The organism is Pseudomonas sp. GW456-12-1-14-TSB6 (assembly GCF_059424205.1).
This window is the reverse complement of record NZ_JBWKZE010000025.1, coordinates 1-95,660: the sequence shown is the minus strand read 5'-3', so window position 1 is coordinate 95,660 and position 95,660 is coordinate 1. Positions and strand designations below refer to the sequence as shown.

The window sequence follows — 95,660 nt, the reverse complement described above, 5'->3', positions numbered from 1 at the left end:
CCCCCAATCCCCGTATAATCGCCCTCTTTTTCCCGAAGGCACCCCGCTCGTGGCAGACAAACGGTACAGCTGCATTGGTTTGTATAACCCCAAATCACCGGAAAACGTCGGTTCGGTGATGCGCGCCGCAGGCTGCTACGGCGTGTCGACCGTGTTCTACACCGGCAAGCGCTATGAGCGCGCCGCCGATTTCGTCACTGATACCAAGCGCGTGCACTACGACATCCCGCTGATCGGCATCGACGACCTGAAAAAGATCCTGCCGCTCAATTGCGTCCCGGTTGCCGTGGAACTGGTTGACGGCGCCCGCCCGCTGCCGGAATACACTCATCCGGATCGCGCCCTGTACATCTTCGGCCCCGAAGACGGCTCGCTGGATCAGGAGATCCGCGACTGGTGCGAAGACGTCGTGTACATCCCGACCACCGGTTGCATGAACCTCGCCGCCACGGTCAACGTTGTGCTCTACGACCGCATGGCCAAAGGCCTGAACACCCGCTCCGGACCGAAATTCCGCTGAAACGCCGCACATCCGATGGAACGAGCTGACCGCCTGCGCAGTCAGCTTGTTTATCGATTACTCATTGCCTGGAGAAAGATCATGACCGAGCTCAAACGCGTCGAACGTATCGAATCCACCCCGTTTCAGAGCCGTCCTGAGCAGAACGTCGAAGGCTGGGAGCGCATCGGCTCGCTGGCCGGCGGCGTGATCATGGTCGGCAAGGGCCTGCGCCGTGGCGGCGTATTCGGGCTGATTCAGGTGGCGATTGGCGGCGTGGCCATGGCCCGCGGCATCACCGGCCACAGTTCGGTGAAAAGCCTGCTGGAGAAAAGCCGTCAGGACATGAACAACGTGCGGGCGAAGATCGAGCGGGCCGGTGAAGAGCTGAGCAAGCTCAAGGCCAATGCCGAGGCGGCGACCAACACCGCCACCGTGACCGGCAATGACTCGGTGAAATCGCCGAAAGCCGGGGTTTGACCACTACCGAAGCAACCCGCTATCAAGGACTTTGGACGACTCGCCGAGAATGCTTTCGGCGAGTTGCACGAACTCTTTGGTGTTCACCGTCCCCAGATGCATCGCCCCGCGCAGCATGTCGTCCAGCGAGCGCTTGTTGCGGGTCTTCAGGCGAATCTCGCCGTCCAGTTCCTGCAACAACAGCACCGCTTTCGACAGCTGCGCGGGGCTGATCTGCTCGCCGCGCAGGGTCGTGACTTTCTGACTGTCCTTCGCGAGTTTCGCCTGCAAGCTCTGATAACGCTCGTCACTCATGCCGCCGGCACGGCGCACCAGTTCGATGGCGTAATACTCGGCAAACCCTTCGCTGATCCAGTCGCTGCGCTGTTCGTCGTTGATCCGCCCGAACACCTGTGCCAGTTCGCGCACCAAAGCACTGCTGCCGCTTTCGCTGACCAGCGGCAAGCGCGTGTTGAGGTAGATCGACTCCCGCGCCGCCAGGCTGCCACGCCACATCGGGTCATTGGCGCCGACGATCAGCAGTTTGCTCGGGTGGCGCGGAAACACCGCCTGCACCTGCGGCCAGACAAACGTCAGCAGCGTCAGCACGTCCATCCGTCGCATGCCCTGCCCTTGGGGCGAGGCCACGGTGACTTCGGTTTCCCCCAACCGCGTGCGGCGGCTGCCGAGGTGGCCGGCGAGCATCCAGCCGGTCGGGCGGTCGAACAGGCGTGACGGATTGTCGATGCGGAATTGGTTCTTGCCGATGCGCGGCCAGGCGGTTTCGACGCTTTTCCAGCCGTCGGGCAATTCGAAGTGCAGGCGCGCGACCAGCTCGATGCCATCCTGCTGATCAAGCTTGGCCGGCGGCACCAGTTCATCGCCACGCATCAACGCCCAGGTCGGGGTCATGCGCGTGTCGAAGCTGCCGTTCTTGCGGCCGTGGCTGATGCGCACGCGGTAGGTCAGACTGGCCTTGTCCGCCGTCGGGCGCCAGACCCCGCGCGCCGGTTTGCCCGGCGTCAGTTGCCATAGGCCGTCAGCCTTGAAGTCGCTGTAGTGGCTGCCATCGCCCAGGTCGAAATCCAGACTGCGCACCGCTTCGCCTTTGGCGAGGGTCAGGCGCACTTCGGCCTGATCGCTCTGCAGCAGCAGGCGTACCTGATAATCCAGATCGACTTTCTTCGCCGCCCACACCGGCGCACTCAGCGCCAGCAGCGTGACGATCAGCGCCCGGCGCAATCCCGTCGCCATACCTGCTCCTTGGTCAATCGTCAGCCTGCGCGAAAAATCAGGTGATCTTCCCAGTCGTCTTCCGGCACGCTGCCTTCGGCCAGCATGCGCCCGGACTGGGAAATCCGTTCGTGGTGCACCGCATCGCGATCACCGCAGACCAAGTGATGCCACAGCGGCAGATCCTTGCCTTCGCTGACCAACCGATAACCGCAGGTCGGCGGCAGCCATTTGAATTCTTCGGCCTGGCCCGGGGTGAGCTGGATGCAGTCCGGGACAAACTTCATGCGGTTCGGGTAATCGCTGCACTGGCAGGTTTTCAGGTCCAGCAGTTTGCAGGCGATGCGCGTGTAATAGACGCTGTTGTCTTCTTCATCCTCGAGCTTTTGCAGGCAGCACAGGCCGCAACCGTCGCACAGCGATTCCCACTCCTCGTGATCGAGTTGATCGAGGGTTTTGCGTATCCAGAACGGTTCGACTTTGGCGGCCATGGCTCAAGCATCAACATCAGGTGGTGAAAAGGCCGCCAGTCTAGTGCCCAAGGCCCCGTGGGCCAAGCGCTGGCGACTGCCGGTTGTGCGGGGCTTGTCAGTTTTTGCACGGCCAAGTAGCTTTGCCGGTCACACCAGGCCTTTGCCGGATGCCATTAACACTCGACCGCGTCGCATCCGGTGAACTGCAGGCTTGCGCCACAACCCCATCGTTCAGCCCAACTGATCCCGCCGGGTTTCACTTCCAACCTGTCCTCAAACGTAGCAAGGAATCTTTCGATGAGTGCCAACCCTCGCGTTGCCGAATACGCCATTCACCCGCAGTTCACCGATCGCTGGTCGCCCCGCGCCTTCACCGGCGAAGCGATCCCGGAAGAAACCCTGCTGAGCTTCTTCGAAGCCGCACGCTGGGCGCCATCGGCGTACAACTCGCAGCCGTGGCGTTTTCTCTACGCCCGTCGCGACACGCCGAACTGGGAGCGTTACCTGGGCCTGCTCAATGAATTCAACCGCAGCTGGGCACAGCACGCTTCGGCGCTGGTGATCGTGATTTCGAAAACCACCTTCACCGCACCGGGCGCCACCGAAGAAACGCCAGCGCTGTGGCACACCTTCGACACTGGTTCCGCGTGGGGCCATCTGGCGCTGCAAGCGAGCCTGAGCGGCTGGCACACCCACGGCATGGCCGGTTTCGATCAGGAGCTGACCCGCAAGGAGCTGAACATTCCGCAAGGTTACGCGCTGCATGCCGCCGTGGCGGTGGGCAAGCTGGGTGACAAGGCAACCCTGGCCGAATACCTGCAAGCACGGGAAACGCCGAGCCCGCGTCGTCCGCTGAGCGAACTGGCGGCTGAAGGCGATTTCACCCTTTAAAGCTTCACCACATGATCGTTCCCACGCTCTGCGTGGGAATGCAGCCGGGGACGCTCTGCGTCCCAAAGCGGACGCAGAGCGTCCATAGAGGCATTCCCACGCGGAGCGTGGGAACGATCTCTAGTCAGTAACCGCGTGCGAAATCCACTTCCCCGCGCAACGCTTCACCCGCCTGATACGCCCGCAAGTTATCCAGAAACAACTGCACCATCATCGGCGGCGAGGTCGGCGCCGAGCTGTGCCCGGTCAGCAGCAAGCCCCACGCAGTCCAGAACGGATGCCGTTGCGGCAGCGGCTCCTGGCGGCAGACGTCGATCACCGCGCCAGCCAGATGGCCTTCCTTCAACGCTTCGACCAGATCTGCATCGACTACCGCCACACCGCGTCCGGCGTTGATGAACAACCCGGTCGGCTTGAATTGCTTGAACAGCGCCGCATCGTAAATGTCGTGGGTGTGCTCGGTGTTGGGCAGCAGATTGACCACGTAATCCACCTCGCCGACCAGACGCGGCAAGTCCGCCATCGAACCGACTTCGACAAACGGCGCCTGCTCGCGGGCGCTGCTGGCGATGCCGTACAACTCGACGCCAAACGGCAGCAGGAACTGCGCCACACTCTGGCCGATGTCACCGGTGCCGACGATCAGCACCTTGCGTCCGACCAGACTCTGGCCGGTGCGGTTGTCCCACTTGCGCTCGACCTGGCTGACCAGCCGCGCCAGCACTTCGCGCTCGTGGCCGAGCATGTAGGTCAGCACGTACTCGGCCATGACCTGACCGAAAATGCCGACCGCCCGGGTCAGGCGGTAATCCCGGCGCAAGCCGTCAGCCAGCAGCGGCGTGATGCCGGCCCAGGTCGATTGCAGCCATTGTGGCTGGTGGCCCTGACGCAACAGGGTCGCCAACAGATCCGGCTGGCCCAGCCACACCGGGCAATCAGCAGCCTGGCGGGCCAGTTCGGCGGAGTCGCCACTGGTCAGCACTTCAAGCTCCGGGGCCGCCTGACGCAGCAGTCGGGCGTATATCGCGTGGTCGTGTTCAGCAATCAGAACGCGCATCTTCAAACCTTTCGCAAACCGTGCAGGCGGCCGTCCACTTCGTGGCAGCCGTCGCCGTAAAAACCGTTCCAGGGGTTAACAGAGGCCCAGGACAGGGCCTCGCGGATCAGACCGGGTCGTTGCGTCGCAGCAACTCTTCGGGCAAGTGTTCGATGTACTCTTCCTCGGCCGGTGGCATTTGCAGGTGATAGCCCTGCTTTTCGAGGTTTTCCAGGACCACGGCGATGTCTTCGCTGGCCAGCTTGCGCTCGGGGGTCAGCACCAGATCGAAGGAATGCCTGGCCTTGCCGAACGCCGCCATCAGGCCTTCCGGCACGCGCTCCAGCGCATCGCTCTTGAGCACGTACAGGTACATGCCGCTTTTCTTCGAACTTTGATAAATGGAACAAATACGTTTCAAGGCTGTTCTCCGGCGGTGGCCAGGCTGTCGAGCAGCTTCTGGCCCATCAATTCGCGGCGCCAGCCACGCAGCGAATCAGGCAATTGGTAAGGGCCCTCGGGGAAGCCGCTTTTGACCAGCGCTTCGAGGGTTTTCTTGCGCAGCATCAGTTCCGGCGCGATGCCCAGACGTTCGGCTTCGGCCTGACCGAGCGCCCGCAGCTGTTTGATCAGCGCGGCAGCTTCGATCGGCAGCGGCTCCGGCACGGCTGGCGGCCATTGATCAGGCCCCACACTGCCAGAGCGCTTGATCAGATCAAGCAGAAACTCGCCGTCCTGACGCACGGTACGCGGGTGCATGTCTTCGATCTTGCCCAGCGCGCTGAGGTTGTCCGGTTGGGTCCGGGCCAGCGGCCACAGCGAGTGTTCACGCACGATGCGGTTGCGCGGCAGATCGCGGGCGCGGGCTTCGCGCTCGCGCCAGGCACACAGTTCGCGCAGCACGGCCAGTTGGGCACGGGACAGTTTCCACGCCAGTTTGGCCTCGCGATACACCTCGTACGGATCGGTCTCGCGGCGCAGGTTGGCAACCAGTTCGGCGCCGTCCTCCAGTACCCAGGCGTATTTGTCGTCAGACAGTTTCGGACGCAGTTGTACGAAAACCTCCGCCAGATGCACGGCGTCTTCGGCGGCATAGCTGATTTGCGTGTCGGACAACGGACGCTGCAACCAGTCGGAACGGGTTTCGCCCTTCGGCAGTTCGATGCCGAGCACTTCCTGCACCAGACGCGAATAGCCCATCGAGAACCCGAGGTTCAGGTAGGCAGCGGCCAGTTGGGTGTCGAACAGCGGCGCCGGCAGGCTGCCGGTCAGGCGCAGCAGGACTTCAAGGTCTTCGCTGCAAGCGTGCAGGACTTTGAGCACTGCCGGGTTTTCCAGCAACGCGGCCAAGGGTTGCCAGGCGTTGATGGTCAGCGGGTCGATCAGGTAGGCGCGTTTGCCGTCGCCGACCTGCAACAGCCCGGCAATCGGGTAGAAGGTGTCGACCCGCATGAATTCGGTGTCGAGGGCAACGAACGGCAGCTGCTGCCACTCGGCGCAAAACTGCGCGAGGCTATCGTTGTCGCGAATCCAGTGAATATCGATGGCCACACGGCTCTCCCTTCAAGAATGGCGCGCAGTATATATCGCCACCGGCGCTTTCCGCGCCTCTACAGGGCAAGAGCTTGATGAAATCTCCTGCCCGAGGGAAAGAATAGTCTTACAGAGTGAGTCTGCCGGCTCAGTCCTTGGCCAACACCCCGTCGATCACCGCGCCCCGGCAACCGGCAAACATGTCGAGATCCTGCTGGTAGACCTTGCTCTGCACCTCCAGCAGCCCGAGCATCGAGTGGAACAGGTTGTCCTGGCTCAGCGGCTTGTCACGGCTCATTTGCAGGCAATGGGTGTCGACCGAGTAGGACTTCTGATAGCTGTCGGAGAACCACGCCAGCATCGCCACGTGTTTCTGTTGCTCCGGCGCCAGCATGTACGGCGTGCCGTGGAGGAACAGGTTGTACTCGCCCAGGGATTCGCCGTGATCGGACAGGTACAGCATGGCGGTATCGACCTTGTCCTGATTGCTGCGCAGTACGTCGATCAGGCTCGACAGCACATGGTCGGTGTACACCAGCGTATTGTCGTAGCCGTTGACGATGCTCTCGCGGCTGCAATTGTTCAGCGCGTTGCTTTCACATACCGGGGTGAAGTGCTCGTATTCCTTCGGATAGCGCTTGAAATATTCAGGGCCGTGGCTGCCCATCTGATGCAGGACCAGCACGGTGTCCTTGTCCAGGTGGTCGATGAAGCTTTGCAGGCCCTGCAACAGGATTTCGTCGCGGCATTCGCTGTTGGCGCACAGCGCCGGATCCTTGAGGTTGCTGACGTCCTGCAGGGTGACGCGATCGCAGGTGCCTTTGCAGCCGGACTGGTTGTCGCGCCAGATCACGTCGATCCCGGCCCGTTTCAGCACGTCCAGCAGCCCTTCCTCATTCTTCGCCTTGCTGGCGTCGTAATCCTTACGGCCCATGTTGGAGAACATGCACGGCACCGACACGGCGGTTTCAGTGCCGCAGGAATGCACGTCGGTGAAGGCGATCAGGCCGGCTTCCTTGTCCAGTTTCGGCGTGGTGTCGCGGTTATAACCGAGGATGCCGAAGTTTTCCGCCCGGGCACTTTCCCCCACCACCAGCACCGTCAGGGATTTGCGCGGATGATTTTGCACGGCGGCATTGCGCTGGGCGTCTTCGCCGATCGTGACAAACGGTTGCTGCGCCGAAGCCACCTGCTCACGCAGATAACCGGCCGAGGCGCCGATGTAGTTGCTCGGCACCAGCATCAGGCGAATTTCGTGGTGATTGCGAAACAGCGACGACAGCCCTTGATAATTGGCCAGCGCAACGCCGCCAATGACCGCGACCGACGCGACACTAACCACAACTTTGCTTAATAACTCGCGATGCCAGCGACGATAGTTGACTGGAACTTTCCACAACAACCAGGACGGCAAGACACCCAGAAACACGATATAAGCCAGCAACTTCAAAGACAGCAGATCGCGCACTTCAGTGGCATTGGTTTCAGCAAAGTTACGAAACATGCCGGCATCGATCATGACCCCGTATTGGCTCATGAAATAAGCCACGCCGGCACTGACCATGAACAACAACGTCAATACGGGTTTCAACACGGGTCGAAACGCCAGCAACGTCAGCACGATGTTATACGCCGCGAAGATCATCACCCCGAACGCAATGCGCATGGCAATGCCTTTGCCGTCCGCAGCGGTGATATCGAACAGGTGCTGCCAGAGAACGAAATTGAATCCGGCCAAAAGAAAGGCGCTGGCAAACAACGTCACCCATTCCGGGCGCACGGCTTTTAACTTGAACATGGCGAGTGGCGATTTCCTTGGAATAAGTGCCGTCGTCAATTGTGAAAATTTCATTGACTCAGACCACACAAACTTTATGCAGGCAACCATCAATTTTTTGTGAAAAAGAAGCCAACGATTAGTTGGCACATGAAATAACCATGAAACTTGCAGAGTATTTGAGAATGATTCAGCTGTGGTTCAGTCGCGGGCAACGAAAACGCCGTATCGAATTTCTCGATAGCGCTCCTGACTTTCTGATTTGCCGCCCTGCTCGCCTGCCCGCCTAATCGACCGCCTACGGTTCAAAGGTCTGAAGATGGAAAACGTTCGCGCCACTGCCCGCCCCGCTGTCTGGCTGATGCTCGGCATCATCCTGGTCGCCCTCAATCTGCGTCCGTCGATGGCGGCGGTGGGGCCTTTGCTCTCGGCCATTCGCGGCGATGTGCCGCTGAGTTTCAGCCTTGCAGCGTTACTGACCCTGCTGCCGGTGATGGCGATGGGGCTGGCGATGTTTTTCGGCATGGCGGTCAGCCAGCGCCTCGGTGAACAGCGCACGGTGCTGCTGTCGTTGCTGATCATTGGCGGGGCGACGCTGTCGCGACTGTTTCTCGACTCGGCGGGCGGATTGATCGCCAGCGCCGTGCTGGCCGGGATCGGCATTGCACTGATCCAGGCCTTGATGCCAGCGCTGATCAAATCGCGGTTTCCCGACAACGTGGCGCTGTGCATGGGGCTTTACGTCACTTCGATCATGGGCGGCGCGGCGCTGGCCGCTTCGTTCGCACCGTGGGTGATGGTGGAGACCGGCAATTGGCGGGCAGGTCTGGCGGTCTGGGCGGTTTTGGCACTGCTCGCCATTCCTGTGTGGTGGACAACCCGCGCCACGTCACCGGACACCATCCGGACCGTCGTCAGAAAAGAATTTTTCTTCACGAATTCCCGCGCCTGGCTGCTCGCGATCTTCTTCGGCCTCGGCACTGCGTCCTACACCTGCGTGCTCGCCTGGCTGGCACCGTACTACGTGGAAAAGGGCTGGAACGAACAAAACGCCGGCCTGATGCTGGGTTTTCTGACGGCCATGGAGGTGATTTCCGGGCTGGTGGTGCCCGCCATCGCCAATCGCAGCCGTGACCGACGCCAGGTGCTCGGCGCTCTGCTCGGCCTGATCATCGCCGGATTCCTGGGGCTGATCCTCAGCCCGCAGCACCTGAGCCTGCTGTGGCCCTGCCTGCTCGGGTTAGGCATCGGCGGACTGTTCCCGATGAGCCTGATCGTGTCCCTAGATCACCTCGACGAACCGCAACGTGCCGGCGGGCTGACCGCATTTGTACAAGGCATCGGTTACCTGATTGCCGCACTGTCGCCGCTGATGGCCGGCGTGGTTCGCGATCGACTGGGCAGCTTCGAGTGGGCGTGGTGGTCACTGACAGCAGTGATGGCGCTCATGCTGCTGATGGTGCTGCGTTTCAATCCACGGCATTACGCACGGCACATGGCTAATCTGACCGACCCGTCTGGATAAAGGCTTCTGGCCATCTTTGCCGGGTTTGATTGGGCACGTCGTGTTACTAAAACTTTCTGTCCCACAACTGACCGTGAAACGTCCTACAGGGCTTTCTCCTGGCACCATCGTTCCGTTACGATCAAGCGCACACGTTTGCGCGGATTCGGCGCAAGGAGCACAGCGAGACAGAACGGATGCTGAACAGTAACTTGCTTAGAAAGCTCGACATGCAGGATCTCATGGTGTTTGTCGCCGTGTATGAGCAAAGCAGCGTCACCGATGTCTCGGAGGCGCTGTTTGTCAGTCAGTCCACCGTCAGTTACTGCCTGAAAAAACTGCGCACCAGCTTCGAAGACGAATTGTTCGTCAACACCCGCACAGGCATGCGTCCGACCTACAAGGCCAGCAGCATGTACGGCCATGTGCAGAAAATCCTCGAAAGCATCAACCTGTGCCACGCCGGCGCCCCGACCTTCGACCCGATGGCGCAACCGGTGACCTTCAACATCTGCGCACCGGAATACTTCGAGCAACTGATCCTGCCGCGAATGTTGAAACGCTTCGACTTCGATGATTTGCCGGTGATGGTCAACATGCACAAGTTCGAAACCGACGTGCCGGTCGAAGAATTGCGCGACGGCAGTCTCGATCTGGTGATCTGTTTCGGTCCGAACTTCCATCGCAGTCACGCCGACCTGAAATCACGCATGCTGCTGGAAGATGACCTGGTCTGCGTCTTCGACAAACGCGCCACGCCGCTGGAACCGCGCCTGAGCCTGCAAGCCTTCACCGAACGCCGGCATGTGTTCCCGACACCGTGGACGTCGACCACCAACATGGTCGATGGCTGGCTGGCACGGCAGGCGCAGAAACGCCAGATCGTCGCCCGTTCCAACAGTTACAGCGCGGCGCTGAAGATGATCACCGGCACCGACTTCATCCTGACCCTGCCCCGGCGCATTCAGCGTTTGCTGACCAACGACGCGGTGTTCCAGCACTGCGAGGCGCCCAATGGTCTGCCGGGCTTCACCCTCGACATGCAGTGGAGCCACAACGTCGATCAGGACAGCGCCAACCTCTGGTTGCGCGAGCAGGTCATCAAGACCTGCGCGGAGCTGGAAGCCGCCTGAGTCCTACACGCCAATGGCGGTCTTGCTGTAGGACCCACGGTCGATGTCGAGCAGTTCCACGCTCAACTGCACCTCGACCCCGACCGGCCATTCGCACAGTTCCTGCAACACCGCCAGCAGGCTCTGCGAAAGTTGCGTCTTGATCTCCGAGGAACGACCGCTGAGCAGCGCCAGCCTTACCGCCACAAAGGCGCGCTCGTTCATGGCGGTGCCGACCTTGAAGGTTTCAACCTTGGTGGCACGACTCTTGATATCGAACTCCGCCGCGAATTGACCGGAACCCACCAGCGTGTTGTTGAGCCGGATCAACGCCACGTCGGCGTTCAGTTGCGGCAGGTTGGCGGTGTATTCCAGGTGCAGATGTGGCATCTCGGTGCTCCAGCGGTTCGGCAGAAAGGTCGTACATATAACACAGCATCGTCTGACTCACTCCAGCGATGACATCACCGGACGCTCACTCATGAACTGCTCCAGCCGCGAGCGCAACCAGCGCTCGGCCGGGTCGCTGTCAACGTGGCTGAGCCAGACCATCGACAGGTCGAGGGTCGGGGTCTTGAACGGGAACGGCTCCTTGAACAGCAGCCCGGATGCGGCCATGGCATCGGCGGTGTAGTCCGGCAGGCTGGCGATCAGATCGGTGCCGGCCAGCAGCGCCGGCAACGAACTGTACTGCGGCACCGACAGCACCACCTGACGGGTGCGGCCGATGTCCGCCAGCCACTCATCGGCGTAGCCGCTGACATTCGCGGTGTGGGAAACCAGCACGTGCGGTCGTGCGCAATATTCATCGAGGGTCAGTGGCGTGTCGGACTTGTCGGCACGCAGGATGCTCGGCTGAATGTGCCGCAACAATTTGCGCTTGGCATTGGCCGGAAGGCCGCGGGTCTGGCTGATGCCGACGGTGATATCGCCCGCGGCCAGCAGATCGGGAATCCGCCAGTAATCGACGTGCTGCACCACGAACACCACGCTCGGCGCCTCTTGGCGCAAGGCGCGCAACAACGGTGGCAGCAGACCGAATTCGACGTCATCCGACAGACCGATGCGAAAGGTCATGGTGCTGACGGCGGGATCGAAATCCCGGGTCAGGCTCAGCGCCACCGACAGCGAGTCGAGCGCAGGCTTGAGATGGCGATAAATGTCTTCGGCACGGGCGGTCGGCTCCATGCGATGGCCGACGCGAATGAACAACGGATCGTTAAGCAGGGTGCGCAGACGGTTGAGCGCCGAACTGATGGTCGGCTGGCCGAGAAACAGTTTCTCGGCGGCCCGGGTCACGTTGCGTTCGAGCATCAAGGTCTCGAACACCACCATCAGGTTGATGTCGGCCTTGCGAAGTTCATTGCGGTTCATCCATTGCCCCCCCGATTCCCAGATGGCGGCAGTGTAGAAAGGCCGTGAGGGCGGCGTCCATCGAAACGCGGCGTCATTGCACCGTCAACGTCTTCAGCCCCAGGCCCATGACCCGTGAATCGTCGTTGATATCCAGTTGTCGGGGACTGATGGCATCCGGCAGCTGCAATTCGATATCGAGCCGGTCATCGCTCCCGAGGCGCTGGCTGAGCTGGGCGCTGATCGGGATTTCCAGGCGATTATCTTGAAACTGCGTCAAACGGGTCTCCAGTACCTGTTGGCCGTTCAGACTGACTATCACCCGCTGGCCGGGGTGCCGGGGCTGGATGAATGCCAATGCGTCGATCACGATCGAGCGTGTCGGAGGGAGCACCCGCAATTGGATTTTCGCCTGTCGCCCTTCCGTCCACGTCCCCCAGCTTTCCGGCGTCGACCAGCCGCTGACCAGTTGTCGGTTTCGATAATTGAAGGTGAGCGTTTGTCCCGGGCGAGTGAGGGGGATCAGTGACATCCGCCGCCCCTCATCCTGCACGGACAGACACTGCGCACAACGCTTCCAGCCAGGCGCCAGCACTGCCATCCCGTCCACGCGAGTCAGCAGATCGGTTTCACTGTTGATGGTTCTTGCGGCATCGACCAGAACATCATCGTCCAGGAGATATAGGGAGTCCGCGTCGTACTGCCCCGAGTCAAGCATCGCGCGAGCTTTCTGCTGTGCCCGCGCCAGCGCCGAAGTGCTCATGCGTCCCAGATAGACCGCATCGGTTTTCATCCCGTGGGTCGCTGCGTAACCGGCGATCATCTGCCAGCGCTCACCCTGATTCTGTGGCATCAGGCTGCGGACATTGGCATAACGCGCAGCGGCACTTGCCCAGAAAGGATCCGTCATCGGGCTGGCCCAGACCGACGAAGGCGCCACCCATTTTCCCTGCCGCAGCCCCATCCAGCCGTTGCGGCTGTCGGCGACCTGGATCAGCAGCGCCACCGCAAGCAGACCAATGGCGATACGCGGTCGATAACCGCGCACCACCAGAAAAATCGCAGCCAGGATGCAGACGTACAGAACCGGCCAGAACATCCGGCCCGAGGCACGAAAGATATTGGCCAGCGCGACAAGACTTTTCGGCAGCGGATAACCGAAGTTCCACGCCCCGATGCCGACCTGATTCGACAGCGCGAACAGCCATAAACCGAACAACGCCATCAACAGCCATGGACGTGCGCGCACCTGATGGTTCAGCGATTGGTGGTTGCGAAACCAGGCCATCAGCGCCAGCGGCATCAACAAGAGAACGCCCAGGCCAAGGTAGTTGAAACCTTCGTAATCCCCGTCAGCCTTTGGCAGGTCAGGCAGGATCAATGACCAGCCAGCCGGGTCGACGGGCGACAGCAGATTCATCCGGTACAGACCAAAACCACCGGATGCCGCACCATCGGCAATGCTGAAGTAACCGGCCTGCCAGCAACACACGCTCACCAGGGCGAAAAGCATGCCCCCTTCGATCACACTCTGACGCCGGCTCAAAGACTGATTGAATGTCTTGCCCAGCAGATCCGCCACCCAGATCAGCGCAACCATCGCCAGCAGATAGGCGTGCACCCATGCCGTCACCGCCAGCAAGGCTCCCCAGGCGAGGCGCCGTCGGCGCAGATTTGGCAGCAGCGCCAGGTACAGCGAGGCCAGGATCAGGAAATGGCCGGCCAGTGAAAGATGCCCGCCCATGCGCAAGAACATCGCTGGCGAGAACACCAGCAGCCCGGCACCCAGTAGTCGAATCACGGGATTGGCCGTCATCAGCCCCATCAGTTTCCAGCCAAACCAGGCCTGCAGGACACAGCAGGCCAGCAGCCACAATCCGAAATACTGAAAGGTGTCCGGCAACCAGGCATTGAATGGTTTGAACAGCAGCGCCAGCAAAGGATTGGAGTCGGAAAAAATGATCGCACTGCCCAGTTCCAACCCGTAAGAAGGATTGAGCCCGAGCGGAAAAACCCACGGCGAATGCCGGAAAAACGCCCAGCCCAGATAATGCGTTGCAGGATCGCCCTGCTGCAGCCAGGCAATGTTCTGCGGGTTCAGCGCCTGCGGCCCGACTACCAGAAAAAACACCAGAACACCCAATAACACGGGCAATAGAAATAGAGCCGGATGCTCGCGTGAATCCTTCATCGATACGTCCAGAAGTTATGCAGTACAAACGTGAACGCCGGAATCGTCAGCGCCACTGCACCGATACCCGCCAGATAATGCAGCCCGGCCATCTGCGCCGCCCAGGCCACGAACATCGCCAACAGAAAGCCACCCGCCGAAACCATCAGAAAACGCAGCAGGGTCTTGCCGTGCAACCGGGCGGAAAAACTCCAGGTGGTGTTGATGATGTAGGACACCACCGTCGCCACGATAAAGGCCACACCATTGGCCAACGGAGGCAGGGGGCTGACGAAGTTGATGAACAGCACCGCCACCAGCGCGTGCAGCGCCGTGACAAACAGACCGGTCACGGCGAAGCGCAAGCCGCGCTGGATCAAGGCGGATCTTTCAGTGGGTGTCACGGCTTGCGCGCCAGCACGAAGACACTCAGACCAGCGAGGCGATTGATACCCATCAACGGCAGCTCAAGACTGCACAGGGTTTTCAGCAGCATATTGACCAACGGATGGTGTTTTTTCAGCTGTGAACGCGGTGCCGAACCCCGAGTGCCGCCGGGCATCAGGCGCGACGCCAGCGCAAGCGGGAACACCGCTCCGAAATAATAGGCGCCCCGCTCCACCTTCAATCCGGCGTTGCCCGCCAGAGCCTCGAATTGCCCCAGGGTGTAGCGACGCTTGTGTTCGAGGAAATCATCGTGCCCGCTCCACATGAACTGGAACGCCGGCACGGTCATCAGAAAGCGACTGCCGGACGGCACTTTGTCGACGTAGGACTTGAGCAGGCCGAGGTCGTCTTCGACGTGTTCCAGTACATCCATCAGTAACACCAGATCAGCGTCGACGTTGTCGATCGAGCGACGGTAATGCACCGGTTTGCCGACGGTGGTGGCGCTTGAATCGGCCGGGTAGCTGATGTCCACGCACCACGCTTCGCGCGCCGCCGTGCGGGTCAACAAATGATGGGAGAAGAATCCTGAACCGGCGCCGACGTCGAGAATTCGTTTGATCGGCGCCTCACCCAGCAGGCGGCGGGTGGCGGCCGCTTTGGAGCAGTAATACCAATGCTCGCCGATGCTGTCGCCGAGGATGTCGGTTTCCTTGAGATCCATGCTTCAGTCCTTGGATTCGTAAATGCGGCGCACCAGGAAAACCGGCCGGCGCTTCGCTTCGATATAAGTGCGGCCCAGGTACTCGCCGAGCACGCCGATGCCGATCAACTGCAAGCCGCCGAGAAACGTCACAGCAACCATCAGCGAGGCGTAACCGGGCAAGTCAACGCCATGAATGAGCGTGCGCAGCACAATGAACATCGCAAAGGCGAACGACACCAGAGAGACCAGCGCCCCCAGATACGTCCAGATCCGCAACGGTTCGGTGCTGAAACTGGTGATGCCCTCCAGGGCAAAATTCCACAGCCGCCAGCCATTGAACTTGCTATGCCCCGCCGCCCGCTCCGGGCGTTCGTACTCGACCTGGGTGGTGCGAAATCCGACCCAGGCGAACAGGCCTTTCATGAAGCGCCGGGATTCGGGCAGCGTCAGTAGCGCGTCGACCACGCAGCGATCCATCAGCCGGAAATCACCGACGTTTTCCGGCAATGACTGTTCGGCAATTTTGTTGTGCAGGCGATAGAACCAACTGGCGGAAGTTTGCTTGGCCCAAGTATCGTTGCGCCGGCTAAGGCGATGGCCGAGCACCACCTCGAAGCCTTCACGCCAACGCTCGATCATTTGCAAAATGACCTCGGGCGGATCCTGCAGATCAACGTCGATCGGCACCACGATCTGTCCCGTTGCGACCTGCAATCCGGCGGACAACGCCGCTTCCTTGCCGAAATTGCGGCTCAGATCGACAATGCGGATGCGCGAATCGCTCTGCTGGCAATGCAGCAAGCGTTCCAGCGTCGTATCGGAACTGCCGTCATTGACGAACACCAGTTCCAGCTGGACGAGCGCCTCTTGCTCGAAAACCTGATGAATGCGCAGGAGAAAGCCGTCGAGGCTGTCCTCTTCATTGAATACGGGCACTACCAGCGACAACGTCACCGGGCCCGCGTGCTGCGTTCCATTCGAGTGGGTCAATGGACTGCTCTTTTTTATAGTGATTGTCGGTCGCCGAACGCTGTTCGACGCCATGAGCCGCACCGTATTAAGCAGCAGCCCTGAATGTCATGCAAGGGTGAAACGAGGGCGTTCCGGCCAATCCGGAGGACGATCCCTGCGCTCTGGCCCGTGCCTTTCAGAAACATTCACGAACGATTGGAAACAAATCCTCGATAGCCAAAAAACCGCGCTCCGCTAGGCTTGCGTCGAAGCGACAGGTTGTCGCACAAACGCATCGCATGGAGCGAACTGAATGTATTTCGAGATTTACAGGCAATCCAAAGGCACCCCGAGCACCGGTAAAGGCCAATGGCGCTGGAGATTAAGGGCGGGGAATCACGAGACGGTCGCCAGTGGCGAATCGTATGTGAACAAGGCGGATTGTCTGCATGTGATCGAGTTGATCAAAGGTGTGAAGGGTGAGACACCGGTCAAGGAGATCTGAGGAAAACCCAAGACGCCGAGCTGCCTGTATTGGCAGCTCCGGCGACTTGACGAATGCGGTTTCAGAACCTCTCGGGAATGTGCCTGAACGGATAATCCGACTCTTTGTATCCCCCCGGTTTCTGCCGCTTGGGCAAGGTCACCTTCTCTCGCGGCACCTCTTTGTAGGGGATGCGACTGAGCAGGTCGGAGATGATATTGAGCCGCGCCCGACGTTTGTCGTTCGAGTTGGCCACAAGCCACGGTGCGTAATCGGTGTCGGTCGCTTCAATCATGTCGTCCCGCGCCCGGGAGTAGTCATACCAGCGGCTGTAGGACTTGAGGTCCATCGGCGACAGCTTCCAGATCTTGCGACCGTCGACAATGCGCGCCTGCAGGCGCCGGGTCTGTTCTTCCTGACTGACGTTGAGCCAGTACTTGAGCAGGATCACTCCCGAACCGACAACGGCGCGCTCCACCAGCGGCACGGTCTTGAGAAACTTGTCGACCTGTTTGTCCGTGCAAAAGCCCATCACCCGCTCGACGCCGGCGCGGTTGTACCAACTGCGATCGAAGATCACCACTTCGCCGGCCGCCGGCAAATGTGGCAAATAGCGCTGCATGTACATCTGACTCTTCTCGCGATCGGTCGGGGCCGGTAACGCGATCACGCGAAAGACTCGCGGGCTGACCCGCTCGGTGAGCGCCTTGATGGTGCCGCCCTTGCCTGCACCGTCGCGGCCTTCGAAGATGATGCAGATCTTGATGCCTTCGGCCTTCACCCACTCCTGCATTTTCACCAGTTCGATATGCAGGCGGCGCAACTCGGCAAGGTAGTCCTTGTTCGACAGTTTTGTATGTTCGTCAGGTTTTTCTCGGGGCGAGTCTTTCTTCTTTCCCTTTGCCATGACCAGACCTCTCGGGTTGGAACGACAGCCAGGCTCGTTGGCAATGCATGACCTGGAACCGGAAAGTTTAGTCATTTATCGCAAAACGCAAGGAAACGTGCAGTAAGTCACAGACAACGTGCTTATTTCGAAAAAGCCTGTGCAGTTTTTGACGGAACGCCAATCGCCAACCATCCTCCATCACGGCGCAGCGTCCGATGTTGGCCGTGGATGTCTCGCTGGATGCAAACCTGCCATTTGGATGTGGGGAAGAGGTCATGCACAGTTCGCTCTTGCGTGCCGCGTCGCTCCTGCTCGCCTTGAGCACTGCACCGCTCTTGTTGCAGGCCGCCGATGCGCCTGCGGCCCCGGCAGCTGCCAGCGCTGCGACCAAAGATGCCGTGTTTACCACGGAACAGCTCGATCAGATGCTCGCGTCGATTGCCCTGTATCCCGATCCACTGCTCGCTCAAGTGCTGATGGCCGCCACCTATCCGGGAGAGGTCGCCGAAGCCGTGACCTGGTCCAAGGCCCACCCGGACGCCAAGGGCGATGATGCGGTCAAGCAAGTGGCCAGCCAGACGTGGGATCCGAGCGTGCAGGCCTTGGTGGCGTTTCCGCAGGTTTTGGCGACGCTGGGGCAGGATCCGGTCTGGGTGCAACGTCTGGGGGATGCCTTCCTGGCCCAGCCTGACGAACTCATGGCCGGCGTTCAGCGCTTGCGGCGTCAGGCCCAGACGGCGGGCAATCTACAGAGCAATCAATATCAGAATGTGACGGTGCAGAACGTAACGCCGCCCATCTCTTCCGGGTCAACCAAGCCGGCCGACAACACGACCATCATCATTCAGCCCGCCGATCCGCAGGTGGTCTACGTTCCGACCTATAACCCGACTACTACTTACGGCACCTGGCCTTATCCGGCCTCGCCGCCGGTGTATTACCCGCCGCCGCCCGCTTATTACCCGGGGCAGGCACTGGTGGCAGGATTGGCTTTCGGTACGGGCGTGGCGGTCGTCGCGTCGTTGTGGGGCGACTGCGATTGGGGCAATAACGATATCGACATCGATGTAAACCGTTACAACAACATCAACGCCAACAACCGGATCACCAACAACCAGAACAAATGGCAGCACAACACCGTGCATCGCGATGGCGTGCCCTATCGTGACAACCGCAGCCGCGCGCAGTATGGCCGGCAGCTGGACGGTGCGGCTCAGCGTGACGTCTATCGCGGCGACAACGCGCAGCGGGCCCAGGCTCGGGAACGGGCCCGCAGTTCGATGGACAGGGCCGGTATCGAACGCCCCGCCACCAGCAATCGGGAAGCCCGCAATCAAGTCCGCGAAGCGCAATCTGCCAATGCCGGCAACCGACTACAAGGCGGTGCGGACAGGTCCCGAGCCGCCGACCGCGCTCAAGGCAACACGCGGGAAGCGCGGCAACTGAGCGCGAATCAACGTGATACCCGTGCATCTCAAGCCCGACCCGCAGCAGGCAGCGCACGAAACAACGCCTTCGCCGGCGCGCGTTCCCCGTCACAAACCCGAGTCCAGGCCGATCGCGGCCGGGCCAGCCAGATTTCTGCGCAACGTCCCAATACCTCCCGCGCCGCCGGACATCAGATCAGCCGGCCATCCGGCGGGGGCATGCGTCAGAGAGGAGGTGGCCGTCGATGAACATCCATTCTCTGGTCAAAAACTGCCTGACCCTCGCGGCCGGCCTCGCATTGTCGAGCTTCGCCTCGGCCCAGCAGGTATTTCCAACCCCGGAAAAAGCCGCGGACGCCTTCGTCGAAGCCCTCGGCACGCAACACGCCGACCAAAAACGCCTGACCGAACTGCTGGGCGAGGAATGGCACAGCTTCATTCCCCGTGAAGGCGTGCAGCGCAGCGATGTCGATGCCTTCCTGCAGCAATACCGCGAACAGCACACCCTGGAAAAGACCGGCGACAGCAAGGCCGTGCTCTCCGTCGGGCCCGATCACTGGACGCTGCCCATCCCGCTCATCAAAGACAAAACCGGTTGGCGCTTCGACATGAACGCCGCAAAGGCCGAAATCCGTGCCCGCCGCATCGGCCGCAACGAACTGGCGGCAGTGCAATCGGCGCTGGCCTACCACGACGCGCAAATGGACTACGCCTCGGAAGACCGCGACGGCGACGGCGCCCTCGAATACGCACAGAAAATCTTCAGCTCCCCCGGCAAACACGACGGCCTCTATTGGCCAGAAGACGACAGCGGCCAGATCAGCCCCCTCGGCCCCGCCTTCGGCCAGGCCATCAACGACGAAGACTGGCACGGCTACCACTTCCGCATCCTCGACGCCCAAGGCCCGTCAGCCCCGGGCGGCGCTTACAGCTATCTGATTGGAGACAAGATGAGCCGCGGGTTCGCCTTGATCGCGTGGCCAGCGAAGTATGGCGACACCGGAGTGATGAGCTTCATGATCAGCCATGAGGGCCAGGTGTTTCAGAAGGATCTCGGGCCGGATGGGGAGAAAGTGGCGAAAGCGATGAAGCGGTTTGATCCGGATGATAGTTGGGAGGTGGTGGATTTGGGGCAGAAGTAGTTGGGGTGTCGAATTGCGCCGGATCAGAAACGAAAAAGCCCCGCAGCTTCTCAGCTACGGGGCTTTTTCTATGTATGGCGGAGAGATAGGGATTCGAACCCTAGGTACCGGTGAAGGTACAACGGATTTCGAATCCGTCCCATTCGGCCACTCTGGCATCTCTCCAACGGCGCGCATCATAACAACACTTTCGCTGAATGGGAAACCCCCAGACGAAATTTTTTCCGTGCTATCAGATGCTTGCGTCGATTAAAGCGGTACGCCCAGACGGTTGGCGACTTCTTCGTAGGCTTCGATGACGTCACCGAGGCCCTGGCGGAAGCGGTCCTTGTCCATCTTCTTCTTGGTGTCCTTGTCCCACAGACGGCAGCCGTCCGGGCTGAATTCGTCGCCCAGGACGATGGAGCCGTCGCTGAACACGCCGAATTCCAGCTTGAAGTCCACCAGCAGCAGACCTGCGTCGTCGAACAGTTTGCTCAGGACTTCGTTGACCTTGAGCGACAGTTCTTTCATGCGCGCCAGTTGCTCGGCGGTGCCCCAGCCGAAGGCCACGACGTGGGATTCGTTGATGAACGGGTCGCCTTTGGCGTCGTCCTTCAGGAACAGTTCGAAGGTGTACGGGTTGAGCTTCATGCCCTCCTCGACGCCCAGACGCTTGACCAGGCTGCCGGCGGCGTAGTTACGCACGACGCACTCGACCGGGATCATGTCGAGTTTTTTCACCAGCACTTCGTTGTCGGCCAGCAGTTTGTCGAATTGGGTCGGAATACCGGCCGCTTCGAGTTTCTGCATGATGAAGGCGTTGAACTTGTTGTTCACCATGCCTTTGCGGTCGAGCTGCTCGATGCGCTTGCCGTCGAACGCCGAAGTGTCGTTGCGAAACAGCAGGATCAAGCGGTCAGCGTCGTCGGTCTTGTAAACCGATTTGGCTTTGCCGCGGTAGAGTTCTTCACGTTTTTCCATGATGGGCTCCGCTTGCTAAGTAGATGGGCTAGGCGATGTGGCGCCAGTCGAGCCCTGAATCTTGATCGGCCAGTTGCAGCCAGTCCGGGTCGCACCCGAGGGTGTCGACAAAACATTGCCGGGCCAGCTGCGGCAGGTTGTTCTTGCTGCTCAGATGGGCCAGGACCAGGTGTTGCAAGCCTTGCCAGCCCAACTCGGCCACCAGGAATGCCGCCTGATGGTTGTTCAAATGTCCCAGCTCGCCACCCACCCGCTGCTTGAGAAAGTACGGGTAATGACCACGGGCCAGCATGTCGCGACAATGGTTGGACTCGATCATCAACGCATCGAGGTCCCGATAGCCGTCCAGCACCCGCTCACAGTATGAACCCAGGTCAGTCAGCAGGCCGAAGCGCCGCTGCTCTTGATCGCTGAATACGTACTGGGTCGGCTCCTGCGCATCATGGGCCACGGCAATGACCCCGATGCTCAGAGCACCGATCTGCAGTTGCTCGCCACCGGTCACGAAACCGGCAGGTTCAATCGGTTTGCGCATCCCGCGCAGTGTGCCGCGACTGAGGTAGACAGGCAGATTGTAGCGCCGAGACAGCAAACCCACGCCATGCACGTGGTCGGCATGTTCGTGGGTTACGAGTATCGCGCTCAGTTGCGCCGGGTTCACACCCAGGCGCAACAGGCGTTTTTCGGTTTCCCGCAGGGAAAAACCACAATCCACCAGCACATACGTATCAGCACTGGCGATCAGCGTGCCGTTCCCTTGGCTACCGCTGCCGAGAACGGCAAAACGCATTGGATCAGCCCAGGTTGTCCTGAATCACGCTCAACACTTTGCGGGCCACATCGGCCGGCGCAACGGTGTTGATGTTTTTCTCGACGGTCACCTGAACGTTCTCGCCGACCTTGCTCAGGCGAACCTGATAACGCTCGGCGCGGGCTTCAACTTCTTCCTTGGTCGGCGCGCTGCCGAACAGGCTGCTGAAGAAACCAGGCTTCTCGTCTTTCTTCTCGGCCTTTTCGGACAAGTTGATGTAGTAGAGACCGAGGCTACGGTTGATGTCTTCAACGCGCCACTCGCCCTGTTCCAGCGCACGACCGACGCTCGACCAGGCACGATCCAGGTCCGTACCGACGTTGAGTACCGGGTTGCCGCTGCCGTCTTCGCTCAGGCTGACACGGCTCGGGGTATCGAAATCACGCGAAGCCAGCATCGACACCGAACCACCCTTCTCGGAGGTTCGGCTCATGCTCGCGAGCATGTCGTCGACCAGCGCAGCGTCGAGGCCGGTGTTGACCGAACGGTTGGTGAAATCGACATTGGCGGTGCTGCCGGCAGGACGCTCGGCGCTGACCACATAGACTTCACTGGTGTTGCGCTGCACGCCCGGTTCGATGCGCACCCGCACGCGGGTTTCGCTGTCGGTGCTGACGCCGGCGGCGCTCAGGCGCTTGGCCATGGCGGCGGACAGTTCGTCGGAATGCTGCCAGGTGGTGGTGAATTCGCCGGTTTGCGGGCGCTGTTCATCCAGACGGAAACCGTTGTCCTGGAAGTACTGCACCGCCACTGGCCAGACTTCGGCCGGTGGATGCTGGGCCATGACCCAACGCGAATCACCGCTCTTCTGCAGCGAGTAGTCGCTAGCGTCGGCCACGGTCGACAGTGGTTGAGGGCGCGGAACGATGTACTCACCCTTGGCGGTGTCGTCGGCCACGTTGCGCGGGATCGGCAGCAGCGGATCCAGACGCTTGGAGGTGCTGACGTCCGGTGGCAGTTGCATCGGTGCAGTCTGTTGCGCTTCCAGGTAATCGCTACCACGGTCACGGAAATAACCTTCCGGGCCCCAGATCCATCCGCAGCCACTGGTGCTGGAGATAATCAAGGCAAGTGCGGAAAGTCCGGCCATTCGCTTCATGCGTTGTACTTCCTCAATTAAACCAGGACGTTGCACTGGCGCAGGGCCGAGCGCAGCGTTTCATGACAAGGAGCGCTCAGCCAGGTCAGCGGCAGGCGGATGCCTTGGTGCATCAGGCCCATTTCGACCAAAGCCCACTTCACCGGAATCGGGTTGGCTTCGATGAACAGGTCCTTGTGCAGCGGCATCAGTTTTTCGTTGATGGCCCGTGCGGTCTCGGCGTCGCCCTTGAGCGCGGCCTCGCACAGGTCGGCCATTTCGCGCGGGGCGACGTTGGCGGTGACGGAGATGTTGCCCTTGCCGCCCAGCAGGATCAGCTCGACTGCGGTCGGATCATCGCCGGACAGCACGATGAAGTCCTTGCTCACGCCGTCGATGATTGCCTTGGCACGCTTCAGGTCGCCGGTCGCTTCCTTGATGCCGATGATGTTCGGCACGGTGGACAGGCGGATCACGGTCTCGGCCTGCATGTCGCAGGAGGTGCGGCCAGGAACGTTGTAGAGAATCTGTGGGATGTCGACCGCTTCGGCGATGTGTTTGAAGTGCTGGTACAGGCCTTCCTGAGTCGGCTTGTTGTAGTACGGGACGACCAGCAGGCAGGCATCGGCGCCGGCTTCTTTGGCGTTGCGGGTCAGCTCGACCGCTTCGCGGGTCGAGTTGGCGCCAGTACCGGCGATCACCGGAATACGACCGGCAACCTGTTTGACCACGGCTTTGATGACGGCGATGTGTTCTTCTACATCAAGGGTTGCCGACTCGCCGGTGGTGCCGACCGCGACAATGGCATGGGTGCCGTTCTTGAGATGGAAGTCCACGAGTTTGCTGAGGCTGTCCCAGTCAAGACGCCCTTGTGCATCCATGGGTGTGACCAGTGCCACCATACTGCCCGCAATCATGAAACCGCTCCTGCCGGAAAAAGAGAGCGGTAATGGTACTGGCGCCAAGATGCTTGCACAAGCGAAGTACTGTGCCGCCATTCCCCTTGGCGCCGCTTTTCGCTACCCTTCAGACTTTGATCGGTACTGATCAGCTTGTACGCCGGGTTCCAGTCTCCCGTTTCGGCCTCCCAGGCCCCGTTCCAGTGTCGTTGCCGTACGCTTGCTTGTTCATGGAGCCGTAGCGCCACACGAATCGGGTCTTCCGGACAGGCATTGCCCCGGCAATCAACGCCCTCTCGCTACCGACCGCTCATCGCTTTAGGAATGCTGCATGTCCACCCCCACAGTTCGCGAACAATTCCTTGTCATCAGTGCCCTCGGCGCCAATCCCATGGAGCTGACCAACGTCCTGTGCCGCGCCAGCCATGAAAACCGCTGCGCGGTCGTCACCTCGCGCCTGACCCGTCACGGCGAGTGCAGCGCGCTGGTGCTCGAAGTCTCCGGCAGCTGGGACGCCCTGGCACGCCTTGAAGGCAGCCTGCCGGTGCTGGCCAAGCGTCATGCGTTCACCGTCAACGTGGTGCGCAGCGCCGCCCTGGAAAACCGTCCGCAAGCCCTGCCGTACGTGGCTTACGTGTCTTCGGCGTACCGTCCGGACATCATCAACGAGCTGTGCCAGTTCTTCATGGATCACAACGTCGAGCTGGAAAACCTGACCTGCGATACCTATCAGGCACCGCAGACCGGCGGCACCATGCTCAACGCCACGTTCACCGTGACCCTGCCCGCCGGCACCCAGATCAGTTGGCTGCGCGACCAGTTCCTGGATTTCGCCGACGCCATGAACCTGGATGCACTGATCGAACCGTGGCGCCCACAGAACCCAATGTAAGGAAGCTTTCATGGCCGTTGTCATCGACCAACCGGTTACGGATTTCGAAGCACCTGCCACCAGCGGGCAGACTGTCAGCCTGTCGGCCCTCAAGGGCAAGCAAGTGGTGATCTACTTCTATCCGAAGGACAGCACCCCGGGCTGCACCACCGAAGGCCAGGGCTTTCGTGATCAATACGCAGCATTCAAGGCTGCTAACACGGAAATCTTCGGCATTTCCCGCGACAGCCTGAAATCCCACGAGAACTTCAAGTGCAAGCAGGAGTTTCCGTTCGAGCTGATCAGCGACAAGGACGAAGCCGTCTGCCAGCTGTTCGACGTGATCAAGCTGAAAAAACTCTACGGCAAGGAATACCTGGGTGTTGATCGCAGCACCTTCCTGATCGACAAGAACGGCGTACTGCGTCAGGAATGGCGCGGCGTGAAAGTGCCAGGACACGTGGATGCAGTACTGGCTGCTGCTCAGGCGCTGAACAAGGCCTGATGCTGTCGGCGCCCTTGCGGGCGCCGCTTCATTTTCAAAGCAGCGGAGCTACAACTGGCTCCTTGCGCGGCCAGGCATCCAGCACAGCCTTGAACAACGTCGCCAGCGGAATCGCGAAGAACACGCCCCAGAATCCCCACAACCCGCCGAACAACAGCACCGCGCAGATGATTGCCACCGGGTGCAGGTTGACCGCCTCGGAAAACAGCAACGGCACCAGCACGTTGCCGTCCAGCGTCTGAATGATCCCGTAAACCGCCATCAAATAGATGAACTGATCGCTCCAGCCCCACTGGAACAGCGCAATCAGCAGCACCGGCACGGTCACCACCACGGCCCCGACATACGGCACCACCACCGACACGCCGACCAACAGAGCCAGCAGCGCCGCGTAGTTGAGGCCCAGTGCGACGAAAGCGATATAGGTCACGCCGCCACAGATCACGATCTCGATGACCTTGCCGCGAATGTAGTTGGCGATCTGCCGGTTCATTTCCTCGGCGACTCGAGTGATCAGCGCCCGCTCTCGTGGCAAATAGCCGCGCACCCACTCGCCGATCATCGCGCGGTCCTTGAGGAAGAAGAACACCAGGATCGGCACCAGCACCAAATAGATCATGATGTTCACCAGCAGCGGCAGGCTCGACAACGAGAACGTCAACGCCCACTGGCCGAACTTGCCGATCTCGCCTCGCGCCGCTTCGATGGCTTGCAGCACCTGCTCATCGGAGACCAGATGCGGATAGCGCTCGGGCAGCAACAACAGCAGCGATTGCCACTTGGCGAGCATCCCCGGCAATTCGTTGAACAGCGTGATCAACTGATGCCAGAGCAGCGGCAGCACCACGACGATGAACACCATCAGCACGCCCATGAACAGCGCAAATACCAGACCGACCGCCGCCCCACCGGGCACGCGCAGACGTTCGAGCGTGAGTACCAGCCCCTGCATCAGATACGCCAGCACCATCCCGGCCAGCACCGGCGCAAGCATTCCGCCAAGCGTCAGCACCGCGGTGAAGGCGAGAAACAGCAAAACCGCCAGCACCACGGCTTCTTCATCGGAGAAGTAGCGCTGAATCCAGTCGCGCAACACTTTGAACATCAATTTTCCTTAGGTCATTTACGCGGTCGGTTTCAGGCTTTTTTCAGCCAGTAACGGTAGACACCCGCCTCGTCCTCTTCACGCAGCAGCGTATGACCGGCCAATTTGGCAAAGGTGCGAAAGTCGCGTTGCGAGCCAGCATCCGTGGCAATCACCTTGAGTACTGCGCCACTGGGCAGCTTGTTCAGCTCCATTTTGGCCTTGAGCAACGGCAACGGACAATTCAGGCCACTGGCGTCCAGTTCACAGTCATGGGCTACAGCGTCGGTCATGCGTCACTCCGGATCAGGTAGTCAGGCTGCCTAGAATATCTGGTCGCAAGCCCGGTGTCCGGCTACAGTAAGGTCTTTGTCGACTAAGGCTTTGTGCATGACATTTCTGCGCCCTACCCTGCTGACGCTCGCTTGCCTGCTCGCCTCACCGGGCTTCGCCGACGACCTGCCGTCACTCGGTGACGCCAGCTCTGCCATCGTCTCACCACAACAGGAATATCAACTGGGTCGCGCCTGGCTGGCATTGCTGCGCAGCCAGGTTTCGCAGCTCAACGATCCACAACTCAAGGACTACGTCGAGTCCAGTGTCTATAAGCTGGTGGAAACCAGCCAGGTCAATGACCGACGCCTGGAATTCATCCTGATCAACAGCCCGCAGCTCAACGCCTTTGCGGCACCGGGCGGGATTGTCGGGGTCAACGGCGGCCTGTTCCTCAATGCCCAGACCGAGGGCGAATATGCCTCGGTACTGGCTCACGAACTGGCTCACTTGTCCCAACGCCACTTCGCTCGTGGCGTCGAGGCCTCGCAGCGGATGCAGGTGCCGATGATGGCGGCGCTGCTGGCCGGCATCGTGATCGCCGCTGCCGGCGCGGGCGACGCTGGCATCGCGGCGATTGCCGGCACCCAAGCGGCGGCCATCCAGGAGCAACGGCGCTTCTCGCGTCAGAACGAGCAGGAGGCCGATCGCATCGGCATCCTCAACCTGGAAAAGGCCGGCTACGATCCGCGCTCGATGCCGACCATGTTCGAGCGTTTGATGCGCCAATACCGTTTTGACGCCAAACCGCCGGAGTTCCTGCTGACTCACCCGGTCACCGAATCGCGGATCGCCGACACCCGCAACCGCGCCGAACAGGCTAAACCCGGCGGCATCGAAGACAGCAAGCGCTACCAACTGATCCGCGCGCGGGTGCAGTTGACCTACGAAGAAACGCCGGGCCTTGGTGCCAAGCGCTTTCGCGCGCAACTGGACGATAATCCGAACAACGATGTGGCCCGTTACGGATTGGCGATCGCCCAGATCAAGGGCGGTCAGCTGAACGAGGCGCGAGAGAATCTCAAGCAACTGCTGGCCAAATCGCCGAACGAGATCATCTACAACCTCGCACAGGTTGATCTGGACATCACCAACAACAAGCTGGCCGATGCCCAGTCCCGGGTTGACCGGATGCTCAGTCAGTACCCTGGCAATTACCCGCTGAATCAGGTGCGCGTCGATCTGTTGCTGAAACAGAACCGCACCGCCGATGCAGAGAAGGCGCTGGAGGGTTTGCTGAAATCGCGTCCGGACGATCCGGACGTCTGGTATCAGGTCGCAGAAACTCGCGGGCTGTCCGGCAACATAATTGGCCTGCATCAGGCCCGTGCCGAGTATTTCGCCTTGGTCGGCGATTATCGTCAGGCCATCCAGCAACTGGATTTCGCCAAGCGCAAGGCCGGCAGCAACTTCCCGCTGTCGTCGCGTATCGATGCCCGCCAGCGCGAGCTGATGGAGCAGGAGCGTATGGTCAAGGACATGATGGGTTAAGCCCGCGCCGAGACAAATTCCGGACACAAAAAAACCGCCTCTTTCGAGGCGGTTTCTTTTACTTCTTCGATAACTGGATCATTCAGCCAGTTTGAAGGTGATGAAGCTGGCACGCCCCTGACGCAGAACGCGCATCGACACCGAACGGTTCTTCGGCAGCGCCTTGGCGATCTCGGCAAACTCCTTGGAAGAACCAATGGCCTGATTGTTCAGGTGCGTGATGATGTCGCCCGGTTGCAGACCGATCAGGGCCGCAGGACCGTCCTGCACTTCCTTGATCACCACACCGCCCTTCAGGTCGTAGGTTTTCTTCTGCTCGGCGCTCAATTCGGCAACCGAAACACCCAGACGATTGCTGTTGGTCTCGGCACCGGATTTCGGAAGGGCATCCAGCTCCTTGTCTTCATCAGGAATGGCGCCGACAGTCAGCTCGACATTCTTGCGCTTGCCGTCACGAATCACTTCGAGATTGGCCTTGGCGCCAGCCTTCAACGCACCCACCAGATGTGGCAGGTCAGCGGACATGACGATCGGTTGACCGTTCATGCTCAGGATCACGTCACCCACTTGCAGGCCGCCCTTGGCGGCCGGGCCGTCATCCTGAATCTGTGCAACCAGCGCACCGGCCGGCTTGTCCAGACCGAACGACTCGGCCAGATCCTTGTTCACTTCCTGGATCACGACGCCCAACCAGCCACGGCTGACCTTGCCACCGCTTTTCAGCTGGTTGGAAACGTCCATGGCCACGTCGATCGGAATGGCGAACGACACACCCATGAAGCCACCGGAACGGGTGTAGATCTGCGAGTTGATCCCGACCACTTCACCGTTCAGGTTGAACAGCGGGCCACCGGAGTTACCCGGGTTGATCGGCACGTCGGTCTGGATGAAAGGCACGTAGTTTTCATTCGGCAGGCTGCGGCCGACGGCACTGACGATGCCCTGGGTTACGGTGTGGTCAAAGCCGAATGGCGAACCGATTGCCACGACCCACTGGCCGGCCTTCAGGTCCTGGGATTTGCCAAGCTTCAGCACTGGCAGATCCTTGCCTTCGATCTTCAGCAGCGCGACGTCGGAACGTGGGTCGGTGCCGATCAGCTTGGCTTTCATTTCACTGCGATCAGCCAGACGCACGAGGATTTCGTCGGCATCGGCGATCACGTGGTTGTTGGTCAGAATGTAGCCATCCGGCGAAATGATGAAGCCCGAACCCAACGATTGCGCCTCACGCTGGCGATCACCACGCGGAGAACGCTGTTGTGGCGGCATGCCGCGTTCGAAGAACTCGCGCAGCATCGGTGGCAAGCCTTCAAGGTCAGGCATCTGCTGGTTAACTTTGCGATCCGGCAGCTTTTGCGTGGTACTGATGTTCACCACCGCAGGCGAGGCCTGTTCGACCAGTTGGGTGAAATCAGGCAGGCTGGCCGGGCTGACCGCTTCAGCCGCCATGGCTGCAGGAACAGCCTGACCGAGCACCAGCACCGTGGCGAAAATGGAGAGATAAGACTTCAAGCTTGGTATCGACATACAGCTCCCGTTACGACGAGCAGGGTTAAGCGATATGGAGCAAGGAACACCGGAAACCACAGGCCGGCATTTTTGTTCCGGGAACAACAAACAAGGCCAGAGCCGAGAGGCTCTGACCTATAAAAAATTTTCGGGTGTTTTGCAAATGAAAATGCTCAGCAAACATTTCACGTCTCGACGACGAAGTGGAGATAGCTGGAATCAGCTCACTGCTTGCTGGTTGCAGCGCCATCATTGCGCATCGACAGGGCAATCCGTTCGGCGGTTCCGATTGGAATCTCGCCAACCACCGTCACCATCATTTCGCCTTGAGGCGTTGTCAGACGGCGGGATACGGCAACGGTCGGGCCCAGTTGAGTCCGGGTATCGGTGACGGTTGCGCCGTTCAGCGGCTCCAGGAAGACAGAAAATCGTGCAAGACCATCGTCATACATCAGGCTGTTGACCTGGGTCTTGGTTTCCGGATCCTTGTGCGAGGAGCTGCTGGTAAGTTCGAAGCCAGGAGGCAACCAGTCGGAACGCCATACCTGAGCGGTCTTGACCGCAGAAGCCTTGTCGCTGTCGAGGGTGACTGTCTTGCAATCGGAATTGGCTTGCAGATCTTTGTCGGATGGAATTTCAGAGGTATCCAGTCGCGTAAACTGAAATCTCTCGAGTAACTGCCCCTTGTCGTTCAACAGCAGCGACTTGAGCGGCAGACCCGTTTCCCTGTCCAGATGCAGTTCGAAACCGTAGCGGTGCTGATCACGCGGCGTCAGCGATACGATCACCGCTTCACGCCCGGCCACACGCGACTTGCCAATGACGGCAAGCTCATACCAGTTCTTCAGCTTTTGAGGATCGAGAGGGCGAGCGGCGGAATTGGGAGAATCCCCAAGCCCCGCAATCAGGGTGCCGCTGACGCATTGAGTATGTCCATCAATGCGCACGACTTCCTGAGCCGAACCGTCGAGCTGAAGCAAACGCTCGCGGACCTGGCCATTCTGGACGCGATGCCAGATGTTGTGGGTAGAAAAGCTACCGTTACGCTCGTAAACGAATGTGCCGTGAAAGCTTTGCTGCTGCTCGGCCTGGCCCAGGCGGGTCAACCAGTCCTGAGCCTCGTCGGCGTGGGCTGGAACAATGAACCAGCCGCTGAGCAGAAGCGAAAGTAGAGGTATGGCGCGCATGATCCCCCTTAACGGTTTTCCAGGCTTGCTGCACGTGCATAAGGCAGCGCGCTCTCGGTGCCTTTCAAGGCAGCCTGTTGAGCGTGTTGACGCAAGTAACCTGGCAGACGCTGATCGTGCCAGCCTGGCTGACCTTGCAATACGCCATTGGCCATTGGGCCAGTAGCTTCCGAACTCTCACTATAACCTGCCAATACCGCCGGGCCTTTGACCTGAGGAGTGGCCAACACTGGCTGATTGGATTGCTGAGCGAGTTCGACGCCGGCGATTTCGTCCTGGTTGTACAGGCGAACACCCGCGAGAACGGCAACAGTCACCGAGGCGGCTACGGCCAGACGACCGAGGCTGCGCCATGGGCCGCGGGACACCTTCGCAGGCGTCGCTTCGTCCTCCAGTGCAGCAGAAACCGCCGCAGCGAGATCAAGGCGTGGAAGCAACAGATCCTTGTGCATGGCTGCCCGAGCGATCTGGTAACGAGCCCAGGTTTCACGGGTTTCAACATCATCCAGTGCATTGAGCACTCGACGCAGTTCCAGTTCGTCCGCTTCGTTATCCATCACTGCGGACAGCGATTCCTGCAGGGCTTCACGACTCATGGCGTTCCTCTCTTGGCTGTCGCCGCTGTCTTTAGTTTTCCTGCAGCAACGGCTGCAGGGCTTTATCGATGGCCTCCCGGGCGCGGAAAATCCGGGAGCGCACGGTACCAACCGGACATTGCATGACGCTCGCGATGTCCTCGTAACTCAGACCATCGAATTCGCGCAAAGTTAACGCCGTGCGCAAATCCTCTGGCAATTGCTGAATGGTTCGATGGACGGTGCCTTCGATCTCATCCCGCAGCAATGCCCGCTCTGGAGACTCGAGATCTTTCAGGCCGTGATCGCCATCATAGAACTCTGCGTCCTCGGAACTTACATCGCTATCCGGCGGCCGTCGGCCGCGTGAAACCAGATAGTTCTTCGCCGTGTTGATGGCGATGCGGTACAGCCACGTATAAAACGCACTGTCGCCGCGGAAATTTCCAAGCGCTCGATACGCCTTGATAAAGGCTTCTTGTGCGACGTCCTGGGCTTCATGGGTGTCGTGCACAAAACGCACGATCAACCCGAGAATTTTGTGCTGATACTTCAGCACCAGCAGATCGAAAGCTCGCTTGTCGCCACGCTGAACGCGTTCGACCAGCTGCTGATCCTCTTCCTGGGTTAGCATGAACACTCCTCGATAAACTCGAAGGAGGCTTGCATGACCAAACGACCGGACTTGCAAACATAGACTCGGGCTTTTCGCAAAAGTTCTCCCCCTCCAAGCAAGTTTCCTGCGGGCTCTGATTTGGCACGCACGAAAAACGCAGCGCGGGATGAACCGGCTGCGCGAATAATCTTGTCATCGGCTCGCCGGCAAGAACCTAACCGCAGGTTCCGCATTGAAGCCGACACTGTCCCTTGTTTCGGGCAACTGTCTATTGATCTTGGGCCTTTGGCAAAAGTTCCAAATATTTATAGACGTGCCGCGCCGACATTGTGCAACCGTGAGCTGAAAAAGCGTGTTTCATCTGCGATACAGTCGCTTTTTCCTAAAACCGATGAAAAAAACTTCCCGACAAAGCGTCCGTATTTTTTCGTCACGGTAGTTTCACAATGCCATATCGGCCCGACTATTGTGCCGCCCAACCCCTCTATATACTAGTGGGCTGTGTGGCTGTCTCGACTCGCCCATCCGCCTGTCCTGCGCCAACCCCGACCCGGGTCGCTTTGAGCGGAATCCTGAAATGAGCCAACAGTTTCAACACGATGTTCTGGTGATTGGCAGCGGCGCTGCCGGTCTGAGTCTGGCGCTGACCCTGCCCGGTCATTTGCGCATCGCCGTATTGAGCAAAGGCGACCTCGCCAACGGCTCGACCTATTGGGCCCAGGGTGGCGTCGCGGCCGTACTGGACGACACCGACACCGTCGAATCCCATGTCGATGACACCCTGAATGCCGGCGGCGGCCTCTGCCATGAAGACGCGGTGCGTTTCACCGTGGAGCACAGTAAAGAAGCGATCCAGTGGCTGATCGATCAGGGCGTACCCTTCACTCGCGACGATCAGTCCGGGACTGAAGACGGCGGCTTCGAATTTCACCTCACCCGCGAAGGCGGCCACAGCCATCGACGCATCATCCACGCCGCCGACGCCACCGGCGCCGCGATTTTCACGACCCTGCTGGCCCAGGCCAAAGAACGCCCGAACATCGAGTTGCTCGAACAGCGCGTAGCAGTCGATCTGATTACCGAGCGCCGGCTGGGGCTGGAGGGCGAACGTTGCCTGGGCGCCTACGTGCTCAACCGCAAAACCGGCGAAGTCGATACCTTCGGCGCACGCTTCGTGATCCTGGCGTCCGGCGGCGCCGCCAAAGTCTATCTATATACAAGCAACCCCGACGGAGCCTGCGGTGATGGCATCGCCATGGCCTGGCGTTCGGGTTGCCGGGTGGCGAACCTGGAGTTCAATCAGTTCCACCCCACCTGCCTCTATCATCCGCAAGCCAAGAGTTTCCTGGTAACCGAGGCCCTGCGCGGCGAAGGGGCTCATTTGAAGTTGCCGAACGGCGAACGCTTCATGCAGCGCTTCGACTCACGTGCAGAACTGGCGCCACGGGACATCGTCGCCCGCGCCATTGACCACGAGATGAAGCGCCTGGGTGTCGATTGCGTCTACCTCGACATCAGCCACAAACCCGAAGCCTTCATCAAATCGCACTTCCCGACCGTCTACGAGCGCTGCCTCGGCTTCGGCATCGACATCACCAAACAACCGATCCCGGTCGTGCCGGCCGCGCATTACACCTGCGGCGGCGTGATGGTCGATCAACAGGGCCGCACCGACGTCCCCGGTCTGTACGCCATCGGCGAAACCAGCTTCACCGGTCTGCACGGTGCCAACCGCATGGCCAGCAACTCGCTGCTCGAATGCTTCGTCTATGCCCGTTCAGCGGCGGCGGACATTCTCGAGCAACTTCCCGATGTGGCGATTCCACACGCCCTGCCCGCCTGGGATGCCAGCCAGGTGACCGACTCCGACGAGGACGTGATCATCGCCCACAACTGGGACGAATTGCGGCGCTTCATGTGGGACTACGTGGGCATCGTGCGTACCAACAAGCGCTTGCAACGGGCTCAGCATCGGGTGCGTCTGCTGCTGGACGAAATCGACGAGTTCTACAGCAACTATAAAGTCAGTCGCGATCTGATCGAGCTGCGCAACCTGGCGCAAGTGGCGGAACTGATGATCCGTTCCGCCATGGAACGCAAGGAAAGCCGAGGCCTGCATTACACCCTCGACTATCCGGACCTGCTGCCCGAAGCACTCGACACTATTCTGGTGCCGCCCACCTACGCCGGCTGAACTTCAGGCGAACCCGCAGGCGCCGGTGCAGATCCGCCGCCTGCGCATCCCGCGGCACGCAGATCGATCTGACTCGCCGCTCACCACGCAATCGAAAGCGCAGCACCACGATCAGCGGCAGCGCCAGGCTGTCCGGGCGCAATTGCACCGCCTGCCAGCCATCGGCCCGATTCCACAATTGCCAGCCATCGACGTCACGACGCAATCCGCAAAATGCCTTGGGATGACTCAGCAGAATCTGCCGCGGCAACACCCGCGCAGCATGGCCGAGACACGCGAAAGCCCCGAGCAACCCGGCCCAGAATGGAATCGATAACAGAAACAGAGAACCCAGCGCGAATGCCTGGGCCAGCAGATACGCCGCCAGCAACTGCCGTGAGGCATGCCAGCGGCATTCAAACGTGTTACTTGGGCTGGACACGATCCAGAATCATGCGAACCATGCGTTGCAGCTCGGGATCTTCCGATTCGCTGCGCTCCATGAACCAGCCGAACATGTCCTGATCCTCGCACTCGAGCAGGCGGACATACAGCGCGCGATCCACCTCGTTCAGATTGGCGTAGACCTCTTTCACGAACGGCACCAGCAACACGTCGAGTTCCAGCATGCCGCGACGGCTGTGCCAAAAGAGGCGATTCAGTTCAACTTGTTCGACCATGGAGCCCTCCTCAAATAGGCCGCAAGTATACAGGCCCGAAGCGGCCCGAACAGTCGGCTTTGGTCGGGCACCATCGATCCTTTATGAACTACCCATTTCAACACCGCCCCCTTATGATGTGCCCCAGTCTATTTACCCTGCGATGACCCATGGCCGATTCTGCTTTTTTCTGCACCCTGTCTCATGAAGGCGTTCTCGCGGTTCGCGGCGCGGATGCCGGCAAATTCCTGCAAGGCCAGCTGACCTGCAACATCAATTATCTGAGCGAAACCCAGGCCAGCCTCGGCGCCCGCTGCACGCAGAAAGGCCGGATGCAGTCGAGTTTCCGCATCGTGCTGGAAGGCGACGGCGTGCTGCTGGCGATGGCCGGCGAGCTGCTGGAGCCGCAACTGGCGGACCTGAAAAAGTACGCAGTGTTCTCCAAATCGAAACTGACCGACGAAAGCGCCTCCTGGGTGCGCTTCGGCCTCGATGATGGCGATGCGGTCCTGAGCAGTCTGGGCCTGGAACTGCCGGCAGACACCGACAGCGTGGCCCGCAACGAAGGGCTGATCGCTATTCGCGTCTCCCCTAATCGTGCCGAACTCTGGGTGCCCGCCGATCAGGCCGACACCATCAAAGGCAAGCTGTCCGCGCAATTGACCGAAGCCGAACTCAATCAATGGCTGCTGGGCCAGATCCGTGCCGGGATCGGCCAGGTCATGCCGAGCACCCGCGAGTTGTTCATCCCGCAGATGCTCAATCTGCAAGCCGTCGGCGGCGTGAGTTTCAAGAAAGGCTGCTACACCGGCCAGGAAATCGTCGCGCGCATGCAGTACCTGGGCAAACTCAAGCGTCGCCTGTACCGCGTGCAACTGGACGCCGCTGAGCTGCCGGAGCCCGGCACCCCGCTGTTCGCCCCGAGCCACGGCAGTTCGATCGGCGAAGTGGTGCTGGCCGCCCGTACCGAAAAGAATATTGAACTGCTGGCGGTGTTGCAGGCCGAAGCTGCCGAAGCGGGCGACTTGCATCTGGGCTCGGCCGAAGGTCCGGCGCTGCACTTGCTCGACCTGCCATACGAACTGGATCGCGACCGCGAAATCCAGCGTTGATCGCAGCATTTGTTGCAACACCCTAGAGAAACGACATGAGTGAGCTGGCGGATAAGGTCCAACAGGATTTGGTTGAGGCCATCGATAACGATGACCTGGTTCTGCCAACGTTACCGGAAGTGGCCCTGCAGATTCGCAAGGCCGCCGAAGACCCGGACATCAGCGTCAGCGACCTGAGCAAAGTGATTGGCCGCGACACGGCGCTGTCGGCGCGTCTGATCAAAGTGGTCAACAGCCCGCTGCTGCGCGCCACCCAGGAAGTCACCGACCTGCACACCGCCATCACCCGGCTCGGCGTCAACTACAGCAGCAACCTGGCGATCGGTCTGGTGATGGAGCAGATCTTCCACGCCCGCTCCGACGTGGTCGAACAGAAAATGCGCGAAGTCTGGCGCAAGAGCCTGGAGATCGCCGGCGTCAGCTACGCCCTCTGCCGCCGTTACACCCAGCTCAAGCCCGATCAGGCTGCGCTCGGTGGACTGGTTCATCAGATCGGCGTATTGCCGATCCTGACCTACGCCGAAGACCACTACGAATTGCTGTCCGACCCGGTCAGCCTCAATCATGTGATCGACCACATTCACCCGTTGCTCGGCGACAAGCTGCTGCGGGTCTGGGAGTTTCCGGAGCGTCTGGTGGAGCTGCCGGGGCTGTATCAGGACCTCAAGCGCGAATCGCAGCAGATCGATTACGTCGACATCGTGCAAGTGGCCAGCCTGTATTGCCATAAGGACACCGATCACCCGATCGCCCGCATCGATCCGTTCAGCGTGCCGGCATTCCGCAAGCTCGGCATCGATCCGGAAAACAAGGCGCTGTGCGCCGACCTGGAAGAATCGCGGTCGATGTTCTACTGATCAACCGGCGACAAAACTCACCCGTACCTTCAACCCCGCCTGCTCACCATCGTGCAAACTGATCTGCGCCAGATGCGCGCGGCAGATCTCCCCGACAATCGCCAGCCCCAGCCCGGAACCGGCCACTTGCTGGTTGCGCCGGTAAAAACGTTCGAACACCCGATCCCGCTCCTCCAGCGGAATCCCCGGGCCATCGTCTTCAACCTCCAGCACCGCCGGCGCCGTGACCCGCAGAATCACGTTGCCGCCCGGCGGCGTGTGCGCCAGCGCGTTGTCCACCAGATTGCTCAGCAATTCATTGAGCAATGTCGGCTCGCCGCGCAGCCACACCGGCTCGTCCGCCTCCAGCGCCAGCGCAACACCCCGCGCGTGGGCCAACGGCGCCATGGCCATGCCCAGCTCACGAGCCAACTGACTCAGATCGAGCAACTGTGCACCACCCTCGGCAATCGCCCGGGCGCCGTTTTCCACTCGGGCCAGCGACAGCAACTGATTGGCCAGATGGGTCAGGCGATCCGTGCTTTGTGCCGAGGATTCCAGCGTTTCGCGCCAGGTCTGCGGCTCGTTCGAGCGCAAGCCCAGTTCAAGCCGCGCCTTGAGCGCCGCCAATGGCGTGCGCAGTTCATGGGCTGCATCGGCGATGAATTGCGCCTGCCGCTCGAACTGGCCACGCAGGCGTTCGGTGAAATGGTTGAGCGCACGCACCAGCGGCGACAACTCATGCTGGACTTCCACCAGCGGCAACGGACGCAAGTCGTCAGGCTGGCGCTCTTCCACTGCCGTGCGCAGACGTTCGATCGGCCGCAACGCAGCGCTCACCGCAAACCACACCAGCAACAACGCGCCAATCGCCAGCATCCCCAGCCGCAGCAAGGTATCTGCCGCCAGACTGCGGGCCATGCTGACGCGCGCCTCATCGGTTTCGGCAACGCGGATTTCAGCCATGCCGTTCATGTTCGGCTCGCTGACCGCTTTGAGCAGGCTGACCACACGCACGTTCTGGCCCTGATATTTCGCGTCGTAAAACCGCGCCAGAGCGGGATAGCTGTCGGTTCTCGGGGTGCCTGGCGGCGGGCCCGGCAGGTTTTCATAACCGGAAATCAACTTCTGGTTGATGTCGTTGACCTGGTAATAGATGCGCCCTGCACTGTCGTAAGCGAAGGTGTCGAGCGCCACGTAAGGCACGTCGGCACTGAGGCTGCCATCGCGCTGCGAAAGACCGGCGGCGATAGTTCGCGCCGAGGCCAGCAGCGTGCGGTCGTAGGCGGTGTCGGCAGCTTCGCGACCGTTCCAGTACGCACTCAATCCGCTGGCGAGCATCAACACCACCAGCAGCAGTGCGAGGTTCCACAGCAACCGCCAGCGCAGGCTGCTGGGCTTATGCATCGCGGCTTTCCAGCAAATAGCCCAGACCGCGGAAGGTCACGATGGCCACCGAATGGCCGTCGAGCTTCTTGCGCAGGCGGTGCACGTAGATTTCGATGGCATCGGGGCTGGCCTCTTCGTCGAGACCGAACACCTGCGCAGCCAGTTGCTCCTTGCTCATCACTCGACCCGGACGGGCGATCAGCGCTTCGAGCACCGCTTGTTCGCGAGAAGTCAGTGTCAGCAATTCATCGCCGAGGGTGAAGCGCCGGGTGTCGAGGTCATAGGCCAGCACACCGCAGCGCTGCTGGCGTTCGCCGCCAAGCACGCTGCGGCGCAACAGGGCCTTGACCCGCGCTTCGAGTTCGGTGAGTTCGAACGGTTTGGCGAGGTAATCGTCAGCGCCGAGATTGAGCCCGTGGACCCGATCCTTGACGTCGCTACGAGCGGTCAGCATCAGCACCGGCAGGTTCTTGCCCCGGGCCCGCAGGCGCGCCAGCACCTCAAAACCGTCCATGCGCGGCAGGCCGACATCAAGGATCGCCACCGCGTATTCCTCGCTGCCCAGGGCCAGGTCAGCGGCCACGCCATCGTGCAAGACATCCACGGTCAGACCGGTGCTCTTGAGCGCCTGGGCAACGCTTTCGGCCAGCGGCAAATGGTCTTCGACGAGCAGGACACGCATGGATCTCTACCTCATTCAGGGATGGCCGACGCCATTCTTTGCGGCGGAGTTTACAGCCGCAACCGCCACTGTGAAGCCTGAAAACACGCGAAAGAATACTGAAAGGTTAGCGAAAGGTTGGGCCGTTAGAGTCGCTTCACCGAAGGTCCCGACTGCCGACCTTCGCCGTTTTGTCTGTCCATACACCGTAGCTTCAAAACGTAGCTCTCGAAAAACGCCTCGATGCGTTTTCGCCAATAAGAACAATAACGAGGTACTGCACCATGCTGTCCACACAGCTTCAGGTTGACCCGTTTCATTCTTCCTCTCGAATTTCCCCGTTTTCGCTTGTCAGCGCCGTCGTCGGCTGCGCGGCGTTCAACCCGTCCGGGTCTGAGCCTGTTAGCCTGCGCGCGCGAAACCGCCGCACCTGAAACATCCCCAAAAACAACAACTCCCGTGGAGACACTCATGAACCGATCCCTGCGCCGTTTCGCCCTCGCTGCCGGTTGCGTGCTGTTCGCCGGCCAACTGATGGCCGAACCGAAACGCCCCGAATGCATTGCCCCCGCCTCCCCCGGCGGCGGTTTCGACCTGACCTGCAAACTGGCGCAAAGCGCGCTGGTCAACGAAAAACTGCTGACCAAACCGATGCGCGTGACTTACATGCCCGGCGGCGTCGGCGCGGTGGCGTACAACGCCGTTGTGGCGCAGCGTCCGGCCGATGCCGGCACGCTGGTGGCGTGGTCCAGCGGATCGCTGTTGAACCTGGCCCAGGGCAAGTTTGGTCGGTTCGATGAAACCAACGTGCGCTGGCTGGCGGCGGTCGGCACCAGCTACGGCGCCATCGCGGTGAAAAGCGATTCGCCCTACAAAACCCTCGATGATCTCGTGCAGGCGCTGAAGAAAGATCCGAGTTCCGTGGTCATTGGCTCCGGCGGTACCGTCGGCAGCCAGGACTGGATGCAGACTGCGCTGATCGCCAAAGCCGCCGGGATCAACCCGCGCGACCTGCGTTACGTCGCCCTCGAAGGGGGCGGCGAGATCGCCACCGCCCTGCTTGGCGGTCATATCCAGGTCGGCAGTACCGACATTTCCGACTCCATGCCGCATATCCAGAGCGGCGACATGCGCCTGCTGGCCGTGTTTGCCGAGAAACGCCTGGACGAGCCGGAAATGAAGGACATTCCTACCGCGCGCGAACAAGGCTACGACATCGTCTGGCCGGTGGTGCGCGGTTTCTACCTCGGGCCAAAAGTCAGCGATGAAGACTACGCCTGGTGGAAAGACTCCTTCGACAAACTGCTGGCCTCCGACGACTTCGCCAAGCTGCGCGATCAGCGTGAACTGTTCCCGTTCGCCATGACCGGTCCCGAGCTGGACACCTACGTCAAGAAACAGGTGGCGGACTACAAGGTGCTGGCCAAAGAGTTCGGCCTGATCCAGTGATCGTCTCTGTCTAGCGTCCATGGCCCTCTCGCCGGGGCCATGGCAGGAGTTCCCTCATGCTTATTCAACGCATTTTTGCCTCGGTGCTGTTGCTGGCCTGTGCCGGCCTGGCACTGATGGCGTGGCCGTATCAGGCGGCTTTTTCCTACGAACCGGTGGGCCCTCGGGCGTTTCCATTGCTGATGCTCGGCCTGATGAGCCTGGCGCTGCTGTACATGGTGTTCCGCCCGGCGCCGATCAAACACAGCGAGGACGAACCGCCGCTGGATCGCGAAACCCTGACCAAGATCGCGATCTGCGTCGCCCTGCTGCTGGTGTTCGCCGGTTTGTTCGAACCGCTGGGCTTCATCCTCAGCAGCATTCTGATCGGTATTCCGATGGCGCGCCTGTATGGCGGGCGCTGGGTGCCCAGCGTCATTGTCACGACGCTGATGGCGATTGGTTTGTACGTGCTGTTCGACCGCGTGATGGACGTACCGCTGCCCCTCGGCCTGCTCGACGTTCTGGAGAACTGATATGGATACTCTCGGTTATTTGGGTCAGGGCTTCGGCGTCGCGCTGAGTCCGTACAACCTGGTCACGGCCCTGACCGGCACGTTGATCGGCACCGTGGTCGGGTTGTTGCCGGGCCTGGGCCCGATCAATGGCGTGGCGTTGCTGATCCCGATTGCATTCGCCCTCGGGCTGCCGCCGGAATCGGCACTGATCCTGCTGGCAGCGGTTTATCTGGGTTGCGAATACGGCGGCCGGATCAGCTCGATCCTGCTGAACATTCCGGGCGAAGCCTCCACCGTGATGACCACCCTCGACGGTTACCCGATGGCCCGCAAAGGCCTGGCTGGCGTGGCGCTGTCGTTGTCGGCATGGAGTTCGTTCATCGGCGCCTTCATCGCCACCTGCGGCATGGTGCTGTTCGCCCCGCTGCTGGCGAAATGGGCGATTGCCTTCGGTCCGGCGGAATACTTCGTGTTGATGGTGTTCGCGATTGTCTGTCTCGGCGGCATGGCCGGTGACCGACCGTTGAAAACCTTCATCGCGGCGTTGATCGGCCTGTTCCTGTCCAGCGTCGGCATTGACGCCAACAGCGGTGTTTATCGCTTCACCGGCGACAACATTCACCTGACTGACGGCATTCAGTTCGTGGTGCTGGTACTAGGCCTGTTCTCGATCAGCGAAATCCTTCTGCTGCTGGAGAAAACCCATCGCGGCCAGGAAGCGGTGAAAGCCACCGGGCGGATGATGTTCAACTTCAAGGAAGCGGCGTCGGTGTTCGTGGTGAACATCCGTTGCGGCCTGCTCGGTTTCATCATGGGCGTGTTGCCGGGTGCCGGTGCGACCCTCGCCAGCGCCGTGGCCTACATGACCGAGAAACGCATCGCCGGCGCCAGCGGCAAGTTTGGCCAGGGCGACGCCCGCGGCCTCGCCGCACCGGAAACCGCCATCGGTGCCTCCGCTTGCGGCGCGCTGGTGCCGATGCTGACCCTCGGCGTTCCGGGTTCGGGCACCACGGCGGTGATGATCGGCGCCCTGTCGCTGTACAACATCACTCCCGGCCCGCTGCTGTTCCAGCAACAACCGGACATCGTCTGGGGCCTGATCGCCTCGCTGTTCATCGCCAACATCATGCTGGTGATTCTGAACATCCCGATGATCCGCATCTTCACCCGCATCCTCGCCGTGCCGAACTGGGCACTGGTGCCGGTGATCGCGATCATCACCGGGATCGGTGTGTACGCCGTACACGCGACCACGTTCGACCTGTTCCTGATGGTCGGCATCGGCATCTTCGGCTACATCCTGCGCAAACTGGATTTCCCGCTGTCGCCAGTGCTGCTGGGGTTCATCCTCGGCGGGCTGATGGAGCAGAACCTGCGCCGGGCGCTGTCGATTTCCAACGGTGCGCTGGAGATTCTCTGGTCGAGCCCGATCACCTTCGGCGTCTGGGTGTTGACTGCCATCATGTTGCTGATGCCGCTGCTGCGCATCTGGCGCAAACGCTCGGCCGCGCAACGCGCCGTTGCCGATGTCTGATCGGCTCTCCCTCAAAACCTGGTGGGGAACCCCGCTGGTCGGTCTGCTTGGCGGTTACATCGCCAGCCAGATCGGCTGGCCGCTGCCGTGGATGGTCGGCTCGTTGCTGGCGATCATCCTGGTGCGCTGCCTGACCCCGTGGCAATTGACCGAAATCCCTGGCGGCCGCAAGTGCGGCCAGTGGATCGTCGGGATCGGCATCGGCCTGCATTTCACCCCGCTGGTGATGGAGCAGGTGCTCGGCCACTTCGGCCTGATCTTCTTCGGCGCGCTGGTCACCAGCCTGTCAGCGGTGGTCGGCGTGTGGCTGATGCGCCGCACCGGCGAGGATCGCGCCACGGCGTTTTTCTCCAGCATGCCCGGCGGCTCCGGGGAGATGGTCAACCTCGGCGCCCGCAACGGCGCGCTGCTCAGCCATGTCGCGGCCGGGCAGAGTCTGCGGGTGTTGGTGGTGGTGTTGTGTGTTCCGGCGGCGTTCAAGTATCTGCTGGGTGACGGCACCCCGATTTCACACGCCGGCAGCGTCGATTGGCGCTGGCTGGCGATTCTTTTTCCGGCGGGCGGCCTGCTCGCCTGGCTCTGGCAACGTCTGCGTCAACCTAACCCATGGCTGTTCGGTCCGCTGCTGGTCAGCGCGGCGGTGAGCATCGGCTGGGACCTGCACATCGGCCTGCCCAATGGCGGCAGCCAGATCGGCCAGTGGTTGATCGGCAGTGGGCTGGGTTGCCACTTCAACCGCCAGTTCTTCCGCCGCGCGCCATCGTTCATGGGGCGCACGTTGATCGGCACGGCACTCACCATGTTGATCGCGACACTGGCGGCGTTGGGATTGAGTGCGCTGACCCATCTGGACCTGCGCTCGCTGACGTTGGGCATGATGCCCGGCGGGATCGCCGAGATGAGTCTGACGGCGGAAACCCTGCAACTGTCGGTGCCGCTGGTGACCGCAATGCAGGTGATGCGGCTGCTGTTCGTGTTGTTTCTGGCGGAACCGTTGTTCAAATACTGGAACCGTAATCCCGAAGCCTGAGCCGGTTTTTGATCGTTCCCACGCTCTGCGTGGGAATGCAGCCCGGGACGCTCCGCGTCCCAAAGCGGACGCAGAGCGTCCATTGAGGCATTCCCACGCGGACGGTTCGACGCCTCGACGTGGGAACGAAATTAGCCGCCAGCCCCTGAGCATCAGACCACCGACGGCAGGCGCCACTCGATCGGCGCTTCGCCATTCTGCTCCAGGAATTTATTGGTGCGGCTGAAATGCCCGCAACCAAGGAAACCGCGATAAGCCGACAGCGGCGACGGGTGCACCGAGGTCAGTACCAGATGTTTGGTGGCATCGATCAGCTTCTGCTTGCTCTGCGCATGGGCGCCCCAGAGCATGAACACCAGATGCGGCTGTTTCTGGCTGACCACTTCAATGATCCGATCCGTGAAGAACTGCCAGCCCTTGTCCTTGTGCGCATTGGCGTTGGCCCGCTCGACGGTCATGGTGGTGTTGAGCATCAGCACACCCTGATCGGCCCAGCTCTGCAGATAGCCGTGATTGGGGATGTCGATGTTCAGGTCGCGCTTCAACTCTTTATAGATGTTGACCAGCGATGGCGGCGCCGGCACGCCCGGTTGCACCGAAAAGCACAAGCCGTGGGCCTGGCCCGGGCCGTGGTACGGATCCTGGCCGAGGATGACCACTTTTACCTTGTCCAGCGGCGTCGAGTTCAACGCGTTGAAGATCATCGGGCCCGGCGGATAGATTTCCTTGCCGGCCGCCCGCTCCTGCTGCAGAAAAGTGCGCAACTCTGCCATGTAGGGCTGGTCGAATTCGGCACGCAGTGCCTCCTTCCAGCTCGGTTCGAGTTTGATACGGTCGTCAGCAGTCATGGTCATACCCGGCAAAAACAATGGGGCGAACCCTAGGAAAGCCGACCACGCTTGTCAATTGATCTGACGCAGATCCGGCACTTTCCCACACAGCGATCATACTGATCGTTCAAATTCCCGATCGAGGTCACGATGAATCTGCACTTCGAAGAACTCACCGGCACCGACGGCGCGCGCATCGGCGTGGCCACGCTGGATGCCGAAAAGTCGCTCAATGCGCTGTCCCTGCCGATGATCCACGCCCTGAGCGACAGACTGAACGCCTGGGCAAAGGATCCGCAAATCGTCTGCGTGCTAATGCGCGGCAACGGCGCCAAGGCGTTCTGCGCCGGCGGCGAAGTCCGCAGCCTGGTGGAAGCCTGCCGGGCCCATCCCGGTGAGGTGCCGCCGCTGGCCGCCCAGTTTTTCAACGCTGAATACCGCCTGGACTACAGCCTCCACACCTATCCGAAACCGTTGATCTGTTGGGGTCATGGTTATGTACTCGGCGGCGGCATGGGCCTGTTGCAAGGCGCGAGCATCCGGATCGTCACGCCGAGCAGTCGTCTGGCGATGCCGGAAATCAGTATCGGCCTGTACCCGGATGTCGGTGCCAGTTGGTTCCTGTCACGACTGCCGGGCAAGCTCGGTTTGTTCCTCGGCCTGACCGGCGCGCGCATGAACGGTCGTGATGCGATCGATCTGGACCTGGCCGACCGCTTCCTGCTCGACGAACAGCAGCAGGAACTGATCGACGGCCTGTTGCAGTTGAACTGGCAGGAACAGACCGCCATGCAGCTCAACAGCCTGCTCAAGGCGCTGCAGCAGGAAGCCGTGGCGCAGATGCCCGAGGCGCAATGGCTGCCGCGTCGGCAGCAGATCGATGAATGGCTGGATGTCAGCGACGTGACCTGCGCCTGGAAAGCCATCAGCCTGCATCGCGACAGCAGCGACCCGTTGATTGCCCGTGCCGCGAAAACCATGAGTGAAGGTTCGCCGCTTACCGCGCATCTGGTCTGGGAACAGATCATCCGCGCCCGCCACATGTCGCTGGCCGAAGTCTTTCAGATGGAATACACCCTGAGCCTCAATTGCTGCCGGCATCCGGAATTCAGCGAAGGTGTCCGGGCGCGACTGATCGACAAGGATCACAAACCGCACTGGCACTGGCCGGACATCGCCCGGGTGCCGGACGCGGTGGTCGAGGCGCACTTTCATAAGGTGTGGGAGGGGCGGCATCCGCTGGCGGATCTGTCGCAATACTAAAACCGATCATTGCCCGCGATGGCAGTCTCCTAAGCTCTGTCGCGGGAAGTTTGAGCCCGTTGCGAAACTATCTGCGATCAAACATTCAACTCGTAAAACGCGATTATTTCCTTCATTGCCCGCAACGCCTCCTCATCATTTCTCGGCAAGATGTCCTCTACGTCCCGTAACGGAGGTAGAGGGTGCAAAAGCTCAGCGAGTTGGTTCGCCGTGTAACTTTTAACAGCGCCCTCTTCTCCTTGAACGCTGATGAAGCTGATAGCGGCATCGTCTCCTGAAAAGTGTTCGGAGACACGTATCTTTGGAGACATGCCATAACTCACTACGATGACGAGATCATCCCGTTCACGGTGAAACTTGAGTTGATCAATCGACAGTCCGACCTCCGAAAAGTCTATACCGTCGGTTCCGCCACCGGCATTGACTACCAGATCTCGTCCGAGACCATCATATTTATAAACATCATTGCCCCCGCCACCGGACAAGGTGTCATTGCCCGGCCCACCGTAAAGCACGTCATCGCCTGAACCACCGCCGAGCAGATCATCTCCTTGCATCCCTCTTATTTCACCAGCGCCGCTGAGGGTGTCATTACCGCGACCGCCCACGAGCGGTAGAAAACGGTTGTCTCGAAAAGACTTAACCTGAGTAGCGTACTGAACGGTGATGCCATGATGATAAGTATCGGGGGCAATGCCTAAGCGGCTAACGACGTCTTTAAAATTGATGCTCGAGCCATCAGCAAACCTCAACCTTTCAATTCCGGAACCACTGAGATCGTTCGGATTGGGCAAAACGATTCGTACTTTTTGAGTTCCGCCCCATTCGATATCGAGTGCGGTGTACAGCATTTGGGCCCGAGGCGGTTGACGATGAGCACCACGCAGTGGGGCCGGTGAGAGTTCAATATTTACCGTCTCAACCAACACAGCGCCCCAGGTTAGCTTCAACTTATCTGGTTTCGCCTCTTCCGGAAGAACGACTGTATCAACATCAAGCCCCGCAAACTCTTCATGCCACCCAGAGACTCCAACCTCGGGACGCAAAAAAACAGGGTTAAGCACGTCGGCAATAATGGTGGTTGCGCCATCATGCGCTTCAACTATGTAAGTGTCGGGACCGTTTTCGCCGTAAAGCCAATCTTCTCCCGGCCCACTGATCAAATAATCGGTTCCCGCAGAGCCGAGCAGCGTGTCGTTGCCTGCGCCAGCCGATAAAAATGCACCCGGGATCCTATCGTTCACTCCGCCGTACTCAAGCACTGAATCAGCATAGGTAACCACCAAGTCATCTCCTGCACCGCCATGAAAGAGATTTCCCACTTCGAGATTTACCCTGCCGCCAGCGTCATTACCATGAACAACTTTTTGCTTGATCGTTTGGGTAGTAGAGCTCCAGCGAAACGCTTTACGAACAGTTTCATGATTTTCAAAACTGCCAGCGGGGTACACGTACCACCCCTTAATGGCGCCCGAGTGGTCTATATCTTCGACTACAGCATCACCCACGTTGAACGAGAACCCCGAATAACTGGAGCCAGACGGGTAATATTTTGGCTTTTGTTTCGGTAATTGCGCAGTTTCAGCTTTTACAAACTTGAACGTGGTTTTCGTTGCAGAAATTGACTGCCTTTCAGTCACCACGGCGTCAGCGGCAATCGCTCCCATCCACTCAGGTGTCTTGGAGAAGACCCCGGCTTCAACGTCCTCATGGATCAATTCGGCGCTGATGGCATAACCACTTTCGTCGGTAGCAATATGACTTCTAACCCAAACACCCTGATCGTTCAGTGCAAATCCTGATGCCTGCCTGTCCGCTGAGCGCTTTGCTTTCAGTTCCGAAAGAAAAAGGCTATCCCAGTCGATGTGACGACTGGTTTCACTACCTTCCCTCTCAGTAGAAGCGGCTAAGTCATCGGGCAGTGTCTGGACGACTGCTTCGCTCTCAATGTCCTGCATTTTTCCGGCATCGGGCACCGTAGCAATTGTCGCGGACGGATCTCTTACATCTACCGGTTGCACCGTTAATTTGATTACATCCTGGAAATTCAGGATCACGCCGTCGCTTAACCTGAACGTAGAACCTGCCCACTTTTCATGGTGAAGAATCAGAAGCGCGTCACCAATACCATTCGACAGCCGCAACGCCGTGCCCACATCAAGATTGACGATCTTGGCCTGCAAGTTCTCCGCAGAAAATCCATCACCAAAACTTACGACATTGTTGCCACCTGTATCGGTAACAACATCCAGTCCATCGCCTACTCCGAAGTAGAAAACATCGTTGCCCTGCATCCCTTCCAGATAATCGTTGCCGGCGCCACCCTCAAACACGTTATCGCCAGGGCCGCCGCGCAAATAATCGACTCCCTCCCCGCCAACCAGCGTGTCGTTTCCACCACTGCCCAGCAAAATGTCGTTGCCTGAGCCGCCGTCAAGATAATCGGCGCCATGTTCTGCTTCGGATGTTAGCTCGTAGTCCCCCACCAAAAAGTCATCATCGGCACCGCCCAAGAGCGTATCGGCGCCCAAACCACCCCAGAGCGTATCGTTTCCTGAATTACCTTGAATGTGGTCATCGTTGGTTCCTCCCGCTTTCAAGTTGGGCTCATCGCCATCCAGAGCATCTGCACCTGATCCGCCTACCAGTGTGTCGGAGCCACCCAACCCACGGAGTGTGTCGTCACCCGCACCGCCATCGAGATAATCATCACCGTGATAACGAATCGGGTGTTCATGGTAATCACCGACCAATTCGTCGTTACCGCTGCCACCGAAAAGTAAGTCATCCGCACCTCCGCCCCAGAGGGTATCGTCCCCCGCGCCGCCATCCAGAAAATCACTCCCGAAAAAATGCGACGCATCACCCGAAATTCCTTGCAGTACGCTGTCATCTCCGTTCAGAACATCATTGCCAGCGCCACCGTACAGCACGTCGTTACCACCGTTGCCGGCTAGAGCGTCATCGCCATCGCCGCCCTGCAAAAAATCGTTGCCATGATGGCTGCCGTGGAGACCGCCACTCCAATCGAGGTTGTCTCCAAACAATGTGTCATTGCCACTCCCGCCAGCCAGCGTGTCATTACCTCCCTCCCCGGCCAACGTGTCGTCTTCACTTCCGCCGTCAAGCAGATCATCTCCCCAGCCTCCATTGATAAAGTCCCGGCCCCCTTGGCCATAGAGAACGTCATCGCCTCCCTCCAAGGGTTGGTTCAAAGAGGAGTTCTCGAAGACGGTACGAAAGCTAGTGACTCCACCGGGGATTTGAACGTTGATTTGCTTGTATTCCCAATTTTGCTCATGTGCGCCCGTTGCTTCATCACCGGATAAATTGTCATCACCAGCTCCCCCGACCAAGGTGTCTCGACCGATCCCGCCGAGCAGCACGTCTCGCGAGGCAGTGCCGACAAGCAGGTCATCACCCTGCCCACCATCCAGCCAGTCGCCGCGGCTGGCCTTTCCCTTTGCGGCATCAGCCAAGGCTTTTTCGAGCGTCGACTGCTTGTCGCCGAACAAGCGGTCGTTCCCGTCTTTGCCAAACAATCGGTCAGAACCGCCAAGACCAACGATCAGGTCGTCTTTCGGTGATCCATAAAGCAAGTCGGCTTTGTTCCTCTGCTTAACATTAGGCAAAAGCAAGGCGTTGCCCAATTCATCGTAGGAAGGCTGATCTCCGCGAACATTGGGGTCGTTATCTTTAATTTTCCAGTCGCCTTGAAGGACCAGATCGGGAGCGGGGAACGCCTGGTCCTGGTAATCAGGAAGATCAATGCCGAGCATCCCCGGCTTGAAGTTCTTTATGACGATGAGATCACTCAGTCCGTATTGAATGTTCAGCGTGTTTTCAGCCAGATCTTCAATGAGCGTCAAGCTGATGGCTCGATCTTCCGTAAGCCAGATATTGCTGAGCGGAGCACTGCGTTCGAGAGGTGGGATCGGAAGTCCATTTATCAGCAACGCGCCCCCAACGTGCGCATCAAAAATTTCGTCGATTCCATCTCCGCTGGAGAACTCATACCGATCGTTACCCGGCCCACCACTGAGAGAGTCGTTACCCTTGCCACCCACCAACACATCATCACCGGCCATACCGTACAACACATCATTGCCATCGCCGCCTGTTAAAGAGTCATTGCCGCGAGCCCCCTGGATAAAATCATTACCGGAAAGTCCGCTGATTGAATCGTTGCCGCCACCGCCGTAAAGATGATCGGTATTCGTTCCGCCACCAAATGATCGTCCGCCATCATCACCAAACATGACCAGAGGGTTTGAGACGCCTGTGGTCATCGGGGCCTGTTTGCCCGAAGCCAAATCCGAATAGGAAAAGGTCTGGACAGTATTTCGACCGAACGATCCATTGGTTCGGGCAATCAGCCGGGCCAGCATTTCCGAGCGATCAGCAAGCCACTGCTCAGTGATGAAACCCTCCCCCGTTTCGGGATCGTAAAGCTCCAGTTCGCGTCCGGAAAAACCGTCGGCCCGCTCAATCACGATTTCGCTTAGTTGCTTGAGGGAATTGCGTAACGCGGCGCCGATTGGCGTTGCCTGACTGGCCAACGTTGCCCAGTCCTTGGCACTGCCATACTCGCCAATGGTTCTGGTAACGATGCTTTGCGATTGAGACGGAGAAAGTGCGGAGAAAAATGTGTAGGCGTTGGAGGCGAAGGTTTCGTCGGTGGTAGGTGTGGCGGCCGAGTTTCCGTCGTAGGTTCGCCTGAGCATGTCAAAGAAATCATTCAGGTTATATCGCAATATCAGGCTGACAATAGGTGAGATGGGCGTACCTTTCACCACATGCTGAATCAGCGGATTAATGCTGCCACTGGCAAGAGCGATGTTTATCTGTTCGGGCAGGACTGAAAACAGGCTCTCGACGATATTCAGTCCGAAATTCTTGATCACAGCGTGCAATGCAACACTGTATGAGTCCACGGCAAACAGAATATTCTTTAGATCGTCCAGCCTATTGACCTTAGCAAGATCATGATTACCTTTGATGTGGGAGTCCGGATCACCGGCGGAGATCAACCTCCAAGTTTCATATGGTTTTTCTCCACCCAACAGGCTGAAGCCGATTGTTCCAGACCATCCGGCGTTATGACGGGTCGCTGTATCAACGTTGCCAATATCATCACGAAATAGTACTTCACCAATCGCGCTCGCATCGATTTCTGCAATTTGGCTTATGGAGGGCACAGTCCATGGAGCCAAATCATGTTCAACGGAGCCTTTTATCAACGTATTCATGAGATTGACAGCCACCTGATTAGATGACTCTTGCATCTTCGAATCGCTGATTTTTTTATTTAACCTCAATTCCCCCTGCCGCAGGGTGTAGGCTCGGATCAACGCAGAGTAAGCGCCCACCCCGCCATTTGCATCAATTGCTACATCGAGCCAGAGTTTGGCATCTTTAAAAATTCCCATTACGTTCTCATCGAACGCAGAACCGTCTAAAAATTTCTCACCCAAAATATTCGACAATGTGCGATAAAGTACAGCACAGCTTCGCCCCTCCACTGCCATCGCAATATACTTTTCCTCCTCGACATTGAATTTCATTCCCTCACAAATATTTGCAGCCTGCAAAATTTCCGACTTTTCCAAATCACTGAATATATAGCTCATATTCACTTCCCTGTAATAATTGAATGTGAAAGATAGTCGCTGACAGCCTTAAGCGCTTCTGGAGCACCCCGCAAGCCCTCGGTACCCAAATGTATGCGAGCATCCCCACCTGCAAAGTCGAAATGGTGCAACTCGACCGTACAATACGTACGTAAACTCCCAAACTCCAAATTCTCCAACTGCTCCTTATTCATTTTCAAAAGATATGCTTTACTCAAACCACTGGCCGAAGCTTTAGATTCTGGCGAATTCAAACCATTACAATTTATCCTCCGTGGCGTTCCATCACGCCGGCGCCAGTCCTGCATAACAAAAGTTACAACAGAGAATTCATTTTTGATACTGGGTGGTGGCGCGGTAAGCCAAAGTTCAAGGCCTGGATAGTTCTTCAGTTTTACAACCAGATCATCCGGCCAATCCACATGCCGTCCGCCCATATTATGCGGCTCCGTGGTATCCCTTCTGGTGTAAAGTCTGGCGGAAACATTGTAATACGTCCAACTAATGGGTGGTTCTACCCCGTGAGCTTCATATTCCGGAAACAGTTCTTTTCCCGTCCACCAGAATGACCCTGAAAGAAGATCGGCAATACAGGAGCCGTCGCTCCTTAATGTCGATCCAAAATGGAATCCGGGAATCTTTGTCCGGTCCAGCAGGCTGCCGCCAAGTATCGGGACCTGCTCCATACCCGCCAGCTTCCTGCTGCACGCCCCTTGTTTCTTCTGATAAATCTCGCGCGCTACTGCGGCCTCCTCCCATCGAATACAGAAATCAACGACCCAATAACAGATCGCTAATAACACGCCATATTTAACTCCCCTTCTGCACTGGCGAAAAACTTCCTTGCGAGACATCTTAAGCATTTCAAATCTCCATTTTAAAATGACCAATCACATCACTTGAAACAACTCACCTCATCAACTCCTTAAACACTCCAAAGTAACCGCTTACTCCTTTAACCACATCGAATTCGCTTGCCTTCAACCTCGCCGCATCCTTCATAGACTCAAAACCAGCGAAAGACGTTAAAACCCTGCACACTGCCGTGGCGATTTCTTCAGCGTCAAAAAAATCAACAAGTATCCCGCTGATTCCATCTTCGATAACTTCCTGCACGGGAGCGGTATTTGAACCTACGACAACACAGCCAGATGCCATTGCTTCCAACAGAGACCAAGACAAAACAAACGGATATGTCAAATACACGTGAGCCTTTGAAAGACTCAGAACCGACCTGTATGTTTGATAAGGCAACTTCCCAACAAAGTGAACATTGGAAATATCAACATCCACCTCGGCGACCATCTTGCTTCGCCAGTTCGGGTATCCAATGGGCATCCGCCCATAACTGACATCATCCCCACCCACTACAATGACCTGCGCGCTCGGGCACTTTTCCTGAATATAGGGAATGGATCTCATAAAACTATGAAAGCCTCGGTAAGGTTCCAGGTTTCTGGCGACATAAGTCAAGATAGGCTGACCTGCTCTTATCACGCGCCCACTCGGCAGCGTTACAGATTCGACCTTTTCTGATTCGGCAAATTGAACAATGCCTTCGTGAATGACGCGGATTTTAGACTGATATGTATTAGGAAAAAGACCGCGCTGCCATTGTGTAGGTGCAATCCCGGCATCACACTGTTCAACATTCAGGAGATGCATCGAATTCAAGACTCTAAGCCTTGAAGTCGCGTCCATCGCACAGGGAAATTCAGGATCAAAACCAGAGTCGGCCCCGTGCGCTCGGTAATAGTACTCACAGAAATGAACTAGCGGCACATCGGGGTAAACATCTTTGACGAATAGCGATTCACCCCACCCAGGATGAGCGAGAACTACATCAGGCCAAAAGCCTGCCTGACTGATCCTCTTCAGTATTCGTTGAACTTGTTGCCCGTCCGAAACAGCTTCTTCATATTTATGCAAATAGTCATGAGCGCCATTAGTCATCTTCCTTGATGGTCGATATCGAAATAACTTTATCCCGGCAATACCTGGCGCTGTATCGCGTCCAATTGCAATGACGCCAAGACACCTGCGCAATGCTTCCAACGCCACATGACGAAATTGACCGGGAAAATTCTGATGAATGATAAGAAGATTCATATCTGAGCAATAACCCGCGCTTATACACATCCATGAAATTGAAGTTTTTCAACGTCAACATGTGCATACAAACGCTAACAAATGGTCAGAAATAAAACTGTAGGAGGGTTCCGAGAACCTCCTAGGAGATGGTGCAATCCACACCCACATAAAAAACAGGCACAAAAAAAGCGGCGCTCAATGCGCCGCTTTTTTGCGGGGGGTTACCAGCGGTTGCCGTGTCGGTTGTAGTCGCCACGTCCACTGTGACGGTCGTAGTTGCCACGACCCCGGCGGTCATCCCAGCCACCGCGACGGTGGTCGTCCCAGCGTCCGCGATCATGACCGTGCCAGCGACGGTTCTCGTAGTAGCGCGGGGCCGGTTGGTAGTAACGAGGCGCCGAGTAATAGCGTGGAGCCGGTTGGTAATAGCGCGGTGCTGGCTGGTAGTAGCGCGGCGCCGAGTAGTACGTGCTGCCGCCGCTGTAATAAGTGCCACCGCTGTAATACGAAGGTGCCTGCGATGTGTAGACCTCTGAGCTGTAGTAGCCATCTCCGTAGGAATAAGGGACGCATCCGCCAAGGGAAAAAAGCATCACGGTAAACAGAAGAATTCGGCGATACATGGCGGCCTCCTGGACCGCGGGTAGCCACACCAGCGACGCTGGCAGGCGTCAGTCTTTCATTCGGCGACTGACGAAATATCTGACAGCGATTTCGGCATCCGGTGCGTTTCTGCAACAACTTGAAACAAGTGATTGATGAAACCTTGTTCATACAGAAACGCCGTCATTCAGCCGCTGATTAGTGGTGCCCACCGTGGTATCCGCCGCCGTGATAACCCCGTCCGTAGCCGCCGCGATAGCCATGGCCGCCGTAGTAATAGCGAGCGCCACCGTAGTAACGCGGACCGTAATATCCACCGTAGTAATAGGGCGAGTAATAGCCGGGATAGTAGTAGGGCGTGGAGTAAACATCGTAACCGCCGGCGTAGTAGTAACAGCCGGACAGCCCTAGACCGAGCACTGCTCCCAGCAGCACCCGACGCAGCAATTTTGAAATACGCATGGCGGCCTCCTGAAAGACCTGTGACAGCAGTCGGCACAGACCGGCTGACATCAGATTTGACTGGCTGACCGGCAGCGAGTGCCCAACCCTCTCGGGCATCGGATCAGCGGCAGCGGACGCTGCATGACGGTGCAACCGCGCACCAACACAAAGCACCCACAGGCGTTTGCCATCCGCCGCAACGTCACGAAAGCCCGTAACAGAGGGCCCGTCCCGACTTGGCACGCCTCTCGCTTTAACAAACCCGTGCAGGAGTCATCACAGGTTCGCGGCACCACAATTTGCAATGGCTGACTAGGGTTCCGGCTCGCATCTGCGAGTGGCTGGTCCGAGAGTTGGCGACCTCCAGTTGAGGTTACACGGCGGGACAAAAGCCCGGGAGACAAGCCACCGTTCGCGGTGCCGCGTTGCCTTCCTGTCCGCCCTCGATCAACTGGAGAAGCCACCATGTCCCGACTACGTTTGCCCGCCCTGCTCGCCGCCGCGTTCGCCGCGTTTATCAGCACTCAATCCCCCGCCGCGCAGAAAGACCACTTCAGTGTCTGCTGGACGATCTACGCCGGCTGGATGCCATGGGAATACGCCGGCAGCCAGGGCATCGTCGACAAATGGGCGAAGAAGTACGGGATCAAGATTGATGTCGTGCAACTCAACGATTACGTCGAGTCGATCAACCAGTACACCGCCGGCCAGTTCGATGGCTGCACCATGACCAACATGGATGCCCTCACCATTCCGGCCGCCGGCGGCGTCGACAGCACCGCGCTGATCGTCAGCGATTTCTCCAACGGCAATGACGGCATCGTCCTCAAGGGCGAAGGCAAGAAAGTCGCCGACCTCAAGGGCATGGACGTCAACCTGGTCGAACTGTCGGTCTCGCATTACCTGCTGGCCCGCGCGCTGGACTCGGTCGACCTGACCGAAAAAGACCTGAAAGTGGTCAACACCTCCGACGCCGACATTTCCGCCGCCTTCAACACCGAGCAGGTCAACGCCGTTACCACCTGGAACCCGATGCTCTCGGACATCAAGGCCAAACCCGGTGTGACCGAAGTTTTCAACTCCAGCCAGATCCCCGGCGAAATCATGGACATGATGGTGGTCAACAGCGCCACCCTCAAAGACAACCCGGCCCTGGGCAAGGCGCTGACCGGCGCGTGGTTCGAAGTGGTCGACTTGATGAACGCCAAAAATGCCGCCGGCAAAGCCGCACTTGAGCACATGGCCAAAGCTTCGGGCACCGATCTGGCCGGATTCCAGGCGCAACTGGACACCACCAAACTGTTCGCCACGCCGAAAGAAGCCCTGGCGTTCGCCACCAGCAAGCAACTGCCGGAAACCATGCGCAAAGTTGCCGAGTTCTCGTTCCAGCACGGTTTGCTCGGCGAAGGCGCGAAGGACACCAGCGCCGTCGGCATGACCTTCGCCAACGGCGTGACCAGCGGCGACACCGGCAACCTCAAGCTGCGTTTCGATCCGACCTACGTGCAGATGGCCGCTGACGCCAAGCTGTAAGCCACGGAGGATTTGGCCATGCGCCTGATCAATCGCCACCCGGATCGCCCGAGTCGCCTGTTGCTGGTGATCCTGCCGTTCGCCCTGGTGCTGTTCGCCTATTTCATGGGCTCGGCCGAGCGCCTGGCGGACAATCCCAACGACAAGCTGCTGCCCAGTGCGGTGCAGATGACCGACGCGGTGAAACGCCTGGCCTTCAACGCCGACAGCCGCACCGGTGAATACCTGCTCTGGCAAGACACCGCGTCGAGCCTGCGACGCCTGGCCATCGGGCTCGGCATCGCGGCACTGGCCGGGTTATGCCTGGGCATGGCCGCCGGCACCCTGCCGCTGTTCGGCGCACCGTTGTCGCCATTGCTGACGGTGCTGTCGATGGTGCCACCGCTGGCGATTCTGCCGATTCTGTTCATCGTCTTCGGCCTCGGCGAGCTGTCGAAAGTGATGCTGATCGTGATCGGAATTACCCCGGCCCTCGCCCGTGATCTGGAACAGCGCGCCCGGGACATCCCCGTCGAACTGCTGATCAAGGCCCAGACCCTCGGCGCCTCGACCTGGACATTGATGCTGCGTGTGGTGCTGCCGCAACTGTTGCCGCGTCTGCTGATCTCGCTGCGGCTGATGCTCGGTTCGGCGTGGCTGTTCCTGATCGCCGCCGAAGCCATCGCCTCCACCGACGGTCTGGGCTACCGGATTTTCCTCGTGCGCCGTTACCTGGCGATGGACGTGATCCTGCCGTACGTGGTCTGGATCACCCTGCTCGCCTGGCTGATGGATTGGGGCCTCAAATACCTGACCCGTCGGGCATTTCCCTGGTATGAGGGGGCCGCCAAATGAGCTTCATCACGGTGAAAAACGTCTGGCAGCAATACGCCGACCAAGTGGTGCTCGAAGGCTTGAACCTCAACGTCAATGAGGGCGAGTTCTGCACGCTGGTGGGTGCTTCGGGCTGCGGCAAGTCGACCTTCCTGCGCCTGCTGCTCGGTCAGGAAACCGCCAGTCGCGGCGAGATTCTGCTCGACGGCCAGCCACTGGCGCGCGAGCCGGATGCCAGCCGTGGCGTGGTGTTCCAGCGCTACTCGGTGTTCCCGCATCTGAGTGTGCTGGACAACGTCGCCCTCGGCCTCGAACTGCCCCGGGCGCCACTGCTCGGGCGCTTGTTCGGCAGCGCGAAAAAAGACGCCCGCGAACAGGCTTCGGCGCTGCTGCAAAAAGTCGGCCTCGGCCATGCGCTGGACAAGTACCCCGCGCAGCTCTCGGGCGGCATGCAACAGCGGCTGGCGATCGCCCAGGCGCTGATCATGAAACCGCGGGTTTTGCTGCTCGACGAACCGTTCGGCGCGCTCGATCCGGGCATTCGCAAGGACATGCACGCGCTGCTGCTGGAGCTGTGGCGCGAAACGCAACTGACCGTGTTCATGGTCACCCACGACCTGTCCGAAGGCTTCAGCCTCGGCACTCGCCTGCTGGTGTTCGACAAGGTCCGCCTCGACCCGCACGCCCCCGGCGCCTATGGCGCCCGCATCACCTACGACATCCCTTTGAACAGCGACCGCCGCGCCCAACGCGCCGCCGTCGACGCCCTGCCCGCCGAGCTGGCCGGCACGCTTCGTATTGCCTGAGAGGACTGCTCCCATGACTGATTCGACCCAACTGTTTCCACCCTTCGCCGAAGAAACCCTGCCCGGCGGCGGCCACCGCTCCTTCGTCTTGAAGCGCGGGCAACTGCTGCGTCTGACCGACCTGCGCGGTGGGGCCAACGTCAGCCTGACCTTGCTCAACGCCAACGAAAAAACCGAACGCCTGAACCTGCCCGACAGCCTCAAATGCCAACACACCGCCAAGCTCACCACCGGCCATTGCCTGTACTCGGACATGGGCCGCGTGCTGGCCGCAATCACCGCCGACACCTGCGGCTGGAGCGACAGCCTCGGCGGTGTGCTGTGCGCTGAAGAGGTCGCGGAAAAATACGGCCAGGGCCGCTATCAGGAACTGCGCAACGGCTTCTTTCGCAACGGCACCGACAACCTGCTGGTGGAACTGGGCAAGTGGGGCCTGGGCCTGTCCGACCTGCTGATGACCCTCAACCTGTTCAGCCGGGTCAACGTCGATGAAGCCGGGCGCTTCCATTTCGTCGAAGGCCATTCGAAGGCCGGCGATTACATCGAGCTGTATGCACCGATGGACACCCTTGTCGTCCTCACTGCCCTGCAACACCCGATGGACCCGTCACCCGACTACGCGCCAAAACCACTGAAGCTGAGCTGGATGAACGCCGACGCCAGCGTCGCCGAGCACTGCCGTACCTCGCGCCCGGAGAACGAGCGCGGATTTATCAACACCGACCGTTTGTTTGCCTGAGGATCATCGCCATGTCAGTTGCTATCGCCACTTCGCAGAAACAACCCGACACTGCGGTGTACCGCGCCACCATTCCGGCCGGCGAACCCTGGCTGATGGAGGTCAAGGCCGGCCAGACCCTGCGCATCCTCGATCTTGAGGGCAATCAGGCAGTCGATACGCTGTTCTACAGCCTCGCCAATCCCCGCGAGCGCTACGACGTGCAACGTACATTGCGCCGACAGAACAGCGTGTACCTGAGCACCGGCAGCGTGCTGTATTCCAACCTTGGCAAACCGATGCTGACCATCATCGCCGACACCTGCGGCCGCCACGACACCCTCGGCGGCGCCTGCGCGCAAGAGAGCAACACCGTGCGCTACGCCCTGGAAAAACGCTACATGCACAGCTGCCGCGACAACTACCTGCGCGCCTGCGCCCACGACGGGCGTCTGGGCAAAGGTGATATCGGGCCGAACATCAATTTCTTCATGAACGTGCCGGTGACTGCCGAGGGCGGCCTGACCTTCGAAGACGGGATTTCCGCCCCCGGCAAATACGTCGACCTGCGCGCGGAGATGGACGTGATCGTGCTGATCTCCAACTGCCCGCAACTGAACAACCCGTGCAACGCCTACAACCCGACGCCTGCGGAGCTACTGGTATGGAACTGACATTCGTCCGTCTGCGCCGCTGGTTGTTTGCCCTGTGCCAGGCGCGCTCAGGCCAGTGCCTGAAAAAGTGAAGTGATTTCGCCGTCGGGGACGACCCTGGCGTCTGAACAAAAACGGCGGGACGGCCCGCCTCCCAGTCGAGCCCGCACCCTGCGCGGGCTCCGGGGGTTTCTCCATGTTCGAAAAAGTCCTGATTGCCAACCGTGGCGCGATTGCCTGCCGCATTCTGCGCACCTTGCGTGAACTGCACGTTGAAGGCGTCGCGGTGTACTCCGAAGCCGATGCCGCCAGCCTGCACATCCTGCAAGCGGACGAAGCCCACAGCCTCGGTGAAGGCGCAGCGGCCGGCACTTATCTGGCCGTCGAAAAAATCCTTGCCATCGCCAAAGCCACTGGCGCCACTGCGATCCACCCCGGCTACGGCTTCCTCTCGGAAAACGCCGCGTTCGCCGAAGCCTGCGCCAACCAGGGCATTGCCTTCATCGGCCCGACACCGGAGCAACTGCGGGTGTTCGGCCTCAAGCACACCGCCCGCGCCCTGGCCAAACAGCACGGCGTGCCGATGCTCGAAGGCACCGAACTGCTCGACAGCCTCGACGCCGCGCTGATTGCCGGCGCACAGGTCGGTTATCCGGTGATGCTCAAAAGCACCGCCGGGGGCGGTGGCATCGGCATGCGCGTGTGCCGTAACGCCAGCGAACTGAGCGAGTCGTTCGAGGCAGTGAAGCGCCTAGGGCAGAACAACTTCAGCGACGCCGGGGTGTTCATCGAGAAGTACATCCAGCGTGCGCGGCATCTGGAAGTCCAGGTGTTCGGTGATGGCCACGGCGCGGTGATCGCCCTCGGCGTTCGCGACTGCTCGGTGCAGCGGCGCAATCAGAAAGTCCTCGAAGAAACCCCGGCACCGAACCTGCCCGAAGGCATGGCAGATGAGCTGTGTGCGGCGGCGATCAAACTGGCCAAAGCAGTGAATTACCGCAGCGCCGGCACCGTCGAATTCGTTTTCGACAGCGATGCGCAGCGCTTCTATTTTCTGGAAGTGAACACCCGGTTGCAGGTCGAACACGGCGTTACCGAACAGGTGTGGGGCGTCGATCTGGTGCGCTGGATGGTCGAGTTGGCGGCCGGTGACTTGCTGCCGCTGGCCAAGTTGTTTGCAGGCCTGCAACCGCAGGGCCATGCGATTCAGGCACGGCTGTATGCCGAGGATCCGGGCCGCGATTTCCAGCCCAGCCCCGGCTTGCTGACGGCGGTCGATTTCCCCGTCGCCGATGGCCGGCATCTGCGCATCGACACCTGGGTCGAGGCCGGCTGCGAGATCCCGCCCTACTTCGATCCGATGATCGCCAAAGTCATCAGCTGGGCGCCAACCCGCGAACAGGCCCGCGCCGAACTGCACCAGGCCCTCGGCGACAGCCTGCTGTACGGCGTGGAAACCAACCGCGATTACCTGCGGCAGATTCTGCTCGATACGCCGTTCGCCAGCGGCCAGCCCTGGACCCGTTGCCTGGAAGGCCTGGTGTACCGGGCCAACACGTTTGAAGTGCTGAGCGCCGGCACCCAGACCAGCGTCCAGGACTACCCCGGTCGCCTCGGTTACTGGGCGGTCGGCGTGCCACCTTCGGGGCCGATGGACAGCCGCGCGTTGCGCCTGGGCAATCGCTTGCTGGGCAATGCCGAAGGCGCGGCGGCACTGGAAATCACCATGAACGGGCCGCTGCTGCGCTTCAATTGCGATGCGGTGGTGGCGGTGACCGGGGCACCGTTGGCGCTGACCCTCGACGGCGAAGCGGTGCCGATGAACACCGCGCTGTTAATCGAGGCAGGCAGCCAGTTACATCTCGGCGGTTTGCTCGACGCAGGCGCCCGCAGTTACCTGTGCCTGCGTGGCGGCCTGCAGGTGCCGGATTATCTGGGGAGCAAAAGCACCTTCACCCTCGGTCAGTTCGGCGGTCATGGTGGGCGCGCTCTACGCGCCGGGGACGTGTTGCACCTGGCCCCACTGAGCGACCGCAGCGCCGGGCAGACATTGGCGCCCCATCACGTCAGCGAATTACCTGCCGTGCGCCGGATCCGCGTCATCTACGGCCCTCATGGCGCGCCTGAATATTTCACTGAAAACTACATCGACACCTTTTTCGCCACGCAATGGGAAGTGCATTTCAACTCCAGCCGCACCGGCGTGCGCCTGATCGGGCCGAAACCAGAGTGGGTGCGCGCCGACGGCGGTGAAGCCGGTCTGCATCCATCGAACATTCACGACAACCCTTACGCCATCGGTGCGGTGGACTTTACCGGCGACATGCCGGTGATCCTCGGCCCGGATGGCCCGAGCCTTGGCGGTTTCGTGTGCCCGGTGACGGTGATCGAGGCCGATCTCTGGCAACTGGGTCAACTCAAGGCCGGGGACAAAGTGCAGTTCGTGCCGGTCGATCTCAAGACCGCACGCGAACTCGCCCTGAAATGGGATGCCTCCGGGAGCTGGCCTGCCAGCGATGAAGTTGACGCGGTGTCTGCTCGGGCCCCATCGCTGACAGGCCAGCTCCCACAGGCCCTGGTTTCGCCTGTGGTTCTGGAGTTGGGTCAGGACGACAAGCGGCTGGTCGGGCGTGTGTCCGGCGATACCCATCTGCTGCTGGAAATCGGCGCGCCGGAACTGGATCTGGTCCTGCGCTTTCGCGCCCATGCCCTGATGCAGGCGCTGGAAGGCAAAAACCTGCACGGCGTGATCGACCTGACACCGGGCATTCGTTCGCTGCAGATCCACTACCAGCCCGAACAATTGCCGCTGGCCGATCTGCTCGGCATCGTCGCCGGTGAATGGGACGCGGTGTGCGCCGCCCAGGACTTGCAAGTGCCGTCGCGCATCGTCCATCTGCCGCTGTCCTGGGACGATCCGGCCTGCCAGTTGGCCATCGAGAAATACATGACCACCGTGCGCAAGGACGCGCCGTGGTGCCCGAGCAACCTGGAGTTCATTCGCCGCATCAACGACCTGCCCAACCTCGACGAGGTGCAACGCACAGTGTTCGACGCGAGCTATCTGGTGATGGGCCTTGGCGACGTCTACCTTGGTGCGCCGGTCGCCACCCCGCTCGACCCGCGCCATCGGCTGGTGACCACCAAGTACAACCCGGCGCGCACCTGGACCGCCGAGAACTCGGTGGGCATCGGCGGCGCCTACATGTGCGTGTACGGCATGGAAGGGCCCGGCGGTTACCAGTTTGTCGGGCGCACCTTGCAGATGTGGAACCGCTATCGCGAAGTCGCCGCGTTCGACGGCAAACCGTGGCTGCTGCGGTTTTTCGATCAGATCCGTTTCTACCCGGTCAGCGCCGAAGAACTGCTGCGCATCCGCCGCGACTTTCCCCTCGGGCGCTTCGATCTCGACATCGAACATAGCCAGCTCAACCTCGCCGACTACCAGGCCTTTCTGCAACGCGAAGCCGAGAGCATCGACGCTTTCCGGATGCAGCAACAGGGCGCCTTCCAGGCGGAGCGCGAACGTTGGATCGCCAGTGGCCAGGCGCACTTCGACAGCGAAGAAGCCGTGCCGGACAGCAGCGAAGACACACCGCTGACCAGCGGCCAGCAAAGTATCGACAGCCACATTGCCGGCAACCTCTGGCAGGTGCAGGTCGAGGTCGGCAGCCGCGTGGCGGCCGGTGATGTGCTGGTGATTCTGGAGTCGATGAAGATGGAAATCCCCGTGCTCGCGCCCATGGCCGGGGTGGTGCAGGACATTCGCGTGCAGCCGGGATCGGCGGTGCGTGCCGGACAACGGGTCGTGGTGCTGGAACTCGACTGAAACCATTTGCCAAAGGATCAACCCATGAATCTGCAACTCGATGCCCTGCGCCAGGCCTACCGCAATGGCGACACCACACCGCGGCAATTGCTGCTGGCGCTGCGGGACAAAGCGGCGGCGCTGAACCCGGACTACCACCTGTTCATCCACTTGCTCAGCGTCGAAGAACTGGAACCGTATCTGGCCGCCCTCGACGGTCGCGACCTCGACAGCCTGCCGTTGTATGGCGTGCCGTTCGCGATCAAGGACAACATCGACCTCGCTGGCATTCCCACCACCGCCGCGTGCCCGGCGTTCGCCTATGTGCCGGAGCGTTCGGCGACCATCGTCGAGCAACTGCTGGCGCTGGGGGCGATCCCGCTGGGCAAGACCAACCTAGACCAGTTCGCCACCGGCCTCAACGGCAGCCGTTCGCCTTACGGCGCCTGCCCGAACAGCGTGTTGCCGGAGTATCCGTCGGGCGGCTCCAGCGCCGGTTCGTCACTGGCCGTGGCGCTCGGTGTAGCCAGTTTCGCGTTGGGCACCGACACCGCCGGCTCCGGCCGGGTGCCGGCGGCGTTGAACAATCTGGTTGGACTGAAGGCCAGCAAAGGCCTGATCTCCACCGCCGGCGTGCTGCCGGCCTGTCGCACGCTGGACTGCGTCACCACGTTCACCGCAACGGCGCGGGAAGCCAGTCAGCTACTGGCGCTGACCGCGCGCCTCGATCCACGGGACGAATACAGCCGCAGCAATCCGTCATGGAACGACGGCTCCGCGTTCGGTGTGCCTCGGCCGTTTCGCTTCGGTGTACCGCGTGCGCAAGACCTGGAATTTTTCGGCTGTGAGGAAGGCCCGCAGCTGTTCAGCAACGCCATCGACCGGCTCAAGGCTGCGGGGGGTGAGGCTGTCGAACTGGACTTGTCGCCGTTCCTCGAAGCGGCGCGGTTACTTTATGAAGGGCCGTGGGTGGCCGAGCGCTACAGCGTGGCCGGCGAGTTGATGGAAGAAAATCCCGAAGCAGTGATGCCGGTGATCCGCGCGGTGCTGGCCAAAGCACCGGCCGTCAGCGGCGTGCAGACGTTCCGTGCGCAATACCGCCTGCAAGCGCTGAAAGCCGTTTGCGATAAAGCGCTGGAAGGACTCGACTGCGTGCTCACGCCTACTATCGGTCGTCCGGTGACGCTGGCGGAACTCGACGCCGAACCGGTGCTGCGCAATTCCGAACTGGGCTACTACACCAACTTCATGAACCTGCTCGATTACGCCGCCGTCGCCGTGCCCAGCGGTTTCATGTCCAACGGGCTGCCGTGGGGTGTGACGCTGTTTGGCCGGGCGTTCACCGATCAGTATCTGCTGGGCGTGGCCGATGCCTTGCAGCGCCAGCAGGATCGTGCGCTGCCGACGCCGAACAACCCGGCGCGCCATGACCGTGCGCGACTGGTGGTCTGCGGTGCGCACCTGGACGGGCTGGCCCTGAACTGGCAACTGCGCCAGCGCGACGCACGCCTGATCGAGGCCACTTACAGCTCGAAGGACTACAAACTCTATGCCCTGGCCGGTGGCCCGCCGTTGCGCCCCGGCATGCTGCGCGTGGCCGACGGTGGCGTGGCCATCGCGGTGGAAGTCTGGGAGTTACCGAGCAGTGAGCTGGGCTCGTTCCTGACCGGGATCCCGGCGCCGCTGGGCCTGGGCAAGGTGCAACTGGCGGATGGCCGCTGGGAGAGCGGTTTCATCTGCGAACCCTACGGCCTGGAAGGTGCAATCGATATCAGCCACTTGGGTGGGTGGCGCGCGTATCTGCAAACCGGAAACTGATTCGAAAACCGGCCTCCTTTCGTTCCGGGAGGGGGCTGGATGAGCGAGCCATTCTCCAGACACCCCTGCCCGGCTGATCCCCCCGCATTTCAGGCACAAATCCCGCAGTCTTTTCCCCGCCGTGCCACTAGAATGCTGCCCATCGGGTCACTGTCAACGGAATTGCCAATGCCGCTCAGATCTGCGTTTCACTCCCAACGTTCGCTGGTACTGACCCTGATCGCCCTGCTCGGCGCAGGTTTCCTCGCCACCTCGCTGCTCAGCTACTACGCCTCACGGGCGTCGATCCGCGACAACATCGTCAACACCGAACTGCCGCTGACATCCGACACGGTGTACTCGGAAATCCAGAAAGACCTCGTCAGACCGATCCTGATTTCCTCGATGATGTCCCGCGACACCTTCATGCGCGACTGGGTGGTGAACGGCGAGAAGGACAGCGACCAGATGACCCGCTACCTCGACGAGGTCATGACCCACTACGGCGCCTACACCGCGTTCTTCGTGTCCAACAGCACCCACACTTACTACCACGCCAAGGGCGTGCTCAAGCAGGTGAAAATCGACGAGCCGCGCGACGCCTGGTACTTCCGCGTGCGCGACATGAAGGATCCGTACGAGATCAACGTCGACCCGGACCTGGCCAACAAAGACAACATGACCTTCTTCATCAACTACAAGGTCTACGACTACAACGATCGCTTCATAGGCGCCGCTGGCGTGGGGCTGACGGTGGATGCGGTGATCAAGCTGATCGACAAGTACCAGCAGCGCTATCAACGCAGTGTGTACTTCGTCGACACCTTCGGCCGACTGGTGCTGACCGGCGCCGAGGGCGGGCCGGAAGGGGCGCGGGTCGGGAAAAGCCTGACCGACCTCGACAGCATGAAAAGCCTGGTCAGCCAGTTGCCCAAACCCCACAGCGGCAGCTATGAATATTCCACCCACGGCCAGGGGCATTTCCTCAACGTGCGGTTCATTCCGGAGCTGAACTGGTACCTGTTTGTCGACAAACGCGAAGACGGCGCGCTGAGCGAAATCCGCCAGTCGCTGTACCTCAACCTGCTGATCTGCCTGCTGGTGACGTTGATCGTGCTGGCCCTGGTCAATCGCTTGATCCGCCGCTATCAGGAAAAGATCCACGCCCAGGCCACCCTCGACAGCCTCACCGAACTGCCCAACCGCCGCGGCTTCGACCTGCTCGCCGCGCAAGCTTTAACTGAGGCCCATCGAGAGCCGAAACCGCTGACCGCGCTGCTGCTGGATCTGGACCACTTCAAGGTTTTGAACGACACCTACGGGCACATGGCCGGCGATCAGGTGCTGATCGGTTTCGCCCGGGACCTGCAAAGTTGTCTGCGGCATTCCGACATTGTCTGCCGTTGGGGCGGTGAGGAATTTATCGTGCTGCTGAAGGACACCGACGGCGAGACCGGTCAGAAGATTGCCGAGAAGATCCGCCAGCACGTCGAACAGCATGAATATGCCTACAACGGTCACACCCTGAATCTGACCGTCAGCATCGGCGCCACCACCCTGCAACCGGATGACACCTTGCACAGCCTGCTGTCCCGGGCCGATCATGCGATGTACCGGGCCAAACAGACCGGCCGTAACCGCACCTGCGTGGAAATGCCTCACTCGACCTATGCCTGACGCCAAGAAGACACCTGACCTCTGCCCGGCCTGCGGCGCCCGCAACGACTGCACCCTGGCCGACCCGCGCACCGCCGACCGCGCCTGCTGGTGCTACGGCGTTTCCATCGATCCGGCAGTGCTCGAAGCCCTGCCGGCGGAACTGCGTGACAAGTCCTGCCTGTGCCCACGCTGCGCTCAGGTCGAGGCGCAACTGCAAGCGGCCAGGCCGTCGATCCCGTAAGATGCGCGGCCCGCTTCCTGCCGATTCCTGATCATGCGCGTCGACCGTTTCCTGAGTAACCTGCCCCGCTACAACCGCAAGCAGGTTCGCCTGTTGCTGGTGGAAAAGCGCGTGCGCATTGACGGAAAAGTCGTCAGCGATTCCCACAGCGAAGTCCTGGAGTTCAGCCGCGTGGAGGTCGACGACGAAGTGCTGCAACCCGGCAAACCGGCGCGCTACTTCATGCTGTACAAACCGCAGGGCTGCGTCAGCGCCACCCGCGATCCCGAGCATCCGACCGTGCTCGACCTGATCCACGAGCCGGACAAAGACGACCTGCACATCGCCGGGCGGCTGGATTTCAACACCACCGGGCTGATGTTGATCACCAATGACGGCAGCTGGTCGCGGCGCCTGACCCAGCCGCAGACCAAACTGCCGAAGGTCTATTACGTCGAGACCGAACAGGAGATCGGCCCGGAATATGCGATCAAGTTCGCCGAGGGGATCTACTTCGCCTTTGAGGACCTGACCACCCAACCGGCGCAGCTGCAAGTGCTCGGCCCGCGAACTGCGCGGTTGAGCATCGTCGAAGGTCGTTACCATCAGGTGAAGCGCATGTTCGGTCACTTCAACAACAAAGTGCTGCGCCTGCACCGCGAATCCATGGGCCCGCTGCCGCTCGATCACGCTCTAAAACCGGGCGAGTACCGCGCTTTGCGCACCGAAGAGATTCATTTGTTCTAAGCAGCCGACCGCTCAGCAGAAGTTGTCGAACAATTTACCAACGGCACTTGCGCGATCCGGATCCCCCTGCTTGAATCAGGTCGTCGGCCAAATTGTGACCGATGAGTCACACATAACATCCAAGAAACTTTTTGTCGGTAGACAGCCCATCAGGGCTGCGCCTCAGCCGGCAGACTGCCCGCCAATAACAACACCCGTCGACCTGCCGTACCGGATCGACATGGGCCACAAAATTCCAGGCATATGCCTACCTGTCACAAAGCTCGTGCAATCTCATTTGCGCGCATACCCGCTTGCTTGCCAGGAGTCTTATGACATGAGGCCAGAAATCGCTGTGCTGGATATACAGGGTCAGTATCGGGTTTACACGGAGTTCTATCGCGCAGACGCCGCAGAAAAGACCATCATCCTGGTCAACGGCTCGATGGCCACGACTGCGTCGTTTGCACAAACCGTGAAAAATCTGCACCCGCAATTCAACGTGGTTTGCTACGACCAGCCCTACGCGGGCAAGTCGAAAGTCCACAACCGCCACGAGAAACATCTGACGAAAGAAGTCGAAGGTCTGATCCTGCTGGAGCTGATCGATCACTTCGCCGCCGAACACGTGCTGTCGTTCTCCTGGGGCGGCGCTGCGACCATGGTCGCCCTCGCGCATCAGCCTCGGCGCATTGAAAAAGCCGTGATCAGCTCGTTCTCGCCAGTAATCAACGCGCACATGCTTGATTACCTCGAACGCGGCGTCGAATGCCTCGGCAAACGCGACGGCGATCGGGTCGGCCACCTCGTCAACGACACCATCGGCAAACACCTGCCGTCGCTGTTCAAGCGCTTCAACTATCGCCACGTCAGCAGCCTGGCCGAGCACGAATACGGGCAGATGCATTTCCACATCAACGACGTGCTGCACAGCGACCGTCAGTGCTATTTGAACGCGGCGAAGAAAATCAACGTACCGGTGCTGTTCCTGAACGGCGAATGGGACGAATACACCGCCGCCGAAGACGCCCGACTGTTCGGCAACCATGTCGCGCAGAGCACCTTCACTACCCTGCAGGCCACCGGGCACTTCCTCGACATGGAACACAAATCCGCCTGCCGGGACAGCCAGAACGCCCTGCTCGGTTTCCTGAAACCGGCGCAACAGGCCAGCCGAACGCGTTACCAGTTTGTCCAGGATCACCATGCATTGGCCATTTGAAACAGTGTCGTCGCGAGCAAGCCTGCGAGGCTGAGATTCAGCCGTCCTCCAGCCCGCAGCGCTTGCCCGCGATTGACCGATTTCGGCTCTGTTTCAAGACTTTCCGTAGTTCGCGTGCAAAGAAAACTTCAAATCCGTGGCCGAGTCTGGTACAAAGTCAGCCGCTCTGAGCGGGTGTCGTATAATGGCATTACTCCAGCTTCCCAAGCTGATAACGAGGGTTCGATTCCCTTCACCCGCTCCAATCGAATTTATGTCCTGCGTCGTGGTTTGACGGGGGATGCGCAAATAGAAAAACCGGCCTGCAGGGCCGGTTTTTTTATGTCTGCGTCTTGAGGTCAACTGCTTGTTCGGCAAAGAACAATTCAGAAACACACCGTTGATTGCAGATACGGTATCCCTCTCTACTCTTCATTCTCTCCAGCCACAAGAAACACAGTTTGCTCAAAGGAATGATCCATGAGTACGGTTTCCCATCAAGATTCTGACCGATTGGAAACCACTACACTGCGGTAAATACAGAGCGCAAACCGTAAATGGCCTTTTAATCGAAGAGGGTTCACATCCAGTGCAGGAAGACAAAAGGCTTGGAATGACGGATGAAGAACAGGATATTTTTAGGGTCAGTCCCCTTTAAATCCCGAAAAATCCTCAGCATTAGCCCAATGGCAAGCGATGATGTGGCGCTGCTCGCCATGCCTGGCGCGCACCATAAGGCATTGCTCAAGCAGGCCAACGCACTGCACCAGGGTCAGGTAATTGACTCAGATGATCTCAGTGACATGCTCGAGTTCGCAGACGCTGCGCTGGCCTTCGCCGTGGAATCAATGCTCGAAATAGAATGCGACGAATAAGGGGACATATGTACTTACTGGTAACCCCTATGCGATTGCGAGGCGTCGCGCTCGGCCCTAAGGAACGGCGCCGCTATCCCGCGATCAGGGCCAACGTGATGGTGAATTCAGCAGTCAGTTCTAAGTTAGGCCGCGCGACAAATATCGCCTGCGCGAAGGTGGGGATACCGCTTGATCCGGATCCATTGCCACCGTTGATTGATGCCACTCTTGCTGGAATGGCGGTGACAGGATTTGTACTCAGCGGCATTGAGTACATCGATGGTTGTGCCTACGCACAGTCTTGGTGGTGTCGAGAGGGGTAGTCAGCTGGGATCACAACACTTATCAAAAGCAGGGGCCGAAGCCCCCGCCAATGCAGCGATCACTCTATCTGCTGATAGATCCTGTACAGGCGGATTGACCAATAGGCCGTTTGTAAAAGCCGGATTAGCTCTTCAGGGACAAAGCGTGCGATCAGTCTAAGCATGATAGAACTCCAAAGTTAGTTTCTGAGCCTCATCAAGAAAATGAAGCATTAAGCGAAGCACTCAACGGAGCAGTTAACTTTTGCACTAAAGGTTGATTAATTTGCTTTATAGCGAAACTAACACACCTTTTAACGCAACTTTTAACGGTGGAACGGCAACCGTATGGTTGACTGCTACATGGCTACGCCCTAACCTTTCGAGTTGCGAGTATCAAAAGCTGTAGGGCGTCGAGTGCTGGGGATCAATCTATCACAGGATTGAGCCTTGGAAACCACCCGCCGCTATCGTAGAAAGGCCGGGCGCACGCCCGGCCTTTCTGCATCCTGCGCCGGCGCCATGGCATTTTCTGGCCGGCCACCTAAAGATAAATTGACGAAACCTCGACAGTTTGCGGGTTTGCCGCCCCCGGGGCAAATGCGATTGTATGTACGCTCAACAAAGTGCATATGTGAGTAGTAATACGCTGTTGACGGTTCACCATCCGACGGACGGTAGGCCCCGGGGGAAGTATATTTCCCGGCCGGCCGTAAGTTGTACTCGGCCGGCCAAGTTTATCCACATTTTTATGCAATGAATTTCACCAGCACACGCTCTTGATAAAGAGAAAAAACAGCGACGGTTACTCTTTTTATAGAGTGATTGGAGACAGTTTTGTATTTAACGCTGCTATTTTTGTGGCTCTGGTTGTAAAGCCTGTGGCATCACTCGGAGTCGGTGTTGGCCTTGGCAAATGGGTATGCGCTGCTAACTGGATGTTCATCTCCTGCAACAGCGTGAGTGTGTCGCAAACGATCTTGAACAGATTCACATCCTCAGATCCGATCCAATTTTTCGGCGCTTGAAGCCGCTGCCCCATGGCCGACACGCTTCGACGTAATCCTTCGATCCGCTCCTGCATATCATCGCCCACTGTGGCGTTGAGCTTCTGTCCCACAACCAGGTTCAGATCCCGCCCAGTCGCCTGGTGCTGATCGTCCACCGCCGCCAGGCTCGCCGCCCCGCCCGACAGCAGCTTGAGCGCGCCCAGCGCTTCGATCTTTTTCACACCACCAACAGTCTCGGTCGAGTGGTCATCGACGGCCCGCGTGTGGCTCTGGAACTGCTCGCGGTCGTCCAGGGCTTCAACCTCACGCTCGATCGCGTGATCCCGGATCTTGCCGTCGGTTTGGCGTAGCCAGTTGCCGTCCGCGTCGACACGCTGCTGAGCCGTGCCGCTGTGCTGCCACACCTGGTCGCCATTCGGCACCTTCGGCATGCTCAGACCGTGGGGCAAGATCGATTGAATGTAGGGCTTGTTCGGCAGGCCGTAGGCAAAGCACACCACAACGCGCGTGCCTTCCTCCGGAAAGGCATAAATGCCCATGTCCTCGCCACCCCTGGGGATCTGCAGCGCCGTCCGGGCGGCAAAAAACTGTCCGCCCAGCTGCTCACAAACCCTTCACCCTTTCCCAACTGCGAAATAAGAATGGGAACCCCGACTAAAATTCAGAGCCTGATTTGTTCCGCTGAACAATTCAGAAACAAAGCGTTGATTGCAGATCCCCTGCTCCGCCGTACGCTCCCTCCAAGACCGAAACCGCCCTATGAGGCGGAGTCCAATATGTAGCACCATATTCAGGGGCGAATCCGCATGCTTTATCCAATCGCAATATCTCCCAGCGAAGGCGACTCAACATGGGGTGTTGAAGTACCAGACCTCCCCGGTTGTTTCTCCGCCGGAAACGATCAGGACCATGCGTTGGAAATGGCCAAAGAGGCGATAGAAACTCACATCGCGATTCTCGCTGAGAGCGGTGCCGTGATACCTGCCGCCAGCAAGGTCAGTAACCATGTTTCCGATCCGAGGTTTGAAAACTGCGTATGGGCGTTGGTGGATGTGGACATCAGTCAGTGCCTGGGGAATACCCAAGAGATCAACATCACACTTCCAGGCTACTTGTTGAGCCGCATAGACCTTCACGTCAGCCAGCATCCGGAGGAAAAGAGTCGTTCCGCGTTTTTGGCTTCGACTGCGTTGCGTATGTTGAGTTCGTGAATAATCTCGACCCCGATGGATCTGATCTGCACGGAAAATCTGCCATGAACAGCGAAACCATCCGTAACCGAAAAGACCTGAACATTGCATTTGCTCGGATGGAAAAGCTCTGGGGGGCTGAACCCGGATCATCCGATGGAAATGAACTGGAAAACCTCGCTGTGCTTATCGAGCAATATGAGAACGAGCACTATCCAATGCCCACGGAAAAGAACGACATACGAACGAACGACCAGTGATCCTGTAGGAATTGCCGCACACTAACATGGCGTGATGCTCGCCATGTTTTCAGACGTTTCCCAGCGACCAGTCCTTGAGATTCCGCTAGCATTCGCACACCCAAGAGGACGCTTGGGGTTAACGGATGTATTCAACAAGGACGACTCATGCTTTCTTCCGCACGCTTGGGCGATAAACACGTTTGCCCGTTGCCAGGACATGGCACAACCCCGATTGCCTCAGCCTCAGCTGACACCAATATCAATTTCATGGGCGCCGCTCGCGTTGGCGATACGTGCGGCTGTGGCGCAGTGATCACCACCGGTTTTCCATCGATTCTGATTAACGGCCGACCAATGGCTCACCTCTCCAGCCCCACCAGTCACGGTGGAACGATCATCACCGGCAGTGACGACACCTTTGGTGGTTTTGTTCTTGGGAGCGCCGTTGGTAGTCCTGTTATCGATTTCGCCTTAATGGGTGCGATTCGCCCTGACGGAAAGGTTGATGAGGAACGAATGGCCACTCTGCTGGCCGATCCTCAGTTGAAAACCAAGGCAACGGCTGTGGGTGCCCTTATCGATCCTAACGCCCCAAAAAAACCGCCAGCCAAGAGGGCCAAACCTGAGGAAGAAAAGAAACCTGCCGCCTGCACTCACCCCGATAACATGGAGCCCGTGGCGGCTTACATTGCCGATGAGATGAACCGGAATATCCTGCATCCGTCGGTCGTGAAAATGAAAAATGCCAACAGCTTCGATCCGGCAGCGGAGACAAGGAAATACCGGGAGCTGCCGTGGTATGCCCGAATCGGGGAACCGCCGAACTACTACACCATGGCTCTGGGAAAGAAAGCAGCGGCATTGACGTTGTGGACGGAGCGGGTTGGACAGAATCGCCCTTGGGATCACAAGCCGATTATCAAGAAGCGGTTCGGCTCGTATTACTACAAACACGGGAAATACGAATACTTCTACGACATCTGGTCGAACATCCATTACGGTTATGTCGGCAGAGCGGGAGGACTATCCGAAAGCCTTTTGCTGGATGGTGCAGGACTTGAACAGATCGCATCGGACTCGATTCGTAAAGCCCAAGACTGGAAGAACAAACCCGGGCCACGTCAGTCACCGGGTGTCGAAGGGCTGCGGGCTTGGGATGACGTCGCTGACAGGGTTTCTATCAGTATTGGTGTGAAGCTGTACAAGCGATACCCGCACGGTGGAATTACAGCAAAAATCGTCATGGATGAAGTGCTCGCCGTAGCACCTGAAAATTGGGGAGATGGAGTCAGTGTCCACGAATGCAAGTAAGCGACGCCCGCTCTATATCGTCATGCGGGTACTTATTTTGGCGGTGTTGACGTATCTGGTTTGGTACGTCGCAGTGCCACGCGTCGAGATTGATTTCTCGAAAGAAGGCACAGGTGATTTGAGGTTTGTGCTGAATACGCAAAATGAGATCTTTCGCGGAAACCTTGCCCCCGGAGAGTCTACGGGCGGACCAGGGCATCTGTTTCCCGATGATGATTTTTTTATGGAGTTTGATTGGCGTAATTCCGGGCAGAACCATTGCATCAGGATCACCCCGAAATGGCCCACGACTAAAATTCATATCGGGAACAATGGCGAGGTTGACCGTAGCGCTGGCAGTGGCACTGATGTCGATCAGTTGGAGCCCTGCGCACCTTGAAGGAGAAAACCTTCGTAAAGAAAAACCGGCTCAATGAGCCGGTTTTTTTTATGCCTTCTAAAACATTGCATCAACGCAGTTAACTCTTCACCTCAACATGATCCAGCGCCTGACTCACCGCCAATTCACCCAGCATCACCAGTTGCGCAATGCCTATCGCGGTTCTGCGGTGGGTGGGGTCGAGGGTGGCGGCGAAGTTGCTGAGCATTTCGCTGGCCGAGCCCAGGGATTCGCTGGCGTTGGCCAGCAGGGATTCGGTGTCGTAGGCCGGGTTGGCGAAGTACATCGGTTCGGGTTGGTTGGTCGTGCCCATGACATGGGCGCCGGGGCAGAGGTAGTGATCGAGGGCGCGGTTGGCGGCGTCGTTGAGTTTTCTGCAGTCGTTCGAGACGTACGGGGACGCTGGGTCGGTTTCGACTTCTGGGGGATTCGGGGTTGGCTTGAACATGATTTGATACTCGGTGTGATGGTTAGAGCTGCCCCATTCGGTTCCACGCGAAGGGGTGGCAGCTGTACGCAGGTTGGAACCCGGGCCACCAAGCAAAACCCGACAGACTCTAAGTCTCCCGCGCACAGCCGCCATAACAGAGTGCACACCATCAAGGTGCGCAAGCATACGTCATGAACGACGCTTTGCATTCAGTGAAGTCGCCGGGGTTCCAATCCCGATCGCCGATTCATCAGCGACCCTCACAGGCTAGAGCCCGCACTTCCGACGGACAACCTGAAAACCTTGTGGGAAGGTTCAGTAAACAGGGCTAATACTTTAAACATCCCGTTGCGAAAAACCGCGTTTACAGATCCCCAACACTCCCCCGGTTCTCACACTCGCCACGACCCGCTAGCATTTCCCCATCACCCACCACCCTCCCCCTGCGCGGCCATCGACGAATACGCGCCTTCACGTTTCGAGGGATTCAAATCCGTGGCCTGCGAGCCACCCAAATCAAATTCAAAAGAGCAGCAATCCATGACCCAGAACATCTACGACGACCCCGAATTTTTCCACGGCTACAGCCAGATGAACCGCTCCATCGGCGGCCTCGATGCTGCGCCGGAATGGCCGGCGCTGAAAGCCTTGTTGCCCTCCCTGCACGGTTTACAGGTGGTGGATCTGGGCTGCGGCTACGGCTGGTTCTGCCGCTGGGCCAGCGAACACGGCGCTGCCCAAGTGCTGGGTCTGGATGTCTCGGAGAAAATGCTCGAGCGGGCGAAGGAAACTACTTCGGCCGCGAACATCCGCTACGAACGTGCCGACCTGGAACACCTCGATTTGCCTGCGTGCACTTACGATCTGGCCTACAGCTCACTGGCCCTGCACTACATCAAGGATCTCTCTGGGCTGTTTGCCAAACTGCATACGGCACTTAAACCCGGCGCGCATTTTGTGTTTTCCATCGAGCACCCGATCTTCATGGCGCCGCGCAATCCGGGCTGGCTGATCGACAGCGAGGGCAACAAGCGCTGGCCGCTGGACAGTTATCAGATGGAAGGCGAGCGGGTGACCAACTGGCTGGCCGACGGGGTGATCAAGCAGCACCGCACGGTCGGGACGCTGCTTAATGCATTGATCGACGCCGGGTTCACGATTCAACACGTCAATGAATGGGGCCCGAGCGATGAGGAAGTGGCTGCGCAACCGGCCCTCGCTGAAGAGCGCGAGCGGCCGATGATGATGCTGGTCGCTGTACAGCGCTGACCGTAAAGAAAGGGCCGATCAAATCGGCCCTATTTCGTATCAACGTGTGGCGACAATGAACAACCGCGGAAACGGCAACAACACCGAACCGTCCGCCAGCGCCGGATACGCCTTCGCGACCTCCGCCAGATAGTGCGCCAGATAGTCCGCCCGCTCCGCTTCCGTCAGCGGACTGAGGAACGGAATCAAACCGCTGCCCTTGAACCACTCGACAACGCCTGAAGCCCCGCCCGCCAGCTGATGGTGATACGTGGTGCGCCACACATCGACCCGTGCGCAATGCGGCCGCAGCATCGAGAAATAGGCACTGGCATCCGCCATCTCGGTCCGCTGCCCCGCCGCGCCCGCCAGTTTGCTGGCCCACGGCCCGTTGGCCGCCACTTCACGCATCAACCGATGGGACGGCTCGTTGAGGTTGTCCGGCATCTGAATCGCCAAGCTGCCACCCTGCGCCAACTTGCCCGCCAGCGCCGGCAGCAACGTCGCGTGATCCGGCACCCACTGCAAAACGGCGTTGGCAAAGATCACATCGAATGGCCCTGCATCCGCCCATTTATCGATGTCCGCCACCGCGAACTGCAACTGCGGCAGACGCTTGCGCGCGGCATCGATCATGTCCGGCGAACTGTCGAGCCCCTGCACTTTCGCCCCCGGAAAACGCTCCACCAACAACTCGGTCGAGTTGCCCGGACCACACCCGATATCCACCACGGAACGCGCCTCGGGCGTGGGAATTGCCGCCAGCAAGTCGCGGGCCGGGCGGGTGCGTTCATCTTCGAAAGTGACGTATTGCTTGGCGGACCAGGTCATTGCGTTCTCCTGTCTTGGACGTTTTGGCGAAACGTAGAAAAGCAGCTGCCGACACGATACAGCGATCGCGTTTATCTGCCCTCCCCTACGTATGTCCGATATCGCCGGGACCGCTGTCTTCGCCGTGCCCACAGGAACTCAGAAAACTGTAAGTAGAATTTTCCGCCCCCCTCCGATGTCTGAATTTCAAGCGCCCCCAACAAGGAAAACGGCCATGAAATTCGCAAAAATCTCCCAGAAGCTCGCCCTCTGGGCCGGCAGCCCCAAGACGTTCATGGGGGCGTTGATTCTGATCGGGCTCTGGGGGTTGAGCGGGCCGATTTTCGATTACAACGACACCTGGCAACTGATCATCAACACCTCGACCACGATCATCACGTTCCTGATGGTGTTCCTGATCCAGAACACCCAGAACCGCGACACCGACATCCTGCATTTGAAACTCGATGAACTGCTGCGGGTGAACAAGGAGGCGCAGAACGCAATGCTTGGGCTGGAGTCGCTGGATCTCAAGCAGCTGGAGGCGCTGCGTCGGCATTACCGGGCGATGGGTGAGAATGAGGTGTTTGACCTGGAAGGTCTGGGGGACAAGAGCAAGCCGAAGCAGGATCTGAATGAATGCTGAAAGGCAAAAAAAACGGCGCTAAAAAAGCGCCGTTTTCATTGCTGCGGATTCAGCGACTGGCCTGAAGGGCTCGGGCCATTTCCAGATGACTCTGCAGTTTTGGCAGGGTCTCGTCGGCAAACGCCTTGATCTCCGGCACGTCGGTGGTCTGAGCCTCCTGCTGGATCTGCTGAATGGCCTCTTCCGTGGCTTTGACCTGGCTGGCGGCGTAGGCCTGATCGAAGCTGGCGCCTTCTTTGACTTCGGGCATCAGCGCTTTGGCCTTGTCGGCAACTTCTTCGCGGGGGGCCACCGGCAGGTCCAGTTTCTTGGCGATTTTCGCCAGATGCTGGTTGGCGGTTGTGCGGTCGTTGATGACGACGATGGTGTAATCCTTGACCTCTTTGGACTCGGCCTTGCTGTGCGCCAGACGACTGGCCTCAATGTCGGCCATGCCTTTGGCCGAGGCCTCATTGATGAAGTCGGCGGGCGACTGGGCAAACGCGCTGCTGGCGAACAACCCCAGCAGGCTGACAAAACTGATGTGGCGTACTCGGGTGGCCATCCGGCTCATGGTCGCGCCCTCCTTCTTTGCAGATTCAAGCGGGAGCTTGCGCCCCCGCCTCTCAATCAAAACAACCTTCACCGACTACTTCGACTTTTGAGCAGGCTTGCGGCCCATCTCGGTTTTAGGCTCTTTGTCGACCGTCGTGGTGGTGGTTTTCCCACCTTTGCGACCGGCTTCAGACGCCTTGGTCTTATCGTTGGCGAAGTTTCCCGAGTTCGAGTTTCTTGAATTAGGCATGATTCTCTACCCCTTGGTATTTGATCGCGGCGAGCAGGTGCCCGCCTAGATTGAGAATTTCCTGACCGCCAAAGGTTTAGAAAAGTTGCCGTCGCCGCGACGAACGGTGAGCTGCCAGTCAGTGGTCCAGCGCCCGATGATTCAAACGTTTGGCGGCGTACATGGCCTGGTCGGCGTGGCGGAACAGTTGCTGTTCCTCACGTCCGTGCTCGGGATACCGCGCCACACCGATGCTCGGTTCGATACTCAGGTTGTGCCCGTCCAGGCGCAGGGGTTGCACCAATACCTGTCGGATTTTTTCCGCCACGCTGTCGGCATCGTCGGCGGCGTGGACGCTGTGCAGCAGCACCACAAACTCGTCGCCACCGATCCGCGCCACGGTGTCGGTCTCGCGCACGCAGCCCTTGAGCCGGTTGGCCACCGCCTGCAAGAGCATGTCGCCCACCGCATGGCCAAAGGTGTCGTTGACTTGTTTGAAGCGATCCAGATCGACGTACAGCAGCGCCATGTGCCCGGACTGTTCCCGCGCATGGTTCAGAGCAGCCTTGAGGCGTTCGCGCAGCAGTTCGCGGTTGGGCAACTGGGTCAATTGATCGTATTGCGCCATGCGCCGCAGGCGGGCGTGCAGTTGTTGGCGTTCAATGGCGGTGGCGACCTGGGCACAGACGTATTGCAGCAGTTCCTTGTCGCGTTCGGTGTAGCGCTCGCCACCGGGCAGGCTTTTGACGATCAGCGCGCCGATGGTGCGGTCTTTCGAGCTCAGCGGTACGCCGAGCCAGCACGGCGATTGCTGCCCGGCCACCAGCGCGGCGAACTCCGGCGGCGCGTGGGGGCAATCCGGGGTCAGGAGGATTGGCTGGCGGCTGCGGATCACTTCCGCACACAGGCGACCGGTGACGGTGCCGGGTTGCTCCGGTTGCAGCTCGTCATCGTCCACGTGATAGGGAAAATTCAGCTGCGCGCAATGTTCGTCGTACAGCGCCACGGAGAAATTCAGCGCCGGCAGCCACTCGCCAATAATCATGTGGATGCGCTTGAACAGCGCCAGCAGATCCTCCGCCGCATGGGCCGCTTCGGAAATGGCGTACAGCGCCGCCTGCCGAGATTCGGCGAGTTTGCGCTCGGTGATGTCCCGGGCCACGGCGATGCGCAATTGGTCGACCTCCGACCAACGCGCCGACCACAGGATATGCACGACGCTGCCGTCCTTGCGCACATAACGGTTTTCAAAATTGTGCTTGGGCTCGCCGCCCATGATGTCGCTCGCGGCAGCCAGGGTGCGCTCACGGTCGGCCGGGTAGACGTAGTCGATCATCGACTGGCCGATCAGTTCGTCAGGCGTGTAGCCGAGAATCCGCTCGCAGGCTGCGCTGACAAAAACGAAACGGCCCTGCTTGTCCACGGCACAGACGGCGTCCAGCAACAGATCGATGTAACTCGCCAACGGCGCGGAATTTCGGCTTTCCATGGTTCAGAAAAGGTGTCCGGACAATGCAGCGCTGATCCACCGTCCCTGACCCCGACCTCGCATCCTGCGATCGATTTCAAGCCTTGTTCGGCATCAACCCCGGCAGTGCATGCACCAGCGCGTTGATGGCAAAACCGATGAACATGATCCCGCACAACCGGGTGATCGCCAGCTCATGACGCTGGTACAACGTACGCACCTGCCGCGCCCCGACGATGCCAATGAGGATAGCGTAGGCGAGCAATCCGCCGAGGAAACTCAAGGCGATCAGCATCGGCAGCATCGACCAGTTGAGCAGTTCGGCGCGGCTCGACAGCAGCGCGGTGAAGGTCGCCACCGCCACCGGGTAGGCTTTGGGGTTGGTCAGGCCGAACAGGATGCCGTGCCAGAACGGCTGACGCGCCGCACCCTGCGGCTGATCGCCGTTGCTGCGTTTGGCCCGCACCGCACGCCAGCCGAGCCAGAACAGGTACAGGCCGCTGAGTACGCCGAGCACATCGAAAGCGGTGCTGCCGATTTCCCGGGCGCCGACAATCGCGATCAGCGCGGTGCTGCACCAGATCACGTCGCCCAGCAGATGCCCGCACAAGAACCCCGCCCCAGCCCTCCGCCCACGTGCGGCGCCAATGCCGAACACCGCCAGCACACCCGGCCCCGGCGTGATGCCGTAAATGAAACCCGAGGCCAGCACGGCCATTAGCAACGATGGAGTCATGGAAAACCTGCAAGTCCCGGAAAACGTGGCCGCCAGTCTATCCCAGCAGTTTGTGAATATTCACGACTCGTTGAAAAAACCCATGCCCGCGTAGGGCTTTTGCCGACACGCGGCCAGACGCGAGGCCAGGTCGCCGACGTGGGCTTCGAGTTTGTGCCCGTCCGGGTCGAGGAAGTAGAACGACGCGCCTTCGCTGCGGTTGTCGCGCCATTCCTGCACGTTGGCGGCGCGAAGCTGCTGTACGAACAGCGGGAAATCCGCAGTGCCAATGCTGAAAGCGTAGTGGGTGTAGTCGGCGGCGGGTTCGGGATGGCGCTTCGGATCGAGGGACAGGCACAACCACAGGCCCGGGAGCGACAGATAGGCACCGGCGTCCCAGGTGGCCTCGACTCGCAGCTGCAACATATCGCGGTAGAACGCGAGGCTGCGGTCCAGGTCGGTGACAGCGAGGGTCAGGTGATTGAGGCCGGTGAGCATCGGTCAGTAACCTCTGAGGTCTTCGGGGATGAGGTATTGCTTGCCGTCGTAGGTCAGGGTGATTTGGGTTTTCTTCAGGTCAGTGGTTTTGGAAACGCACTCTTTGCCTGACAGAGTCGAGGCGTACACCACACCACTTGAAGAAACGATCAGATCAGAGAAGCCATTATGGCTGGACGGGCCGATTTCCACGGTCCTGAGGATTTTCGTGTCCTTGGTTTCGCACTCCCCGCTACCCTCGCCAAATTCTTTCCGAATGACCAGACCTTCAAGCACCGGTCGCAACTTGCTGCCTTCGCGCACATACAACGCCAGATCGGTTTTCGCGTAGGGGTTGGCGCTTGAGAGATGGTCGGCGAAATCCGATCGCAGACCGAAGGCGCGAACGTCCGACGCCAGACGGTATCGAGCGGTATCGATCTTCAAGTCATCGAAGCTGATCGCGTCGGAGTTGTAGGCTCCAGGCTTGACGTAAGTCGCCAACGGCTTGGCATTGGCGGCGTTGAGGAGCGACAACTCCAGATCGAACACGCCGTCGTGGTCACCTTCGGAGTCGGACACAAATGTAGATTTTGCCGAGATCGCCTTGTCCGGAAAGGCGGGCCACACTTTGCAGCGTGACAGGGAGTGACCGTCGAATTTTTTTACCTGACAGGCAGCGTGGGCCTGAGTGGTAATGGCCAGAAAACCGAGGGCGATAAGAAGTCGAGTTGGAGTGAGCATTGTTCTTCCTTGAATTAAGTCGCGTTGGCTCTGTATCACTCGATGGCTTTGAAACCTTTAGGCAAAACGTATGATTTTCCGTCGTAGCGAAGGGTTGTCAGCACAGGTTTACTGGTTGTGGTTTTCTCATCACAAGTGTCTGGATCACCTTTGCCAACAATTCCCGTAGTCACCGATTTGACGATCAGATCGGCATAACCGTGCGAACTGGTCTTTCCAATCTCGATCGTGCGCAGGGTGCTCGCGCGTTCTCCCGCACAATTTCCGTCCCACTCTCCGTTGTAGCCATACACCACAAGTCGGTCCAGCACAGGGCGTAAGGTGTCTCCTTCCTTCACGTAAAGCGACAGCGAAGTCTCATCCATGGGATTGACGCGGGAGGAGCCTTTGAAGACGACCCGAACACCAAAGGCCCGAATTTCAGGGGTCAATTTGTAGCGCGCGGTATCGAATTCCACACTGTCCAGCGCGAAGGCATCGGACTGGAATGCAGAAGGCTTGTGATAGGTGGCCAGAGGCTCCGAATCCTCGACCGAGACAACAGAGAGGGAAAGATCGTAACTGCCGACATCACCGGTTTTGCCATACACCGGATCCGGCTCAAATTTTGAGACAGCCTTAAGCGTCAAGCCAGGATAAGCCGGCCACGCCTTGCACACTGAAAAGTCCCGCGCGCCCGTCACAGGCTCAGGCACACAATCAGCCAACACCTGCCCCGCCATCAGCGCCCCACACAGCGCCAGCCCCACCATCACCCCAGACTTCACTGTCACGCCCCGCTCCTTGATGTTTTTCAGCCGCGCACTATCCCCTGCTCAATCCGCCGATTCAACCAGTTCAACGCCTGATCCCCGCCCCGCCGCTTGTGCCACGCCGAGACAAACGTGAACGGTGCAATTTCAAACGGTGGCGGTACGACGATCAGCGATTGGTCATCCACCTCGTTCAACGCCCGCGAAGCCACGGTCAGGATCAGATCCGTGCCGCTGATAAACCGCGGCGCGGCGCTCCAGTGCGGCAGGCTGATGGCGACGCGGCGGCGTTCGCGCAGGGCGGTCAGGGTGCGTTCGATTTCCGGGGTGCCGCTGCCGCGCATTTCCAGCAGTACGTGCGGGCGTGACAGGTAGGTGGGCAGGTCGAGCTGGCCGTCGGCCGGCAGGCTGTGGCGATCGAGCAAACACACGTAGCGTTCCTCGAACAGCGGCGTGCTGCGCAGTTCGCCGGGCAATTCGGGGAGTACGCCGGCGGCGAGGTCGATGTCGCCGTTGAGCAGGCCTTCGACCATGCCTTCGCGGCTGGCATGGCTGATTTGCAGGTCGATGCCCGGTGCTTCCGCGCGCAAGGTGCGAATCAACCCGGGCAGGATGATCGCCGCGCCGTAGTCCGACATCGCGAGGCGAAAGGTCCGACGGGCGCTGGCCGGATCGAAGGTGTTCGGCGCCAGCAGCGATTGCACCTGGGCCAGAATTTCGGCCAGCGGCGCCGCCAGCTCCAGCGCCCGCGCGGTGGGCATCAGCCCCGAACCGGCACGCACCAACAATGGATCACCGAGCAAGTCGCGCAGACGCGCCAATGCGTGGCTGACCGCCGGTTGACTCAGGTGCAGACGCTCGGCGGCGCGGGTCACGTGTTGCTCGCCGAGCAAGGCGTCAAGGATTACCAGCAGGTTGAGGTCGATGCGGCGCAGATCATTCATTCGATGCATGTTCCGGATACCAAAACAGAATTTAAATCTGCGCGACGAATACCCTAGAGTCCAGCAAAACCTTGCCGGAGAACGATCATGGGAACGATGCAGTGGGTCGGATTGCTGCTGTTGGCGGTATTCGCCGGGGCGGTGGTGCCGTTTCAGAGTGCGATCAATATCAATCTGGCGCGGGGGTTGGGGCATCCGCTGTGGGCGACGTTCACCTCGCTGGTGGTGAGCGTGCTGGTGCTGTTGCCGGTGATTGTCGTCCTGCGCCTGCCGTTACCGTCGCTAGCCCTCGCCAGCAAGCTGCCGCTGTGGATGTGGACCGGCGGGGCATTCGGGGTGTGCTTCGTCGCACTGGCGGTGGTGTTGCTGCCGAAGCTGGGGGCTTCGGGATTTCTGGCGCTGGCCCTGGCCGGGCAAATGATCACGTCAATCGTGCTGGATCACTTCGGCCTGTTCGGGCTGGTGGAGAAGCACCTGACATTGCCGCGCCTGTTCGGCGCGCTGTTGTTGGTGGCGGGAGTATTGTTGATTCAGTTCTCCCCAGTGCTGGAAAAGAGCGCCACAGCCGTTGGATAAGGGTTCGGGCGTAGGCACTGACGCGCCGGGTTTGTCGTTTTTTTCATCGTCTCACAGCCCGGCAAGGCTTCGCCCTACAAGCAAATCTCCAACAGCCGTCAATGCTATCGGACGCGGCCGATTCTGACCCTGCATAGCTCTCTGTAAAGTCTGGCAACACACACAATTTGCAACACCCCATGGATTGCCCTGCTCAAGGAGAGCTGCCTATGAATCACCTGTCGGAATCCGCCAACACTTTCTCCAATTACCGCAAGGTCATCGCTTTGGCAGACCACGATTGGGAGGCTGCGGAAGCTGGAAAAATCGCCGCCCTCAACGTCGAGGTCAAAGGCTGTAATCACTTGCTCGATCAGCACGGGCGCCAGTTCCATCATTTCTGCACCACCTCCTATCTGGGTCTCGATCACCACCCCGCGCTGCTTGAAGGCGCCATTGCGGCACTGCGTGAAGCCGGTACGTTGCGCGTTGCCAACTCGAAAAACCGCTGCAAGCTGGCGCTGCTCGAACAATACGAAAGCGAGTTGTCGCAATTGTTTGGCGCGGTGTGTCTGACCACTCTGTCCTGCAGCGCCGCGAGCGCCGGTATCCTGCCGCTGCTGGCCAGTGGCGTGTTCACCCAGAACCGCCCGCCGGTGATGGTGTTTGATCGCCTGGCCCATTACTCGATGAATCACCTGAAGGCCAGTTGCGCCGACGAGACCCAGGTATTGACCAGCCCCCACAACGACATGGATTTTCTCGAATCGGTGTGCCAGCGCCATTCCACCGTCGCCTACATCGCCGACGGCGCCTACAGCATGGGGGGCGTCGCCAATCTGGACGGTCTGTTGTATCTGAAGGAGCGTTACGGCCTGTTTCTTTATCTCGATGACTCCCACGCGTTGTCGGCAGTCGGCAGCAACGGTGCCGGTCTGGTACGACCAAGAATGCCGGCGCTGGAAGAGGACTGTCTGATCGTCGCATCTCTGGCCAAATCATTCGGGGCCAGCGGCGGCCTGGTGATGCTCGGGAATGATCGGCAGAAGAAATTGATCCAGCGTTACGGCGGGCCGAGCAACTGGTCGCAGAGCCTCAATTGCGCGGCCATTGGTGCGGGCCTCGCGTCGATCGAGCTGCATCGCAGTGCAGAACTGAGGGCCTTGCAGGTTCGGCTCCAGGCCAATATTCGCCTGTTCGACAGCCTCTTGAGCACCGAACAGCACGGCAGCTCCATGGCCATCCGCTTGATCAACTGTGGCGACGCCGCCCTGGCCAATCGAATCGCCATTGAACTGGCCGAACACGGCTTTTTCACCAGCGCCGTGTTTTTCCCGGTGGTAGCCCAGGGCAAAGCCGCGATCCGCGTTACGCTGCGCGCCGACATGGAATCGACACTGATCCACCACTTCTGTGATTTGATCACCGACCTGTTAATGACTCACGGTAGCGATCGCCACCGCTGAACCTTCACGGACGACTTATGAACCCCGGCCTCATCCTGCTCATCACCTGTTCCACCGTGTTCCTCGCCCAACTGGGCATGAGCATTTATCTGCCGGCGCTGCCACAGATCGCCGGGCATTTGCAGGTCGATGCACCGCAGGTGGCCTGGGGCTTGTCGCTGTACCTGGTCGGCATGGCGCTGCCGATGCTGCTGTGGGGCAGTCTGGCGCAGCGCATCGGCCGCAAACCGGTGCTGCTCGCGGCGCTGGGGATTTATGGGCTGGCGAACCTGGCGTTGCCGCTGGGTGCGACGCTGGAATCGTTCCTGTTGCTGCGACTGCTTCAGGGGATCGGCGCCAGCGGCATTTCGGTGATGGCGCGGGTGCTGATTCGAGACAGCTTTCGGGGGGATCTGCTGGCGAAGGCGTTGTCGTGGATTTCGATTTCGTTCGTTGTCGCGCTCGGGATCGGGCAATACGCCGGTTCGCTCATTCAGGTGACGCTGGGCTGGCAGGCGATCTTTTATCTGCTGGGCGCGGTCAGCCTGTTGATGGCCGCGATAGTCTCGCGCCTGAACTTTCCAACACTTGTCGAAGCGCCCGCAAGCGCTTCGCCGTGGGCGGTCTACCGAACGATTCTGATCCATCGGGCGTTTCTGCTGCCGGCGCTTGCGGGCGGTCTGGGTTATGGCGTGATCATCGCGTTCAACAGCGCTGCGCCAGTGATTCTGCAAGGCCCGTTCAATTGGTCGGCGACGGAATACGGGTTGCTGGGCTGGCCGATCAGCGCCGCATATTTTCTGGGGGCGCTGGCGGTCAATCGCTTTGTGCTGCGTACCGGTCAGCACCGACTGATGACACTGGGGGTCAGCCTGGTGATGGCCGGCACTGGCGTGATGCTGGCTGGCAGTCTGTTGGCCAGCTCGATGGCCTGGTTGCTTTGGCTGCCCTATTGCGTGGCCGTCTTCGGGCAATCGCTGAATTACCCGATCAGCCTCTCACGGGCCAACGATGGCGCGCCGATTGCCGGCGCCTATGCGATGGCCCTGAGCGGGTTCATCCACCAATTGATGGCGGCGCTGATCGGGGCGGTGGCCAGCGTGTTCGCCAGCCCGCAAGCGTGGCCGCTGTCGTTGCTGTGCTGCACTCTGGCGATGGGCGCGCTGCTCTGTACGAGAGGCACGCCCGTTCGCCTGCCCGCTTAAAACGCGCTGCGAAAAATCTCCTCGATCTGCCGCTGATCCGCCGCCCGCGGATTGGTGAAGCCGCAGGCGTCTTTCAGGGCGTTGGCGGCGAGCACCGGGATGTCGGTGCATTTGGCGCCCAGATCACGCAGGCCACCGGGAATCTCCACGTCCCTGGCCAGGCAACGAATCGCATCGATCGCGGCTTTTGCACCCTCCTCCGGGCTGAAACCACGAATGTCGGCGCCCATGGCGTGGGCCACGTCGGTCAGACGATCGGCGCAGACCTGCGCGTTGAATGTCTGCACATGCGGCAGCAATACCGCGTTGCACACCCCGTGAGGCAGATCATAGAAACCGCCCAACTGGTGCGCCATCGCATGCACGTAGCCGAGGGACGCATTGTTGAACGCCATGCCCGCGAGGAACTGCGCGTAGGCCATGTTTTCCCGAGCGGCCAGGTCGCTGCCGTCGCGCACGGCCAGGCGCAGGTTGTTGCTGATCAGGGTCATTGCCTTCAGCGCGCAGGCGTCGGTGATCGGGTTGGCAGCGGTGGAGACGTAGGCTTCGATCGCGTGGGTCAGTGCGTCCATGCCGGTGGCGGCGGTCAGGCTTTTCGGCATGGCGACCATCAGCGCCGGGTCGTTCACCGACAGCAGCGGCGTGACGTTGCGGTCGACGATGGCCATTTTCACGTGGCGGGTTTCGTCGGTGATGATGCAGAACCGGGTCATCTCGCTGGCCGTGCCGGCGGTGGTGTTGATGGCGATCAGTGGCAGCTGTGGCTTGGCCGATTGATCGACGCCTTCGTAGTCGCGGATCTGCCCGCCGTTGGTGGCGCACAACGCGATGCCCTTGGCGCAGTCGTGGGGCGAACCGCCGCCAAGGGAAACCACGAAATCGCAGCGACTCTCCTTGAGCAGCGCCAGTCCTGACTCAACGTTGGCGATGCTCGGGTTGGGCTTGGCGCCGTCGAAGATCACCGAGTCGATGTCCTGCATCGCCAGTTTTTCGGCAATCATCGTCGCAACGCCGGCCTTGGCCAGCCCGGCGTCGGTGACGATCAGCGCCTTGCGAAAACCGTAGTTGCGGATCGCGTTCATGGCGTCGTCAAGGCAGCCGCTGCCCATGATGTTTACGGCGGGAATGAAAAAGGTGCTGCTCATGGCGCGTCTCCTGACTGGGGCCGAATCGACTAGTGCAATTCGGCAGATGCACACAGGATCGACCGATCGGTCACGGCGGATGTTGATCTGGCTCAATGCCCGCTCGTGATAAAGTCGCCGTCCATCTGCCCTTTGTTTTGAGACGTGCCCTGCAATGACCGATTTTCTGGATGTCGACGCCACCCTCGAAGACTGGAACGCGTTGCGCGCCACCACCGACTTCAGCGGCCTGCTGCTGGGCAACGGCGCCAGTCGCGCGGTGTGGGACGATTTCGGCTACGACTCGCTGTTCGAAAACGCACGCACGGTGGAAGAAAAACCGTTGACCCCGTCGGAACTGAGCGTGTTCGACGCCCTGCAAACGCGCAGTTTCGAGCAGGTGCTCGGCGCGCTGAAAACCACCAGTCGGGTCAACAAGGCGCTGGCCGTCAGCTCGGCCGCGCCGCGCAATCGCTACTACGCGATCAAGGAAGCGCTGATCAACACGGTGCACGCGGTGCACATCCCGTGGCGGCTGATCGAAGCCTCGACTTTGGCGACCCTGAACAGTGAACTGGCGCGTTATCGCACGGTGTTCACCACCAATTACGACCTGCTCAATTACTGGGCTTTGCAACATCAGGCCGAGGCGATCGACGACCTGTTCAACGGCCCGGATGCGAGTTTCGATCTGTGCGACAGCAGCACGGACAAACCGCGTCTGCTGTACCTGCACGGTGGCCTGCATCTGGTGCGCAACCAGGACGGCACCGCGCGCAAACTGACCGCCACCGAGGGCACGCTGCTCGGCAGTTTCGCGATCAACAACACGATCAAGACGCTGGACGACGTGCCGCTGTTCGTCAATGAAGGGCCGAGCGCGGACAAGCTCAAGACCATCCGCAGTTCCGATTACCTGTCGTTCTGCTACGACCAGTTACTCAAACACGGCGACAATCTGTGCATCTTCGGCCACGCCCTCGGCGAGCAGGACAGCCACCTCGTGCGCGCCCTGCGTCTGGCGAAGCCGAAGACCGTGGCGATCTCGATCAACCCGCGCAGCGCGGCGTTCATCCAGCACCAGAAACGCCACTACGTCAAGGTGTTCGAGGGCACGGGTGTCGAGTTGCGCTTCTTTGATTCCAAGAGCCATGCGCTGGGCCATCCGAAGCTGTCGGTGCCGGTTGAGGTCTGATCATTCCTCGCCGCTGTGCACCACCACCAGCAACTGCGCCTGCACCTCGCCCACTGAGCGGATGCGATGGGGTTTCTGCGCATTGAAGTGCAGCGCATCGCCCCGTTCCAGCAGCACCCGTTCGTTCACGAAGTCCACTTCGACCTGGCCTTCGTGGACGAACAGAAATTCCTCGCCCAAGTGTTCCTTGAAGGTTTTGTCGGTGAATTCGCTCGGCGGATAAATGATGAACGGCAACAGGCTGCGTTCGCTAACCTGATGGGCCAGCACCGCGTAGCCGGGGCTGTGGTCGTTGGCCGCCAGCGACTGGCGTTCGTGGCTGCGCACCAGGCTGTAGCTGTCGAGGCTGACGTTGTCTTCGGAGAACAGCTCCTCGACTTTCACGTTCAGCGCCTTGGCCAGTTTCAGTGCAGCGGCTATCGACGGCGTGTTCAACCCGCGCTCGACCTTCGACAGGTAACTCTTGGTCATGCCGGATTTCTCGGCCAGCGCCTCAAGGGTTACGCCAAGTTTTTTTCTCAATAATTTCAAACGGATAGACATGCGAAGCGATTAATCCAGCAAAGGAAAGACGATTTGTCCTTGCCAATGACACAAAGTGTCATATAGCCTCTTAAGTGTCATCCATGGCAACCACCACAGGACACGGATATGGCGAAGACATTAGCACTACCCAAAGATGAACTGGTCAAGCAAGCGCTGACCCAGATGCAAAAAACCCTGGCGGATAATACGTGGACAGACCGGCAAAAGCTGGCCCTGACCTGCCGGATCCTGTTCGAAAACGGCCACGATTCGGGCCTCGCCGGGCAGATCACCGCCCGTGGCCCGCAGCCGGGCACTTACTACACTCAGCAACTGGGCCTGGGTTTCGATGAAATCACCGCGAGCAATCTGCTGCTGGTCAACGAAGACCTCGAAGTGCTCGAAGGCCACGGCATGGCCAACCCGGCCAACCGTTTCCACAGTTGGGTGTACCGCGCGCGGCCGGATGTGAACTGCATCATCCACACCCACCCGACGCACATTGCCGCACTGTCGATGCTGGAAGTGCCGCTGCAGATTTCCCACATGGACCTGTGCCCGCTGTACGACGATTGCGCGTTCCTTGAAGGCTGGCCGGGTGTGCCGGTGGGTAATGAGGAAGGCGAGTTGATTGCCGGGGCGTTGGGCGACAAACGGGCGATCCTGCTTTCCCACCACGGGCAACTGTCGACCGGCACGACCATCGAGGAAGCCTGTGTCATCGCGCAATTGATCGAGCGCGCCGCCAAACTGCAATTGCTGGCGATGGCCGCCGGGACGATCAAGCCGATCATTCCCGAGCTCGGCCGCGAGGCCCATGACTGGGTCTCGAAACCCAAACGCCACGCCGCGGCCTTTAACTACTACGCCCGGCAGAACCTGCGTCAGCACGCCGATTGCCTGAACTGAACACTTCATCCTTGCGGAGCACTCTCATGTCCAACATTCACGGCATCATCGGCTACACCATCACCCCGTTCGGCGCCAATGGCGAAGGCGTCGACCTGCCGGCCCTCGGCCGCTCCATCGACCGGCTGATCGCCGGCGGCGTCCACGCCATCGCGCCATTGGGCAGCACCGGCGAAGGTGCCTACCTGAGCGATGCGGAGTGGGACCAGGTCGCCGAATTCAGCATCAAGCACGTGGCCAAGCGCGTGCCGACCGTGGTCAGCGTGTCCGACCTGACCACCGCCAAAGCGGTACGCCGCGCACGCTTTGCCGAAGCCCATGGCGCCGACGTGGTGATGGTGCTGCCGACGTCCTACTGGAAACTCACCGAGGCGGAAATCCTCGCCCACTACCGCGCCATCGGTGACAGCATCGGCGTGCCGATCATGCTCTACAACAACCCGGCCACCAGCGGCACCGACATGTCGGTGGAGCTGATTCTGCGCATCGTCAACGGCGTGGAAAACGTGACCATGGTCAAGGAGAGCACCGGCGACATCCAGCGCATGCACAAGTTGCAACTGCTGGGCGAAGGCCGGGTGCCGTTCTACAACGGCTGCAACCCGCTGGCGCTGGAAGCCTTCGCTGCCGGGGCCAGGGGCTGGTGCACGGCGGCGCCGAACCTGATTGCGCAGCTCAATCTGGATTTGTACGAAGCCACGCTGGCGGGGGATCTCGGCAAGGCGCGGGAGCTGTTCTACCGCCAGTTGCCGCTGCTGGACTTCATCCTCAAGGGCGGCTTGCCGGCGACGATCAAGGCCGGTCTGCGCCTGACCGGTCTGGAAGTCGGCGATCCGCGTTTGCCGGTGTTCCCGCTGGCTGAGGCCGGGCGTACGCAATTGCAGGCCTTGCTGAACACCTTGCGTTGAACGAAAAAAATCCCGCCCGGTTTACGCCGGGCGGGATTTTTTGTGGCCGTCGATCAGAGGCTGGCGGCGCGCTTCATGGCTTCGCGGTGGAACGGCTGATCCTTGAGAATCTGCGCGATGAACGTGTCGCTGATCAAGCGCATGTGTTCGAACTGACCGCCCGAGGCATTGAATGCGCCGCGCCAGGATTCGGTGTGATTCTTCACGGTGTACACGCCCAGTATCTGCTTGCCATGGCTGAGGCTGAACACCACCGTGCTGTCGAAACTCACCGGCACCGGCACCAGAAACAGAGTGAAGGCGCTCAGAAGCATCTGCGGCTGAATCCCGCCGACATCGCTGTTGGCAATCACCAAAACGTTGTAGCCGTCTTCGCTGCGGCCGGCCTTCACTTCTTCAAAGGTGCCACGCCGACGCAATTCGTCACGCAGCATCCAGCTCGGCATGCCGATCACACTGACGTTGATGGCCGGCAATTGCTGGCTGCTGTAATCGACGTCCGGCGCCTTCAGCGAATGGGTGGCCTGGCAGCCACCGAGCAGCAGAAGCAAGCCCAGAAGCAGACGTTTGATGAGCATTAGAATTTCCCCGAGAGCATGGCTTTGTAGACGGAGGCGCTGGTGCCGTTCTCTTCACGAATAAACGGTGTGGCGGTGTACAGGTTCGGCATGTCCAGTCGTTGCAGGCCGGGTACTTGCGGATATCTGGCGCGGACCAGCGCGGCGTCGCGTTCGAGATGATCGCTGTGCAGAAACAGGCAGGTGCTGTCGCTGGGGGACACGCAGCCGGCACGGAAGTCACCGATGTAGTAAGCCTTGCCCGCTTCAAGCTGCATGCCGATGGTGAAGTCTTCACGGCTCCAGGACACCGATCTGCCGCGATCGAATCGCACGTTGTAGATCTCGTAGCGACCGGGTTTGAGCGGCATCACGAACAGCGTGCCGATACCACGACCGGTCTCGCGCACGTCTCGTGCGGTACGAGCATAGAACTCGTTGTGCAGGCGCGCGCTGGCGAATTCGTCACTGCCACGTTTGCGGATCAGCAGCATCTGTTCCTGGGCCGCATAGGATGCTTTTGGCCAGATGCCGACCACGCCCACCAGATACGCGGTGCCGGAATCGGCACTCGGTGCGAGTTCATCATCGATTTGGGTCGGGGACAGGCTATAGCAGCCGCTCAAGCCGAGCAGCAGGGTCAGGACAGCGAAAAGGCGGATCATCAGTGGGAAAACTCTGGCGGCAGTTGTTCAAAAATTCCGCGAAAGAGTCATCTCGGCGCCCCTTCCATGGATTGGCGGCGGAGGATAAGCGAAATGATGGCACATAGCCAGAATTCAGTCGCCAAGGATTTGGCGACTGAACGTCATGGGTGGTTCAAAGCACCGGCAGGGTTTTGTCCTTGATCACCTTGGACGGCCCGTTGGCCTTGACGCTGGCGATGCCTTTGGCACACGCCGCGTCCGATGAATAGGATTCGCTGCTGCCGATGATCTGGTGATTGGCCGCCTTGAGGTTGAAGTAGGGGTGACCGTCCTTCGTCGATTTTTTCTCGTAGCGTTCGTCCAGCGGGCTGTTGGCCTGCACCGAGGCGATGCCGTTTTCGGCGGCCGTGCGGCTGGTGTACAGCTCGCTGGTCAGAATGGTTTCGGCGTTCGCCGCTTTCAGTACGAACCTGTACTGGCCGTTGCTGCTTTTGCTCAACTCATACCATCCGGACATGGTGTTTCTCCTTTTCGATGTGTCACAGGGTGATTTTGGTTCCAAGCAACCCGAGGAACCCGGCCAGCCATTTCGGGTGCGCCGGCCAGGCGGGCGCAGTGGCCAGGTTGCCCTGGACATGGCCGTCCGTGACCGGGATGTCGATGTAGGTGCCGCCGGCCAAGCGCACTTCCGGGGCACAGGCCGGATAAGCACTGCACTCGCGACCTTCGAGAATCCCCGCCGCCGCCAGCAGTTGCGCGCCGTGACAGACGGCGGCAATCGGCTTGCCGGCCTTGTCGAAAGCGCGCACCAGTTCGAGGACTTTTTCGTTCAGCCGCAGGTATTCCGGCGCACGCCCGCCGGGCACCAGCAAGGCGTCGTAATCCTTGGCATCGACCTTGGCAAAATCGAAGTTCAGGGCGAACTGGTGACCGGGCTTCTCGCTGTAGGTCTGGTCGCCTTCAAAGTCATGGATCGCGGTGCGCACGGTCTTGCCGGCGGCCTTGTCCGGGCACACGGCATGCACGGTGTGACCGACCATTTGCAGGGCCTGGAACGGCACCATCACTTCGTAGTCTTCGACGTAATCGCCGACCAGCATCAGTATCTTTTTCGCGGCCATGGGCAGGACTCCTCTGGTGAATGCGCAGGAATATTCACAGTAGCCCAAGGACCGCGATGGCGTTCGCAAACTGTATGGATAACTCTGCGCTCAGCTGTAACAGCCCGACTGCCGTGGTTTGTGGCTAGATGAAGACACCTTCCTGTCATCTTCGAATCTGGTTGCCCTCATGTCTTCGCGCGAAAACACCGGCATGGCCCTCGGCCTGCTCGGCGTGGTGATTTTCAGCCTCACCCTGCCCTTCACCCGCATCGTGGTGCAGGAACTGCACCCGCTGCTCAATGGCCTCGGCCGCGCGTTGTTCGCGGCGATTCCGGCAGCAGCGCTGTTGTTGTGGCGACGGGAAAAGTGGCCGACCTGGAAGCAAGTCAAAGGCCTGAGCCTGGTGATCGCCGGGGTGATCCTCGGTTTCCCGGTGCTGTCGGCGTGGGCCATGCAGACCCTGCCGGCGTCCCATGGCGCGCTGGTCAACGGTTTGCAGCCGCTGTGCGTGGCGCTTTATGCGGCGTGGTTGTCCCATGAACGTCCGTCGAAAGCCTTCTGGGCCTGCGCCGCACTGGGCAGTGCGCTGGTGCTGGGATACGCGCTGTACACCGGTGCCGGCAGCATTCAGGCCGGGGATTTGTTGATGTTGGGTGCGATTGCGGTGGGTGGTCTGGGTTATGCCGAGGGCGGGCGTCTGGCCCGGGAGATGGGCGGCTGGCAGGTGATCTGCTGGGCGCTGGTGCTGTCGACGCCGCTGCTGATCGGCCCGGTGCTGTACCTGGCGTTGCAGCATGAGGGCGCGGTATCGGCAAAAACCTGGTGGGCCTTCGGCTACGTCGCACTGTTTTCGCAATTTCTGGGGTTCTTCGCCTGGTACGCCGGGCTGGCCATGGGTGGCATTGCCCGGGTCAGTCAGATCCAGTTGTTGCAGATCTTCTTCACCATCGCGTTTTCCGCGCTGTTCTTTGGGGAACACGTGGAGCCGATCACCTGGCTGTTCGCCTGCGGCGTGATCGCGACGGTGATGCTCGGGCGCAAGACCGCGGTGCGCCCGGCTCAACCGGGCACGTTACCGGCGGGGGTTCAGCTCAAGCCTTGAGCTTCAGCAAACCGTCAGCGAGCAGCAGGGTTTCGAGGCAGTGCTCGCTGATCTGGTAGAACGCTTTCAATTCCTGGATTTTCACCAGCAGCTGAGTCGGGTCCACCGGCTCGGCGCGCTTCACGGCGAGGATCATCTTGTTCTTGTTGGTGTGGTCCAGCGAGATGAACTCGAACACCTTGGTCTCGTAACCGCAGGCTTCGAGGAACAGCGCGCGCAAGCTGTCGGTAACCATTTCCGCCTGCTGGCCCAGGTGCAGGCCGTATTGCAACATCGGCTTCAGCAGCGCCGGGCTCTGGATCTGCAAGCGGATCTGTTTGTGACAGCACGGCGAGCACATGATGATCGAGGCGCCAGAGCGGATGCCGGTGTGGATCGCGTAGTCGGTGGCGATGTCGCAGGCATGCAGGGCGATCATCACATCCAGGTCGCTCGGCGCCACGCTGCGCACATCGCCGCACTTGAACACCAGCCCTGGGTGTTCCAGCTTCGCGGCGGCGGTGTTGCACAGGTTGACCATTTCTTCACGCAACTCGACGCCGGTGACTTCGCCTTCGGCCTTCAGGGTGTTGCGCAAATAGTCATGAATGGCAAACGTCAGGTAACCCTTGCCCGAACCGAAATCCGCTACACGCACCGGTTTGTCCAGGGCCAGCGGCGACGAGGTCAGCGCGTGGCTGAAGACTTCGATGAACTTGTTGATCTGCTTCCACTTGCGCGACATCGCCGGGATCAGCTCATGCTGGGCGTTGGTCACGCCCAGATCCTTGAGGAACGGTCGGTTCAGATCGAGGAAGCGGTTTTTCTCGCGGTTGTGCTCGGCGGACGGCACTTCGCGTAATTGCTGGGGTTTGCTCATGAACAGCGAGCTCTTGCCCTTTTTGCTGTATTCGAGCTGGGCTTCGTCCGTCAGCGCCAGCAAATGCGCATTTTTGAACGCCGCCGGCAGCAGCCCGGCAATCGTCGCCACCGCTTCGTCCAGCGGCAGGTTCTTGGTGATGTCGCGGGTCTTGTAGCGGTAAACGAACGACAGGCACGGCTGCGCCTTGACCGTCACCGGTTTGATGATGATCCGCTGCAGATCCGCTTCTTCACCGACGTACTTGGCCAGCACCAGTTTGATGAAGCCGTTCTGTTCGAGGCTGGTTTGCAGCAGCTCGATGAACCGGGCGTGGTGATCGGGCGCCGGTTTGGCAGATGCGGAGGGAGCGATAACGGACATGGGAAAAAGCGGCCTCGGACGGGCAAATCGGGAATGGGCGCTAGTTTAGGGGGGATGGCGTTCGAGGGCACGGCTAATTTCCCGAACGGCTTATCCCAACACCACCAACCGATTCGGCAACTCATTCCTCACCTGCGTCACCGGCACATGCACCTTGAGCAACTCGCCGCACGCCTCGATACACGTGACAAAGCCCTGCAACGTCTGCCCCTGCCGTACCTGCTCGGTAAACGCCGCGACAATCGAATCCCAGCTCTTGTTATCCAGCTTCTTGGAAATCCCCTCATCCACCAGAATTTCCACATACCGCTCCGCCTCGCAGACAAAAATCAGCATGCCAGTGCTGCCCACCGTGTGATGCAGGTTCTGTTCGAGAAACTGCCGCCGCGCTAGGTTCGAGGCGCGCCAATGCCGGACGTGGCGCGGGATCAGGTGAGTGGTGACTTTGGGCAGACGAAACACCAGGCACAGCACGACAAAACTGACCCACTGCACCAGCAACAGGCTGTGCATGGTCAGCCAGCCGGTCAGGTAATGCACGATCCCCGGCACCACCAGCGCCAGCAGGCTCGCCCAAAGCAACGGGATGTACGCGTAGTCGTCGGCGCGGGCTGCGAGCACCGTCACCAGTTCGGCGTCGGTGTCGCGCTCGACCCGGGCGATGGCCTCGGCGACCTTGCGTTGTTCGTGTTCAGTCAGTAATGCCATGTCGTGAAGTGCCTGCTCATTATTGTTATCACCAGCCGCCGGAGGACCCGCCTCCGCCGAAACTGCCACCGCCGCCGCTGAAGC

At 59.8% G+C, this 95,660-nt stretch carries 96 protein-coding genes, 2 tRNA genes, 1 pseudogene and 1 riboswitch; of the genes and pseudogenes, 46 read left to right on the top strand and 53 right to left on the bottom strand.

The window, feature by feature from the left end:
• The first annotated feature begins 49 nt into the window (after window positions 1-49).
• Together AC07Y2_RS21605 and AC07Y2_RS21600 are read left to right on the top strand one after the other, a co-directional pair.
• Entirely contained in the window at window positions 50-520 is a 471-nt protein-coding gene (locus AC07Y2_RS21605) for an RNA methyltransferase (RefSeq protein WP_007958066.1), read from the top strand.
• 81 nt (window positions 521-601) lie between these two features.
• Window positions 602-979 (top strand): YgaP family membrane protein, encoded by a 378-nt coding sequence (locus AC07Y2_RS21600; RefSeq protein WP_039772634.1) that lies wholly within the window; start codon window positions 602-604, stop codon window positions 977-979.
• A 3-nt stretch (window positions 980-982) separates the two neighbouring features.
• Here AC07Y2_RS21600 and AC07Y2_RS21595 read toward each other — a convergent pair whose 3' ends face one another.
• Window positions 983-2,212, bottom strand: coding sequence for a hypothetical protein (locus AC07Y2_RS21595; RefSeq protein WP_039772636.1), 1,230 nt, complete (start codon window positions 2,210-2,212; stop codon window positions 983-985).
• Window positions 2,213-2,232: 20 nt separating this feature from the next.
• Window positions 2,233-2,682 carry a YcgN family cysteine cluster protein gene (locus AC07Y2_RS21590; RefSeq protein ID WP_007958058.1) on the bottom strand — a complete coding sequence of 150 codons (450 nt, stop codon included), beginning with the start codon at window positions 2,680-2,682 and terminating at the stop codon, window positions 2,233-2,235.
• A 279-nt stretch (window positions 2,683-2,961) separates the two neighbouring features.
• Between AC07Y2_RS21590 and AC07Y2_RS21585 the strand changes: the two genes are divergently transcribed.
• On the top strand, window positions 2,962-3,555 hold the full coding sequence (locus tag AC07Y2_RS21585; RefSeq protein ID WP_103386836.1) for a nitroreductase family protein: 594 nt from the start codon (window positions 2,962-2,964) through the stop codon (window positions 3,553-3,555).
• Between the two features lie 124 nt (window positions 3,556-3,679).
• On the opposite strand, the gene AC07Y2_RS21580 is transcribed toward AC07Y2_RS21585, so the two are convergent.
• The 4 genes from AC07Y2_RS21580 to AC07Y2_RS21565 all read right to left on the bottom strand — a co-directional run bounded on the left by AC07Y2_RS21580 (window position 3,680) and on the right by AC07Y2_RS21565 (window position 7,922).
• On the bottom strand, window positions 3,680-4,612 hold the full coding sequence (locus AC07Y2_RS21580) for a D-2-hydroxyacid dehydrogenase (protein ID WP_039772640.1): 933 nt from the start codon (window positions 4,610-4,612) through the stop codon (window positions 3,680-3,682).
• Between the two features lie 106 nt (window positions 4,613-4,718).
• The gene (locus tag AC07Y2_RS21575; protein ID WP_039772642.1) at window positions 4,719-5,012 is read right to left on the bottom strand and encodes a YcgL domain-containing protein; all 294 of its coding nucleotides are present in this window, start codon (window positions 5,010-5,012) and stop codon (window positions 4,719-4,721) included.
• On the bottom strand, window positions 5,009-6,142 hold the full coding sequence (rnd, locus tag AC07Y2_RS21570) for a ribonuclease D (RefSeq protein WP_039772643.1): 1,134 nt from the start codon (window positions 6,140-6,142) through the stop codon (window positions 5,009-5,011). The genes AC07Y2_RS21575 and rnd overlap by 4 nt, the downstream gene beginning before the upstream one ends.
• Window positions 6,143-6,272: 130 nt before the next feature.
• The gene (locus tag AC07Y2_RS21565) at window positions 6,273-7,922 is read right to left on the bottom strand and encodes a phosphoethanolamine transferase (protein ID WP_039772644.1); all 1,650 of its coding nucleotides are present in this window, start codon (window positions 7,920-7,922) and stop codon (window positions 6,273-6,275) included.
• Window positions 7,923-8,220: 298 nt separating this feature from the next.
• On the opposite strand from AC07Y2_RS21565, the gene AC07Y2_RS21560 reads away from it, so the two are divergent.
• On the top strand, window positions 8,221-9,426 hold the full coding sequence (locus AC07Y2_RS21560; protein ID WP_103386835.1) for a cyanate transporter: 1,206 nt from the start codon (window positions 8,221-8,223) through the stop codon (window positions 9,424-9,426).
• 176 nt (window positions 9,427-9,602) lie between these two features.
• Window positions 9,603-10,538 carry a LysR family transcriptional regulator gene (locus AC07Y2_RS21555; RefSeq protein WP_064383125.1) on the top strand — a complete coding sequence of 312 codons (936 nt, stop codon included), beginning with the start codon at window positions 9,603-9,605 and terminating at the stop codon, window positions 10,536-10,538.
• Window positions 10,539-10,541: 3 nt separating this feature from the next.
• On the opposite strand, the gene AC07Y2_RS21550 is transcribed toward AC07Y2_RS21555, so the two are convergent.
• The 6 genes from AC07Y2_RS21550 to AC07Y2_RS21525 all read right to left on the bottom strand — a co-directional run bounded on the left by AC07Y2_RS21550 (window position 10,542) and on the right by AC07Y2_RS21525 (window position 16,123).
• On the bottom strand, window positions 10,542-10,907 hold the full coding sequence (locus AC07Y2_RS21550) for a 5-carboxymethyl-2-hydroxymuconate Delta-isomerase (RefSeq protein ID WP_074691099.1): 366 nt from the start codon (window positions 10,905-10,907) through the stop codon (window positions 10,542-10,544).
• Window positions 10,908-10,964: 57 nt separating this feature from the next.
• On the bottom strand, window positions 10,965-11,891 hold the full coding sequence (locus tag AC07Y2_RS21545; protein WP_039772651.1) for a LysR substrate-binding domain-containing protein: 927 nt from the start codon (window positions 11,889-11,891) through the stop codon (window positions 10,965-10,967).
• A 73-nt stretch (window positions 11,892-11,964) separates the two neighbouring features.
• Window positions 11,965-14,061, bottom strand: coding sequence for a DUF6311 domain-containing protein (locus tag AC07Y2_RS21540; RefSeq protein WP_103386834.1), 2,097 nt, complete (start codon window positions 14,059-14,061; stop codon window positions 11,965-11,967).
• The gene (locus tag AC07Y2_RS21535; RefSeq protein ID WP_039772655.1) at window positions 14,058-14,444 is read right to left on the bottom strand and encodes a GtrA family protein; all 387 of its coding nucleotides are present in this window, start codon (window positions 14,442-14,444) and stop codon (window positions 14,058-14,060) included. The genes AC07Y2_RS21540 and AC07Y2_RS21535 overlap by 4 nt, the downstream gene beginning before the upstream one ends.
• Window positions 14,441-15,151, bottom strand: coding sequence for a class I SAM-dependent methyltransferase (locus AC07Y2_RS21530; RefSeq protein WP_103386833.1), 711 nt, complete (start codon window positions 15,149-15,151; stop codon window positions 14,441-14,443). The genes AC07Y2_RS21535 and AC07Y2_RS21530 overlap by 4 nt, the downstream gene beginning before the upstream one ends.
• Window positions 15,152-15,154: 3 nt before the next feature.
• Entirely contained in the window at window positions 15,155-16,123 is a 969-nt protein-coding gene (locus AC07Y2_RS21525; RefSeq protein WP_039772658.1) for a glycosyltransferase family 2 protein, read from the bottom strand.
• A gap of 274 nt (window positions 16,124-16,397) precedes the next feature.
• On the opposite strand from AC07Y2_RS21525, the gene AC07Y2_RS21520 reads away from it, so the two are divergent.
• Entirely contained in the window at window positions 16,398-16,589 is a 192-nt protein-coding gene (locus AC07Y2_RS21520) for a YegP family protein (RefSeq protein WP_039772660.1), read from the top strand.
• Window positions 16,590-16,650: 61 nt separating this feature from the next.
• Here AC07Y2_RS21520 and ppk2 read toward each other — a convergent pair whose 3' ends face one another.
• Entirely contained in the window at window positions 16,651-17,475 is an 825-nt protein-coding gene (gene ppk2, locus AC07Y2_RS21515; protein ID WP_103386832.1) for a polyphosphate kinase 2, read from the bottom strand.
• Window positions 17,476-17,732: 257 nt separating this feature from the next.
• Between ppk2 and AC07Y2_RS21510 the strand changes: the two genes are divergently transcribed.
• Window positions 17,733-19,133, top strand: a complete 1,401-nt coding sequence (locus AC07Y2_RS21510; RefSeq protein ID WP_103386831.1) for a DUF3300 domain-containing protein — start codon at window positions 17,733-17,735, stop codon at window positions 19,131-19,133.
• On the top strand, window positions 19,130-20,026 hold the full coding sequence (locus AC07Y2_RS21505; RefSeq protein ID WP_103386830.1) for a DUF2950 domain-containing protein: 897 nt from the start codon (window positions 19,130-19,132) through the stop codon (window positions 20,024-20,026). The genes AC07Y2_RS21510 and AC07Y2_RS21505 overlap by 4 nt, the downstream gene beginning before the upstream one ends.
• 75 nt (window positions 20,027-20,101) lie before the next feature.
• Here AC07Y2_RS21505 and AC07Y2_RS21500 read toward each other — a convergent pair.
• The 5 genes from AC07Y2_RS21500 to dapA form a co-directional block, all read right to left on the bottom strand.
• Window positions 20,102-20,191 (bottom strand) — tRNA-Ser (locus AC07Y2_RS21500).
• Window positions 20,192-20,275: 84 nt separating this feature from the next.
• On the bottom strand, window positions 20,276-20,989 hold the full coding sequence (gene purC / locus AC07Y2_RS21495; protein WP_007958019.1) for a phosphoribosylaminoimidazolesuccinocarboxamide synthase: 714 nt from the start codon (window positions 20,987-20,989) through the stop codon (window positions 20,276-20,278).
• A gap of 28 nt (window positions 20,990-21,017) precedes the next feature.
• The gene (locus tag AC07Y2_RS21490; RefSeq protein WP_064383105.1) at window positions 21,018-21,779 is read right to left on the bottom strand and encodes an MBL fold metallo-hydrolase; all 762 of its coding nucleotides are present in this window, start codon (window positions 21,777-21,779) and stop codon (window positions 21,018-21,020) included.
• A gap of 4 nt (window positions 21,780-21,783) precedes the next feature.
• Window positions 21,784-22,899 (bottom strand): NlpB/DapX family lipoprotein, encoded by a 1,116-nt coding sequence (bamC, locus tag AC07Y2_RS21485; RefSeq protein ID WP_011332910.1) that lies wholly within the window; start codon window positions 22,897-22,899, stop codon window positions 21,784-21,786.
• Between the two features lie 17 nt (window positions 22,900-22,916).
• On the bottom strand, window positions 22,917-23,795 hold the full coding sequence (gene dapA / locus AC07Y2_RS21480) for a 4-hydroxy-tetrahydrodipicolinate synthase (protein WP_007958015.1): 879 nt from the start codon (window positions 23,793-23,795) through the stop codon (window positions 22,917-22,919).
• A 313-nt stretch (window positions 23,796-24,108) separates the two neighbouring features.
• Here dapA and AC07Y2_RS21475 point away from each other — a divergent pair, with 313 nt between their 5' ends.
• Both AC07Y2_RS21475 and AC07Y2_RS21470 read left to right on the top strand, forming a co-directional pair.
• Window positions 24,109-24,669, top strand: coding sequence for a glycine cleavage system transcriptional repressor (locus tag AC07Y2_RS21475; protein WP_007958014.1), 561 nt, complete (start codon window positions 24,109-24,111; stop codon window positions 24,667-24,669).
• 10 nt (window positions 24,670-24,679) lie between these two features.
• Window positions 24,680-25,153, top strand: a complete 474-nt coding sequence (locus AC07Y2_RS21470) for a peroxiredoxin (RefSeq protein ID WP_064594118.1) — start codon at window positions 24,680-24,682, stop codon at window positions 25,151-25,153.
• A gap of 34 nt (window positions 25,154-25,187) precedes the next feature.
• Here the strand turns inward: AC07Y2_RS21470 and AC07Y2_RS21465 are convergent, their stop codons facing one another.
• Together AC07Y2_RS21465 and AC07Y2_RS21460 are read right to left on the bottom strand one after the other, a co-directional pair.
• Window positions 25,188-26,258: an AI-2E family transporter gene (locus tag AC07Y2_RS21465; RefSeq protein ID WP_039772670.1), complete on the bottom strand. Its 1,071-nt coding sequence runs from the start codon at window positions 26,256-26,258 to the stop codon at window positions 25,188-25,190.
• Window positions 26,259-26,290: 32 nt separating this feature from the next.
• The gene (locus AC07Y2_RS21460) at window positions 26,291-26,530 is read right to left on the bottom strand and encodes a sulfurtransferase TusA family protein (RefSeq protein WP_007958011.1); all 240 of its coding nucleotides are present in this window, start codon (window positions 26,528-26,530) and stop codon (window positions 26,291-26,293) included.
• 97 nt (window positions 26,531-26,627) lie between these two features.
• Between AC07Y2_RS21460 and AC07Y2_RS21455 the strand changes: the two genes are divergently transcribed.
• Window positions 26,628-28,061: a M48 family metalloprotease gene (locus AC07Y2_RS21455; protein WP_039772673.1), complete on the top strand. Its 1,434-nt coding sequence runs from the start codon at window positions 26,628-26,630 to the stop codon at window positions 28,059-28,061.
• 78 nt (window positions 28,062-28,139) lie between these two features.
• On the opposite strand, the gene AC07Y2_RS21450 is transcribed toward AC07Y2_RS21455, so the two are convergent.
• The 4 genes from AC07Y2_RS21450 to rpoE all read right to left on the bottom strand — a co-directional run bounded on the left by AC07Y2_RS21450 (window position 28,140) and on the right by rpoE (window position 31,966).
• On the bottom strand, window positions 28,140-29,510 hold the full coding sequence (locus AC07Y2_RS21450; protein ID WP_235375926.1) for a DegQ family serine endoprotease: 1,371 nt from the start codon (window positions 29,508-29,510) through the stop codon (window positions 28,140-28,142).
• 284 nt (window positions 29,511-29,794) lie between these two features.
• Complete coding sequence (locus AC07Y2_RS21445; protein ID WP_039772677.1) at window positions 29,795-30,757, bottom strand: MucB/RseB C-terminal domain-containing protein; 963 nt, start codon at window positions 30,755-30,757, stop codon at window positions 29,795-29,797.
• 8 nt (window positions 30,758-30,765) lie between these two features.
• Window positions 30,766-31,353: a sigma-E factor negative regulatory protein gene (locus tag AC07Y2_RS21440; RefSeq protein WP_039772679.1), complete on the bottom strand. Its 588-nt coding sequence runs from the start codon at window positions 31,351-31,353 to the stop codon at window positions 30,766-30,768.
• Window positions 31,354-31,384: 31 nt separating this feature from the next.
• Window positions 31,385-31,966: an RNA polymerase sigma factor RpoE/AlgU gene (gene rpoE / locus AC07Y2_RS21435; RefSeq protein ID WP_003172477.1), complete on the bottom strand. Its 582-nt coding sequence runs from the start codon at window positions 31,964-31,966 to the stop codon at window positions 31,385-31,387.
• Window positions 31,967-32,525: 559 nt separating this feature from the next.
• Here rpoE and nadB point away from each other — a divergent pair.
• Complete coding sequence (gene nadB / locus AC07Y2_RS21430) at window positions 32,526-34,142, top strand: L-aspartate oxidase (RefSeq protein ID WP_103386828.1); 1,617 nt, start codon at window positions 32,526-32,528, stop codon at window positions 34,140-34,142.
• On the opposite strand, the gene AC07Y2_RS21425 is transcribed toward nadB, so the two are convergent.
• Both AC07Y2_RS21425 and AC07Y2_RS21420 read right to left on the bottom strand, forming a co-directional pair.
• Complete coding sequence (locus tag AC07Y2_RS21425; RefSeq protein WP_074691089.1) at window positions 34,111-34,563, bottom strand: protein YgfX; 453 nt, start codon at window positions 34,561-34,563, stop codon at window positions 34,111-34,113. The two genes, nadB and AC07Y2_RS21425, sit on opposite strands and share 32 nt — an antisense overlap.
• Window positions 34,547-34,801, bottom strand: coding sequence for an FAD assembly factor SdhE (locus AC07Y2_RS21420; RefSeq protein ID WP_007957989.1), 255 nt, complete (start codon window positions 34,799-34,801; stop codon window positions 34,547-34,549). Before AC07Y2_RS21420 ends, AC07Y2_RS21425 begins: the two co-directional genes overlap by 17 nt.
• A 149-nt stretch (window positions 34,802-34,950) precedes the next feature.
• Between AC07Y2_RS21420 and ygfZ the strand changes: the two genes are divergently transcribed.
• Window positions 34,951-35,892, top strand: coding sequence for a CAF17-like 4Fe-4S cluster assembly/insertion protein YgfZ (gene ygfZ, locus AC07Y2_RS21415; protein ID WP_074691088.1), 942 nt, complete (start codon window positions 34,951-34,953; stop codon window positions 35,890-35,892).
• 35 nt (window positions 35,893-35,927) lie between these two features.
• The gene (locus AC07Y2_RS21410; RefSeq protein WP_103386827.1) at window positions 35,928-36,749 is read left to right on the top strand and encodes an HDOD domain-containing protein; all 822 of its coding nucleotides are present in this window, start codon (window positions 35,928-35,930) and stop codon (window positions 36,747-36,749) included.
• On the opposite strand, the gene AC07Y2_RS21405 is transcribed toward AC07Y2_RS21410, so the two are convergent.
• Window positions 36,750-38,135, bottom strand: a complete 1,386-nt coding sequence (locus AC07Y2_RS21405; RefSeq protein WP_039772688.1) for a sensor histidine kinase — start codon at window positions 38,133-38,135, stop codon at window positions 36,750-36,752.
• Window positions 38,128-38,799: a response regulator gene (locus tag AC07Y2_RS21400; protein WP_007957980.1), complete on the bottom strand. Its 672-nt coding sequence runs from the start codon at window positions 38,797-38,799 to the stop codon at window positions 38,128-38,130. The genes AC07Y2_RS21405 and AC07Y2_RS21400 overlap by 8 nt, the downstream gene beginning before the upstream one ends.
• Window positions 38,800-39,249: 450 nt before the next feature.
• Between AC07Y2_RS21400 and AC07Y2_RS21395 the strand changes: the two genes are divergently transcribed.
• The 4 genes from AC07Y2_RS21395 to AC07Y2_RS21380 are packed head-to-tail and all read left to right on the top strand — an operon-like array spanning window position 39,250 to window position 43,288.
• Window positions 39,250-40,227, top strand: coding sequence for a Bug family tripartite tricarboxylate transporter substrate binding protein (locus AC07Y2_RS21395; protein WP_039772690.1), 978 nt, complete (start codon window positions 39,250-39,252; stop codon window positions 40,225-40,227).
• 56 nt (window positions 40,228-40,283) lie between these two features.
• Window positions 40,284-40,742, top strand: coding sequence for a tripartite tricarboxylate transporter TctB family protein (locus AC07Y2_RS21390; protein ID WP_074691086.1), 459 nt, complete (start codon window positions 40,284-40,286; stop codon window positions 40,740-40,742).
• A 1-nt stretch (window position 40,743) separates the two neighbouring features.
• Window positions 40,744-42,258, top strand: a complete 1,515-nt coding sequence (locus AC07Y2_RS21385; RefSeq protein ID WP_103386825.1) for a tripartite tricarboxylate transporter permease — start codon at window positions 40,744-40,746, stop codon at window positions 42,256-42,258.
• Window positions 42,251-43,288: an AbrB family transcriptional regulator gene (locus AC07Y2_RS21380; protein WP_103386824.1), complete on the top strand. Its 1,038-nt coding sequence runs from the start codon at window positions 42,251-42,253 to the stop codon at window positions 43,286-43,288. Before AC07Y2_RS21385 ends, AC07Y2_RS21380 begins: the two co-directional genes overlap by 8 nt.
• A gap of 152 nt (window positions 43,289-43,440) precedes the next feature.
• Here the strand turns inward: AC07Y2_RS21380 and ung are convergent, their stop codons facing one another.
• Complete coding sequence (ung, locus tag AC07Y2_RS21375) at window positions 43,441-44,136, bottom strand: uracil-DNA glycosylase (RefSeq protein ID WP_064384152.1); 696 nt, start codon at window positions 44,134-44,136, stop codon at window positions 43,441-43,443.
• 132 nt (window positions 44,137-44,268) lie between these two features.
• Between ung and dspII the strand changes: the two genes are divergently transcribed.
• Window positions 44,269-45,381, top strand: coding sequence for an enoyl-CoA hydratase/isomerase DspII (gene dspII, locus AC07Y2_RS21370; RefSeq protein ID WP_103386823.1), 1,113 nt, complete (start codon window positions 44,269-44,271; stop codon window positions 45,379-45,381).
• A 77-nt stretch (window positions 45,382-45,458) separates the two neighbouring features.
• Here dspII and AC07Y2_RS21365 read toward each other — a convergent pair whose 3' ends face one another.
• The 5 genes from AC07Y2_RS21365 to AC07Y2_RS21345 all read right to left on the bottom strand — a co-directional run bounded on the left by AC07Y2_RS21365 (window position 45,459) and on the right by AC07Y2_RS21345 (window position 54,167).
• Window positions 45,459-51,011, bottom strand: a complete 5,553-nt coding sequence (locus AC07Y2_RS21365) for a calcium-binding protein (RefSeq protein ID WP_103386822.1) — start codon at window positions 51,009-51,011, stop codon at window positions 45,459-45,461.
• Window positions 51,012-51,013: 2 nt separating this feature from the next.
• Window positions 51,014-51,874 carry a hypothetical protein gene (locus tag AC07Y2_RS21360; RefSeq protein WP_103386821.1) on the bottom strand — a complete coding sequence of 287 codons (861 nt, stop codon included), beginning with the start codon at window positions 51,872-51,874 and terminating at the stop codon, window positions 51,014-51,016.
• Window positions 51,875-51,920: 46 nt separating this feature from the next.
• Window positions 51,921-53,120: a glycosyltransferase family 4 protein gene (locus AC07Y2_RS21355; RefSeq protein ID WP_103386820.1), complete on the bottom strand. Its 1,200-nt coding sequence runs from the start codon at window positions 53,118-53,120 to the stop codon at window positions 51,921-51,923.
• A 203-nt stretch (window positions 53,121-53,323) separates the two neighbouring features.
• Window positions 53,324-53,725 (bottom strand): hypothetical protein, encoded by a 402-nt coding sequence (locus tag AC07Y2_RS21350; protein WP_074691080.1) that lies wholly within the window; start codon window positions 53,723-53,725, stop codon window positions 53,324-53,326.
• Window positions 53,726-53,903: 178 nt separating this feature from the next.
• Complete coding sequence (locus AC07Y2_RS21345) at window positions 53,904-54,167, bottom strand: hypothetical protein (protein ID WP_064383076.1); 264 nt, start codon at window positions 54,165-54,167, stop codon at window positions 53,904-53,906.
• Between the two features lie 283 nt (window positions 54,168-54,450).
• Window positions 54,451-54,551: riboswitch (guanidine-I (ykkC/yxkD leader) on the top strand.
• Between the two features lie 63 nt (window positions 54,552-54,614).
• Here AC07Y2_RS21345 and AC07Y2_RS21340 point away from each other — a divergent pair.
• From AC07Y2_RS21340 to AC07Y2_RS21275, 14 genes are all read left to right on the top strand, one after another.
• Window positions 54,615-55,682 carry a putative urea ABC transporter substrate-binding protein gene (locus AC07Y2_RS21340; protein WP_103386818.1) on the top strand — a complete coding sequence of 356 codons (1,068 nt, stop codon included), beginning with the start codon at window positions 54,615-54,617 and terminating at the stop codon, window positions 55,680-55,682.
• Window positions 55,683-55,700: 18 nt separating this feature from the next.
• Window positions 55,701-56,516, top strand: coding sequence for an ABC transporter permease (locus tag AC07Y2_RS21335; RefSeq protein ID WP_039772710.1), 816 nt, complete (start codon window positions 55,701-55,703; stop codon window positions 56,514-56,516).
• Window positions 56,513-57,301 carry an ABC transporter ATP-binding protein gene (locus AC07Y2_RS21330; protein ID WP_103386817.1) on the top strand — a complete coding sequence of 263 codons (789 nt, stop codon included), beginning with the start codon at window positions 56,513-56,515 and terminating at the stop codon, window positions 57,299-57,301. Before AC07Y2_RS21335 ends, AC07Y2_RS21330 begins: the two co-directional genes overlap by 4 nt.
• Window positions 57,302-57,314: 13 nt before the next feature.
• On the top strand, window positions 57,315-58,040 hold the full coding sequence (locus AC07Y2_RS21325; RefSeq protein WP_074691078.1) for an urea amidolyase associated protein UAAP1: 726 nt from the start codon (window positions 57,315-57,317) through the stop codon (window positions 58,038-58,040).
• Window positions 58,041-58,051: 11 nt separating this feature from the next.
• Window positions 58,052-58,693, top strand: a complete 642-nt coding sequence (locus AC07Y2_RS21320; protein ID WP_103386816.1) for an urea amidolyase associated protein UAAP2 — start codon at window positions 58,052-58,054, stop codon at window positions 58,691-58,693.
• Window positions 58,694-58,868: 175 nt separating this feature from the next.
• A complete protein-coding gene (gene uca / locus AC07Y2_RS21315; RefSeq protein WP_103386815.1) occupies window positions 58,869-62,501 on the top strand; it encodes an urea carboxylase in 3,633 nt (1,210 codons plus the stop codon).
• A gap of 24 nt (window positions 62,502-62,525) precedes the next feature.
• Window positions 62,526-64,298, top strand: coding sequence for an allophanate hydrolase (gene atzF, locus AC07Y2_RS21310; protein WP_103386814.1), 1,773 nt, complete (start codon window positions 62,526-62,528; stop codon window positions 64,296-64,298).
• 168 nt (window positions 64,299-64,466) lie between these two features.
• A complete protein-coding gene (locus AC07Y2_RS21305) occupies window positions 64,467-65,954 on the top strand; it encodes a sensor domain-containing diguanylate cyclase (protein WP_103386813.1) in 1,488 nt (495 codons plus the stop codon).
• Window positions 65,947-66,177 carry a cysteine-rich CWC family protein gene (locus AC07Y2_RS21300; protein WP_103386812.1) on the top strand — a complete coding sequence of 77 codons (231 nt, stop codon included), beginning with the start codon at window positions 65,947-65,949 and terminating at the stop codon, window positions 66,175-66,177. The genes AC07Y2_RS21305 and AC07Y2_RS21300 overlap by 8 nt, the downstream gene beginning before the upstream one ends.
• Before the next feature lie 33 nt (window positions 66,178-66,210).
• Window positions 66,211-66,903, top strand: coding sequence for a pseudouridine synthase (locus AC07Y2_RS21295; protein WP_103386811.1), 693 nt, complete (start codon window positions 66,211-66,213; stop codon window positions 66,901-66,903).
• A gap of 316 nt (window positions 66,904-67,219) precedes the next feature.
• Window positions 67,220-68,104 (top strand): alpha/beta fold hydrolase, encoded by an 885-nt coding sequence (locus tag AC07Y2_RS21290; RefSeq protein WP_011332879.1) that lies wholly within the window; start codon window positions 67,220-67,222, stop codon window positions 68,102-68,104.
• A gap of 170 nt (window positions 68,105-68,274) precedes the next feature.
• A tRNA-Gly gene (locus AC07Y2_RS21285) sits at window positions 68,275-68,348 on the top strand.
• Between the two features lie 355 nt (window positions 68,349-68,703).
• Window positions 68,704-68,958, top strand: a complete 255-nt coding sequence (locus tag AC07Y2_RS21280) for a hypothetical protein (protein WP_256587046.1) — start codon at window positions 68,704-68,706, stop codon at window positions 68,956-68,958.
• Between the two features lie 8 nt (window positions 68,959-68,966).
• Window positions 68,967-69,263: a hypothetical protein gene (locus AC07Y2_RS21275; RefSeq protein ID WP_103386810.1), complete on the top strand. Its 297-nt coding sequence runs from the start codon at window positions 68,967-68,969 to the stop codon at window positions 69,261-69,263.
• Between the two features lie 793 nt (window positions 69,264-70,056).
• Here AC07Y2_RS21275 and AC07Y2_RS21270 read toward each other — a convergent pair.
• Window positions 70,057-70,830, bottom strand: a pseudogene (locus AC07Y2_RS21270) (hypothetical protein); the annotation flags it as partial.
• Window positions 70,831-71,058: 228 nt separating this feature from the next.
• Here AC07Y2_RS21270 and AC07Y2_RS21265 point away from each other — a divergent pair.
• The 4 genes from AC07Y2_RS21265 (at window position 71,059) to AC07Y2_RS21250 (ending at window position 73,374) form a co-directional block, all read left to right on the top strand.
• Entirely contained in the window at window positions 71,059-71,463 is a 405-nt protein-coding gene (locus tag AC07Y2_RS21265) for a type II toxin-antitoxin system HicB family antitoxin (protein ID WP_103386809.1), read from the top strand.
• A 44-nt stretch (window positions 71,464-71,507) separates the two neighbouring features.
• Complete coding sequence (locus AC07Y2_RS21260; RefSeq protein ID WP_103386808.1) at window positions 71,508-71,702, top strand: hypothetical protein; 195 nt, start codon at window positions 71,508-71,510, stop codon at window positions 71,700-71,702.
• 147 nt (window positions 71,703-71,849) lie between these two features.
• A complete protein-coding gene (locus tag AC07Y2_RS21255; protein ID WP_103386807.1) occupies window positions 71,850-72,995 on the top strand; it encodes a polymorphic toxin type 44 domain-containing protein in 1,146 nt (381 codons plus the stop codon).
• The gene (locus AC07Y2_RS21250) at window positions 72,976-73,374 is read left to right on the top strand and encodes a hypothetical protein (protein WP_256587045.1); all 399 of its coding nucleotides are present in this window, start codon (window positions 72,976-72,978) and stop codon (window positions 73,372-73,374) included. The genes AC07Y2_RS21255 and AC07Y2_RS21250 overlap by 20 nt, the downstream gene beginning before the upstream one ends.
• Before the next feature lie 79 nt (window positions 73,375-73,453).
• Here the strand turns inward: AC07Y2_RS21250 and AC07Y2_RS21245 are convergent, their stop codons facing one another.
• Complete coding sequence (locus AC07Y2_RS21245) at window positions 73,454-73,822, bottom strand: DUF6124 family protein (RefSeq protein ID WP_103386805.1); 369 nt, start codon at window positions 73,820-73,822, stop codon at window positions 73,454-73,456.
• 522 nt (window positions 73,823-74,344) lie between these two features.
• On the opposite strand from AC07Y2_RS21245, the gene AC07Y2_RS21240 reads away from it, so the two are divergent.
• Window positions 74,345-75,073, top strand: coding sequence for a class I SAM-dependent methyltransferase (locus AC07Y2_RS21240; protein ID WP_039772725.1), 729 nt, complete (start codon window positions 74,345-74,347; stop codon window positions 75,071-75,073).
• A 39-nt stretch (window positions 75,074-75,112) separates the two neighbouring features.
• Here the strand turns inward: AC07Y2_RS21240 and tam are convergent, their stop codons facing one another.
• Window positions 75,113-75,883, bottom strand: coding sequence for a trans-aconitate 2-methyltransferase (gene tam, locus AC07Y2_RS21235; RefSeq protein ID WP_103386804.1), 771 nt, complete (start codon window positions 75,881-75,883; stop codon window positions 75,113-75,115).
• Between the two features lie 214 nt (window positions 75,884-76,097).
• Between tam and AC07Y2_RS21230 the strand changes: the two genes are divergently transcribed.
• Window positions 76,098-76,508: a low affinity iron permease family protein gene (locus AC07Y2_RS21230; RefSeq protein WP_039772727.1), complete on the top strand. Its 411-nt coding sequence runs from the start codon at window positions 76,098-76,100 to the stop codon at window positions 76,506-76,508.
• A gap of 49 nt (window positions 76,509-76,557) precedes the next feature.
• Here the strand turns inward: AC07Y2_RS21230 and AC07Y2_RS21225 are convergent, their stop codons facing one another.
• From AC07Y2_RS21225 to AC07Y2_RS21190, 8 genes are all read right to left on the bottom strand, one after another.
• Entirely contained in the window at window positions 76,558-77,061 is a 504-nt protein-coding gene (locus tag AC07Y2_RS21225) for a DUF4142 domain-containing protein (protein ID WP_064594055.1), read from the bottom strand.
• A gap of 75 nt (window positions 77,062-77,136) precedes the next feature.
• On the bottom strand, window positions 77,137-77,292 hold the full coding sequence (locus AC07Y2_RS21220) for a KGG domain-containing protein (protein WP_074691067.1): 156 nt from the start codon (window positions 77,290-77,292) through the stop codon (window positions 77,137-77,139).
• A gap of 118 nt (window positions 77,293-77,410) precedes the next feature.
• The gene (locus AC07Y2_RS21215; RefSeq protein WP_103386803.1) at window positions 77,411-78,760 is read right to left on the bottom strand and encodes a sensor domain-containing protein; all 1,350 of its coding nucleotides are present in this window, start codon (window positions 78,758-78,760) and stop codon (window positions 77,411-77,413) included.
• Between the two features lie 76 nt (window positions 78,761-78,836).
• Entirely contained in the window at window positions 78,837-79,475 is a 639-nt protein-coding gene (locus AC07Y2_RS21210; RefSeq protein WP_039772730.1) for a LysE family translocator, read from the bottom strand.
• Window positions 79,476-79,535: 60 nt separating this feature from the next.
• Entirely contained in the window at window positions 79,536-79,952 is a 417-nt protein-coding gene (fos, locus tag AC07Y2_RS21205) for a fosfomycin resistance glutathione transferase (protein ID WP_085666789.1), read from the bottom strand.
• Between the two features lie 3 nt (window positions 79,953-79,955).
• Complete coding sequence (locus AC07Y2_RS21200; protein ID WP_103386802.1) at window positions 79,956-80,675, bottom strand: PA3715 family protein; 720 nt, start codon at window positions 80,673-80,675, stop codon at window positions 79,956-79,958.
• Between the two features lie 35 nt (window positions 80,676-80,710).
• Window positions 80,711-81,448: a PA3715 family protein gene (locus tag AC07Y2_RS21195; protein ID WP_103386801.1), complete on the bottom strand. Its 738-nt coding sequence runs from the start codon at window positions 81,446-81,448 to the stop codon at window positions 80,711-80,713.
• A gap of 20 nt (window positions 81,449-81,468) precedes the next feature.
• A complete protein-coding gene (locus tag AC07Y2_RS21190) occupies window positions 81,469-82,380 on the bottom strand; it encodes a LysR family transcriptional regulator (RefSeq protein ID WP_178082871.1) in 912 nt (303 codons plus the stop codon).
• A gap of 78 nt (window positions 82,381-82,458) precedes the next feature.
• Here AC07Y2_RS21190 and AC07Y2_RS21185 point away from each other — a divergent pair, with 78 nt between their 5' ends.
• The 3 genes from AC07Y2_RS21185 to AC07Y2_RS21175 all read left to right on the top strand — a co-directional run bounded on the left by AC07Y2_RS21185 (window position 82,459) and on the right by AC07Y2_RS21175 (window position 85,576).
• A complete protein-coding gene (locus AC07Y2_RS21185; RefSeq protein WP_039772734.1) occupies window positions 82,459-82,947 on the top strand; it encodes a DMT family transporter in 489 nt (162 codons plus the stop codon).
• 209 nt (window positions 82,948-83,156) lie between these two features.
• A complete protein-coding gene (locus AC07Y2_RS21180) occupies window positions 83,157-84,392 on the top strand; it encodes an aminotransferase class I/II-fold pyridoxal phosphate-dependent enzyme (RefSeq protein ID WP_103386799.1) in 1,236 nt (411 codons plus the stop codon).
• A gap of 17 nt (window positions 84,393-84,409) precedes the next feature.
• Complete coding sequence (locus AC07Y2_RS21175; protein WP_103386798.1) at window positions 84,410-85,576, top strand: MFS transporter; 1,167 nt, start codon at window positions 84,410-84,412, stop codon at window positions 85,574-85,576.
• Here the strand turns inward: AC07Y2_RS21175 and yiaY are convergent.
• On the bottom strand, window positions 85,573-86,721 hold the full coding sequence (yiaY, locus tag AC07Y2_RS21170; protein WP_103386797.1) for an L-threonine dehydrogenase: 1,149 nt from the start codon (window positions 86,719-86,721) through the stop codon (window positions 85,573-85,575). The genes AC07Y2_RS21175 and yiaY overlap by 4 nt on opposite strands.
• 154 nt (window positions 86,722-86,875) lie before the next feature.
• On the opposite strand from yiaY, the gene AC07Y2_RS21165 reads away from it, so the two are divergent.
• Window positions 86,876-87,895: a DUF4917 family protein gene (locus AC07Y2_RS21165; RefSeq protein WP_103386796.1), complete on the top strand. Its 1,020-nt coding sequence runs from the start codon at window positions 86,876-86,878 to the stop codon at window positions 87,893-87,895.
• Here the strand turns inward: AC07Y2_RS21165 and AC07Y2_RS21160 are convergent, their stop codons facing one another.
• The gene (locus AC07Y2_RS21160; RefSeq protein ID WP_085611647.1) at window positions 87,896-88,438 is read right to left on the bottom strand and encodes a helix-turn-helix domain-containing protein; all 543 of its coding nucleotides are present in this window, start codon (window positions 88,436-88,438) and stop codon (window positions 87,896-87,898) included. It lies immediately after the preceding gene.
• Between the two features lie 108 nt (window positions 88,439-88,546).
• Here AC07Y2_RS21160 and AC07Y2_RS21155 point away from each other — a divergent pair, with 108 nt between their 5' ends.
• Window positions 88,547-89,329 carry an aldolase gene (locus tag AC07Y2_RS21155; protein ID WP_064594034.1) on the top strand — a complete coding sequence of 261 codons (783 nt, stop codon included), beginning with the start codon at window positions 88,547-88,549 and terminating at the stop codon, window positions 89,327-89,329.
• 26 nt (window positions 89,330-89,355) lie between these two features.
• Window positions 89,356-90,237, top strand: coding sequence for a dihydrodipicolinate synthase family protein (locus AC07Y2_RS21150; RefSeq protein WP_103386795.1), 882 nt, complete (start codon window positions 89,356-89,358; stop codon window positions 90,235-90,237).
• A 53-nt stretch (window positions 90,238-90,290) separates the two neighbouring features.
• Here the strand turns inward: AC07Y2_RS21150 and AC07Y2_RS21145 are convergent, their stop codons facing one another.
• The 4 genes from AC07Y2_RS21145 to AC07Y2_RS21130 form a co-directional block, all read right to left on the bottom strand.
• The gene (locus tag AC07Y2_RS21145) at window positions 90,291-90,815 is read right to left on the bottom strand and encodes a hypothetical protein (RefSeq protein ID WP_064383015.1); all 525 of its coding nucleotides are present in this window, start codon (window positions 90,813-90,815) and stop codon (window positions 90,291-90,293) included.
• Window positions 90,815-91,459, bottom strand: coding sequence for a hypothetical protein (locus tag AC07Y2_RS21140; RefSeq protein WP_039772743.1), 645 nt, complete (start codon window positions 91,457-91,459; stop codon window positions 90,815-90,817). The genes AC07Y2_RS21145 and AC07Y2_RS21140 overlap by 1 nt, the downstream gene beginning before the upstream one ends.
• Before the next feature lie 154 nt (window positions 91,460-91,613).
• On the bottom strand, window positions 91,614-91,958 hold the full coding sequence (locus AC07Y2_RS21135) for a YegP family protein (RefSeq protein WP_074691056.1): 345 nt from the start codon (window positions 91,956-91,958) through the stop codon (window positions 91,614-91,616).
• A gap of 22 nt (window positions 91,959-91,980) precedes the next feature.
• Complete coding sequence (locus tag AC07Y2_RS21130) at window positions 91,981-92,562, bottom strand: DJ-1/PfpI family protein (protein WP_007957909.1); 582 nt, start codon at window positions 92,560-92,562, stop codon at window positions 91,981-91,983.
• A 169-nt stretch (window positions 92,563-92,731) separates the two neighbouring features.
• Between AC07Y2_RS21130 and AC07Y2_RS21125 the strand changes: the two genes are divergently transcribed.
• On the top strand, window positions 92,732-93,646 hold the full coding sequence (locus tag AC07Y2_RS21125) for a DMT family transporter (RefSeq protein WP_085605452.1): 915 nt from the start codon (window positions 92,732-92,734) through the stop codon (window positions 93,644-93,646).
• Here AC07Y2_RS21125 and AC07Y2_RS21120 read toward each other — a convergent pair.
• Together AC07Y2_RS21120 and AC07Y2_RS21115 are read right to left on the bottom strand one after the other, a co-directional pair.
• The gene (locus tag AC07Y2_RS21120) at window positions 93,636-94,868 is read right to left on the bottom strand and encodes a class I SAM-dependent methyltransferase (RefSeq protein ID WP_103386794.1); all 1,233 of its coding nucleotides are present in this window, start codon (window positions 94,866-94,868) and stop codon (window positions 93,636-93,638) included. The two genes, AC07Y2_RS21125 and AC07Y2_RS21120, sit on opposite strands and share 11 nt — an antisense overlap.
• Before the next feature lie 90 nt (window positions 94,869-94,958).
• Window positions 94,959-95,576: a TPM domain-containing protein gene (locus tag AC07Y2_RS21115; protein WP_085605448.1), complete on the bottom strand. Its 618-nt coding sequence runs from the start codon at window positions 95,574-95,576 to the stop codon at window positions 94,959-94,961.
• Between the last annotated feature and the right edge of the window lie 84 nt (window positions 95,577-95,660).

Coding starts and splice junctions, on each gene's coding strand:
- AC07Y2_RS21185 (WP_039772734.1), top strand. CDS start 82,459: ATGGGAACGATGCAGTGGGTCGGATTGCTGCTGTTGGCGGTATTCGCC.
- AC07Y2_RS21490 (WP_064383105.1), bottom strand. CDS start 21,779: ATGCGTTTTGCCGTTCTCGGCAGCGGTAGCCAAGGGAACGGCACGCTG.
- AC07Y2_RS21230 (WP_039772727.1), top strand. CDS start 76,098: ATGAAATTCGCAAAAATCTCCCAGAAGCTCGCCCTCTGGGCCGGCAGC.
- fos (WP_085666789.1), bottom strand. CDS start 79,952: ATGCTCACCGGCCTCAATCACCTGACCCTCGCTGTCACCGACCTGGAC.
- AC07Y2_RS21365 (WP_103386822.1), bottom strand. CDS start 51,011: ATGAGCTATATATTCAGTGATTTGGAAAAGTCGGAAATTTTGCAGGCT.
- AC07Y2_RS21590 (WP_007958058.1), bottom strand. CDS start 2,682: ATGGCCGCCAAAGTCGAACCGTTCTGGATACGCAAAACCCTCGATCAA.
- AC07Y2_RS21180 (WP_103386799.1), top strand. CDS start 83,157: ATGAATCACCTGTCGGAATCCGCCAACACTTTCTCCAATTACCGCAAG.
- AC07Y2_RS21530 (WP_103386833.1), bottom strand. CDS start 15,151: ATGGATCTCAAGGAAACCGACATCCTCGGCGACAGCATCGGCGAGCAT.
- AC07Y2_RS21240 (WP_039772725.1), top strand. CDS start 74,345: ATGACCCAGAACATCTACGACGACCCCGAATTTTTCCACGGCTACAGC.
- AC07Y2_RS21190 (WP_178082871.1), bottom strand. CDS start 82,380: ATGCATCGAATGAATGATCTGCGCCGCATCGACCTCAACCTGCTGGTA.
- AC07Y2_RS21210 (WP_039772730.1), bottom strand. CDS start 79,475: ATGACTCCATCGTTGCTAATGGCCGTGCTGGCCTCGGGTTTCATTTAC.
- AC07Y2_RS21130 (WP_007957909.1), bottom strand. CDS start 92,562: ATGGCCGCGAAAAAGATACTGATGCTGGTCGGCGATTACGTCGAAGAC.
- AC07Y2_RS21305 (WP_103386813.1), top strand. CDS start 64,467: ATGCCGCTCAGATCTGCGTTTCACTCCCAACGTTCGCTGGTACTGACC.
- AC07Y2_RS21160 (WP_085611647.1), bottom strand. CDS start 88,438: ATGTCTATCCGTTTGAAATTATTGAGAAAAAAACTTGGCGTAACCCTT.
- AC07Y2_RS21600 (WP_039772634.1), top strand. CDS start 602: ATGACCGAGCTCAAACGCGTCGAACGTATCGAATCCACCCCGTTTCAG.
- AC07Y2_RS21510 (WP_103386831.1), top strand. CDS start 17,733: ATGCACAGTTCGCTCTTGCGTGCCGCGTCGCTCCTGCTCGCCTTGAGC.
- AC07Y2_RS21220 (WP_074691067.1), bottom strand. CDS start 77,292: ATGCCTAATTCAAGAAACTCGAACTCGGGAAACTTCGCCAACGATAAG.
- AC07Y2_RS21545 (WP_039772651.1), bottom strand. CDS start 11,891: ATGAACCGCAATGAACTTCGCAAGGCCGACATCAACCTGATGGTGGTG.
- AC07Y2_RS21580 (WP_039772640.1), bottom strand. CDS start 4,612: ATGCGCGTTCTGATTGCTGAACACGACCACGCGATATACGCCCGACTG.
- AC07Y2_RS21135 (WP_074691056.1), bottom strand. CDS start 91,958: ATGTCCGGATGGTATGAGTTGAGCAAAAGCAGCAACGGCCAGTACAGG.
- AC07Y2_RS21520 (WP_039772660.1), top strand. CDS start 16,398: ATGTATTTCGAGATTTACAGGCAATCCAAAGGCACCCCGAGCACCGGT.
- AC07Y2_RS21565 (WP_039772644.1), bottom strand. CDS start 7,922: ATGTTCAAGTTAAAAGCCGTGCGCCCGGAATGGGTGACGTTGTTTGCC.
- AC07Y2_RS21345 (WP_064383076.1), bottom strand. CDS start 54,167: ATGCGTATTTCAAAATTGCTGCGTCGGGTGCTGCTGGGAGCAGTGCTC.
- dspII (WP_103386823.1), top strand. CDS start 44,269: ATGAATCTGCACTTCGAAGAACTCACCGGCACCGACGGCGCGCGCATC.
- bamC (WP_011332910.1), bottom strand. CDS start 22,899: ATGAAGCGAATGGCCGGACTTTCCGCACTTGCCTTGATTATCTCCAGC.
- AC07Y2_RS21380 (WP_103386824.1), top strand. CDS start 42,251: ATGTCTGATCGGCTCTCCCTCAAAACCTGGTGGGGAACCCCGCTGGTC.
- AC07Y2_RS21455 (WP_039772673.1), top strand. CDS start 26,628: ATGACATTTCTGCGCCCTACCCTGCTGACGCTCGCTTGCCTGCTCGCC.
- purC (WP_007958019.1), bottom strand. CDS start 20,989: ATGGAAAAACGTGAAGAACTCTACCGCGGCAAAGCCAAATCGGTTTAC.
- AC07Y2_RS21405 (WP_039772688.1), bottom strand. CDS start 38,135: ATGCATAAGCCCAGCAGCCTGCGCTGGCGGTTGCTGTGGAACCTCGCA.
- AC07Y2_RS21225 (WP_064594055.1), bottom strand. CDS start 77,061: ATGAGCCGGATGGCCACCCGAGTACGCCACATCAGTTTTGTCAGCCTG.
- AC07Y2_RS21320 (WP_103386816.1), top strand. CDS start 58,052: ATGTCAGTTGCTATCGCCACTTCGCAGAAACAACCCGACACTGCGGTG.
- AC07Y2_RS21145 (WP_064383015.1), bottom strand. CDS start 90,815: ATGCTCATCAAACGTCTGCTTCTGGGCTTGCTTCTGCTGCTCGGTGGC.
- AC07Y2_RS21175 (WP_103386798.1), top strand. CDS start 84,410: ATGAACCCCGGCCTCATCCTGCTCATCACCTGTTCCACCGTGTTCCTC.
- AC07Y2_RS21555 (WP_064383125.1), top strand. CDS start 9,603: ATGCTGAACAGTAACTTGCTTAGAAAGCTCGACATGCAGGATCTCATG.
- yiaY (WP_103386797.1), bottom strand. CDS start 86,721: ATGAGCAGCACCTTTTTCATTCCCGCCGTAAACATCATGGGCAGCGGC.
- AC07Y2_RS21325 (WP_074691078.1), top strand. CDS start 57,315: ATGACTGATTCGACCCAACTGTTTCCACCCTTCGCCGAAGAAACCCTG.
- AC07Y2_RS21200 (WP_103386802.1), bottom strand. CDS start 80,675: ATGCTCACTCCAACTCGACTTCTTATCGCCCTCGGTTTTCTGGCCATT.
- AC07Y2_RS21440 (WP_039772679.1), bottom strand. CDS start 31,353: ATGAGTCGTGAAGCCCTGCAGGAATCGCTGTCCGCAGTGATGGATAAC.
- AC07Y2_RS21540 (WP_103386834.1), bottom strand. CDS start 14,061: ATGAAGGATTCACGCGAGCATCCGGCTCTATTTCTATTGCCCGTGTTA.
- AC07Y2_RS21215 (WP_103386803.1), bottom strand. CDS start 78,760: ATGGAAAGCCGAAATTCCGCGCCGTTGGCGAGTTACATCGATCTGTTG.
- AC07Y2_RS21350 (WP_074691080.1), bottom strand. CDS start 53,725: ATGTATCGCCGAATTCTTCTGTTTACCGTGATGCTTTTTTCCCTTGGC.
- AC07Y2_RS21120 (WP_103386794.1), bottom strand. CDS start 94,868: ATGTCCGTTATCGCTCCCTCCGCATCTGCCAAACCGGCGCCCGATCAC.
- AC07Y2_RS21360 (WP_103386821.1), bottom strand. CDS start 51,874: ATGCTTAAGATGTCTCGCAAGGAAGTTTTTCGCCAGTGCAGAAGGGGA.
- AC07Y2_RS21330 (WP_103386817.1), top strand. CDS start 56,513: ATGAGCTTCATCACGGTGAAAAACGTCTGGCAGCAATACGCCGACCAA.
- AC07Y2_RS21410 (WP_103386827.1), top strand. CDS start 35,928: ATGAGTGAGCTGGCGGATAAGGTCCAACAGGATTTGGTTGAGGCCATC.
- AC07Y2_RS21595 (WP_039772636.1), bottom strand. CDS start 2,212: ATGGCGACGGGATTGCGCCGGGCGCTGATCGTCACGCTGCTGGCGCTG.
- AC07Y2_RS21355 (WP_103386820.1), bottom strand. CDS start 53,120: ATGAATCTTCTTATCATTCATCAGAATTTTCCCGGTCAATTTCGTCAT.
- AC07Y2_RS21150 (WP_103386795.1), top strand. CDS start 89,356: ATGTCCAACATTCACGGCATCATCGGCTACACCATCACCCCGTTCGGC.
- AC07Y2_RS21140 (WP_039772743.1), bottom strand. CDS start 91,459: ATGATCCGCCTTTTCGCTGTCCTGACCCTGCTGCTCGGCTTGAGCGGC.
- AC07Y2_RS21115 (WP_085605448.1), bottom strand. CDS start 95,576: ATGGCATTACTGACTGAACACGAACAACGCAAGGTCGCCGAGGCCATC.
- AC07Y2_RS21260 (WP_103386808.1), top strand. CDS start 71,508: ATGAACAGCGAAACCATCCGTAACCGAAAAGACCTGAACATTGCATTT.
- AC07Y2_RS21560 (WP_103386835.1), top strand. CDS start 8,221: ATGGAAAACGTTCGCGCCACTGCCCGCCCCGCTGTCTGGCTGATGCTC.
- AC07Y2_RS21265 (WP_103386809.1), top strand. CDS start 71,059: ATGCTTTATCCAATCGCAATATCTCCCAGCGAAGGCGACTCAACATGG.
- AC07Y2_RS21400 (WP_007957980.1), bottom strand. CDS start 38,799: ATGCGTGTCCTGCTCGTCGAAGACCATTTGCCGCTGGCCGAAAGCGTT.
- AC07Y2_RS21255 (WP_103386807.1), top strand. CDS start 71,850: ATGCTTTCTTCCGCACGCTTGGGCGATAAACACGTTTGCCCGTTGCCA.
- AC07Y2_RS21420 (WP_007957989.1), bottom strand. CDS start 34,801: ATGGTCGAACAAGTTGAACTGAATCGCCTCTTTTGGCACAGCCGTCGC.
- AC07Y2_RS21445 (WP_039772677.1), bottom strand. CDS start 30,757: ATGCGCGCCATACCTCTACTTTCGCTTCTGCTCAGCGGCTGGTTCATT.
- AC07Y2_RS21300 (WP_103386812.1), top strand. CDS start 65,947: ATGCCTGACGCCAAGAAGACACCTGACCTCTGCCCGGCCTGCGGCGCC.
- AC07Y2_RS21390 (WP_074691086.1), top strand. CDS start 40,284: ATGCTTATTCAACGCATTTTTGCCTCGGTGCTGTTGCTGGCCTGTGCC.
- AC07Y2_RS21505 (WP_103386830.1), top strand. CDS start 19,130: ATGAACATCCATTCTCTGGTCAAAAACTGCCTGACCCTCGCGGCCGGC.
- AC07Y2_RS21245 (WP_103386805.1), bottom strand. CDS start 73,822: ATGTTCAAGCCAACCCCGAATCCCCCAGAAGTCGAAACCGACCCAGCG.
- AC07Y2_RS21385 (WP_103386825.1), top strand. CDS start 40,744: ATGGATACTCTCGGTTATTTGGGTCAGGGCTTCGGCGTCGCGCTGAGT.
- nadB (WP_103386828.1), top strand. CDS start 32,526: ATGAGCCAACAGTTTCAACACGATGTTCTGGTGATTGGCAGCGGCGCT.
- AC07Y2_RS21585 (WP_103386836.1), top strand. CDS start 2,962: ATGAGTGCCAACCCTCGCGTTGCCGAATACGCCATTCACCCGCAGTTC.
- atzF (WP_103386814.1), top strand. CDS start 62,526: ATGAATCTGCAACTCGATGCCCTGCGCCAGGCCTACCGCAATGGCGAC.
- dapA (WP_007958015.1), bottom strand. CDS start 23,795: ATGATTGCGGGCAGTATGGTGGCACTGGTCACACCCATGGATGCACAA.
- AC07Y2_RS21550 (WP_074691099.1), bottom strand. CDS start 10,907: ATGCCACATCTGCACCTGGAATACACCGCCAACCTGCCGCAACTGAAC.
- AC07Y2_RS21295 (WP_103386811.1), top strand. CDS start 66,211: ATGCGCGTCGACCGTTTCCTGAGTAACCTGCCCCGCTACAACCGCAAG.
- AC07Y2_RS21275 (WP_103386810.1), top strand. CDS start 68,967: ATGTACTTACTGGTAACCCCTATGCGATTGCGAGGCGTCGCGCTCGGC.
- AC07Y2_RS21460 (WP_007958011.1), bottom strand. CDS start 26,530: ATGACCGACGCTGTAGCCCATGACTGTGAACTGGACGCCAGTGGCCTG.
- AC07Y2_RS21290 (WP_011332879.1), top strand. CDS start 67,220: ATGAGGCCAGAAATCGCTGTGCTGGATATACAGGGTCAGTATCGGGTT.
- AC07Y2_RS21125 (WP_085605452.1), top strand. CDS start 92,732: ATGTCTTCGCGCGAAAACACCGGCATGGCCCTCGGCCTGCTCGGCGTG.
- AC07Y2_RS21155 (WP_064594034.1), top strand. CDS start 88,547: ATGGCGAAGACATTAGCACTACCCAAAGATGAACTGGTCAAGCAAGCG.
- ygfZ (WP_074691088.1), top strand. CDS start 34,951: ATGGCCGATTCTGCTTTTTTCTGCACCCTGTCTCATGAAGGCGTTCTC.
- AC07Y2_RS21470 (WP_064594118.1), top strand. CDS start 24,680: ATGGCCGTTGTCATCGACCAACCGGTTACGGATTTCGAAGCACCTGCC.
- rpoE (WP_003172477.1), bottom strand. CDS start 31,966: ATGCTAACCCAGGAAGAGGATCAGCAGCTGGTCGAACGCGTTCAGCGT.
- ppk2 (WP_103386832.1), bottom strand. CDS start 17,475: ATGGCAAAGGGAAAGAAGAAAGACTCGCCCCGAGAAAAACCTGACGAA.
- uca (WP_103386815.1), top strand. CDS start 58,869: ATGTTCGAAAAAGTCCTGATTGCCAACCGTGGCGCGATTGCCTGCCGC.
- AC07Y2_RS21395 (WP_039772690.1), top strand. CDS start 39,250: ATGAACCGATCCCTGCGCCGTTTCGCCCTCGCTGCCGGTTGCGTGCTG.
- AC07Y2_RS21450 (WP_235375926.1), bottom strand. CDS start 29,510: ATGGCGGCTGAAGCGGTCAGCCCGGCCAGCCTGCCTGATTTCACCCAA.
- AC07Y2_RS21340 (WP_103386818.1), top strand. CDS start 54,615: ATGTCCCGACTACGTTTGCCCGCCCTGCTCGCCGCCGCGTTCGCCGCG.
- tam (WP_103386804.1), bottom strand. CDS start 75,883: ATGACCTGGTCCGCCAAGCAATACGTCACTTTCGAAGATGAACGCACC.
- AC07Y2_RS21280 (WP_256587046.1), top strand. CDS start 68,704: ATGAAGAACAGGATATTTTTAGGGTCAGTCCCCTTTAAATCCCGAAAA.
- AC07Y2_RS21335 (WP_039772710.1), top strand. CDS start 55,701: ATGCGCCTGATCAATCGCCACCCGGATCGCCCGAGTCGCCTGTTGCTG.
- ung (WP_064384152.1), bottom strand. CDS start 44,136: ATGACTGCTGACGACCGTATCAAACTCGAACCGAGCTGGAAGGAGGCA.
- AC07Y2_RS21465 (WP_039772670.1), bottom strand. CDS start 26,258: ATGTTCAAAGTGTTGCGCGACTGGATTCAGCGCTACTTCTCCGATGAA.
- AC07Y2_RS21165 (WP_103386796.1), top strand. CDS start 86,876: ATGACCGATTTTCTGGATGTCGACGCCACCCTCGAAGACTGGAACGCG.
- AC07Y2_RS21475 (WP_007958014.1), top strand. CDS start 24,109: ATGTCCACCCCCACAGTTCGCGAACAATTCCTTGTCATCAGTGCCCTC.